General features: G+C 60.6%; 105 protein-coding genes, 7 tRNA genes and 1 riboswitch (2 of these 113 running past the window's edge). Of the genes, 71 read left to right on the top strand and 41 right to left on the bottom strand.

From position 1 onward, the window contains the following. Nucleotides 1–433 carry the 3' portion of a ferric iron uptake transcriptional regulator gene (fur, locus tag ACUTSC_RS09380; RefSeq protein ID WP_019454058.1) on the top strand. 14 nt of this gene lie to the left of the window's left edge, so 433 of the gene's 447 nt are visible here — the last part of the coding sequence; the start codon falls outside the window, past its left edge; its stop codon occupies nt 431–433. 244 nt (nt 434–677) lie between these two features. Here fur and ACUTSC_RS09385 read toward each other — a convergent pair whose 3' ends face one another. The 5 genes from ACUTSC_RS09385 to nagE form a co-directional block, all read right to left on the bottom strand. Further along, a complete protein-coding gene (locus tag ACUTSC_RS09385) occupies nt 678–3,335 on the bottom strand; it encodes a family 20 glycosylhydrolase (protein ID WP_197766750.1) in 2,658 nt (885 codons plus the stop codon). A gap of 13 nt (nt 3,336–3,348) precedes the next feature. Beyond that, nucleotides 3,349–3,675: a ChiQ/YbfN family lipoprotein gene (gene chiQ / locus ACUTSC_RS09390; RefSeq protein ID WP_004939944.1), complete on the bottom strand. Its 327-nt coding sequence runs from the start codon at nt 3,673–3,675 to the stop codon at nt 3,349–3,351. A 46-nt stretch (nt 3,676–3,721) separates the two neighbouring features. After that, the gene (gene chiP, locus ACUTSC_RS09395) at nt 3,722–5,125 is read right to left on the bottom strand and encodes a chitoporin ChiP (RefSeq protein ID WP_025301859.1); all 1,404 of its coding nucleotides are present in this window, start codon (nt 5,123–5,125) and stop codon (nt 3,722–3,724) included. Between the two features lie 578 nt (nt 5,126–5,703). Beyond that, complete coding sequence (glnS, locus tag ACUTSC_RS09400) at nt 5,704–7,368, bottom strand: glutamine--tRNA ligase (RefSeq protein WP_197766751.1); 1,665 nt, start codon at nt 7,366–7,368, stop codon at nt 5,704–5,706. A gap of 240 nt (nt 7,369–7,608) precedes the next feature. After that, a complete protein-coding gene (nagE, locus tag ACUTSC_RS09405; protein WP_197766752.1) occupies nt 7,609–9,645 on the bottom strand; it encodes an N-acetylglucosamine-specific PTS transporter subunit IIBC in 2,037 nt (678 codons plus the stop codon). A gap of 334 nt (nt 9,646–9,979) precedes the next feature. On the opposite strand from nagE, the gene nagB reads away from it, so the two are divergent. From nagB to ACUTSC_RS09465, 12 genes are all read left to right on the top strand, one after another. Further along, on the top strand, nt 9,980–10,780 hold the full coding sequence (gene nagB / locus ACUTSC_RS09410; protein ID WP_004939952.1) for a glucosamine-6-phosphate deaminase: 801 nt from the start codon (nt 9,980–9,982) through the stop codon (nt 10,778–10,780). An 18-nt stretch (nt 10,781–10,798) separates the two neighbouring features. After that, nucleotides 10,799–11,938 (top strand): N-acetylglucosamine-6-phosphate deacetylase, encoded by a 1,140-nt coding sequence (gene nagA, locus ACUTSC_RS09415; RefSeq protein WP_060440516.1) that lies wholly within the window; start codon nt 10,799–10,801, stop codon nt 11,936–11,938. A gap of 27 nt (nt 11,939–11,965) precedes the next feature. Beyond that, complete coding sequence (gene nagC / locus ACUTSC_RS09420) at nt 11,966–13,186, top strand: DNA-binding transcriptional regulator NagC (RefSeq protein ID WP_004939956.1); 1,221 nt, start codon at nt 11,966–11,968, stop codon at nt 13,184–13,186. Nucleotides 13,187–13,253: 67 nt separating this feature from the next. After that, nucleotides 13,254–14,006, top strand: a complete 753-nt coding sequence (locus ACUTSC_RS09425; protein WP_004939957.1) for an HAD-IIA family hydrolase — start codon at nt 13,254–13,256, stop codon at nt 14,004–14,006. A gap of 188 nt (nt 14,007–14,194) precedes the next feature. After that, on the top strand, nt 14,195–15,634 hold the full coding sequence (locus ACUTSC_RS09430; RefSeq protein ID WP_445653287.1) for a carbohydrate-binding protein: 1,440 nt from the start codon (nt 14,195–14,197) through the stop codon (nt 15,632–15,634). Nucleotides 15,635–15,918: 284 nt separating this feature from the next. Next, nucleotides 15,919–17,583 carry an asparagine synthase B gene (asnB, locus tag ACUTSC_RS09435; protein ID WP_197766755.1) on the top strand — a complete coding sequence of 555 codons (1,665 nt, stop codon included), beginning with the start codon at nt 15,919–15,921 and terminating at the stop codon, nt 17,581–17,583. 219 nt (nt 17,584–17,802) lie between these two features. Continuing rightward, nucleotides 17,803–17,879: transfer RNA gene (locus tag ACUTSC_RS09440), tRNA-Met, on the top strand. A 16-nt stretch (nt 17,880–17,895) separates the two neighbouring features. After that, nucleotides 17,896–17,980 (top strand) — tRNA-Leu (locus ACUTSC_RS09445). Between the two features lie 30 nt (nt 17,981–18,010). Beyond that, nucleotides 18,011–18,085 (top strand) — tRNA-Gln (locus ACUTSC_RS09450). 44 nt (nt 18,086–18,129) lie between these two features. Further along, nucleotides 18,130–18,204, top strand: a tRNA-Gln gene (locus ACUTSC_RS09455). A gap of 41 nt (nt 18,205–18,245) precedes the next feature. Next, nucleotides 18,246–18,322 (top strand) — tRNA-Met (locus ACUTSC_RS09460). Between the two features lie 4 nt (nt 18,323–18,326). Next, nucleotides 18,327–18,401: transfer RNA gene (locus tag ACUTSC_RS09465), tRNA-Gln, on the top strand. Nucleotides 18,402–18,488: 87 nt separating this feature from the next. Here the strand turns inward: ACUTSC_RS09465 and ubiF are convergent. Continuing rightward, nucleotides 18,489–19,670 (bottom strand): 3-demethoxyubiquinol 3-hydroxylase, encoded by a 1,182-nt coding sequence (gene ubiF / locus ACUTSC_RS09470; protein WP_445653288.1) that lies wholly within the window; start codon nt 19,668–19,670, stop codon nt 18,489–18,491. Between the two features lie 197 nt (nt 19,671–19,867). Between ubiF and miaB the strand changes: the two genes are divergently transcribed. The 12 genes from miaB to ACUTSC_RS09530 all read left to right on the top strand — a co-directional run bounded on the left by miaB (nt 19,868) and on the right by ACUTSC_RS09530 (nt 31,551). Then, complete coding sequence (gene miaB / locus ACUTSC_RS09475) at nt 19,868–21,292, top strand: tRNA (N6-isopentenyl adenosine(37)-C2)-methylthiotransferase MiaB (protein WP_049195581.1); 1,425 nt, start codon at nt 19,868–19,870, stop codon at nt 21,290–21,292. A gap of 118 nt (nt 21,293–21,410) precedes the next feature. Then, nucleotides 21,411–21,746, top strand: a complete 336-nt coding sequence (locus ACUTSC_RS09480; protein WP_004939967.1) for a zinc ribbon domain-containing protein YjdM — start codon at nt 21,411–21,413, stop codon at nt 21,744–21,746. 234 nt (nt 21,747–21,980) lie between these two features. Further along, the gene (locus ACUTSC_RS09485) at nt 21,981–23,036 is read left to right on the top strand and encodes a PhoH family protein (RefSeq protein WP_025301852.1); all 1,056 of its coding nucleotides are present in this window, start codon (nt 21,981–21,983) and stop codon (nt 23,034–23,036) included. Continuing rightward, on the top strand, nt 23,033–23,506 hold the full coding sequence (gene ybeY, locus ACUTSC_RS09490) for an rRNA maturation RNase YbeY (protein ID WP_033637441.1): 474 nt from the start codon (nt 23,033–23,035) through the stop codon (nt 23,504–23,506). The genes ACUTSC_RS09485 and ybeY overlap by 4 nt, the downstream gene beginning before the upstream one ends. Before the next feature lie 84 nt (nt 23,507–23,590). Beyond that, nucleotides 23,591–24,469, top strand: a complete 879-nt coding sequence (gene corC, locus ACUTSC_RS09495; protein WP_025301851.1) for a CNNM family magnesium/cobalt transport protein CorC — start codon at nt 23,591–23,593, stop codon at nt 24,467–24,469. 7 nt (nt 24,470–24,476) lie between these two features. Then, nucleotides 24,477–26,006 carry an apolipoprotein N-acyltransferase gene (gene lnt / locus ACUTSC_RS09500; protein WP_197766757.1) on the top strand — a complete coding sequence of 510 codons (1,530 nt, stop codon included), beginning with the start codon at nt 24,477–24,479 and terminating at the stop codon, nt 26,004–26,006. Between the two features lie 393 nt (nt 26,007–26,399). Continuing rightward, nucleotides 26,400–27,296, top strand: coding sequence for an amino acid ABC transporter substrate-binding protein (locus ACUTSC_RS09505; protein ID WP_063991094.1), 897 nt, complete (start codon nt 26,400–26,402; stop codon nt 27,294–27,296). Between the two features lie 213 nt (nt 27,297–27,509). Next, the gene (locus ACUTSC_RS09510) at nt 27,510–28,250 is read left to right on the top strand and encodes an amino acid ABC transporter permease (protein ID WP_038877462.1); all 741 of its coding nucleotides are present in this window, start codon (nt 27,510–27,512) and stop codon (nt 28,248–28,250) included. Further along, nucleotides 28,250–28,924, top strand: a complete 675-nt coding sequence (gene gltK, locus ACUTSC_RS09515; protein ID WP_004939982.1) for a glutamate/aspartate ABC transporter permease GltK — start codon at nt 28,250–28,252, stop codon at nt 28,922–28,924. Before ACUTSC_RS09510 ends, gltK begins: the two co-directional genes overlap by 1 nt. Then, complete coding sequence (locus tag ACUTSC_RS09520; protein ID WP_063991092.1) at nt 28,924–29,649, top strand: amino acid ABC transporter ATP-binding protein; 726 nt, start codon at nt 28,924–28,926, stop codon at nt 29,647–29,649. The genes gltK and ACUTSC_RS09520 overlap by 1 nt, the downstream gene beginning before the upstream one ends. 116 nt (nt 29,650–29,765) lie before the next feature. Further along, nucleotides 29,766–30,698: a pyrimidine-specific ribonucleoside hydrolase RihA gene (gene rihA / locus ACUTSC_RS09525; RefSeq protein WP_197766758.1), complete on the top strand. Its 933-nt coding sequence runs from the start codon at nt 29,766–29,768 to the stop codon at nt 30,696–30,698. A 148-nt stretch (nt 30,699–30,846) separates the two neighbouring features. Then, nucleotides 30,847–31,551 (top strand): NAD(P)H-dependent oxidoreductase, encoded by a 705-nt coding sequence (locus ACUTSC_RS09530; protein WP_197766759.1) that lies wholly within the window; start codon nt 30,847–30,849, stop codon nt 31,549–31,551. 38 nt (nt 31,552–31,589) lie between these two features. Here ACUTSC_RS09530 and ACUTSC_RS09535 read toward each other — a convergent pair whose 3' ends face one another. After that, nucleotides 31,590–32,072: a zinc ribbon-containing protein gene (locus ACUTSC_RS09535; RefSeq protein WP_025301844.1), complete on the bottom strand. Its 483-nt coding sequence runs from the start codon at nt 32,070–32,072 to the stop codon at nt 31,590–31,592. Between the two features lie 285 nt (nt 32,073–32,357). Here ACUTSC_RS09535 and leuS point away from each other — a divergent pair, with 285 nt between their 5' ends. The 13 genes from leuS to lipA all read left to right on the top strand — a co-directional run bounded on the left by leuS (nt 32,358) and on the right by lipA (nt 45,859). Continuing rightward, nucleotides 32,358–34,940, top strand: a complete 2,583-nt coding sequence (gene leuS, locus ACUTSC_RS09540; RefSeq protein ID WP_445653289.1) for a leucine--tRNA ligase — start codon at nt 32,358–32,360, stop codon at nt 34,938–34,940. Between the two features lie 14 nt (nt 34,941–34,954). Then, entirely contained in the window at nt 34,955–35,515 is a 561-nt protein-coding gene (gene lptE / locus ACUTSC_RS09545) for an LPS assembly lipoprotein LptE (RefSeq protein ID WP_197766762.1), read from the top strand. Next, complete coding sequence (holA, locus tag ACUTSC_RS09550) at nt 35,512–36,546, top strand: DNA polymerase III subunit delta (protein WP_063991088.1); 1,035 nt, start codon at nt 35,512–35,514, stop codon at nt 36,544–36,546. The genes lptE and holA overlap by 4 nt, the downstream gene beginning before the upstream one ends. After that, nucleotides 36,536–37,198, top strand: a complete 663-nt coding sequence (nadD, locus tag ACUTSC_RS09555; RefSeq protein ID WP_197766764.1) for a nicotinate-nucleotide adenylyltransferase — start codon at nt 36,536–36,538, stop codon at nt 37,196–37,198. The genes holA and nadD overlap by 11 nt, the downstream gene beginning before the upstream one ends. Before the next feature lie 194 nt (nt 37,199–37,392). Further along, a complete protein-coding gene (gene rsfS, locus ACUTSC_RS09560) occupies nt 37,393–37,710 on the top strand; it encodes a ribosome silencing factor (protein ID WP_025301839.1) in 318 nt (105 codons plus the stop codon). Between the two features lie 3 nt (nt 37,711–37,713). Next, on the top strand, nt 37,714–38,184 hold the full coding sequence (gene rlmH / locus ACUTSC_RS09565) for a 23S rRNA (pseudouridine(1915)-N(3))-methyltransferase RlmH (protein ID WP_004940002.1): 471 nt from the start codon (nt 37,714–37,716) through the stop codon (nt 38,182–38,184). Nucleotides 38,185–38,222: 38 nt separating this feature from the next. Further along, nucleotides 38,223–40,118: a peptidoglycan DD-transpeptidase MrdA gene (gene mrdA, locus ACUTSC_RS09570; protein WP_107227271.1), complete on the top strand. Its 1,896-nt coding sequence runs from the start codon at nt 38,223–38,225 to the stop codon at nt 40,116–40,118. An 8-nt stretch (nt 40,119–40,126) separates the two neighbouring features. After that, nucleotides 40,127–41,239, top strand: coding sequence for a peptidoglycan glycosyltransferase MrdB (gene mrdB, locus ACUTSC_RS09575; protein ID WP_004940006.1), 1,113 nt, complete (start codon nt 40,127–40,129; stop codon nt 41,237–41,239). Nucleotides 41,240–41,249: 10 nt separating this feature from the next. Then, nucleotides 41,250–42,335 (top strand): endolytic peptidoglycan transglycosylase RlpA, encoded by a 1,086-nt coding sequence (rlpA, locus tag ACUTSC_RS09580; protein WP_197766765.1) that lies wholly within the window; start codon nt 41,250–41,252, stop codon nt 42,333–42,335. Nucleotides 42,336–42,515: 180 nt separating this feature from the next. Beyond that, nucleotides 42,516–43,727 (top strand): D-alanyl-D-alanine carboxypeptidase DacA, encoded by a 1,212-nt coding sequence (dacA, locus tag ACUTSC_RS09585; RefSeq protein ID WP_004940010.1) that lies wholly within the window; start codon nt 42,516–42,518, stop codon nt 43,725–43,727. A gap of 104 nt (nt 43,728–43,831) precedes the next feature. Next, entirely contained in the window at nt 43,832–44,098 is a 267-nt protein-coding gene (gene ybeD, locus ACUTSC_RS09590) for a DUF493 family protein YbeD (RefSeq protein WP_004940012.1), read from the top strand. Between the two features lie 134 nt (nt 44,099–44,232). Continuing rightward, on the top strand, nt 44,233–44,901 hold the full coding sequence (lipB, locus tag ACUTSC_RS09595) for a lipoyl(octanoyl) transferase LipB (RefSeq protein WP_049273643.1): 669 nt from the start codon (nt 44,233–44,235) through the stop codon (nt 44,899–44,901). After that, on the top strand, nt 44,894–45,859 hold the full coding sequence (gene lipA / locus ACUTSC_RS09600; protein ID WP_063991083.1) for a lipoyl synthase: 966 nt from the start codon (nt 44,894–44,896) through the stop codon (nt 45,857–45,859). The genes lipB and lipA overlap by 8 nt, the downstream gene beginning before the upstream one ends. A gap of 92 nt (nt 45,860–45,951) precedes the next feature. Here the strand turns inward: lipA and tatA are convergent, their stop codons facing one another. Continuing rightward, nucleotides 45,952–46,170, bottom strand: a complete 219-nt coding sequence (tatA, locus tag ACUTSC_RS09605) for a Sec-independent protein translocase subunit TatA (RefSeq protein WP_142109401.1) — start codon at nt 46,168–46,170, stop codon at nt 45,952–45,954. Nucleotides 46,171–46,388: 218 nt separating this feature from the next. Between tatA and ACUTSC_RS09610 the strand changes: the two genes are divergently transcribed. Next, nucleotides 46,389–47,456, top strand: coding sequence for a diguanylate cyclase (locus ACUTSC_RS09610; protein ID WP_197766766.1), 1,068 nt, complete (start codon nt 46,389–46,391; stop codon nt 47,454–47,456). Nucleotide 47,457: 1 nt separating this feature from the next. Here the strand turns inward: ACUTSC_RS09610 and ACUTSC_RS09615 are convergent, their stop codons facing one another. Beyond that, nucleotides 47,458–47,700, bottom strand: coding sequence for a hypothetical protein (locus tag ACUTSC_RS09615; RefSeq protein WP_197766767.1), 243 nt, complete (start codon nt 47,698–47,700; stop codon nt 47,458–47,460). An 82-nt stretch (nt 47,701–47,782) separates the two neighbouring features. After that, a riboswitch (Fluoride riboswitch) is annotated at nt 47,783–47,845 on the top strand. Nucleotides 47,846–47,924: 79 nt separating this feature from the next. On the opposite strand from ACUTSC_RS09615, the gene crcB reads away from it, so the two are divergent. The 3 genes from crcB to ACUTSC_RS09630 all read left to right on the top strand — a co-directional run bounded on the left by crcB (nt 47,925) and on the right by ACUTSC_RS09630 (nt 50,391). Next, nucleotides 47,925–48,308 (top strand): fluoride efflux transporter CrcB, encoded by a 384-nt coding sequence (gene crcB / locus ACUTSC_RS09620; protein WP_004940022.1) that lies wholly within the window; start codon nt 47,925–47,927, stop codon nt 48,306–48,308. Nucleotides 48,309–48,597: 289 nt separating this feature from the next. Next, the gene (locus ACUTSC_RS09625) at nt 48,598–49,194 is read left to right on the top strand and encodes a TetR/AcrR family transcriptional regulator (RefSeq protein WP_038877424.1); all 597 of its coding nucleotides are present in this window, start codon (nt 48,598–48,600) and stop codon (nt 49,192–49,194) included. A 6-nt stretch (nt 49,195–49,200) separates the two neighbouring features. Further along, nucleotides 49,201–50,391, top strand: coding sequence for a Bcr/CflA family efflux MFS transporter (locus ACUTSC_RS09630; RefSeq protein ID WP_197766768.1), 1,191 nt, complete (start codon nt 49,201–49,203; stop codon nt 50,389–50,391). Nucleotides 50,392–50,448: 57 nt separating this feature from the next. Here ACUTSC_RS09630 and cspE read toward each other — a convergent pair whose 3' ends face one another. After that, nucleotides 50,449–50,658: a transcription antiterminator/RNA stability regulator CspE gene (gene cspE / locus ACUTSC_RS09635; RefSeq protein WP_004940030.1), complete on the bottom strand. Its 210-nt coding sequence runs from the start codon at nt 50,656–50,658 to the stop codon at nt 50,449–50,451. Nucleotides 50,659–51,004: 346 nt separating this feature from the next. Here cspE and ACUTSC_RS09640 point away from each other — a divergent pair, with 346 nt between their 5' ends. From ACUTSC_RS09640 to ACUTSC_RS09665, 6 genes are all read left to right on the top strand, one after another. Next, nucleotides 51,005–52,168, top strand: coding sequence for a M20 peptidase aminoacylase family protein (locus tag ACUTSC_RS09640; RefSeq protein ID WP_445653290.1), 1,164 nt, complete (start codon nt 51,005–51,007; stop codon nt 52,166–52,168). A 189-nt stretch (nt 52,169–52,357) separates the two neighbouring features. Next, nucleotides 52,358–53,683, top strand: a complete 1,326-nt coding sequence (locus tag ACUTSC_RS09645; protein WP_197766770.1) for an NtaA/DmoA family FMN-dependent monooxygenase — start codon at nt 52,358–52,360, stop codon at nt 53,681–53,683. Nucleotides 53,684–53,709: 26 nt separating this feature from the next. After that, on the top strand, nt 53,710–54,630 hold the full coding sequence (locus ACUTSC_RS09650; protein ID WP_197766771.1) for a transporter substrate-binding domain-containing protein: 921 nt from the start codon (nt 53,710–53,712) through the stop codon (nt 54,628–54,630). 9 nt (nt 54,631–54,639) lie between these two features. Continuing rightward, nucleotides 54,640–55,167: a GNAT family N-acetyltransferase gene (locus ACUTSC_RS09655; protein ID WP_063991075.1), complete on the top strand. Its 528-nt coding sequence runs from the start codon at nt 54,640–54,642 to the stop codon at nt 55,165–55,167. 30 nt (nt 55,168–55,197) lie between these two features. Continuing rightward, nucleotides 55,198–56,085, top strand: a complete 888-nt coding sequence (locus tag ACUTSC_RS09660) for an ABC transporter permease subunit (RefSeq protein ID WP_197766772.1) — start codon at nt 55,198–55,200, stop codon at nt 56,083–56,085. 9 nt (nt 56,086–56,094) lie between these two features. Next, the gene (locus tag ACUTSC_RS09665) at nt 56,095–56,922 is read left to right on the top strand and encodes an ATP-binding cassette domain-containing protein (RefSeq protein WP_197766773.1); all 828 of its coding nucleotides are present in this window, start codon (nt 56,095–56,097) and stop codon (nt 56,920–56,922) included. Nucleotides 56,923–56,958: 36 nt separating this feature from the next. On the opposite strand, the gene ACUTSC_RS09670 is transcribed toward ACUTSC_RS09665, so the two are convergent. Continuing rightward, nucleotides 56,959–57,468, bottom strand: a complete 510-nt coding sequence (locus ACUTSC_RS09670; protein ID WP_038877409.1) for a VOC family protein — start codon at nt 57,466–57,468, stop codon at nt 56,959–56,961. A gap of 166 nt (nt 57,469–57,634) precedes the next feature. On the opposite strand from ACUTSC_RS09670, the gene ACUTSC_RS09675 reads away from it, so the two are divergent. Continuing rightward, a complete protein-coding gene (locus ACUTSC_RS09675; RefSeq protein ID WP_445653291.1) occupies nt 57,635–58,114 on the top strand; it encodes a cold-shock protein in 480 nt (159 codons plus the stop codon). Nucleotides 58,115–58,138: 24 nt separating this feature from the next. Here ACUTSC_RS09675 and ACUTSC_RS09680 read toward each other — a convergent pair whose 3' ends face one another. The 3 genes from ACUTSC_RS09680 to ACUTSC_RS09690 form a co-directional block, all read right to left on the bottom strand. Beyond that, nucleotides 58,139–59,587, bottom strand: a complete 1,449-nt coding sequence (locus ACUTSC_RS09680; protein WP_445653292.1) for a diguanylate cyclase — start codon at nt 59,585–59,587, stop codon at nt 58,139–58,141. Between the two features lie 629 nt (nt 59,588–60,216). Beyond that, entirely contained in the window at nt 60,217–60,768 is a 552-nt protein-coding gene (locus tag ACUTSC_RS09685) for a flavodoxin family protein (RefSeq protein WP_445653293.1), read from the bottom strand. A 119-nt stretch (nt 60,769–60,887) separates the two neighbouring features. Continuing rightward, complete coding sequence (locus ACUTSC_RS09690; protein WP_197766777.1) at nt 60,888–61,793, bottom strand: LysR substrate-binding domain-containing protein; 906 nt, start codon at nt 61,791–61,793, stop codon at nt 60,888–60,890. 97 nt (nt 61,794–61,890) lie between these two features. Here ACUTSC_RS09690 and ACUTSC_RS09695 point away from each other — a divergent pair, with 97 nt between their 5' ends. Next, nucleotides 61,891–62,955 carry an aldo/keto reductase gene (locus tag ACUTSC_RS09695; protein ID WP_445653294.1) on the top strand — a complete coding sequence of 355 codons (1,065 nt, stop codon included), beginning with the start codon at nt 61,891–61,893 and terminating at the stop codon, nt 62,953–62,955. 180 nt (nt 62,956–63,135) lie between these two features. Here ACUTSC_RS09695 and ACUTSC_RS09700 read toward each other — a convergent pair whose 3' ends face one another. The 6 genes from ACUTSC_RS09700 to ACUTSC_RS09725 form a co-directional block, all read right to left on the bottom strand. Further along, nucleotides 63,136–64,668, bottom strand: coding sequence for a glycosyltransferase family 39 protein (locus ACUTSC_RS09700; RefSeq protein WP_197766779.1), 1,533 nt, complete (start codon nt 64,666–64,668; stop codon nt 63,136–63,138). Between the two features lie 125 nt (nt 64,669–64,793). Next, nucleotides 64,794–64,937 (bottom strand): hypothetical protein, encoded by a 144-nt coding sequence (locus tag ACUTSC_RS09705; protein WP_195892008.1) that lies wholly within the window; start codon nt 64,935–64,937, stop codon nt 64,794–64,796. A 108-nt stretch (nt 64,938–65,045) separates the two neighbouring features. Further along, nucleotides 65,046–65,372: a gamma-glutamylcyclotransferase family protein gene (locus ACUTSC_RS09710; RefSeq protein WP_048322373.1), complete on the bottom strand. Its 327-nt coding sequence runs from the start codon at nt 65,370–65,372 to the stop codon at nt 65,046–65,048. 132 nt (nt 65,373–65,504) lie between these two features. Continuing rightward, a tRNA-Arg gene (locus tag ACUTSC_RS09715) sits at nt 65,505–65,581 on the bottom strand. A gap of 96 nt (nt 65,582–65,677) precedes the next feature. Continuing rightward, nucleotides 65,678–65,998 (bottom strand): hypothetical protein, encoded by a 321-nt coding sequence (locus tag ACUTSC_RS09720; RefSeq protein WP_197766780.1) that lies wholly within the window; start codon nt 65,996–65,998, stop codon nt 65,678–65,680. Further along, a complete protein-coding gene (locus tag ACUTSC_RS09725; protein WP_039567125.1) occupies nt 65,995–66,204 on the bottom strand; it encodes a hypothetical protein in 210 nt (69 codons plus the stop codon). The genes ACUTSC_RS09720 and ACUTSC_RS09725 overlap by 4 nt, the downstream gene beginning before the upstream one ends. A 205-nt stretch (nt 66,205–66,409) precedes the next feature. Between ACUTSC_RS09725 and folD the strand changes: the two genes are divergently transcribed. Together folD and ybcJ are read left to right on the top strand one after the other, a co-directional pair. Then, nucleotides 66,410–67,276, top strand: coding sequence for a bifunctional methylenetetrahydrofolate dehydrogenase/methenyltetrahydrofolate cyclohydrolase FolD (folD, locus tag ACUTSC_RS09730; RefSeq protein ID WP_004940177.1), 867 nt, complete (start codon nt 66,410–66,412; stop codon nt 67,274–67,276). A gap of 10 nt (nt 67,277–67,286) precedes the next feature. Continuing rightward, nucleotides 67,287–67,499, top strand: coding sequence for a ribosome-associated protein YbcJ (ybcJ, locus tag ACUTSC_RS09735; protein ID WP_445653295.1), 213 nt, complete (start codon nt 67,287–67,289; stop codon nt 67,497–67,499). 61 nt (nt 67,500–67,560) lie between these two features. On the opposite strand, the gene cysS is transcribed toward ybcJ, so the two are convergent. Next, nucleotides 67,561–68,946: a cysteine--tRNA ligase gene (gene cysS / locus ACUTSC_RS09740; protein WP_025301817.1), complete on the bottom strand. Its 1,386-nt coding sequence runs from the start codon at nt 68,944–68,946 to the stop codon at nt 67,561–67,563. Between the two features lie 309 nt (nt 68,947–69,255). Here cysS and ppiB point away from each other — a divergent pair, with 309 nt between their 5' ends. The 4 genes from ppiB to purK all read left to right on the top strand — a co-directional run bounded on the left by ppiB (nt 69,256) and on the right by purK (nt 72,221). Further along, nucleotides 69,256–69,750 carry a peptidylprolyl isomerase B gene (gene ppiB, locus ACUTSC_RS09745; RefSeq protein WP_004940183.1) on the top strand — a complete coding sequence of 165 codons (495 nt, stop codon included), beginning with the start codon at nt 69,256–69,258 and terminating at the stop codon, nt 69,748–69,750. A 10-nt stretch (nt 69,751–69,760) separates the two neighbouring features. Then, nucleotides 69,761–70,483, top strand: a complete 723-nt coding sequence (locus ACUTSC_RS09750) for a UDP-2,3-diacylglucosamine diphosphatase (protein ID WP_197766781.1) — start codon at nt 69,761–69,763, stop codon at nt 70,481–70,483. Between the two features lie 149 nt (nt 70,484–70,632). Then, entirely contained in the window at nt 70,633–71,157 is a 525-nt protein-coding gene (gene purE / locus ACUTSC_RS09755; protein WP_197766782.1) for a 5-(carboxyamino)imidazole ribonucleotide mutase, read from the top strand. Beyond that, nucleotides 71,154–72,221: a 5-(carboxyamino)imidazole ribonucleotide synthase gene (gene purK, locus ACUTSC_RS09760; RefSeq protein WP_063991022.1), complete on the top strand. Its 1,068-nt coding sequence runs from the start codon at nt 71,154–71,156 to the stop codon at nt 72,219–72,221. The genes purE and purK overlap by 4 nt, the downstream gene beginning before the upstream one ends. 63 nt (nt 72,222–72,284) lie before the next feature. On the opposite strand, the gene ACUTSC_RS09765 is transcribed toward purK, so the two are convergent. The 3 genes from ACUTSC_RS09765 to ybbA all read right to left on the bottom strand — a co-directional run bounded on the left by ACUTSC_RS09765 (nt 72,285) and on the right by ybbA (nt 77,161). Further along, entirely contained in the window at nt 72,285–73,691 is a 1,407-nt protein-coding gene (locus tag ACUTSC_RS09765; protein ID WP_197766783.1) for a sugar porter family MFS transporter, read from the bottom strand. A gap of 354 nt (nt 73,692–74,045) precedes the next feature. Further along, complete coding sequence (ybbP, locus tag ACUTSC_RS09770; protein ID WP_445653296.1) at nt 74,046–76,478, bottom strand: putative ABC transporter permease subunit YbbP; 2,433 nt, start codon at nt 76,476–76,478, stop codon at nt 74,046–74,048. After that, a complete protein-coding gene (ybbA, locus tag ACUTSC_RS09775) occupies nt 76,475–77,161 on the bottom strand; it encodes a putative ABC transporter ATP-binding protein YbbA (RefSeq protein ID WP_004940192.1) in 687 nt (228 codons plus the stop codon). The genes ybbP and ybbA overlap by 4 nt, the downstream gene beginning before the upstream one ends. Here ybbA and tesA point away from each other — a divergent pair. The 3 genes from tesA to ACUTSC_RS09790 all read left to right on the top strand — a co-directional run bounded on the left by tesA (nt 77,132) and on the right by ACUTSC_RS09790 (nt 79,505). Continuing rightward, entirely contained in the window at nt 77,132–77,770 is a 639-nt protein-coding gene (tesA, locus tag ACUTSC_RS09780) for a multifunctional acyl-CoA thioesterase I/protease I/lysophospholipase L1 (protein ID WP_162598318.1), read from the top strand. The genes ybbA and tesA overlap by 30 nt on opposite strands. A gap of 26 nt (nt 77,771–77,796) precedes the next feature. After that, on the top strand, nt 77,797–78,573 hold the full coding sequence (locus ACUTSC_RS09785; protein WP_445653297.1) for an SDR family oxidoreductase: 777 nt from the start codon (nt 77,797–77,799) through the stop codon (nt 78,571–78,573). 77 nt (nt 78,574–78,650) lie between these two features. Further along, the gene (locus tag ACUTSC_RS09790) at nt 78,651–79,505 is read left to right on the top strand and encodes a co-chaperone YbbN (RefSeq protein WP_025160052.1); all 855 of its coding nucleotides are present in this window, start codon (nt 78,651–78,653) and stop codon (nt 79,503–79,505) included. A 131-nt stretch (nt 79,506–79,636) separates the two neighbouring features. Here ACUTSC_RS09790 and cfa read toward each other — a convergent pair whose 3' ends face one another. The 5 genes from cfa to ACUTSC_RS09815 form a co-directional block, all read right to left on the bottom strand. After that, nucleotides 79,637–80,788: a cyclopropane fatty acyl phospholipid synthase gene (gene cfa / locus ACUTSC_RS09795; protein WP_197766786.1), complete on the bottom strand. Its 1,152-nt coding sequence runs from the start codon at nt 80,786–80,788 to the stop codon at nt 79,637–79,639. A gap of 194 nt (nt 80,789–80,982) precedes the next feature. Next, on the bottom strand, nt 80,983–81,885 hold the full coding sequence (locus ACUTSC_RS09800) for a carbamate kinase (RefSeq protein ID WP_445653298.1): 903 nt from the start codon (nt 81,883–81,885) through the stop codon (nt 80,983–80,985). A 21-nt stretch (nt 81,886–81,906) separates the two neighbouring features. Further along, on the bottom strand, nt 81,907–82,776 hold the full coding sequence (locus ACUTSC_RS09805) for an oxamate carbamoyltransferase subunit AllH family protein (protein WP_197766788.1): 870 nt from the start codon (nt 82,774–82,776) through the stop codon (nt 81,907–81,909). Nucleotides 82,777–82,792: 16 nt separating this feature from the next. After that, nucleotides 82,793–84,058: a YlbE family protein gene (locus ACUTSC_RS09810; RefSeq protein ID WP_015376903.1), complete on the bottom strand. Its 1,266-nt coding sequence runs from the start codon at nt 84,056–84,058 to the stop codon at nt 82,793–82,795. A 9-nt stretch (nt 84,059–84,067) separates the two neighbouring features. Next, nucleotides 84,068–85,735 carry an acyl-CoA synthetase FdrA gene (locus ACUTSC_RS09815; protein ID WP_445653299.1) on the bottom strand — a complete coding sequence of 556 codons (1,668 nt, stop codon included), beginning with the start codon at nt 85,733–85,735 and terminating at the stop codon, nt 84,068–84,070. 358 nt (nt 85,736–86,093) lie between these two features. On the opposite strand from ACUTSC_RS09815, the gene allD reads away from it, so the two are divergent. The 4 genes from allD to allE all read left to right on the top strand — a co-directional run bounded on the left by allD (nt 86,094) and on the right by allE (nt 90,661). Next, on the top strand, nt 86,094–87,143 hold the full coding sequence (gene allD, locus ACUTSC_RS09820) for an ureidoglycolate dehydrogenase (RefSeq protein WP_015376901.1): 1,050 nt from the start codon (nt 86,094–86,096) through the stop codon (nt 87,141–87,143). 171 nt (nt 87,144–87,314) lie between these two features. Further along, entirely contained in the window at nt 87,315–88,562 is a 1,248-nt protein-coding gene (gene allC, locus ACUTSC_RS09825) for an allantoate deiminase (protein WP_445653300.1), read from the top strand. Then, nucleotides 88,559–89,818 (top strand): MFS transporter, encoded by a 1,260-nt coding sequence (locus ACUTSC_RS09830; protein ID WP_107227204.1) that lies wholly within the window; start codon nt 88,559–88,561, stop codon nt 89,816–89,818. The genes allC and ACUTSC_RS09830 overlap by 4 nt, the downstream gene beginning before the upstream one ends. 57 nt (nt 89,819–89,875) lie before the next feature. Continuing rightward, on the top strand, nt 89,876–90,661 hold the full coding sequence (allE, locus tag ACUTSC_RS09835; RefSeq protein WP_063991010.1) for a (S)-ureidoglycine aminohydrolase: 786 nt from the start codon (nt 89,876–89,878) through the stop codon (nt 90,659–90,661). A 53-nt stretch (nt 90,662–90,714) separates the two neighbouring features. On the opposite strand, the gene ACUTSC_RS09840 is transcribed toward allE, so the two are convergent. The 7 genes from ACUTSC_RS09840 to ACUTSC_RS09870 form a co-directional block, all read right to left on the bottom strand. Then, nucleotides 90,715–91,857 (bottom strand): glycerate kinase, encoded by a 1,143-nt coding sequence (locus ACUTSC_RS09840; RefSeq protein WP_197766792.1) that lies wholly within the window; start codon nt 91,855–91,857, stop codon nt 90,715–90,717. Between the two features lie 129 nt (nt 91,858–91,986). Further along, nucleotides 91,987–93,240 carry an MFS transporter gene (locus ACUTSC_RS09845; protein ID WP_443006781.1) on the bottom strand — a complete coding sequence of 418 codons (1,254 nt, stop codon included), beginning with the start codon at nt 93,238–93,240 and terminating at the stop codon, nt 91,987–91,989. Nucleotides 93,241–93,494: 254 nt separating this feature from the next. Further along, nucleotides 93,495–94,376: a 2-hydroxy-3-oxopropionate reductase gene (gene glxR / locus ACUTSC_RS09850; protein ID WP_443003464.1), complete on the bottom strand. Its 882-nt coding sequence runs from the start codon at nt 94,374–94,376 to the stop codon at nt 93,495–93,497. Between the two features lie 10 nt (nt 94,377–94,386). Next, nucleotides 94,387–95,166 carry a hydroxypyruvate isomerase gene (gene hyi / locus ACUTSC_RS09855; RefSeq protein WP_197766795.1) on the bottom strand — a complete coding sequence of 260 codons (780 nt, stop codon included), beginning with the start codon at nt 95,164–95,166 and terminating at the stop codon, nt 94,387–94,389. An 11-nt stretch (nt 95,167–95,177) separates the two neighbouring features. Beyond that, nucleotides 95,178–96,959, bottom strand: coding sequence for a glyoxylate carboligase (gene gcl / locus ACUTSC_RS09860; RefSeq protein WP_041033709.1), 1,782 nt, complete (start codon nt 96,957–96,959; stop codon nt 95,178–95,180). Nucleotides 96,960–97,078: 119 nt separating this feature from the next. Further along, entirely contained in the window at nt 97,079–97,894 is an 816-nt protein-coding gene (allR, locus tag ACUTSC_RS09865; RefSeq protein ID WP_038875050.1) for an HTH-type transcriptional repressor AllR, read from the bottom strand. 70 nt (nt 97,895–97,964) lie between these two features. Next, nucleotides 97,965–98,450: an ureidoglycolate lyase gene (locus ACUTSC_RS09870; protein WP_142109377.1), complete on the bottom strand. Its 486-nt coding sequence runs from the start codon at nt 98,448–98,450 to the stop codon at nt 97,965–97,967. Between the two features lie 353 nt (nt 98,451–98,803). On the opposite strand from ACUTSC_RS09870, the gene allS reads away from it, so the two are divergent. The 3 genes from allS (at nt 98,804) to ACUTSC_RS09885 (ending at nt 101,160) form a co-directional block, all read left to right on the top strand. Next, nucleotides 98,804–99,718, top strand: coding sequence for an HTH-type transcriptional activator AllS (allS, locus tag ACUTSC_RS09875; RefSeq protein WP_060423483.1), 915 nt, complete (start codon nt 98,804–98,806; stop codon nt 99,716–99,718). A 72-nt stretch (nt 99,719–99,790) separates the two neighbouring features. Next, nucleotides 99,791–100,696, top strand: coding sequence for an SPFH domain-containing protein (locus tag ACUTSC_RS09880; protein ID WP_004940203.1), 906 nt, complete (start codon nt 99,791–99,793; stop codon nt 100,694–100,696). 2 nt (nt 100,697–100,698) lie between these two features. Beyond that, nucleotides 100,699–101,160 carry an NfeD family protein gene (locus ACUTSC_RS09885; RefSeq protein ID WP_197766796.1) on the top strand — a complete coding sequence of 154 codons (462 nt, stop codon included), beginning with the start codon at nt 100,699–100,701 and terminating at the stop codon, nt 101,158–101,160. Here the strand turns inward: ACUTSC_RS09885 and cueR are convergent. Further along, complete coding sequence (gene cueR / locus ACUTSC_RS09890; protein ID WP_049235204.1) at nt 101,157–101,558, bottom strand: Cu(I)-responsive transcriptional regulator; 402 nt, start codon at nt 101,556–101,558, stop codon at nt 101,157–101,159. The genes ACUTSC_RS09885 and cueR overlap by 4 nt on opposite strands. A 108-nt stretch (nt 101,559–101,666) precedes the next feature. Between cueR and copA the strand changes: the two genes are divergently transcribed. The 3 genes from copA (at nt 101,667) to ybaK (ending at nt 106,025) form a co-directional block, all read left to right on the top strand. Further along, a complete protein-coding gene (gene copA, locus ACUTSC_RS09895; RefSeq protein ID WP_445653301.1) occupies nt 101,667–104,378 on the top strand; it encodes a copper-exporting P-type ATPase CopA in 2,712 nt (903 codons plus the stop codon). A 133-nt stretch (nt 104,379–104,511) separates the two neighbouring features. Next, nucleotides 104,512–105,318 carry a TraB/GumN family protein gene (locus ACUTSC_RS09900; protein WP_197773067.1) on the top strand — a complete coding sequence of 269 codons (807 nt, stop codon included), beginning with the start codon at nt 104,512–104,514 and terminating at the stop codon, nt 105,316–105,318. 227 nt (nt 105,319–105,545) lie between these two features. Beyond that, nucleotides 105,546–106,025, top strand: coding sequence for a Cys-tRNA(Pro)/Cys-tRNA(Cys) deacylase YbaK (ybaK, locus tag ACUTSC_RS09905; RefSeq protein WP_197766799.1), 480 nt, complete (start codon nt 105,546–105,548; stop codon nt 106,023–106,025). 10 nt (nt 106,026–106,035) lie between these two features. Here the strand turns inward: ybaK and dacB are convergent, their stop codons facing one another. Continuing rightward, complete coding sequence (dacB, locus tag ACUTSC_RS09910) at nt 106,036–107,502, bottom strand: D-alanyl-D-alanine carboxypeptidase/D-alanyl-D-alanine endopeptidase (protein WP_445653302.1); 1,467 nt, start codon at nt 107,500–107,502, stop codon at nt 106,036–106,038. Nucleotides 107,503–107,653: 151 nt separating this feature from the next. Then, nucleotides 107,654–109,306, bottom strand: coding sequence for a bifunctional UDP-sugar hydrolase/5'-nucleotidase UshA (gene ushA, locus ACUTSC_RS09915; RefSeq protein WP_197766801.1), 1,653 nt, complete (start codon nt 109,304–109,306; stop codon nt 107,654–107,656). Between the two features lie 178 nt (nt 109,307–109,484). On the opposite strand from ushA, the gene ACUTSC_RS09920 reads away from it, so the two are divergent. Next, on the top strand, nt 109,485–110,705 hold the full coding sequence (locus ACUTSC_RS09920; RefSeq protein ID WP_197766802.1) for an MFS transporter: 1,221 nt from the start codon (nt 109,485–109,487) through the stop codon (nt 110,703–110,705). A gap of 245 nt (nt 110,706–110,950) precedes the next feature. After that, on the top strand, nt 110,951–112,642 hold the full coding sequence (gene ybaL / locus ACUTSC_RS09925; RefSeq protein ID WP_130017547.1) for a YbaL family putative K(+) efflux transporter: 1,692 nt from the start codon (nt 110,951–110,953) through the stop codon (nt 112,640–112,642). Nucleotides 112,643–112,700: 58 nt separating this feature from the next. Here ybaL and ACUTSC_RS09930 read toward each other — a convergent pair whose 3' ends face one another. After that, nucleotides 112,701–114,005 (bottom strand): inosine/guanosine kinase, encoded by a 1,305-nt coding sequence (locus ACUTSC_RS09930; protein ID WP_049199930.1) that lies wholly within the window; start codon nt 114,003–114,005, stop codon nt 112,701–112,703. A 90-nt stretch (nt 114,006–114,095) separates the two neighbouring features. Beyond that, nucleotides 114,096–114,373, bottom strand: partial view of a ferrochelatase gene (hemH, locus tag ACUTSC_RS09935; protein WP_004940253.1) — the final stretch only. Its footprint extends 685 nt past the window's final position; only the last 278 of its 963 coding nucleotides appear in the window; the start codon falls outside the window, past its right edge; it ends in the stop codon at nt 114,096–114,098.

A 114,373-nucleotide genomic window follows, 5' to 3' on the forward strand; every position in this document is an offset into this window, starting at 1 on the left:
CATCGCATTGAAGAAGGCCGGCTTAAAAGTCACGCTTCCGCGACTCAAAATCCTGGAAGTACTGCAAAATCCGGAATGCCATCACGTCAGTGCGGAAGATTTGTACAAAAAACTGATTGATATGGGCGAAGAGATCGGGCTGGCAACGGTTTATCGCGTACTGAACCAGTTTGACGATGCGGGCATTGTGACACGTCACAATTTCGAAGGCGGCAAGTCCGTGTTCGAGCTGACCCAACAGCATCACCACGATCATCTTATTTGCCTGGACTGCGGCAAAGTGATCGAATTCAGCGACGAATCCATCGAAGTGCGCCAGCGTGATATCGCCAAGCAACACGGCATCAAGCTCACCAACCACAGCCTGTATCTGTACGGCCACTGCGAAACCGGTGACTGCCGCGAAGACGAAACGCTGCACGACAAGAAATAAGCCTGACCGGCTATGAAAAACCGCCTCACACCGAGGCGGTTTTTTTATGCCCGCTGTGCAGCAGACAAAAAAATCCCCGGACAGGCCGGGGAAAATCATGTCATGAAATATCACAATTGCAGCGGCACAGCGACTCCACGTACTACTCTCACTACAACGTCCGCCCTACGCCGACACGCGCGGGCGAACGCATTCCCCCTTCGTTATACGGCCGCCGCCAGGGCAGCAGGCCATTGCACCGGGCCTAGACCTTCTCGGCGCGGCTGTAGCGTTTGCCGTCCGGGCTGACCGAACGCACCTGCACTTCACCGGAGATCGCCGGCTTGGCCTTGGCGTCATAGCGCTGCCACTGCTTGCCGCCGTCGGTGGAGTACTCGATGCCCAACCCCGGCAGCGCGATATTCGCCTCCAGCTTGCCGCCCGCTACGCGTGCGCCCGGCACCGGCAGACGATAAGCGACGCCGCCCTTGTCCAGCTTGGCCAGTTCACGCTGCCCCAGGATATTGGCGAAGCGCAGCCAGTCTTTCTCCAGCGTCTTGGTATCGACAAAGTGGGTTTCCCCGCCTTTGTATTCGCGGCCGGCGCGATAGTCCTGCTCCCAACCGGCGCGGTGCCAGGCGCGTTCAGCCACTGACAGCGCGCGTGGGAAGATCATGTATTCCATCTGCGGATCGGTGCGCTGGGTTTCGCTCCACAGCTGAGCGGACAGCCCGTAGGCACCCGGCCACGGCTTGTCGCTCTTGGCGTTGAAGTGGTTGCCGTCGCGGTCGACCGAGGTTTCCGCGTTCTGTGGCATGTTGTCCGGCGCGAAGCTGAACACCTTGCGCTCGTCGCTGAAGCGGGTGCCCCAGTAGTAACCGCGCTCGTCCGGGTTCACCTCGTAAGGGAAGTCCATATAGACGTAGTCCGGGTTGGAAACCACCACTTCATACCCTTTGTTGGCCCAGTCGTTGACGCTATCGAAACCGCCCCAGTACAGGGTATCCCAGAAGTTGACGCCCACGCGCGAGGTGGCGAACGCCTTCGCGTTCTCGGCGTCTTTCAGGCCATCCTGCCAGGCCTGCATTCTGTCGATGCCATGCGCCTTCACCAGCTTGCTGACCTCTTGGCCAAAGTAGCTCGGCAGATGCTCCATGTCGGCCACCTTGCCTTCTTTGATCATCGTCTGGCACACCTGCGACTTGGCCCACGGCTTGTCTTCGTTGCTCTGATCGATGATGCCTTTGCCCGGCTCCGGTTTCGCCTTGTCGGTGTAGCCGGCACCCAGGCGAATGTTTTTCGCTTCGTCGCCGCCGAAGTGCCAGGTCTTGATCGGCTGGCCGGCCTCTTTATGCATCTGGGCGATCTCGCCGATCACCTTGTCGACAAAGCGCTGGGAAGAATCCAGGCACGGGTTCAGGTAGCTCTGGCGGTTAAAGAACTGTACGGAGGTGGTGTTGGAGGTATCGGTCGGATCCACCAGGCGGAATTCGTTGGCCTCCTGCTCTTTGCCGGCGGCATGCAGCTTTTTATAGCGCGCTTCCATCGAGACCACCGCGGCGCGGGCGTGTGCCGGCATGTCGATCTCCGGGATCACTTCAATCTGGCGCGCCTGGGCGTATTTGATGATGTCAATATAGTCCTGACGGCTGAAGAAGCCACCGTAGACGTCCGGCCCCTGGCCGTACTGCGGCAGCAGGCAGGTGGTTTCGCTCAGATCGTGGCAGCGCTGGCCACCGACCTCCGTCAGCTCAGGCAAACCGGGGATCTCGATGCGCCAGCCTTCGTCATCGCTCAGGTGGAAGTGGAATTTGTTGAGCTTGTAGGCCGCCATCTGATCCAGCAGGCGCAGCACCGCGTCCTTCTTATGGAAGTTGCGCGCTACGTCGAGGAAAATGCCGCGATACTGGAAGCGCGGCGCATCGCTGGCGTCCAGCGTGGCGATCTTGCCGCTGCCGTCGCTCGGCACTAACGACAGGATCGACTGCAGCCCGTAGAACACCCCAGCCTGATCGAAGCCGATCACCCGCGCTTCTTTCTTGCCGATTTTCAGCTCATAGGCGCCCGGCACCGCCATCGCGCCTTTAAACTTGCCCGGCTGGATGTCGGTCTTGATCGGATAGCCGTTGGCCTGAACCGGCACGCCCAGCAGCGCGAAGCGTTGGTTGACGACGTCCGCCGCCGGCTTGACCAGCGTGCTCAGATCCGGCGATACCCCTTTGCGCAGATCGACGTCCTGCGCGTGCACTTTCACCTGCATCGGCGTCGGCACGATCTGGCCGCGCAGCGCGCCGGCAGACAGCGTCTGCAAGTCGGCATTGCTGACAAAGCGCGAAGCCGGCGTCATCAGAATGTTTTTGTCGTCCTTGGTGCGCTTCCACTGGTCGCCGGTGAACGGCGCCACGAACTGGTCCAGGTTTTCGGTGTCGGTATTCGCCAGCATTTTCGGCTTGGCGTCGCCGGACGTGGCATACCAGCGCGGCAGGAAGTCGTTTCTGAACAGCTGCCAGTATTCGGCGACCACCGGGATTTCCACCGCCTTACCGGCCGGGAAACCGCTGAATTTAGAGGTCGGCTCCAGCTTGTACAGATCGCCGGTGAGGTGAGCAATCTTGAACTGGTCGTTGTCTACCCGCAGGGTCTGGCGCGGGCTGTGGAAATAGATGACCCAGTCTTTACCGTCGATCGCCTGGCCGTCGTTGCTGAGGGTGAACAACACCCGGTTGCATGAGGCCCAGTCGGCGCCCAGCGCCGCGCAATCCACGCCGTTTTCGCCGGCGCGGTTATCCAGCATTTTCACGTTCAGCTTCAGCTGGCTCAGCTGATCCACCAGCTGTTGATCGGCCATGGCGTTTCCCATGCCGCCCAGGAATCCCATCGTTGCCGTCAACGCGGCCAGTGCGCTCAGTTTGAATGCGTTCATGTTCTTGTCCTTCTTAATTATTGTTATCGCGAATTTCTTGCCACAGCTTGCCGCACTTGGCGTCGTAAGCCTGACCGTTACCGCTGTGCACCGCCATAATGCAGTTCTGATAATCCATCACCCGCACCGTTTCCTGCGCGGCGAACTGCTGGTGCTGCTTCTCTTGTTTCAGCACGTTCAGCACCGCCTTGCAGGGTTGCAGACGCTCCGGCGAACCTTCGGCGGTGTTGATGCAGGCGCTGTAAGCCTGCTTCAATTTGGCGTCTTCCGGCGGCGCGGCGGGTTGCGCGCAGGCGCTCAAGGCCGCGGCGGCCGCCAACATCAGCATGATTTTTTTCATCGTTGAATTCCCTTAACTGCCCCCGGCGGCGAGGCCGGGGAACGCATCAGAAGATGGTGAATGGCGCGATAACCATGAACTTGACGTCTTTCTCGTCCTGGAAGATGTTGCCGTAACCGCCGCCCCAGCTAGGGATGTTGGTGTGGTTGTCATACTGGGTGTAGTGCAGCTTGATCAGGGTGCCCTTGGCGCGACCTTCCTGGATGGTGTACATCGCGTCCAGGCTCCAGGCGCTCTCTTTCAGGCGCTGGCTCTGATCGTAGATCGGGTTGGTGCTCGGCTTGGCGTCCCAGGCGTAAACGTAGGAGCCGCCGACCGCCATGCCCGGCAGGTTCCAGTTGCTGAGGTCATACATCACGCCGGCGTACACCGCTTTCTCGCCGTTGGCGTTAAAGTCGGAGCGGTTATCCCACCACACGTCCAGACGGCCGTTGGATGAGGCGTAGGTCGGGGTCATGCGCTGCAGGAAGAAGCCCTGGTTGCCTTCCGCCTTGACCATGGTGCCTTCCAGACGCCAGTTGAACTGCCCGGTGGTGTAACCGAAGGTCAGCGCCTGCAGCCAGGCCAGGCCGTCGTAGATGCTGTTCGGATCGTTCTTGTCGCTGATGCGGTCTTCCGCACCGTAGAACTGGTAACTGGTGGTCAGCGGGTTGCCCAGCAGATCGAATTTGTAAGACGCTTTAGTGAAGTATTGATTTACATAACCCTGCGCCTGGCCGAAGGCGGCTTCCAGCACCAGATCGTTTTTGAAATCGTACTTGGCGCCGAGCGAATGCAGGTAGGAGACGCGGGTTTTCTTATCGTTCTGGCGGAAGTCGTCCACCTCGATATGCCACGGCGCCTTGTATTTGTCGGCCCACATGTAGGAGAAGCTCAACGCACCGGCATCGCCGTAGTCGAACTTGGCGCCGGCTTCGGCCCCCTGATAGGTGCCCGGCATAAAGCTCCAGTGCGGTGCCAGCAGGGTTTGGCCGCTCGGCTGAATATAGCCGGCGCGCGCCCAGACCGGGCCGTATTTGAATTTGGCGGCGGCTTTGTACAGGCTGACGCCGCCTTTGTCACCGGAATAGTCTTCGTCGTAGGTACGGTTTTTCGAGGAGAACGCGATCTCGTTCGGATGGCCGCTGGCGCTGGATTCCGCCAGCTCGATGGCGGTAAAGGCACCGACGTCCAGACCGAACATGTCCCAGGCATAGCCCGAAGCGAAATCCAGGCTCAGGTTGGCGGTGGAGTGCGACAGGTTGGTGGTGTATTGGTTGTAATCCTTGCTGTCCGGATTGAGATCTTTACGGTCGCGCTCACGTTGCCAGTAATAAATGCCGCCGGTCAGCGTGGAATCATCGATAAACCCTGCGGCTTTCGCCTCAGGCGCCATGGCAAACCCTGTTCCCAACAGCGCGCCCGCGACTGCGAGCGCCAGCGTTTTACGCTGAGCACCGTGCGTACCCATATTGAAATTCCTCTTTGACTTAACTTAAAAGTTGCAGCCGCCTGTGTTCACCACTGCCCTGCACGACTGCCAATAAAAAACCCGAACGGGTAAAAAATATTGCCGACGAGATGTTATTCCCACAGCACTAATTGCTACAGACAGACTATTTTTCGCGACGCGAATTATCAAATGAAAAATGCGGGAGATTTGTCAAAGTATGACAAGGAGCACATATCAGTGAGATTTTGTTACGCCGGTGATCATGGAAGGTATCGAATAAAAAATTCAATTAAATCAGAATAAATTGAGATACAGGGTCAACCAGAGACGATTAATGGTTTCAGCCTGACTAAATCCGTCAGTCAGACGATAAAAAATGAGAGCGCTCTCTAAATGAAATTAATTCGCATCACGAATATATAAGAAAAAATGAAGGCTAATAGGACCAATATAAGAGAACTAATGGGTTAATCCGTCGCTATTAATTAAACGCATCCCGGATAAAATGAGAGAGGAATAGATCGCGGGCTGAGCGCAGGCATAAAAAAGCGCGGCTTAAAGCCGCGCTGATTCATTAATTTTCGAGGTGAATAAGATTAGCCTTCGATTTTCGCCCAGGTGTCACGCAGGCCGACGGTGCGGTTAAACACCAGATGCTCGGCCGACGAGTGACGGCTGTCGGCGCAGAAGTAACCTTCACGCTCGAACTGATAGGCTTTCTCCGGCTGTGCAGCCGCCAGGCTCGGCTCGACGAAGCCGTGCTTGATGACCAGCGATTCCGGGTTGATGGTGGAGAGGAAATCCTCCGCCGCGCCCGGATTAGGCACGCTGAACAGGCGATCGTACAGGCGAATTTCCGCCGGCAGCGCGTGCGCCGCTGACACCCAGTGGATCACGCCCTTCACCTTGCGGCCGTCGGCAGGATCTTTGCTCAGCGTTTCCGCATCGTAGCTGCAGAAAATGGTGGTGATCTCGCCCGCTTCGTCCTTCTCGACGCGCTCGGCCTTGATCACGTACGCATTGCGCAGACGCACTTCCTTGCCCAGCACCAGACGCTTGTACTGCTTGTTGGCTTCTTCGCGGAAGTCGGCGCGATCGATATAGATCTCGCGGCTGAACGGCACTTCGCGGCTGCCCATTTCCGGCTTGTTCGGGTGGTTAGGCATGGTGACCATTTCCACCGCATCGCCCATGTTCTCGATGACGATTTTCACCGGATCCAGCACCGCCATGGCGCGCGGCGCGTTCTCGTTCAGATCGTCGCGGATGCAGGATTCCAGCGCCACCATCTCGACGTTGTTGTCTTGCTTGGTCACGCCGATGCGCAGGCAGAACTCACGAATCGAGGCGGCGGTATAACCGCGACGGCGCAGACCGGAGACGGTCGGCATACGCGGATCGTCCCAGCCTTCGACGATCTTCTCGGCCACCAGCTGGTGCAGCTTGCGCTTCGACATGATGGCGTATTCGAGGTTGAGACGCGAAAACTCGTACTGACGCGGGTGGCAAGGAATGGTGATGTTATCCAGCACCCAGTCATACAGACGGCGGTTATCCTGGAATTCCAGGGTGCACAGCGAATGGGTGATCCCTTCCAGCGCATCGGAAATGCAGTGGGTGAAATCGTACATCGGATAGATGCACCATTTATTGCCGGTCTGGTGGTGTTCGGCGAACTTGATGCGGTACAGCACCGGATCGCGCATCACGATAAACGGCGAAGCCATATCGATCTTGGCGCGCAGGCAGGCGGCGCCTTCGGCGAACTCGCCGTTGCGCATCTTCTCGAACAGCGCCAGGTTCTCTTCCACGCTGCGGCCGCGGTACGGGCTGTCTTTGCCCGGCGCGGTCAGGGTGCCGCGATATTCACGGATCTGCTCCGGCGACAGCTCATCGACGTAGGCCAGGCCCTTGGTGATCAGCTCAACCGCATACTGGTGCAGCTGATCGAAATAGTCTGAGGAGTAACGAACGTTGCCGCTCCACTCAAAGCCCAGCCACTCCACGTCGTGCTTGATTGACTCCACGAACTCGATGTCTTCTTTCACCGGGTTGGTGTCATCGAAACGCAGGTTGCACTGGCCCTGATAGTCCTTGGCGATGCCGAAGTTCAGGCAGATGGACTTGGCGTGGCCGATATGCAGATAGCCGTTAGGCTCCGGCGGGAAGCGGGTATGTACCGACGTGTGTTTCCCCGACGCCAGATCTTCATCGACGATCTGACGGATAAAATTGGTTGGGCGGGCTTCAGCCTCACTCATTTCACTGTTCCTCAATGCAAAGCGCTACACATAACCGCCTATGATCCAACAAGCCACGTCTGGAAACAACCGTTTGTTTCACGAAAAATGCGGCGCGTTGCACCCTCGGCGCGCAGCGCACCGCCGTGGGGCGAAACGGAATAAAAAAAGCGGGAAGAGATTGCTCTCTTCCCGCCAAGTCGGGGCAAACTCCGCCATGATGCGTGGCCGGCCCCCGGTACTACTCAGGTAAAAACGGCCTTACTTTTGGATCTCGTACAGCTTGGTCTGACCGGCGACGACAGAGCCGCTGGCCAGCGCCGCCAGGCCGGCGTAGTCGTCAGAGTTGCTGACCACCACCGGGCTTATCATCGAACGCGCGTTGGCGTTCAGATAATCCAGATCCAGTTCCAGAATCGGTTGACCGGCTTTCACTTCCGCGCCCTCTTCCACCAGGCGTTTGAAGCCCTGGCCTTCCAGCGCGACGGTGTCGATCCCCATGTGCACCACGATCTCGGCGCCCTTGTCGGTTTCCAGGCAGAACGCGTGGTTGGTATTGAAGATTTTCACCACGGTGCCGTCCGCCGGCGCCACGACGATGTTGTCGGTCGGGCGAATCGCCAGGCCGTCACCTACCGCCTTGCTGGCGAAAGCTTCGTCCGGCACCTGATCGAGCGGCACGACTTCACCGGTCACCGGCGCTACCAGCGTTTCAAACGCGACTTTCGGTGCGTTCGGTACCGCCTGCGGTTTGGCTTCCGCAGCAGGAGCCGCCGCCGGGGCCGCCGCTGCCGCTACCGGGCCGGCTGCAATCACGTTGCGCATTGCGCTGGCGATAAGTTCAGCACGGGTGCCGACGATCACTTGCACGCTCTGCTTGTTCAGACGGATAACGCCGGATGCGCCGAGGCGTTTCGCCAATGCGTCGTTCACCAGCGCGGAGTCTTTCACGTTCAAACGCAGGCGAGTGATGCAGGCATCGATGCCGGTCAGGTTGTCGGAACCGCCGATCGCGCCGACGTAGCGACGGGCCAGCGTGGTAGTTTCGTTCTCGTCTTTACCGGCGTTGCTGTTGACGTTGACGTCATAACCGTCGGTTTCGTCACCGGCAACCGCCAGCTCGCGGCCTGGGGTCATCAGGTTGAACTTATTGATGGTGAAGCGGAACACCACATAGTAGATAACGAAGAACACCAGACCTTGCGGGATCAGCATGTACCAGTGGGTCGCCAACGGGTTGCGCGACGACAGCACCATATCCACCAAACCGGCGCTGAAGCCGAAACCGGCAATCCAGTGCATGCTGGCGGCGATGAAGACGGAAATCCCGGTCAAGATCGCGTGAAGCACATACAGCACCGGCGCCACAAACATGAAGGAGAATTCCAGCGGTTCGGTGATGCCGGTAAAGAAGGCAGCGAATGCCCCCGCCATCATGATCCCCAGCACTTTCGCCTTATTCTCAGGGCGCGCGCAGTGATAGATAGCCAGCGCTGCGCCCGGCAGACCAAACATCATGATCGGGAAGAAGCCCGCCTGATAACGGCCCGTGATGCCGACGACCGCTTTACCGGCTTCGATCGACTGCTGGCCGCCAAGGAAGTTAGGGATATCGTTGATGCCGGCCACGTCGAACCAGAACACCGAGTTCAGCGCGTGGTGCAGGCCGACCGGGATCAGCAGACGGTTGAAGAAGGCATAGATGCCCGCGCCGACGGAGCCCAATTTCTGGATGTGTTCGCCGAAGCTCACCAGAGCGCCGAACACCACTGGCCAGACATACATCAGGATGTAAGCGACCAGGATCATCAGGAAGGAAATGAGGATCGGCACCAGACGGCGGCCGCTGAAGAACGACAGCGCCTTAGGCAGTTCGACGCCGCTGAAGCGGTTGTACACTTCGGCGGAGATGATACCCACCAGAATACCGACGAACTGGTTTTCAATTTTGCCGAACGCGGCGGGCACCTGGTCGAGGGGGATCTTCTGAATCATCGACACGGCGGCCGGTGAACAGAGGGTGGTCAGCACCAGGAAACCGACGAAGCCGGTCAGTGCGGCAGAGCCGTCCTTGTCTTTGGACATGCCGTAGGCCACACCGATGGCGAACAGCACGGCCATATGATCGATAATGGCTGAACCGGATTTGATAAATAATGCGGCAAGCGCGTTGTCGCCGCCCCAACCAACAGGGTCAATCCAGTACCCGACGCCCATCAAGATGGCGGCGGCAGGCAGCGTGGCGACCGGCACCATCAGCGCCCGTCCCACCTTTTGCAAATAACTAAGAATGTTCACCTTTTCCCCCTATGTTGTCCGCGGACGGACCCTATTAGTAGTTTATTTGGAGCTCTCACTACCTTTTTAGAAACAATGCTTGGCACGTATCACTCATGCCGAGTGTAAAAAATTTATTTTGTATCGCAAATTAAAACCTCCCTTTTTGTGATAAATATCACCAAAAAGTAGTCTTTACCTCCCAGATTGCTGGCCATCACACAAAACTTATTTTATCATTCAAAAAATCAACCGGACGGACGATTCACGCGAGAATCATAAAGCTGGGTTACGCTTAGGACTCCCGCAGGCCCGTACAGTATAGCTTTAGTTTACTTATCCCAAGAGGTGTTAGATGAGACTTATCCCACTGAAAGATACCGCACAAGTCGGCAAATGGGCCGCGCGTCATATCGTTCAACGCATCAACGCATTCAAGCCAACCGCAGAGCGCCCGTTTGTCCTCGGCCTGCCCACCGGCGGCACGCCGCTGGAAGCCTACAAACATCTGATTGCGATGCACAAAGCAGGTGAAGTAAGCTTTAAGCATGTTGTGACTTTCAACATGGACGAGTACGTTGGCCTGCCGCAGGAACACCCGGAAAGCTACCACACCTTCATGTACCGCAACTTCTTTGACCACGTTGATATCCCTCGTGAAAATATCAACCTGCTGAACGGCAACGCCGCGGATGTCGACGCCGAGTGCCGCCAGTACGAAGAGAAGATCAAGTCTTACGGCAAAATTAACCTGTTCATGGGCGGCGTGGGCATCGACGGCCATATCGCGTTCAACGAGCCGGCTTCGTCTCTGGCTTCGCGCACCCGCATCAAAACGCTGACCGAAGACACCCGCATCGCCAACTCGCGCTTCTTCGGCGGCGACGTCAGCCTGGTGCCGAAATATGCGCTGACCGTCGGCGTGGGCACGCTGCTGGACGCGGAAGAAGTGATGATCCTGGTGACCGGCCACGCCAAAGCGCAGGCGCTGGAAGCCGCGGTGGAAGGCAACATCAACCACATGTGGACCATCAGCTGCCTGCAGCTGCACGCCAAAGCGGTCGTGGTGTGCGACGAGCCGGCTACCATGGAGCTGAAAGTCAAAACCGTCAAATATTTCCGCGAGTTAGAAGCGGAAAGCGTGAAAAGTCTTTAATCTTTGCAGGGGGCTACGATGTTCGCTTTAACCCACGGCCGAATCTATACCGGCCACGACGTACTTGATGACCATGCAGTCATTATCGCTGATGGGCTGATCGAGAGAGTCTGCCCGGCGGCTGAATTGCCCGCCGGCATCGAAACGCGCGACCTGGGTGGCGCCATCCTGGCCCCCGGGCTTATCGACGTGCAGTTGAACGGCTGCGGCGGCGTCCAGTTCAACGATTCGCTGGAAGCGATTTCGGAAGAAACGCTGGAGATCATGCAGCGCGCCAACGAGAAATCCGGCTGCACCAGCTATCTGCCGACGCTGATCACCAGCAGCGACGAATTCATGAAGCACAGCGTCGACGTGATGCGCGCTTATCTGAAAAAGCACCAAAACCAGGCGCTGGGCCTGCACCTGGAAGGGCCGTACCTCAGCCCGGTGAAAAAAGGCACCCATAACCCGGCGTTCATTCGCAAGCCAACTCAGGACATGATCGATTACCTGTGCGCCAACGCCGACGTGATCACCAAGGTGACGCTGGCGCCGGAAATGGTTGAGCCGCACGTTATCGAGCAGTTGACCAAGGCCGGCATCGTGGTCTCCGCCGGCCACTCGAACGCCACCTACGATCAGGCGCGCACCGGCTTCGCCGCCGGCATCAGCTTCGCCACCCACCTGTACAACGCCATGCCGTATATCACCGGCCGCGAACCGGGGCTGATGGGGGCGATCTTCGATACGCCGGAGGTCTATACCGGCATCATCGCCGACGGCCATCACGTGGCCTGGGCGAGTATCCGTAACGCCAAACGCCTGAAAGGTGATAAATTGGTATTGGTCACCGACGCGACCGCACCGGCAGGTGCAGATATTGACCAATTTATTTTCGCCGGTAAAACAATATACTATCGGGATGGGCTGTGCGTGGATGAGAACGGTACCCTGAGCGGTTCCGCACTGACCATGATCGAAGCGGTGCAAAACAGCGTCGAGCATATCGGCATCGCGCTGGACGAAGCGCTGCGCATGGCGACGCTGTATCCGGCGCGCGCCATCGGCGTCGAGCAGCGTCTGGGCACCATCGAAGCCGGCAAGGTGGCTAACCTGACCGCCTTCACCCGTGATTTCAAGATCACCAAAACGCTCGTTAACGGTAACGAGGTTTAATTCAATGAACAGCGAGTAACATTATTGATGAGCACTGGCGGACAAGCACAAATAGGGAACGTTGACTTAGTCAAACAGCTTAACGGCGCGGCAGTTTACCGCCTGATCGACCAGCAGGGCCCGATCTCGCGCATTCAAATTGCCGAACTCAGCCAGCTTGCCCCCGCCAGCGTCACCAAAATTACTCGCCAGCTGCTGGAGCGCGGGCTGATCAAAGAAGTCGATCAGCAAGCCTCCACCGGCGGCCGCCGCGCGATCTCCATCGTGTCGGAAACCCGTCATTTCCATACCGTCGCGGTGCGTCTCGGCCGCCACGACGCCACCATCACCCTGTATGACATGAGCGGTAAATCGCTCAGCGAAGAACACTACCCGCTGCCGGAACGCACCCAGGAAACGCTGGAAAATGCGCTGTTCGCCGCCATCGCCCAATTCATCGAAGCAAACCAGCGCCGCCTGCGCGAACTGATCGCCATCGCGGTGATCCTGCCCGGCCTGGTGGATCCGGCGCTGGGCGTGGTGCGCTACATGCCGCACATCAGCGTCAGCAACTGGGCGCTGGTCGACAACCTGCAGCAGCGCTTCAACGTCACCAGCTTCGTCGGCCACGACATCCGCAGCCTGGCGCTGGCGGAACACTACTTCGGCGCCACCCGCGACTGCGAAGACTCGATTCTGGTGCGCCTGCACCGCGGCACCGGCGCTGGCATCATCGTCAACGGGCAGATTTTTCTCGGCAATAACGGCAACGTCGGCGAAATCGGCCATATCCAGATCGATCCGCTGGGTGAACGCTGCCACTGCGGCAACTTCGGCTGCCTGGAAACCGTAGCCGCCAACGCGGCGATCGAACAGCGCGTGCGCCAGCTGCTGAGCCAGGGCTACCCGAGCAAACTGACGCTGGAAGACTGCGGCATCAACGCCATCTGCAAGGCCGCCAACCGCGGCGATCTGCTGGCCAGCGAAGTGATCGAACACGTCGGCCGCTATCTGGGCAAGGCGGTGGCCATCGCCATCAACCTGTTCAATCCGCAGAAGGTGGTGATCGCCGGTGAGATCACCGAAGCGGACAAGGTGCTGCTGCCGGCGATCCAGAGCTGCATCAATACCCAGGTGCTGAAGGACTTCCGCAAAAATCTGCCGGTGGTGACCTCCGAACTCAATCATCGCTCGGCGATCGGCGCTTTCGCCCTGGCCAAACGCGCGATGCTCAACGGCGTGCTCTTGCAGCGATTGCTGGAAAGCTGATCCGCCGCTTCTGGCAGGTGTGTTATCGTCACCCCTTGCCTGCCGTAATCATGAGAAACAGCGACAAATGAAAATCAAAAACGTTATATGCGATATCGACGGCGTGCTGCTGCATGACAATACGCCGGTGCCCGGCGCCGATCTGTTCCTGGCGCGCATCCAGGAACAAGGCATGCCGCTGGTGGTGCTGACCAACTACCCGTCACAGACCGCGCAGGATCTGGCGAACCGCTTCGCCGCCGCCGGGCTGGAAGTGCCGGAGAGCGCGTTCTATACCTCGGCGATGGCCACCGCCGATTTTCTGCGCCGCCAGGAAGGCAAAAAAGCCTACGTGGTCGGCGAAGGCGCCCTGATCCATGAGCTGTACAAAGCCGGTTTCACCATCACCGACATCAACCCGGATTTCGTGATCGTCGGTGAAACCCGCTCTTACAACTGGGACATGATGCACAAGGCCGCCTACTTCGTCAGTAACGGCGCACGCTTTATCGCCACCAACCCGGATAGCCACGGCCACGGCTTCTCGCCGGCCTGCGGCGCACTGTGCGCCCCCATCGAGAAGATCACCGGCCGCAAGCCGTTTTACGTCGGCAAGCCCAGCCCGTGGATCATTCGCGCCGCCTTGAACAAAATGCAGGCGCACTCGGAAGAGACGGTGATCGTCGGCGACAACCTGCGTACCGACATTCTGGCGGGCTTCCAGGCCGGCCTGGAAACCGTGCTGGTGCTGTCCGGCGTCTCCACGCTGAGCGACATCGAAACCATGCCGTTCCGCCCGAGCTACGTCTACCCTTCCGTTGCCGATATCACCATCTTCTGATGCATATATGGCGGCTGCCCGGCCGCCATTATTTCTCTCTTCCTGACCGCAGTTTGAATTTAATTCGTTCATGGCCGCAAAAGGTTTCAGCCTGCCTGCGCTAAAAATCCTCATTATAACCTTACGCCCCGCCAATAGCGGATATTGCCGGCCGGCGAAAAACCTTTACCCTAATTAATGAGGCTACCATGAGCACAAATAACATGATTAATGCCGCCGCCGATGACGCGGCCATTATGCCGACTATCGCCAATAAAAAAATCCTGATGGGTTTTTGGCACAACTGGGCCGCCGGCGCCAGTGACGGTTATCAACAAGGCCAGTTCGCCAATATGAATCTGACCGACATTCCCGCCGAATACAACGTGGTGGCCGTCGCCTTTATGAAAGGCCAGGGCATCCCAACCTTCAAACCTTACAACCTGTCCGACACCGAGTTCCGCCGCCAGGTGGGCGTGCTGAACAGCCGGGGCCGCGCGGTGCTGATCTCCCTCGGCGGCGCAGACGCGCATATCGAGCTGAAAACCGGCGACGAAGATAAGCTGAAAGACGAGATTATTCGTCTGGTGGAAGTCTATGGCTTCGACGGCCTGGATATCGATTTGGAACAGGCGGCGATCGGCGCCGCCAATAATAAAACCGTCTTGCCTGCGGCATTGAAAAAAGTAAAAGACTATTACGCCGCGCAGGGGAAAAACTTTATTATCAGCATGGCGCCGGAATTCCCGTATTTACGCACCAACGGCACCTACCTGGATTATATCAACGCCCTCGAAGGCTACTACGACTTTATCGCGCCGCAATATTATAACCAGGGTGGCGACGGTATTTGGGTGGACGAACTCAACGCCTGGATCACGCAGAATAACGACGCCATGAAAGAGGACTTCCTCTACTACCTGACGGAAAGCCTGGTCACCGGCACCCGCGGCTATGCGAAGATCCCGGCGGCGAAATTCGTCATCGGCCTGCCGAGCAACAACGACGCCGCCGCCACCGGCTACGTAGTCAACAAACAGGCGGTGTATAACGCCTTCTCCCGTCTCGACGCCAAGAACCTGTCGATCAAGGGCCTGATGACCTGGTCAATCAACTGGGACAACGGCAAGAGCAAAGCCGGCGTCGCCTATAACTGGGAATTCAAAACCCGCTACGCGCCGCTGATTCAGGGCGGCGTCACCCCGCCGCCGGGAAAACCTAATGCGCCGACGGCGCTGACGGTCGCCGAGCTGGGCGCCACCTCGCTGAAACTGAGCTGGGCCGCCGCCACCGGTGCCTTACCGATCGCCAGCTACACCGTCTACCGCAACGGCAACCCGATCGGCCAGACCACCAGCCTGTCGCTGGCCGACAGCGGCCTGACGCCGGCCACCCAGTACAGCTACTTCGTTACCGCAACCGACAGTCAGGGCAATACCTCGCTGCCGAGCAGCGCGCTGGCGGTTAAAACCGCCAACGACGGCACGCCGCCCGTTCCGGGGACGCCCGAGTGGCAGAACAACCACAGCTACAAAGCCGGCGACGTGGTGAGTTATAAAGGCAAGAAATACACCTGTATCCAGGCGCACACTTCCAACGCCGGTTGGACGCCGGACGCCGCCTTCACCTTGTGGCAGCTCATCGCCTAATTGCCAATCGATTGCCGGCCAAACCGGCCGGCAATCCCGTCATCGCGTTAAAAATTGCATAATCACTAATTTTTCCCGCCGATAACTGGAAATCCGTTAAAAACCACACCCTCGCAAACAACTATTTCTCAGCGTATGGCTAAAACGCTTGCATCTCCTCCAGCTTTAGGCGCATTTTCATAACCACAGCGCAGCAAAAACGCGTTATCGCTGATGAATCGGCAATGCTGCCCATAACAGTAAAAAACAACATCACAGTCATAAAAGCCCGTTAGGAGAGTTGTATGTGTTCTATTTTCGGTGTGCTCGATCTGAAGTCCGATCCCGTTGAACTGCGTAAGAAAGCGCTGGAGCTGTCGCGCCGGATGCGCCACCGCGGCCCGGATTGGTCCGGCGTTTACGCCAGCGACAAAGCCATTTTGGCCCACGAACGCCTGTCGATCGTCGACGTCAACAACGGCGCTCAACCGCTGTACAACGCTGCGCACACCCACGTTCTGGCGGTCAACGGCGAAATTTACAACCACCAGGCGCTGCGCCAACAGCTGAGCGACCGCTACGCGTTCCAGACCGGCTCAGACTGCGAAGTGATCCTGGCGCTGTATCAGGAGAAAGGCCCGGATTTCCTCGACGACCTGCAAGGCATGTTCGCCTTCGCCCTGTATGACACCGAAAAAGACGCCTATCTGATCGGCCGCGATCACCTGGGCATCATCCCGCTATACATGGGCCACGACGAGCACGGCAACCTGTATGTCGCCTCGGAAATGAAAGCGCTGGTGCCGGTGTGCCGCACCATCAAGGAATTCCCGGCTGGCAGCTACCTGTGGAGCCAGGACGGTGAGATCCGCGAATACTATCGCCGCGACTGGTTCGATTACGACAGCGTCAAAGACAACGTGACCGACGCCACCGCCCTGCGTACCGCGCTGGAGGAGTCGGTGAAAAGCCACCTGATGTCCGACGTGCCTTACGGCGTGCTGCTGTCGGGCGGGCTGGACTCCTCGGTCATCTCGGCGATCACCAAGAAGTACGCCGCGCGCCGCGTGGAAGATCAGGAACGCAGCGAGGCCTGGTGGCCACAGCTGCACTCCTTCGCCGTCGGCCTGGAAGGCTCGCCGGATCTGCGCGCCGCGCAGGAGGTCGCCAACCATCTGGGCACCGTGCACCATGAGATCCACTTCACCGTGCAGGAAGGCCTGGACGCCATCCGCGACGTGATTTACCACATCGAAACCTATGACGTCACCACCATTCGCGCGTCGACGCCAATGTACCTGATGTCGCGCAAAATCAAGGCGATGGGCATCAAGATGGTGCTCTCCGGCGAAGGCGCGGACGAAGTGTTCGGCGGCTACCTTTACTTCCATAAGGCGCCGGACGCCCGCGAATTCCACGAAGAGACCGTGCGTAAGCTGCTGGCGCTGCACATGTTCGACTGCGCGCGCGCCAACAAGGCGATGTCCGCCTGGGGCGTTGAGGCCCGCGTGCCGTTCCTGGACAAGAAATTCCTCGACGTGGCGATGCGCATCAACCCGAAAGATAAAATGTGCGGTAACGGCAAAATGGAAAAGCACATCGTTCGCGAATGTTTCGAGTCCTATTTGCCGGCCAGCGTGGCCTGGCGCCAAAAAGAGCAGTTCTCCGACGGCGTCGGCTACAGCTGGATCGACACGCTAAAAGAGGTCGCTGCGCAGCAAATCAGCGATCAACAGCTCGAAACCGCGCGTTTCCGCTTCCCGTACAACACGCCGACTTCTAAAGAAGGCTACCTGTACCGCGAGATCTTCGAAGAGCTGTTCCCGCTGCCGAGCGCCGCCGAATGCGTGCCGGGCGGCCCGTCCGTCGCCTGCTCGTCCGCCAAGGCCATCGAATGGGACGAATCGTTCAAGAAGATGGACGATCCTTCCGGCCGCGCCGTCGGCGTGCACCAGGCCGCCTATAAATAATCGCGCGGCGTTTTCCCTCGGGGCGGGCCTTTTGGCCCGCCTTTTTGTTGCCTTTTCCCCCCGCCAACTGCCTGAATTGCCGATTTTATCGCCATAATGTTCACAAGCCAGACAAACGGCGCTTCCGGGCGCTTTTTCGGGAAAAAACTTGTTGACGCAAATCGGTCATATACGCATAATGCGCCCCGCAACGCCGATGAAGGCAAAGCAGAAAAAGAGGGCTACGTAGCTCAGCTGGTTAGAGCACATCACTCATAATGATGGGGTCACAGGTTCGAATCCCGTCGTAGCCACCATCTCTTTTTTGCATTTGCGGGAGTGGCGAAATTGGTAGACGCACCAGATTTAGGTTCTGGCGCCGCAAGGTGTGCGAGTTCAAGTCTCGCCTCCCGCACCATTTCTCTTCATCGTCGGCGCAGTATGTTGATGGGGTATCGCCAAGCGGTAAGGCACCGGTTTTTGATACCGGCATTCCCTGGTTCGAATCCAGGTACCCCAGCCATATTCTTTCGGGAACGGGGTTTCAACATAAGATTTGTTTGCAGGTGGGGTATCGCCAAGCGGTAAGGCACCGGTTTTTGATACCGGCATTCCCTGGTTCGAATCCAGGTACCCCAGCCATCACAAACGGCTTGCAAATCAAAGAAGTAAAAAGTAACATCGGCTACGTAGCTCAGCTGGTTAGAGCACATCACTCATAATGATGGGGTCACAGGTTCAAATCCCGTCGTAGCCACCATAATTGGGGTGTCGCCAAGCGGTAAGGCTCTGGTTTCTGATACCAGCATACCCAGGTTCGAATCCTGGCACCCCAGCCATATTTAGAAAAGCCCGCTTCGGCGGGCTTTTTGCTGTCTGGCGTTCAGCCTATCCTAACGGGCCCAGCCGCAGCTGAGCCCTGTCGGTTACAATCCCAACGCGTACTTCAACGCATGCTCTTTCAGCTTGCCCGCCCGCTGCGCGGCCATCAGCGCCAGATTGCGCACCACGTTCAGCGGCGCCAGATTATTGCTGAAGCCGGTATAAAACAGATCCATGCCGCTCTGCATCAGCAGATTGTCGGTACGGCGGCGGCGCTGATAACGCAGCAGTACCGCCTCGCTGCTCCAGTCCTCTCCCTGCTCTCGCGCATCGCTCAATACGTTCAACAAGGCATCCACGTCGCGATACCCCAGATTGACGCCCTGCCCCGCCAGTGGGTTGATGGTATGCGCCGCATCCCCCAACAGCGCCAGCCCCGGCAGCACGTAGCGCTGCGCATGACGCCGCGTCAGCGGGAACGAACCGGCGGCGTGCACCTTGACCGGGCCCAGTCGCGCCGGGAAAGCGGTGGCGATCTCACGCTCCAGCTGCGCCGGCGGCATCGCCTGCAGCTGGCGAATGCGCTGCGGGCTGTCATACCACACCAGCGACGCCCAGCTGTCGTACAGCGGCAGAAAGGCGCGCGGCCCGGACGGGAAGAAGCGCTGCCAGGTCACATCCTGCTGCGGCGCGCCGGTATCGACGGTGATCAGCATGCACGCCTGACGATACTGCCAACCGTTGGTGCCGATCGCCGCCAGCTTGCGCACCTGCGAGTTGGCGCCATCGGCGCCGACAACCAGGCGCGCCTGCAGCGTCTCGCCGCCGTCCAGCGTCAGTTGCCAGGCATTGTCCGCCCGCTGCAGCGATTGCAGCCTGGCGGGGCACAGCAGCGTCAGGTTGGCGCACTGCGCTAACGGCTGCCACAGCGCCAGCTGCAGAATGCGGTTTTCCACCATAAAGCCCAGCTCGGGCAATCCCAGGGACACCGCGTCGAACGCCACGCGCGACGACGCCCACTCCCAGGTCTCCAGCCGGCGATATGGCGCCGTGCGCATCGCCGTCACGGCGGGCCAGGCGCCGAGCTGTTTCAGCAGCCCCACCGAGGTGCAGCCGATAGCGGAAATGCGCAGATCCGGCGGGCTTTGCGCCTCGAACGCCTGCGGCGCCTGATGTTCCAGCAACGCCACCGACCAGCCCGCCTGCGCCAGCCCCAGGGCCGCCGCCGCGCCGACCATGCCGCCGCCCACCACCACCGCATCATACCGATTTTGAGATGTCTTCATATTGGCTATGTTTTCTGTGTGAATGCTCGCCATCCCACCCGGCATGGCGTTTTGCGCAGTGTACCGGATTTTCGCTCCGGCTTCAGGTCGCGTGCCATTTTCCCCCGCGCTGGTCACAACGGCGGCAAATGATTACAATACGCGCCCTGCATGTCGCGTAACGCAACTTTCGCTCCGCACTGAGTAATGGCAAGTCAATGACGAAAAAACTACATATCAAAACCTGGGGCTGCCAGATGAATGAGTATGATTCATCGAAAATGGCCGACCTGTTGAACAGCACGCACGGCTTCGAGTGGACCGAAAACGCCGAAGAGGCGGACGTGCTGCTGCTGAACACCTGCTCGATCCGTGAAAAAGCGCAGGAGAAAGTTTTCGCCATGCTGGGGCGCTGGCGCTTGCTGAAAGAAAAGAACCCGTCGGTGATCATCGGCGTCGGCGGCTGCGTGGCCTCGCAAGAAGGCGAACTGATCCGCAGCCGCGCGCCCTGCGTCGACGTGGTATTCGGCCCGCAGACCCTGCACCGCCTGCCGGAAATGATCAATCACGTTCAGGGCACCCGCAGCCCGGTGGTTGACATCAGCTTCCCGGAGATCGAAAAATTCGACCGCCTGCCGGAACCGCGCGCCGAAGGCCCGACCGCGTTCGTGTCGATCATGGAAGGCTGCAACAAGTACTGCACCTTCTGCGTAGTGCCTTACACCCGCGGCGAGGAAGTGAGCCGCCCGAGCGACGACGTGCTGTTCGAAATCGCCCAACTGGCGGCGCAGGGCGTGCGCGAGGTCAACCTGCTTGGCCAAAACGTCAACGCTTACCGCGGCGCCACGCATGACGGCGATATCTGCTCGTTCGCCGAACTGCTGCGCCTGGTGGCGGCCATCGACGGCATCGATCGCATTCGCTTCACCACCAGCCACCCGATCGAGTTCACCGACGACATCATCGCGGTGTACGAAGACACGCCGGAGCTGGTCAGCTTCCTGCATCTGCCGGTGCAGAGCGGTTCGGATCGCATCCTGACCATGATGAAACGCGCGCACACCGCGCTGGAGTACAAGGCGATTATCCGCAAGCTGCGCAAGGCGCGGCCGGCCATTCAGCTCAGCTCCGATTTCATCGTTGGTTTCCCGGGCGAAAGCCAGGCCGACTTCGAACAGACCATGAACCTGATCGCCGACGTCAATTTCGACGTCAGCTTCAGCTTCATCTATTCGTCGCGCCCGGGCACCCCGGCGGCGGACATGGTCGACGACGTCAGCGAAGAAGAGAAAAAACAGCGGCTGTATATTCTGCAGGATCGCATCAACCAGCAGGCGCTGCAGTTCAGCCGCCGCATGCTCGGCACCGTCCAGCGCATTCTGGTGGAGGGCACCTCGCGCAAAAGCGTGATGGAGCTGGCCGGGCGCACGGAGTGCAACCGTGTGGTAAACTTCGAGGGCACGCCCGACATGATCGGCCAGTTCGTCGACGTGGAAATTACCGAGGTGCTGACCAACACCCTGCGTGGCGCAGTGGTGCGCACCGAACAGCAGATGGATCTGCGCGTACATGAATCCCCGCAGTCGGTGATCGCCCGTACCCGCAAAGAAAACGCGCTGGGCGTCGGCATTTACCAGCCCTGACGCCGCGGCGACCGCCTTATAGCTGCCCATTCGCGCTACTCCTTACCGTTTCTCCGCCGGGCGCCCGCGCCCGGTGATTTTCTTTTTTATTTTTTTATTGTTGAAGAGGCGACATAACATGCAACTCCCACACTGCCCGAAGTGCAACTCCGAATACACCTACCAGGACAATGCCCTGTTCATCTGCCCTGAGTGCGCCCACGAGTGGAGCGACAGCGCCCCGGCGGAAGATCAGGACGCGCTGATCGTCAAAGACGCCAACGGCAACCTGCTGGCGGACGGCGATGCGGTCACCGTGATCAAAGACCTGAAGGTCAAAGGCAGCTCCTCGATGCTGAAGATCGGCACCAAGGTGAAAAACATTCGCCTGGTCGAAGGCGATCACAACATCGACTGCAAAATCGACGGCTTCGGCCCGATGAAGCTGAAATCCGAGTTCGTAAAAAAGAACTGATTCACGGCGGCCTTGTTCAGTGATGACGCGGCGGGCTTTGCGCCCCGCCGCGTTTTTTCCTTATCTTCCCTTGAATTCCGCCGACGGCGCACAGATAGATCAGCGGTAAACTTGCGCCGTTGCGGCGCACCATGAATAATTCAAGAAAGAGAGTATTCAGGCTCGCCCTGAACGCGCGCGTCCCAGACGCGCTATGTGACATCAACCAGGCCCGATGTGACCTAGAGGAATAGTTTGAACGTCGCAACACAAGAAATTTTGTTAGAGCCCGCAGACAACAAGCGTTTGCTCAGCCTGTGCGGCCCGTTTGATGACAACATCAAGCAACTCGAGCGCCGATTGGGCATCGAAATCAATCGCCGCGACAACCGTTTCAAGCTGGTCGGCAAAAACCTGTGCGTGGTTGCCGCCGCCGATATCCTGCGTCATCTGTACGTGGATACCGCGCCGATTCGCGGCGTGATCCCGGATATCGATCCTGAGCAAATCCACCTGGCTATCAAAGAGAGCCGGGTGCTGGAACAGGTAGCCGACAGCGTGCCGGATTACGGCAAGGCGGTCACCATCAAAACCAAGCGCGGCATGGTGAAACCGCGTACGCCTAACCAGGCGCAGTACATCGCCAACATTCTCGATCACGACATCACCTTCGGCATCGGCCCGGCGGGCACCGGCAAAACCTACCTGGCGGTCGCCGCCGCGGTGGATGCGCTGGAGCGCCAGGAAATTCGCCGCATTCTGCTGACCCGCCCTGCGGTCGAAGCCGGCGAAAAACTGGGCTTCCTGCCCGGCGATCTGAGCCAGAAGGTCGATCCTTACCTGCGCCCGCTGTACGACGCCCTGTTCGAAATGCTGGGCTTCGAGCGCGTGGAGAAGCTCATCGAGCGCAACGTGATCGAAGTCGCGCCGCTGGCCTATATGCGCGGCCGTACGCTGAACGACGCCTTTATCATTCTGGATGAGAGCCAGAACACCACCATCGAACAGATGAAGATGTTCCTGACGCGCATCGGCTTCAACTCGAAGGCGGTCATCACCGGCGACGTCACCCAGATCGACCTGCCGCGCAACCAGAAATCCGGCCTGCGCCACGCGGTGGAAGTGCTGTCGGACGTGGAAGAACTGAGCTTCAACTTCTTCCACAGCGAAGACGTGGTGCGCCACCCAGTGGTGGCCCGCGTAGTCATCGCCTATGAGGCATGGGAAGCGGCCGAACAGAAACGCAAAGACGCGATTGCCGAACAACGTAAGCGCGAGGCGCTCGCCGCCTCCGAGCAGGAGACACCATGAGCCAGGTGATTTTGGATCTGCAGATTGCCTGTGAAAGCGGCGACGGCCTGCCGGATGAGGCCACCTTCCAGCGCTGGCTGGAAGGCGTGCTGCCGCAATTTCAGGAAGAGGCCGAGGTGACCGTGCGTCTGGTGGACGAAGCGGAAAGCCACGAGCTGAACCTGACCTACCGCGGCAAAGACAAGCCGACCAACGTGCTCTCTTTCCCGTTCGAGGCCCCGCCGGGCATCGAGCTGCCGCTGCTCGGCGATCTGATCATCTGCCGCCAGGTGGTTGAACAGGAAGCGATTGAGCAAGGCAAAGCGCTGGAGGCCCACTGGGCGCATATGGTTGTCCACGGCAGCCTTCATCTGCTAGGGTATGACCACATCGAAGACGATGAAGCCGAAGAAATGGAGTCTTTGGAAACCGAAATCATGCACGGACTGGGCTATCCTGATCCGTACCTGGCGGAAAAAGACCCCGTCTGACGTCAGCCGTTTACCCTACAGCCCCCTGCGGGGCTGTCGCTGACGCCCCTTAACTCTGACATGAGTGACAGTAACGAAAACGCCATGAGCGACGACCATTCACAAAGCAATGACAGCCCCAGTCCCAAGAAGGGGTTCTTTACTCTTATCCTTAACCAGCTGTTCCACGGCGAGCCCAAAAACCGTGGCGATCTGGTCGAGCTGATCCGTGATTCCGAACAAAACGACCTGATCGATCCCGATACCCGCGACATGCTGGAAGGCGTGATGGATATCGCCGAGCAGCGCGTGCGCGACATCATGATCCCCCGCTCCCAGATGGTGACGCTCAAGCGCAACCAGACGCTGGAAGAGTGCCTGGACGTGATTATCGACTCCGCCCACTCGCGCTTCCCGGTGATCAGCGAAGACAAAGATCACATCGAAGGCATCCTGATGGCCAAGGATCTGCTGCCGTTCATGCGTGCAGACTCCGAGCCGTTCAGCATCGACAAGGTGCTGCGCACCGCGGTGGTGGTGCCGGAAAGCAAGCGCGTCGACCGGATGCTGAAAGAGTTCCGCTCCCAGCGCTATCACATGGCGATTGTCATTGACGAATTCGGCGGCGTATCCGGCCTGGTCACCATCGAAGATATTCTGGAGCTGATCGTCGGCGAGATCGAAGACGAATACGACGACGAAGACGATCTGGATATCCGCCAGCTCAGCCGCCACATGTACACCGTGCGCGCGCTGGCCCCGATCGAAGACTTCAACGACGCCTTCGGCACCCATTTCAGCGACGACGAGGTCGATACCATCGGCGGTCTGGTGATGCAGGCCTTCGGCCACCTGCCGGCGCGCGGGGAAACCATTGAAATCGAAGGTTACCTATTTAAAGTTGCCATGGCCGACAGTCGACGTATTATCCAGGTTCATGTAAAAATTCCGGACGATTCTCCCCCACCGAAACTGGAAGATTAAATCCAACATGGCTAAAGCCTCATTACTTGAACGCCAGCGGGTTCGCGCCCTGCTGGCGCTGTTGTCAGGTGCCGGCGGGACGCTGGCGTTCTCGCCCTACGACTTCTGGCCCGCGGCCATCGTCTCCCTGTTCGGCCTGCTGGCCGTTACCCTCAATCGCACCGCCAAACAGTCTGCCCTGCTCGGCTTTGTCTGGGGCTTCGGGCTGTTCGGCAGCGGCATCAACTGGGTGTATGTCAGCATCGCCGATTTCGGCGGCATGCCTTTCGCCGTCAACGTCTTCCTGGTGGTGCTGCTCGCCGCTTACCTGTCGCTGTATACCGGGCTGTTCGCCGGGCTGCTGACGCGCCTGTGGCCGACCACCCGCTGGTGGCGGCTGGCCATCGCCGCGCCGGCGCTGTGGCAGGTGACCGAATTCCTGCGCGGCTGGGTGCTGACCGGCTTCCCGTGGCTGCAGTTCGGCTACAGTCAGATCAACGGCCCGCTGAAGGGCATCGCGCCGCTGCTGGGCGTCGACGCCATCACCTTTGTGCTGATGGCCATCGCCGGCCTGCTGGTGTACGCCGTCAATCAGCGCCGCCTGTCGGCTGCGGTCATCGCCGCCGCGCTGCTGCTGTTGCCATGGCCGCTGCGCCAACTGCATTGGTTTACTCCGCAGCCGGAGAAAGCGGTGAACGTCGCCATGGTGCAAGGCAACATCGCCCAGTCGATGAAATGGGATCCGAAAGCGCTGGTCAGCACGCTGCAAACCTATCTGGACGAAACCCGTCCATACGTGGGCAAGGCGCCGATCGTCATCTGGCCGGAGTCCGCCATCCCGGATTATGAAGCCAACCAGAACGGCTTCCTGACCATGATGGACGACCTGATGCGGGCGAAGAACAGCAGCCTGATCACCGGCATCGTCGACGTGCGCGCCACGCCACAGGGCCAGCAGATCTACAACAGCGCCATCGTGCTCGGCGAACCGACGCCGTACAGCTACCCGGCCAAAGATCGCTACAACAAGCACCACCTGGTGCCGTTCGGCGAGTTCGTGCCGCTGGAAACCCTGCTGCGGCCGCTGGCGCCGTTCTTCGATCTGCCGATGTCCTCCTTCAGCCGCGGCGACTACGTGCAGCCGCAGCTCAGCGTACGCGGGTACAACCTGACGGCAGCCATCTGCTACGAAATCGTGCTGGGCCAGCAGGTTCGCGATAACTTCCGCCCGGACACCAATTTCCTGCTGACCATCTCCAACGATGCCTGGTTCGGCCACTCCATCGGCCCGTGGCAGCACTTCCAGATGGCGCGCATGCGGGCGCTGGAGCTCGGCCGGCCGCTGCTGCGCAGCACCAATAACGGCGTTACCGCCGCGGTGGACGCGAACGGCGAAGTGATCGCCGAGATCCCGCAGTTTACCCGCCAGGTGCTTGAAGTGAAGGTCACGCCGACCACCGGCATCACGCCTTACGCGCGCTTCGGCGCCACGCCGCTGTGGGTGATAACCCTGCTGCTGGGCGGCTGGGCGCTGATGTTGGGCCTGCGCCGTAAATAGTCCTCTTCGCCGGGGCGCGCCCGCCGCGCCCCGCGTTCCCGTCACTATCCCCACCTCAGTCAGAAAACGCCGTTAAATCAACGCGGCTGGCACACTCCTTGCTTTTATCTATGGCGACATCGCGCGCCGATTTACTTTTGCTGACGTTTTGTCGCACCTGCGCACATTTTGGGTGCATTGAGCGCACCGCGCAGGTGCGTCAGGGTTTTGTTGCATTAATTTGGTGCGCGCGGCGTCTCAAAAAATGAAACATTTTAGTTTCAAGGTATTCACAATCGGTTATTTTTTAACGGCTATCCGTTCTAAGACTATCTTTATAACTTGAGCAATAAATAGTCGATTTAACCTGACGCTCTTTAGTCAGAGCCACCACAACAGCAAAGGAGTTGGACCATGCAAATGCGTAAATTGGCGTTATCGTTACTGCTGCTCGGTGCGGCAGGTAGCGTGGCGCACGCGGAAGACCTGACCGGTACGCTGAAGAAAATCAAAGACAACGGCGTGATCGTTGTCGGCCACCGCGAATCGTCAGTGCCGTTCTCCTACTACGACAACCAACAAAAAGTTGTGGGCTACTCTCAGGACTACTCCAACCAAATCGTTGAAGCCGTTAAGAAAAAGCTGAATGCACCGAATCTGCAGGTGAAAATGCTGCCGATTACCTCGCAGAACCGCATCCCGCTGTTGCAAAACGGCACCTATGACTTCGAGTGCGGCTCCACCACCAATAACCTCGAGCGCCAGAAACAGGCCGCCTTCTCCGACACCATTTTCGTGGTCGGCACCCGCTTGCTGGTGAAAAAAGGCTCCGACATCAAAGACTTTAAAGACCTGGCCGGTAAACCGGTGGTGGTCACCTCCGGCACCACCTCCGAAGTGCTGCTGAACAAGCTGAACGACAGCGGCAAGATGAACATGCGCATCATCAGCGCCAAAGACCACGGCGATTCCTTCCGCACGCTGGAAAGCGGCCGCGCGGTGGCCTTCATGATGGACGACGCCCTGCTGGCGGGCGAGCGCGCCAAGGCCAAGAAACCGGATCAGTGGGAAATCATCGGCACGCCGCAGTCGAAAGAGGCCTACGGCTGTATGTTGCGTAAAGACGATCCTGAGTTCAAAAAGCTGGTCGATGACACCATCGCCCAGGCGCAAACTTCCGGTGAAGCGGCCAAGTGGTTTGATAAATGGTTCAAGCAGCCTATTCCACCGAAAAACCTCAACATGAACTTCGAACTGTCGGACGACATGAAACAGCTGTTCAAAGAGCCTAACGACAAAGCGTTGAACTAAATAGAACAAAAGCCGGGGCGGCCGCCAGGCCAAACCGGCCCAGTTGATGACTGGGACAGACAGGAATGAGGGGGGCCGTTCCCCTCCCTCATTTTCCCCAAGGCGCGCCACCGACATCCGTACACAACAAGCCAGCCAGACTGGCCGCGCGGCGATCGGCGCTCATCAAGTCATCAATCTTCGGCGCTCTGCGCCCGTTTATCGGAGTTTGTTATGTCAATAGATTGGAACTGGGGTATCTTCCTGCAGCAGGCCCCGTTTGGGAACACCACTTACCTCGGCTGGATATGGTCCGGCTTTCAGGTCACGGTGGCCCTCTCCGTCTGTGCATGGATTATCGCTTTCTTCGTCGGTTCGCTGTTCGGTATCTTGCGTACCGTGCCCAACCGCTTTCTTTCCACCCTCGGCACCTGTTACGTCGAACTGTTCCGCAACGTGCCGCTGATCGTGCAATTTTTTACCTGGTATCTGGTGATCCCCGAGCTGCTGCCGGCCAATATTGGCACCTGGTTTAAAAGCGAGCTGGATCCCAACGTGCAGTTCTTCGTCTCCTCCATGCTCTGCCTAGGGTTGTTTACCGCCGCCCGCGTATGCGAGCAGGTGCGCGCCGCCATTCAGTCCCTGCCGCGCGGCCAGAAAGCCGCCGGGCTGGCGATGGGCCTGACGTTGCCGCAAACCTACCGCTACGTGCTGCTGCCGAACGCCTACCGGGTGATCGTGCCGCCGATGACCTCTGAGATGCTCAACCTGGTCAAAAACTCCGCCATCGCCTCCACCATCGGGCTGGTGGACATGGCCGCGCAGGCCGGCAAGCTGTTGGATTACTCCGCTCACGCCTATGAATCCTTTACCGCCATCACGCTGGCTTATATCGGCATCAACGCCGTTATCATGCTGTTTATGCGTCTGGTCGAAAAGAAAGTGCAGTTGCCTGGCAACCTGGGGAGTAAATAATGTACGAATTTGACTGGGCGTCGATCGTCCCAAGCTTCCCTTATTTGCTGCAGGGCATGGTGATCACGCTGAAGATCACCGTGACCGCCATCGTGGTCGGCATTCTGTGGGGCACCGTGCTGGCGGTGATGCGTCTGTCGCCGTTCAAACCGATCAGCTGGTTCGCCACCCTGTACGTCAACCTGTTCCGCTCGGTGCCGCTGGTGATGGTGCTGCTGTGGTTCTATCTGGTGGTTCCAAGCTTATTACAACAGGTTCTAGGGTTATCGCCGAAAACCGATATTCGCCTGATCTCGGCTATGGTAGCCTTTTCCCTGTTTGAAGCGGCCTATTATTCGGAAATCATCCGCGCCGGTATTATCAGCATCTCGCGCGGCCAATCCTCCGCCGCGCTGGCGCTGGGCATGACCCATTGGCAATCCATGCGGCTGGTGATCCTGCCGCAGGCGTTCCGCGCCATGGTGCCGCTGCTGCTGACTCAGGGCATCGTATTGTTCCAGGATACCTCGCTGGTTTACGTACTGAGCCTGGCCGACTTCTTCCGCACCGCGTCGACCATCGGCGAACGCGACGGCACCCAGGTTGAAATGATCCTGTTCGCCGGCTTTGTCTATTTTGTTATCAGTCTCGCCGCCTCGGCGCTGGTAAGCTATTTGAAGAAAAGGACTGTTTGATGATATCCCTGAAAAATGTTTCTAAGTGGTACGGTCACTTTCAGGTGTTGACCGATTGCACCACCGAAGTGAAAAAAGGCGAAGTGGTCGTCGTCTGCGGTCCTTCAGGTTCCGGCAAGTCCACCCTGATCAAAACCGTCAACGGCCTCGAGCCGATCCAGCAGGGCGATATCCTGGTGAACGGCACGCCGGTCAACGACAAGAAAACCAACCTGGCGCAGCTGCGCGCCAAGGTCGGCATGGTGTTCCAACACTTTGAGCTGTTCCCGCACCTGTCTATCATCGACAACCTGACGCTGGCGCAGGTGAAAGTGCTCAAGCGCGACAAGACCGCCTCGCGCGAGAAGGGCCTGAAGCTGCTGGAGCGCGTCGGCCTCTCCGCGCATGCCAATAAGTTCCCCGGTCAGCTGTCCGGCGGCCAGCAGCAGCGCGTCGCCATCGCCCGCGCGCTGTGCATGGATCCTATCGCCATGCTGTTCGATGAGCCAACCTCGGCGCTCGATCCGGAAATGATCAACGAAGTGCTGGACGTGATGGTCGAACTGGCGAACGAAGGCATGACCATGATGGTGGTGACCCACGAAATGGGCTTCGCCCGTAAGGTGGCGAATCGGGTGATCTTTATGGACGAAGGCAAAATCGTCGAAGACCGCAACAAAGACGATTTCTTCAACAACCCCGAGTCCGATCGCGCCAAGGACTTCCTGGCCAAGATCCTGCACTAAATACGCCATCACATGCGCCCCGCCAGGGGCGCATCTTTTCTCCCGGCACTAAAAGCGCTTGTTTCTCCCCGGTTTTGATCCGATGCTCGCTGGATAACAAACAGAGGAGAAAGAACATGCCCCGCCCTATTATCATCGATTGCGATCCCGGCCTCGACGACGCCATCGCGCTGGCGATGGCGCTGCGTTCGCCGGAGCTGGACGTCAAAGCCATTACCACCTCCGCCGGCAACCAGACGCCGGAGAAAACCCTGCATAACGCGCTGGGCCTGTTGACCCTGATGCAGCGCGAGGACATACCGGTCGCCGCCGGCGCCGGCGGCCCGCTGATGCGCGAACTGGTGATCGCCGACTATGTCCACGGCAAAACCGGCATGGGCAACACCCACCTGCCGACGCCGACAATCAAACCCGATCCCCGCGGCGCCGTCGAGCTGATCGCCGACCTGCTGCGCGCCAGCCCGCAGCCGATAACCCTGGTGGTGACCGGCCCAATGACCAACATCGCCCTGCTGCTGGCCCAGCATGTCGAGCTGAAAAGCCGCATCGAGCGCATCGTATTTATGGGCGGCGGCATGAACGCCGGTAATACCACGCCGGTCGCGGAGTTCAACATCTTCGTCGATCCCGAAGCCGCCGAAATGGTGCTGAAATCCGGCGTGCCGCTGACCATGGCCGGGCTGAACGTCACCCATCAGGCGCTGGTGTTGCCGCAGGATATCGAGCGCATTCGCCAGATAGACAATCCGGTCGCGCAGGCGGTCGCGGAGATGCTCGATTTTTACCTGCCGCTGTACCTCAGCCATCCGCGCGGCCTGCCCGGCGCGGCGATGCACGATCCCTGCACCATCGCCTGGCTGCTGGCGCCGCAGCTGTTTACCGGCGTAGAACGCTGGGTCGGGGTGGAAACCAAAGGGGAATACACCGTCGGCATGACGGTGGTGGACTATTTCCAGCAAACCGGCAACGCGGCCAACGTGGAAGTGCTGACCGGCATCAACCGCGAAGGCTTTATCGACCTGCTGGCCGAGCGCGTAGCGCGTTATTGATCCCATCGGGGCGCGCTCGCGCCCCTCATTCAATTTTTTTGATTTAACTCAGCGAATTTTTGCGCTATCACTGTTCCTGGCTTGCCTCTACCATGCGTTTACACCGACTGACATCGTCACCGATTAGACTTCGCCTGGAGATAAGCCAATGAGCCGCGTACTGGTCCTGAAATCAAGCATTCTGGGTGAATATTCCCAGTCTGGAAAATTAGTCGATTTTTTTGTTGAACAATGGCGTGAAACTCACCCTGAAGACACGTTCACCGTGCGCGATTTGGCCAACCCGACGCTGCCTGAGCTGAATGGTGAAGTGATGGCCGGTTTTACCGCCGGCGACAAGCCGCTGACGCCGCACCAGCAAAGCACCCTGGCGCTGTCCGATGAGTTGATTGCAGAGTTGAAGTCACACGACACGCTGATCATCAGCGCCCCGATGTACAACTTCAACATCCCGACGCAGCTGAAGATCTACTTCGATATGATCGCCCGCGCCGGCCAGACGTTCCGCTATACCTCCGCAGGCGCCGAAGGGCTGGTGACGGGCAAGAAAGCGATCGTCATCTCCAGCCGCGGCGGCATCCACGCCGACACGCCGACGGATCTGATCACGCCGTACGTGAAGCTGTTCCTGGGCTTTATCGGCATCACCGACGTTGAGTTCGTGCTGGCGGAAGGCTTCGCCTACGGCCCGGAAGCGGCAGAGAAAGCCGCCCAGGACAGCCGCATCGCGGTCGCGCAGAAAATCCCGGCCGGCGTTGCCGTAGCGGCCAGCGCCCCGGCGCAGGCGCAAGCCGCCCCGGCAGCCGTCAGCGGCGGTTTCCTCAGCAACCTGCTGAAGAAACTGTTCCGTTAAATACCGGCCTTAGTTCCCCGCCGCAGCGGGGAACGTCATCACGGTTCAAACGGCCGGCGCTGGAACTGGTCGTGACCGCATTTCGGGCAGAGCGGCAGCACCTCCGGCGTATAGAACGCCAGGTGGTAGTGGCACTGCTCGCACACCAGATTGCCCAGCCCCACCACTTCACCGCTGTGATAAACGCCGTGGTGGCTGACATCCTTGAACACCTCGCGCCACTCCAGCTGGGTTTTGTCGGTGATATCCGCCAGTTCCTGCCACAGGCTCTCTTTGATCACCCGCATAAACACGCTGTCGGTAAATTCGTCCCGGCTTTCCTGATAACTGCGAGCGAACTCTTCCAGATCGCGCCGCACCGCCTGCGTCACCTGCCGCACCTCGTCGCGGGTCAGATCTTCGGCCTCGTTCAACCGCCGCTCCGCGCTGGCCACCAGTTCGTCGATATCGCGTTCACCGTTTTTCAGGCGTTCGGTCAGCGATGCCACCAATTCGCGGTAATACTGAGCAACCTTGTTCATAGACTCTCCTCGATAAACGCTGCGCCGGACTTGGCTGTAGGGATACCCCTAAGCTACTTGTTCTTATTTTAGCCGTAAATGCCTGATGTCACTTGGCAAGACGCGGGATCCGCAGGTTGTGAGCCGCGTCATGGCGGCGTTTTTTTTAAATGCGCCGAGTCAGGCGCTTGGAGTTGTTGCCGGGAGGTCTTATCAGCTATGCTATGCGGATCTACGAATACTAAATGTTCATTGCGTTGCCTCTGACCGGGGCAACGGTTTACACCTACAGGACCACCGGCCGCCATGCAAGAGCAATACCGTCCAGAAGACATAGAATCGAACGTACAGCTTCACTGGCAAGAGAAGCAGACTTTCAAAGTTACCGAAGACGACAGCAAGGAAAAGTACTACTGCCTATCCATGCTGCCTTACCCGTCCGGCCGACTGCACATGGGCCACGTTCGTAACTACACTATCGGCGACGTGATCTCGCGCTATCAGCGCATGCTGGGCAAAAACGTACTGCAGCCGATCGGCTGGGATGCGTTCGGCCTGCCGGCGGAAGGCGCAGCGGTGAAAAACAACACCGCACCGGCCCCGTGGACCTACGACAACATTGAATATATGAAGAACCAGCTGAAACTGCTGGGCTTCGGCTACGACTGGGATCGCGAAATCGCCACCTGCCAGCCGGAATACTACCGCTGGGAACAGTGGTTCTTCACCAAGCTGTATGAAAAAGGCCTGGTCTACAAGAAGACCTCAGCGGTGAACTGGTGCCCGCACGATCTGACCGTGCTGGCCAACGAACAGGTTATCGACGGCTGCTGCTGGCGCTGCGACACCAAGGTCGAGCGTAAAGAAATCCCGCAGTGGTTCATCAAAATCACCGCTTACGCCGATCAGTTGCTGAACGATCTGGACACGCTTGAAAGCTGGCCGGAGCAGGTGAAAACCATGCAGCGCAACTGGATTGGCCGCTCCGAAGGCGTGGAAATCACCTTCGACGTGGCGGACAGCGAAGAGACGCTGACGGTTTACACCACCCGTCCCGACACCTTCATGGGCGCCACCTACGTGGCGGTCGCCGCGGGTCACCCGCTGGCGCAACAGGGCGCGCGCAACAACCCGGCGCTGACCGACTTCATTGACGAATGCCGCAACACCAAAGTTGCCGAAGCCGAAATGGCGACGATGGAGAAGAAAGGCATGCCGACCGGCCTGTTCGTGGTCCATCCGCTGAGCGGCGAGAAGCTGCCGGTGTGGGTCGCCAACTTCGTGCTGATGGAATACGGCACCGGCGCCGTGATGGCGGTACCGGCGCACGACCAGCGCGACTGGGAATTCGCCACCAAATACGATTTGCCGATCAAGCCGGTGATCCTGAACCTCGACGGCAGCCGGCCTGACGTGAGCGCCGAAGCGATGACCGACAAAGGCGCGCTGTTCAACTCCGGCGAGTTCGATAGCCTGGACAATGAAGCGGGCTTCAACGCCATCGCCGACAAACTGGTCGCCAAGGGCGTAGGCCAGCGCAAGGTCAACTACCGTCTGCGCGACTGGGGTGTCTCCCGTCAGCGTTACTGGGGCGCGCCAATCCCGATGGTGACGCTGGAAGACGGCACCGTGATGCCGACGCCGGAAGACCAACTGCCGGTGATCCTGCCGGAAGACGTGGTCATGGACGGCATCACCAGCCCGATCAAGGCCGATCCCGAGTGGGCGAAGACCACCGTCGACGGCCAACCGGCGCTGCGTGAAACCGACACCTTTGACACCTTTATGGAGTCTTCCTGGTACTACGCCCGCTACACTTGCCCGCAGTATGACCAGGGCATGCTGGATCCGGCCGCCGCCAACTACTGGCTGCCGGTCGATCAATATATCGGCGGCATCGAACACGCCATCATGCACCTGATGTACTTCCGCTTCTTCCACAAGCTGATGCGCGATGCAGGCTTGGTGGATTCCGACGAGCCGGCCAAGCGCCTGCTGTGTCAGGGCATGGTGCTGGCCGACGCCTTCTACTACACCGGCAACAGCGGCGAGCGCGTCTGGGTGTCCCCTGTTGACGCCACCGTCGAGCGCGACGACAAGGGTCGCATCATCAAAGCCACCGATCCGCAAGGCCGCGAACTGGTCTATGCTGGCATGAGCAAAATGTCGAAGTCGAAAAACAACGGCATCGACCCACAGGAGATGGTGGAAAAATACGGCGCGGATACCGTGCGTCTGTTCATGATGTTCGCTTCACCGGCAGAAATGACGCTGGAGTGGCAGGAGTCCGGCGTGGAAGGAGCTAACCGCTTCCTGAAACGCGTGTGGAAACTGGCCTACGATCATGTGGAAAAAGGCGCGGTACAGCCGCTCGACGTAGCGGCGCTGAACGAAGATCAGAAAGCGCTGCGCCGCGATCTGCACAAAACCATCGCCAAGGTAACCGACGATATCGGCCGCCGTCAGACCTTCAACACCGCGATCGCCGCCGTGATGGAGCTGATGAACAAGCTGGCCCGCGCGCCGCAGGAGAGCGAGCAGGATCGCGCGCTGCTGCAGGAAGCGCTGCTGGCCGTGGTTCGTATGCTGTATCCGTTCACCCCGCACGTGTGCTTCACCCTGTGGCAGGCGCTGGGCGGCGAAGGCGACGTGGACACCGCGCCATGGCCGGTTGCCGACGAGCAGGCGATGGTCGAAGACTCCAAGCTGGTGGTGGTGCAGGTGAACGGCAAGGTTCGCGCTAAAATCACCGTATCTGCCGATGCGACCGAAGAGCAGGTGCGCGCGCGCGCTGCTGAAGAGCATCTGGTGGCTAAATATCTGGACGGCGTCACGATTCGCAAAGTGATCTACGTTCCGGGCAAACTGCTTAACCTGGTTGTGGGTTAACACAAGGAGGAGTTGTGCGACAACGTATTCTGACGCTGTTGCTGGGGTTGGCGGTGCTGGTCACCGCCGGCTGCGGTTTTCACCTGCGTGGCACCACGCAGGTGCCGAATGAAATGAAAACGCTGATCCTGGACAGTTCGGATCCTTACGGCCCGTTGACGCGCGCGGTGCGTGAGCAGCTGCGTCTGAACGACGTGACTATCGTCAGCGATCCGAAGCGTAAAGACGTGCCTTCCCTGCGCATCGTCGGCGCGACGGAAAGCCAGGATACCGCTTCGATCTTCCAGGACGGTAAAACCGCCGAGTACCAGATGGTGCTGACCGTGCAGGCACAGGTGCTGATCCCGGGCCATGACCTGTATCCGCTGTCGGTGAAAGTGTTCCGTTCCTTCTTCGACAACCCGCTGACCGCGCTGGCCAAGGACTCCGAACAGGAGATCATTCGCCAGGAAATGCGTGAGCAGGCGGCGCAACAACTGGTGCGCAAACTGCTGACCGTGCATGCGGCGGAAGAAGAGAACCGGCAGAAAGCCGCTGCCGCCGGCGAACGAGCGGCAAGCCAAACCGCACAATGATCCGCATTTACCCGGAACAACTTGCCGCGCAGCTCCGAGAGGGGCTGCGCGCTTGTTATTTATTGAGCGGCAATGAACCGCTGCTGCTGCAGGAAAGCCAGGATTTGCTCCGGCAGGCCGCGCAACAGCAGCAGTTCAGTGAGCACTACAGCATTTCCCTCGACGCCCATACCGACTGGGACGCCATCTTCGGCATCTGCCAGGCGATGAGCCTGTTCGCCAGCCGCCAGACGCTGCTGCTGATCTTCCCGGAAAACGGCCCGACGGCGCCGATCGGCGAACAGCTGACCAAACTCGCCACGCTGCTGCACGAGGATATTCTGCTGATCCTGCGCGGCCCGCGCCTCACCAAAGCGCAGGAAAACAGCGCCTGGTTCAAGGCGCTCAGCCCAAACGGTGCCCTCGTCAGTTGCCAGACGCCGGAACAGGCGCAGCTGCCGCGCTGGGTCGCCACGCGCGCCAAGGCGATGAAGCTGGAGCTGGACGATGCCGCCAATCAGCTGTTGTGCTACTGCTACGAAGGCAACCTGCTGGCGCTGTCGCAGGCGCTGGAGCGGCTGTCGCTGCTGCACCCGGACGGCAAGCTCACGCTGCCGCGCGTCGAACAGGCGGTGAACGACGCCGCCCACTTCACGCCGTTCCACTGGCTGGATGCCCTGCTGGCCGGCAAGAGCAAGCGCGCCTGGCATATCTTGCAACAGCTGCAGCAAGAGGACGTGGAGCCGGTGATCCTGCTGCGCACTTTGCAGCGCGAACTGCTGCTGTTGCTGACGCTGCAGCGCCGCATGGCTTCCGCGCCGCTGCGCACGCTGTTCGATCAGCACAAGGTCTGGCAGAACCGCCGCCCGCTGGTGACCCAGGCGCTGCAACGCCTGTCCGGCCCCCAGTTGCAGCAGGCGGTACAGCTGCTGACGCAAATCGAGCTGACCCTCAAGCAGGACTATGGCCAGTCGGTCTGGCCGGAACTGGAAACCCTGTCGATGCTGCTGTGCGGCAAACCCCTGGCCACGAGTTTTAGCGATGCCCACTAATCCGGAACACCCCACCGTTTTGCACGCGCTGTTCGGCGGCACCTTTGACCCGATCCACTACGGCCACCTGCGGCCGGTGGAAGCGTTGGCCACCGAAGTGGGCCTGAATCGCGTCACGCTGCTGCCTAACCACGTGCCGCCGCACCGCCCGCAGCCGGAGGCCAATGCGCAGCAGCGCCTGAAGATGGTGGAGCTGGCGATCGCCGGCAACCCGCTGTTTGCGGTCGACGATCGCGAACTGCACCGCACCACTCCCTCCTACACCATCGAGACGTTGGAAACGATTCGTAAAGAGCGTGGCGCCGCCCAGCCGCTGGCGTTTATTATTGGCCAGGACTCGCTGCTGACGCTGCATAAGTGGCACCGCTGGCAGGCGCTGTTGGACGTCTGCCACCTGCTGGTGCTGGCGCGCCCGGGCTACAACGATCGCATGGACACGCCGGAGCTGCAGCAGTGGCTGGAACGCCATCGCACCGCCGACCCGGCGCTGCTCAGCCGTCGCCCACACGGCCAAATCTATTTGGCCGATACGCCGGAGCTGGAAATTTCTGCCACCGAGATCCGCCAGCGCCGCCATCAGGGCCTCAACTGCGACGACCTGCTGCCACGCCCGGTGCAGCGCTACATCGAGTTGCAGGGTTTATATCGCTAGCGAAAGGTGCGTGATATACTGCGCCGCTATTTTTCAGGTATCCGCTGAAAACCCCGGAAACCTTAGCTGGCCGGGCAGTCACCAGTTAGCTGGCTTTCAGCGGCAGCCTGCCGAAACCATTATCCGGTTACGCCACGGTGCGCGCATTTTGCCCGCCGCAGCCGACTGAACAGAACACACCCGAGGGGGAACCTTTGCAAGGTAAAGCGCTCCAAGATTTCGTCATCGATAAAATCGATGACCTTAAAGGCCAAGACATTATCGCTCTGGACGTCCAGGGCAAATCCAGCATCACCGATTGCATGATCATCTGCACCGGCACCTCGACTCGCCACGTGATGTCGATCGCCAACCATGTGGTACAGGAATCCCGTGCCGTTGGCATGGAGCTGTTTGGCATGAAAGGCCAGGAAGCCTCCGACTGGATCGTGGTCGATCTGGGCGAAGTGATCGTGCACGTGATGCAGGAAGAGAGCCGTCGCCTGTACGAGCTGGAAAAACTCTGGAGCTAAGCGGTGAAACTGCAATTGGTGGCGGTCGGCACCAAAATGCCAGACTGGGTGCAAACCGGCTTTATGGATTACCTGCACCGCTTTCCCAAAGATATGCCGTTTGAGCTGACCGAGATCCCGGCGGGCAAACGCGGCAAAAACGCCGACATCAAGCGCATTCTGGACAAGGAAGGCGAACAGATGCTGGCGGCGGTGGGCAAAGGCAACCGCATCGTTACGCTGGATATTCCCGGCACGCCGTGGGAAACGCCGCAGCTGGCGCAACAGCTTGAGCGCTGGAAGCAGGATGGCCGCAACGTCAGCTTGCTGATCGGCGGCCCGGAAGGGCTGGCGCCCGCCTGCAAAGCCGCTGCCGAGCAGAGCTGGTCACTTTCTCCGTTGACATTGCCGCATCCTTTGGTGCGCGTCCTGGTGGCCGAAAGCCTCTACCGCGCCTGGAGTATTACTACAAATCATCCTTACCACCGGGAATAGCCGGTGGTGACCGTGACAGAGTGAAATAAAGCAGCGGGATGAAAATAGAACGTAACCCTTTTCGCGACTATACGGCTGAATCCGCCCTGTTTGTACGCCGCGCCCTGGTGGCGTTCTTGGTCATCCTGGTGCTGTCCGGCATTCTGATCGCCAACCTGTATAATCTGCAAGTGGTCCGCGTCGAGGATTACCGCACCCGCTCCAACGAAAACCGCATCAAGCTGGTGCCTATCGCGCCCAGCCGCGGCATTATCTACGATCGCAACGGCACCCCGCTGGCGCTCAACCGCACCATTTATCAGCTGGAGCTGATGCCGGAGAAGGTTGACGATCTCAAAGCCACGCTGCAGGCGCTGCGCACGGTGGTCGACCTGACCGACGACGACATCACCAATTTCGAAAAAGAGCGCAAGCGTTCGCGCCGTTTCGTCTCTATTCCGGTGAAAACCGCGCTGACCGAAGTGCAGGTCGCCCGCTTTGCGGTCAATCAGTTCCGCTTCCCCGGCGTGGAAGTGAAAGGCTACCAACGCCGCTACTACCCTTACGGCTCCGCCCTCACCCACGTCACCGGCTACGTGTCGAAAATCAACGACCGCGACGTCGAACGCCTGGACAAAGACGGCAAGCTGGCCAACTACGCCGCCACCCACGATATCGGCAAGCTGGGCATCGAACGCTATTACGAAGACACGCTGCACGGCAAAACCGGCTATGAAGAGGTCGAGGTCAACAACCGCGGCCGGGTGATCCGCCAATTGCACGAGCAGCCGCCCTCCGCCGGTCAGGACGTTTACCTGACGCTCGATCTCAACCTGCAGCGCTACATCGAGCAGCTGCTGGTGGGCAGCCGCGCCGCGGTGGTGGTGAGCGATCCGCGCACCGGCGCCATCCTGGCGATGGTGTCCAACCCGAGCTACGATCCGAACCTGTTCGTGGACGGCATTTCCAGCAAGGACTATCAGGGGCTGCTGAACGATCCGAATCGCCCGCTGATCAACCGCGCCACGCAAGGGGTTTACCCACCCGCGTCGACGGTGAAGCCTTATATCGCGGTGTCGGCGCTCAGCGCCGGGGTGATCACCAAGAATACCGTGGTGTTCGATCCCGGCTGGTGGCAGTTGCCCGGCTCGGAAAAACGCTTCCGCGACTGGAAAAAATGGGGCCACGGCCGGCTGAACGTCACCAAGGCGCTGGAAGAGTCCGCAGATACCTATTTCTATCAGGTCGCTTATGACATGGGGATCGATCGGCTGTCGACCTGGCTGACCAAATTCGGTTACGGCCAGTACACCGGCATCGATCTGTCCGAAGAGCGCTCCGGCCTGATGCCGACGCGCGAATGGAAGCTGAAGCGCTATAAAAAGCCGTGGTATCAGGGTGACACCATTCCGGTGGGCATCGGCCAGGGTTACTGGACCGCCACGCCGATCCAGATGGCCAAAGCGCTGAACACCCTGATCAACGACGGCACCGTCAAAACGCCGCACCTGCTGCAGAGCACCCGCGTCAACGGCGCGCTGGTGCCGTTCAAACAAGAAGAGAGCACGCAGATCGGCGATATTCATTCCGGCTTCTGGGAAATCGCCAAAGACGGTATGTACGGGGTGGCCAACCGTCCGAACGGGACGGCGCGCAAGTACTTTGCGGACGCCCCATACAAAGCCGCGGCGAAATCGGGTACCGCACAGGTATTCGGCTACGAAACCTACAACGCCCACAAACTGGCGGAGCACCTGCGCGATCACAAACTGATGACCGCCTTCGCGCCGTTCAACAACCCGACGGTGTCGGTCGCCATCATTCTGGAAAACGGCGGCTCCGGTCCGGCGGTGGGCACCATCACTCGCCAGATCCTCGACCATATCATGCTGGGCGACAACAATACGCAATTGCCAAGCGAGGCCCCGCTGCCGCCTGGCGTAGAAGGTGACTAAGGTAGAACATGACTGAAAGCCAACAAAAAGGCTCGATCTGGACCAAAATCCACATCGACCCGACGTTCCTGCTGCTGATCCTGGCCCTGCTGGTCTACAGCGCCTTCGTGATGTGGAGCGCCAGCGGCCAGGACATCGGCATGATGGAGCGCAAGATCGGGCAGATCGTCATGGGGCTGATCGTGATGGCCGTCATGGCGCAAATCCCGCCGCGCGTGTACGAAAGCTGGGCGCCCTATCTGTATATCTTCTGCGTGATATTACTGATCCTGGTGGACGCCTTCGGGCAGATCAGTAAAGGCGCGCAGCGCTGGCTGGATCTCGGCGTGGTGCGCTTCCAGCCGTCGGAGATCGCCAAGATCGCCGTGCCGCTGATGGTGGCGCGCTTTATGAACCGCGATGTCTGCCCGCCTTCGCTGAAAAACACCGCTATCGCGCTGGTGCTGATCTTCCTGCCGACGCTGCTGGTGGCCGCGCAGCCGGATCTGGGCACCTCGATCCTGATCGCCGCCTCCGGCCTGTTCGTGCTGTTCCTGTCAGGCATGAGCTGGAAACTGATCGCCGTCGCCGCCGTTGCGCTGGCGGCCTTTATCCCGGTGCTGTGGTTCTTCCTGATGCATGGCTATCAACGCGACCGCGTGATGATGCTGCTCGATCCGGAAAGCGACCCGCTCGGCGCCGGCTACCATATCATTCAATCCAAGATCGCCATCGGCTCCGGCGGCCTGTCCGGCAAGGGCTGGCTGCACGGCACCCAGTCGCAGCTGGAGTTCCTGCCGGAGCGCCATACCGACTTTATCTTCGCCGTGTTGGCCGAAGAGCTGGGGCTGATCGGGGTGTTGGTGCTGCTGGCGCTCTACCTGCTGGTGATCATTCGCGGGCTGATGATCGCCGCCAAGGCGCAAACCACCTTCGGCCGCGTCATGGTCGGCGGCTTGATGCTGATTTTGTTCGTTTATGTCTTTGTTAACATCGGTATGGTCAGTGGCATTTTGCCGGTAGTTGGCGTACCTTTGCCTCTGGTCAGTTACGGGGGTTCGGCGCTGATAGTGTTGATGGCCGGTTTCGGCATCATCATGTCGATCCACACGCATCGGAAAATGCTGTCTAAAAGTTTATAAGAGGTGAGTAATGCGTAAGGAATGGCTTTGGATCGGCGTCGCGGCGGTGTTGCTCTCCGCCTGTACCGCCCCGACCACGGAACAGCAGGCGCCACAGCAGCCGTACAACGGTCCGGTGGTGGAAATCGGTGGCGTCGAGCCTCAATATGAACCCTATAACCCTAACAACATGCAGGATTATAAGGTTAATGGCGATACTTACCGCATCGTAAAAGATCCGCAGAACTTCTCGCAGACCGGCCTGGCGGCCTGGTATGGCGAAGAGGCCAATGGCAACACCACGGCGCTGGGCGAGCAGTTCGATCCGAACGGCCTGACCGCGGCGCACCCAACCTTGCCAATCCCGAGCTATGTACGTGTCACCAACCTGGCCAACGGCCGTCAGCTGGTGGTGCGCGTCAACGATCGCGGGCCTTACACCAAGGGTCGCATCATCGATCTGTCGAAAGCCGCCGCCGACCGCCTCAACCTGTCCAACAACACCAAGGTCAAAGTCGATTTCATCAACGTGGCGCCGGACGGCACGCTGAGCGGCCCGGGCACCATCGGCACCATCGTGGCGAAACAGAGCTATGCCCTGCCGTCGCGCCCGGATCTCGGCGCCAGCGGCATGGGCACCCCGATTCAACAGGACGTGCCGGTCGCCAGCGGCGCGGCGGTGCGCCCGATCGATAACAGCACCCTGCGCACCGACGACAACAACGCGCCAGCCGCCGGCGGTAACGCAACCGGCGGCCGCAGCGGTTTCCTCGGCGCGCCAAGCGCAGTACCGGCCGGCGTGCTGGAAGGGTCAGAACCTGAAGCCGCCGCCGTGGCCGCGCCGGTCGCGGCCGGCGCCGCGGCTGCCGGCATGGCTGCCGCGTCTTCCTCCGGCGGTTACGTGGTGCAGGTCGGTGCGCTGAGCAGCGCCGAGCGCGCCCAGAGCTGGCAGCAAAGCCTGAGCCAACAGTTTGGCGTACCGGGTAAAGTGGCGGCCAACGGCAACGTTTATCGCGTCCAGCTCGGCCCGTTCAGCAGCCGTCAGCAGGCGGCTCAGCTGCAGCAACGCCTGGCCAGCGAAGCGCAACAACAGTCTTTCGTTACTGCTGCACCCTAAGCGTTAAGCCCGGCAGGCATTCGCGGCTGATAAGCGGTTATTTAGCTGAAACATTTTCTTGCAGCTAAAAGTTCTCTAACCGCAATTAGTCAGATGAATGGGTAATGCCTGCCGGGATCGCATCTGCTATAGTGTGGCTCGTTTTTTAACTTTACTTTCACGGATGTTGTAGTCCCGATCATGAAACAAGTAACTTCTTTTCGCTTAATCAAAAGCATCGCACTCGGCACCGTTATCGCAATGAGCGCAGCCTCCGTTGCACATGCCGATGACGTTAACATCAAAACCATGATCCCAGGTGTCCCGCAGATCGATGCGGAAGCGTACATCCTGATTGATTACAACTCCGGCAAAGTGCTGGCCGAGATGAACGCCGACGCGCGTCGCGATCCGGCCAGCCTGACCAAAATGATGACCAGCTACGTCATCGGCCAGGCGCTGAAAGCGGGTAAAATCGGCCAGGACGATCTGGTGACCGTCGGTCAGGACGCCTGGGCGACCGGCAACCCGGTGTTCAAAGGCTCCTCGCTGATGTTCCTGAAGCCGGGCGATCGCGTGCCGGTCTCCAAGCTGACCCGCGGCATCAACCTGCAGTCCGGTAATGACGCCTGCGTGGCGATGGCCGACTACGTCGCCGGCAGCCAGGACGCGTTCGTTAACCTGATGAACACCTACGTCAGCAAGCTGGGCCTGCAGAACACCCACTTCCAGACGGTACACGGCCTGGATGCCCAGGGCCAGTACAGCTCGGCGCGCGACATGGCGCTGATCGGCCAGGCGCTGATCCGCGACGTGCCGGAAGAGTACGCGATTTACAAAGAAAAAGAGTTCACCTTCAACAATATCCGCCAGATGAACCGCAACGGTCTGCTGTGGGATAACAGCCTGAACGTCGACGGCATCAAAACCGGCCACACCGACGCGGCGGGTTACAACCTGGTGGCTTCGGCGACCGAAGGCCAGATGCGCTTGATCTCCGCCGTGATGGGCGGCCGCACCTACAAAGGCCGCGAAGCCGAGAGCAAGAAACTGCTGACCTGGGGCTTCCGCTTCTTCGAAACCGTGGCACCGCTGAAAGTCGGTAAAGAGTTCGCCTCCGAGCCGGTCTGGTTCGGCGATGCCGACCGCGTTGAGCTGGGCGTAGACAAAGACGTCTACCTGACCATCCCGCGCGGCCGCATGAAAGATCTGAAGGCCAGCTATGTGCTGAACACCCCTGAAATTCACGCGCCGCTGGCGAAAAACCAGGTGGTCGGCAGCATCAACTTCCAACTGGACGGCAAAACCATCGACCAGCGTCCGCTGGTGGTGATGAACGAAGTGAAAGAAGGCGGTTTCTTCAGCCGCATCGTGGACTACATCAAACTGATGTTCCACCACTGGTTCGGTTAACGGTTGAATCGGGCGAAATTGCCCCCATATACTGAATAACATTAACTCCCGCCCCGGCGGGAGTTATAATTTATAGATTAGCTAGCACTCTGGAGCGCACGCACATGCAAAAAACTAAACTGAACGAACTGCTCGAATTCCCTTGCTCGTTTACCTACAAGGTGATGGGCCTGGCGCAGCCTGAGCTGGTTGACCAGGTAGTTGAAGTGGTGCAGCGCCATGCACCGGGCGATTACAACCCGCAGGTTAAGCCGAGCAGCAAAGGCAACTACCACTCCGTTTCCATCACCATCAACGCTACTCACATCGAGCAGGTCGAAACCCTGTACGAAGAGTTGGGCAACATTGAAATTGTTCGCATGGTGCTGTAATTCCAGCATAAACCCCAGCTTATCAACCCGGGATGGCGCAGCGTCTTCCCGGGTTGCGCATTTTTGGTCAGCGAAAGGCTGGTCGCAGGCCGGAGCGCCCGGTATAATGGCTTTACCACTTCTGTAACCTGACGATGACTCTTTTGCAACCAGACAAGATCATTTTGCGTCAGCTGGGGTTGCAGCCCTACGCGCCTGTATCCCAAGCCATGCATAACTTCACCGACAGTCGTACCGAAACTACGCCGGACGAGCTGTGGCTGGTGCAGCATCACCCGGTCTTCACCCAGGGCCAGGCCGGCAAAGCCGAGCACGTGCTGATGCCCGGCGATATCCCGGTGGTCCAGAGCGATCGCGGCGGCCAGGTGACCTACCACGGGCCGGGCCAGCAGGTGATGTACGTGATGGTCGATCTGAAACGCAGCAAAGTCGGCGTGCGCCAATTGGTTACGGCGATAGAAGATACGGTTATCAACACCCTCGCCCACTTCCGCCTCGAATCGCGCGCCCGTCCGGATGCGCCTGGCGTCTATGTGGGGGAGCAGAAAATCTGTTCGTTGGGTTTGCGGATCCGCAAAGGCAGCTCATTCCACGGCCTGGCCCTGAATGTGGCGATGGATCTCAGCCCCTTCCAACGCATCAACCCTTGCGGTTACGCCGGCATGCAAATGACGCAGGTCAGCGCGCTGGCGCCCGGCGTTGGCATTGAAGACATACACCCAATCCTGGTACAGGAATTTGTTCATTTACTCGGCTACCAGACGGTCGAGCTTCGTAACTGGAACCTGCACGATTATGAGTAAACCAATTCAGATGGAACGCGGCGTCAAATACCGCGATGCTGACAAAATGGCGCTGATCCCGGTCAAAACGGTGGTCACCGAACGGCAGGAGCTGTTGCGTAAACCCGAGTGGATGAAGATTAAACTGCCTGCCGACTCAACGCGCATTCAGGGCATCAAAGCCGCCATGCGTAAAAACGGCCTGCACTCCGTTTGTGAGGAAGCTTCGTGCCCTAACCTGTCCGAGTGCTTCAACCACGGCACCGCCACCTTCATGATCCTCGGTGCTATCTGCACCCGTCGCTGCCCGTTCTGCGACGTGGCCCACGGCCGCCCGATCGCGCCGGACGCCAACGAGCCGGAAAAGCTGGCGCAAACCATCGCCGACATGGCGCTGCGCTACGTGGTAATCACCTCGGTTGACCGCGACGATCTGCGCGACGGCGGTGCTCAGCACTTTGCCGACTGCATCTCGGCCATCCGCGCCAAGAGCCCGAACATCAAAATTGAAACGCTGGTGCCGGACTTCCGCGGCCGTATGGATCGCGCGCTGGAGATCATCACCGCCACGCCGCCGGACGTGTTCAACCACAACCTGGAAAACGTGCCGCGCGTTTACCGCCAGGTGCGCCCGGGCGCCAACTACGAGTGGTCGCTGAAGCTGCTGGAGCGCTTTAAAGAAGCGCACCCGGATATCCCGACCAAATCCGGCCTGATGGTCGGCCTGGGTGAAACCAACGCGGAAATCGTCGAAGTGATGCGCGACCTGCGCCGCCACGGCGTGACCATGCTGACGCTGGGCCAGTACCTGCAGCCGAGCCGCCACCACCTGCCGGTGCAGCGCTACGTCAGCCCGGCCGAGTTCGACGAGATGAAAGAAGAAGCGATGGCGATGGGCTTCACCCACGCCGCCTGCGGCCCGTTTGTGCGTTCGTCTTATCACGCCGATCTGCAGGCCAAAGGGATGGAAGTGAAATAACGCGTAATAGTTTGTTACGCTAAAGACGGCGGAAACGCCAAAAAACGGATGTCCGCCAGGCATCCGTTTTTTATTGCGCGCCTCAGACGGGACTAAACGTCTTTCTTCTCGACGCTCTGCTGAGCGGACTGGCTCTCGGCGGTGTTGTTGCCGGCGGCCGGCGGCGTGGTGCTGTCGTCGCCCACGGCTTTTTTAAAGCCTTTCAGCGCCGCGCCAAGATCGGCGCCGAGCGTGCGCAGTTTGCTGGTGCCGAACAGTAAAATCACCAATACCGCAATCACCAGAAGTTTGGTAATACTGATACCTTCCATACTCACCTTCTTATCATAGAGCGCTGCGTGAACAGCGAGAAAAACTGACCTTGCCTGCGAATATTTAGCGACTTTCCCCCCGCTCGCACAACCGCAACATGTAACAGAGTGAGATCCGTCGCAGGAATGCCACGCGGCCCCGCGGCATGAATCCCAGACTATTCTTAGTTTATCACCCGCATGATACGCTGCCGTGATACTTATCAGGGAGAGGCCGGATGTATATTGCTCCACCCATTTTCGATGCCCGAAAATCCGGCCTCAGCTTCGCCAAACGCACCTATCTGCCCCGCGTCGCCGGCCTGGGGCTCGGCTTTATTTGCGTTTGCGCCGCCCTCTATCCCTTGGCTCCGCCCACAGCGGTCTGGCTATTGCTGGCCTTTCACGGTTTTCTCTGGCCGCATCTCGCCTACCGCCTGGCCTGCCGCGCCAAAGATCCGTTCAAAGCCGAGATCCGCAATCTGCTGATTGACTCCGCCTTCGGCGGCTTCTGGGCCGCGATGATGGCGTTCAACGCGCTGCCGGCGATTGTCATCTTGTCGATGATGAGCATGAACAACATCGCTTCGGCCGGTAAGGCACTGTTTGTCAAAGGCTTGGCGATTCAATTGGCCGCGGCGGCGCTGACCGGCGCGCTGCTCGGCTTCCCGTTCCACCCGCACAGCACGCCGCTGCAGATCTATCTGTGCCTGCCGATGATCTACCTTTACCCGACGCTGCTCGGCCTGGTGACCTACCGCACCGCCAAACGGCTGGCGGAAAAAAAACAGGAGCTGCAACGCATCAGCACCCGCGATGGGCTGACCGGCTTGTACAACCGCCGCCATTGGGAGCATCTGCTGCATCGTCAGTTCGACAGCTGCCGCCGCTACCAGGACAACGCCACGTTGATCCTGATGGATATCGATCGTTTCAAAACCATCAACGATACTTTCGGCCATGCGCTGGGGGATGAGGCCCTGGCGGCGTTGGCGGAAGAGCTGCTGATTGGCTTGCGCAACGTGGATATCGTCGGGCGCTACGGCGGCGACGAATTTGGCGCGGTGCTGCCGAACACCAGCGCTGAACAGGCGGAAATCGTCCTGCGGCGCATCCAGCAGCGGCTGGACGCCGTTATCTTCAAAGAGGCGCCACAGCTGCGGCTGCAGATCAGCGCCGGCATCGCCAACTACCACCCCGCGCTGGGCGGTTATCTGGACTGGCTGAAAGCGGCCGACGGCGCGCTTTACCGGGCGAAGCAAAATGGCCGCAACCGGCTGGAAACGGCGGCGCCGACGGGCGACTAACTTACTGGTTTAATAACTTGGCAAAATACTTCGGCGCTTCGACAAAACCTTCACGCCGGTAAAACGCATGCGCCCGCTCGCGGCGGCTGTGGCAATGGACCTCCAGCCGATCGCAGCCGCGACGGTGCGCCAGCAGCTGGTGCATTCGCTGCGTCAGAAACGCCTCGGTGCCGGGATAATCCAACGTCGTCATTAATTCGGCGATAGCATGCCTGTCGCTCAGGCGCGCCGTTCTGATTTCCATGGGATGACCTCGCAGATTGTCGATACTACAAAATAGGCGGCGTTAGGTGTAACATCCACCGGGTACGGCAAAAAAGGCCGTGCGGCACGCTGGAGATGACATTCCTCCCTAACCGCCTTCACAGGCTGATGATGTCTACGTAACCTCTCGGAGAGAGGCGCGTAGCGTTACGCCAGTCCCTTTCCGAGCCCCGTGAATTTCTCTGATTGAAAGGTAGTTGCCCCATGTTGAGCTCTTTACTGGCCGTATTTATCGGCGGCGGCGTCGGCAGCGTTTTGCGCTGGGCGGTAAGCATGAAAATGAATCCGCTGAACGCCCACATTCCGCTCGGTACGCTGATGGTCAATCTGATCGGCGGTTTTATCATCGGCCTGGCTATGGCGATTTTCACCCGCATGACGCATCTGGATCCCACCTGGAAATTACTGATCACCACCGGATTCTGCGGCGGCCTGACCACTTTCTCCACCTTTTCGCTGGAGGTGGTGTACCTGATGCAGGATGGCCGCTTCGGCTGGGCGCTGGCCAACATGCTGCTCAACCTGGCCGGCTCGCTGGCGATGACGCTGCTGGCTTTCATGCTGGTGATGTGGGTCAACGGGCGCTAAGCCCTTAATGTTTCCTTAATCTTGCATGCGCATAATCTCATCCAGTACTTCTGACTGGATGAGAAACCGCTATGTTTAGCCTGCCGAAAACCGCCGCCGAAGCGATTGCCGTTGCGCTGTGCGTGCTGATCGTCGCCGCCTTTATCAAATCCTACCTGTTCGCTTAAGCGCCTTTTCCCCACCGCACGCGTTGATCTTGCGTCTTTTCGGCCGATCACACTACAATTGAGAATGAACGTTCACACCCAAAAATGTGAACCCGGCTCACGCGTAGCAAAGGATCGGGCAGATGCTCTCCCCCAACGACAGTAAACAGGCCAAGGTACAGGCTCGCCGCGATCAGATCGTCGAAGCGGCGAAAACCAGCTTCCGCCGCCACGGCTTCCACGCCGCCAGCATGGCGGAGATCGCCCAGGGCTCGCAGCTCAGCGTCGGGCAAATCTATCGCTATTTCGCCAATAAAGACGCGATTATCGAGGAAATCGTCAACCGCATCATCGCCAGCAAGATGCAGCGGCTGGAAAACCTTGGCGATCACATCAACCTGATCGCCGGCACGCTGGCGGCGCGCACGCTGTTTCAGCAGCCGGGCGAGAGCGAAACCGATCACATGCTGATGCTGGAAGTAACCGCCGAGGCCACGCGCAACCCGGTGGTGGCCAAAATGCTCAGCGATGCGGAAGCGCGGCTGTTTCGCCACGTGTGCCACAACCTACAGCGGCTGTATCCCCATTTCAGCGCGGAAGAGATCGCCGCGCGGGTGGAGTTTATCGCCGTCATGAGCGAAGGCACCGGTTACCGCATCCTTACCACGCAAAAAGCCGATGCGTCCCTGCTGCGCGATCTGTATCAGCAGGCCATTTCTCACCTGTTCAGGAAACGCTAATCTCCCATGACCAAACACTTAGCCAGACAACGTCTGGTGTACGCCGTCGTGCTTGGCCTGTTGGCCGCGCTGGGGCCGCTGTGCACCGATCTCTATCTTCCCGCCCTGCCGGAAATGGCGGGCGAACTGAATACCTCTACCGCCGCCGCGCAACTCAGCCTGACCGCCGGGCTGCTCGGCCTGGGCGTCGGCCAGCTGATTTTCGGCCCTTACAGCGACAAATTGGGCCGCATGCGTCCGCTGTTGCTGTCGCTGATCCTGCTGCTGGGCGCTTCGCTGTGGTGCGCCCTCGCGCCCACCATCGACCAATTGCTGATCGCCCGCCTGCTGCAGGGCATCGCCGGCGCCGGTGGCGCGGTGATTTCCCGCGCCATTGCCCGCGATCTGTATGCCGGCCATGAGCTGACCCGCTTCTTCGCCCTGCTGATGCTGGTCAACGGCCTGGCACCGATCGTCGCGCCGGTGCTGGGGGGCGTTATGCTGCAGGTGATGAACTGGCGCGGCATCTTCGGCGTGCTGGCGGCCATCGCCGTGCTGCTGTTCAGCCTGTCGGCGCTGAAACTGCGCGAGTCTCTGCCGGCCGAGCGCCGCAGCCAGGGCGGTATCCTGGCGATGCTGATGTCGCTGGGCAGTCTGTTGACCCAACGCTATTTCATGGGCCTGTGCCTGACGCAGGGCTTCGTGATGGCCGGCATGTTCGCCTATATCGGCGCTTCGCCTTTCGTCTTGCAGCAGATCTACGGCCTCAGCCCGCAGATGTTCAGCCTGTGCTTCGCCATTAACGGCGTCGGGCTGATCATTGCGGCGCAGCTGGCCAGCCGCCTCAGTTCACGTTGGGGGGAGCGTCGGGTGTTGAGGGGCGGGCTAACGCTGGCGGCCGTCGCATCGCTGTTGCTGCTGTTGGCCGCCGCGCTGCATGCGCCGCTGGTGTTGTTGCTGGTGCCGCTGTTCTTTTCGGTGGCGGTGATCGGCATCGTCGGCCCGACCGCCTCTTCGCTGGCCATGCAAAGCCAGGGTGACAAAGCGGGCAGCGCGTCGGCCTTGATCGGCGTGTGCATGTTCGCGCTCGGTGCCTGCGCCGTGCCACTCACCGGGCTGGGCGGCACGTCCAGCCTGTCGATGGCGCTGACCATCGTCGGCTGCTACGCCATCGCCATCCTGCTGTTCAGCCTGTTAGGCCGCCGCAGCGAGGCATAACGCGTCCAATAAAAAACCCGCTCAATGAGCGGGTTTTAAGAAATTCAGCTACGCAGCTTAGATAGCAGTAACGTTAGCGGCAGATGGGCCTTTGGCACCGTTCGTGATTTCAAATTCTACACGCTGGCCTTCAGCAAGCGTTTTGAAACCGTTGCTAACGATGGCAGAGAAGTGAACGAAAACGTCCTTGCTACCATCTTCCGGAGTAATGAAACCGAAGCCTTTGGATTCATTAAACCACTTAACGCTACCTTTAATCTTAGACATCAAACTTACCTTTAACGTGAATGAAAGACACAAAACCTGTGTCTATTACAGTACAGCAAGCAGGCAGGATTTTGTCCACCACCGCGATCACAGAAATCCGATAAAGAGTGAAAAAATCCGTGTTGTCCGGTGTAAATTGATTGCACCGGTTGCGATAAGTTACCGTGCCAGGTCAATCCTCTCCACCCGCCGGCGAACAACGAGCGAACGCCCAAACCCGCCCGCTTCCCCCAGCGTTGACGCTCCCGTGCAGACGCAATCGCTATGAAATATAACCAGATGGTCTTTTTGCTTCGGCGGCCGCTGCACTAGGGTTAGGGTTTATTTCCCACTGTGAGCCAAGCCTATGACCAGCCAGTTGGCAGACAAAATCATCGCCTATCGGCGTGAGCTGCACCAAAACCCGGAGCTTTCCAATCACGAATTCGCCACCACCGCCCGGCTGACGCGCTGGCTGCAAGAGGCGGGCATTCGCCTGCTGCCGCTGGCGCTGAAAACCGGCATCGTGGCGGAGATCGGCAGCGGCAAGGGGCCGATCATCGCGCTGCGCGGTGACATTGACGCCCTCCCGATCGACGAAATCGCCGACGTGCCCTTCAGCTCGCAAAACCGCGGCGTGATGCACGCCTGCGGCCACGACTTTCACACCTCGGTGATGCTCGGCGCCGCACACCTGCTGAAAGCGCGTGAGGCCGACCTGCCCGGCACGGTACGCATCTTCTTCCAGCCGGCGGAAGAGACCTTCAACGGCGCCCGGCACCTGATCGACGCCGGCGCGCTGGATAACGTTGCGGCGGTATTTGGCCTGCATAATGCGCCGGAGCTGCCCACCGGCACCTTCGCCACCCGCGCCGGGCCGTTCTACGCCAACGTCGATCGCTTCCAGATCCTCATCACCGGCAAGGGCGCCCACGCCGCCAAACCGGAACAGGGCGTCGACACCATCGTCACCGCCAGCCAGATCGTCGGCGCGCTGCAGACGCTGCCCAGCCGCAGCTTCAGCTCGCTGGAATCGCTGGTGGTGAGCGTAACGCGCATCGAAGGCGGCAATACCTGGAACGTACTGCCGCAAACCGTGGAGCTGGAAGGCACGGTGCGCACCCACAGCGACGCGGTGCGCCGCCAGGTGCCGGACAAGATTCGCCAGGTGATCGACGGCGTAGCCGCCGCGCTGGGTGCACAGGCCGAACTCCGCTGGCAGCCGGGGCCGCCGGCGGTGATCAATGACCCGCATTGGGCAACGTTCAGCAAAACCGTCGCCGCCGAGGCCGGCTACCGGGTCGAAGAGGCGGAGCTGCAGATGGGCGGTGAGGATTTCGCACTGTATCTGCATCATGTACCGGGGGTATTTGTCAGCATCGGCTCCGCCAGCGAGTTCGGCCTGCACCATCCGCGTTTCAATCCCGATGAACGGGCCCTGTTCCCGGCGGCGCAATATTTCACGCTGCTGGCGGAACGCACCCTGCAACAATTAACCACCGCGCCAGAAAAAGCCCTCAGCAACGCCTGAATAACGGAACATATTATTTCCCCGACGCCGCACATGCCGCGTCGGGCCCTATTATTTTTACCCGCCGTGATATTTGCAATTTTCAACATTTGAATATGCTGTTTTGTTGTTTTACATCCCGTCGCCGCTCATCAATAGTGAACCCATCAGACACCGCGCGCCTCTGCGGCGCATGACAGGATAATCACGATGAGCGACAACGCGAATAATCAACGGCAATTGCGCCTGGGTGCCATTCTGCATGGCGCATCGGGAAATATGTCCGCCTGGCGCCACCCGGACGCCACCGCCGACGCCAGCATTAACCTCGAATTTAATATCGCCTCGGCGAAAAAAGCCGAACAGGGGAAATTCGATTTCGTCTTCGTCGCCGATGGGTTATATATCAACGAAAAATCCATTCCGCATTTTCTTAATCGTTTCGAACCGCTCACCCTGCTGGCCGCGCTGTCCGCCGCCACCGATAAAATTGGCCTGGTGGGCACTCTCTCCACCTCCTACAGCGATCCGTTCACCGTCGCCCGCCAGTTCGCCAGCCTCGATCACCTGAGCCACGGCCGCGCCGGCTGGAACGTGGTGACGTCGCCGCTGGAAGGCTCGGCCAAAAACTTCTCGCGCACAGAACACCCGGAACACAGCCTGCGTTACCGCATCGCCGGCGAATTTCTCGACGTCGCCAAAGGGCTGTGGGATTCCTGGGAAGACGACGCCTTCGTGCGCAATAAGGCCAGCGGCGAATTCTTCCGCACCGGCAAACTGCACACTCTCAATCACCAAGGGGAGTTCTTCTCGGTACAAGGGCCGCTGAACATCGGCCGCACGCCGCAGGGGCGCCCGATCCTGTTCCAGGCCGGCGCCTCTGAAGACGGCAAACGGCTGGCGGCCCAACACGCCGATGCGATCTTCACCCATCACGACACGCTGGAGCAGGCGCAGGATTTCTATCAGGACGTGAAGCGGCAACTGGTGGAACAGGGGCGCGAACCGGACGATCTGCGCATCTTCCAGGGCGTCAGCGTGATCGTCGGCGACGACGACGCGGACGTCGAGCGCCAGTACCAGGAGACCGCCCGCCTGGTCAGCATCGAGAACGCCCTCAACTACCTCGGCCGCTACTTCGAGCATTACGACTTCGCCCGCCATCCGCTGGACGCGCCCTTCCCCGACATCGGCGATCTGGGGCAAAACAGCTTCCGCAGCACCACCGACGCCATCAAGCGCAGCGCCCGCGAGCGCAACCTCACGCTGCGCCAGGTAGCGCTGGAAGCCGCCTCGCCGCGCCCGGTGTTCAGCGGCACGCCGGAAGCAGTGGCGGACGGTCTGCAACGCTGGTTCGACGGCGAAGCCGCCGACGGTTTCATCATCAGCGGCGGTACGCCCAACGCCTTCGGCCACTTCGTCGATCGGGTGGTGCCCGTCCTGCAACAGCGTGGTCTGTTCCGCCAGACGTACCACGGTGACACGCTGCGCGAGCACCTGGGCCTGAAGCACCCGTTGAACAGATTCACCCAATAATAAGATCGCTTTCAGGGATACCCGCTATGCAGAAAACCGTTACTGCCACCCTCGTGGCAGCCTTGCTGAGCCTGACCGGCGCCGCGCAGGCGGGCACCGGCATCGATTTGCAGGCCAATGAAACCCCGATCCACGCGCCGAAAAACCCGCAGGCGATCGCCAAACTGCCGGCCGATTTCCACTTCGTGAAGCCGGGCCAATTCACCGTCGCGATCGCCGCGCTCAACACGCCGCCGCTGGCGCTGTTCGCCGCCGACAACCGGCGGCTGATCGGCAGCGAAGTGGATATCGCGCAGCTGGTGGCCGACAGCCTGGGCCTAACGCTTAACGTGGTGCAAACCTCGTGGGAAGACTGGCCGCTGGGGGTGGTTTCCGGCAAGTATGACGCGGCCATCACTAACGTCACCGTGACCAAAGAACGCAAAACCCGCTTCGACTTCGCCACCTACCGCATCGACTCGCTCGGCTTTTATGTCAAAACCGGCGGCAAGATCGCGACGATCAATCAGCCTGCCGATATCGCCGGATTAAAAATTATCGTCGGCTCCGGCACCAATCAGGAAGCCATCTTGCTGGCATGGGACAAGCAGAATCGGCAGCAGGGGCTCAAACCCTTCCAGCCGATCTACGTGACCGACGATGCGGCCGCCACGCTGGCGATCCAGTCCGGGCGGGCCGACGCCTACTTCGGGCCGAACGTGCTGGGCGCCTATAAAGCGGCGCTGAACGGCCGCACCCGGCTGGCGGGCACGGTAGAAGGCGGTTGGCCCAAGGCGGCGCACATCGCCGTCACCACCCGTAAAGGCAACGGACTGGTGCAGGCGGTGAACGAAGCGCTGAACGGCGCGATACGCGGCGGGCAGTACGATCGGGTGCTCAACCGCTGGGGCGAGAGCGTCGAACGCCTTGCGCAGTCGGAAATCAACCCGCCCGGTCTGGGCGATTAGGAGCACGCGATGACGCAAGACACCTTCATTCAGACGCTGCCGACCGATCCGCTGATCGCCCCGGTGATCGAAGGGCTGTTCGGCGAATATCGCCAGCGTTACGGCGACTATTTTGGTGACCAGGAACCGGAAGCGCTGGATCTGTACGCACCGCCGCAAGGGGCCTTCATCGTGCTGCTGCGCGCCGGCACGCCGATCGCCATGGGCGCCTTCAAACGCTATGACGCACAAACCGCGGAGCTGAAGCGCATCTGGACGCGGGGCGATCTGCGGCGCCAGGGCTTGGCGCAGCGGGTGTTGCAGCAGCTCGAAACGCTGGCGCTGGCGCAGGGATATCGCCGGCTCTATCTGACCACCGGCTTTCGCCAGCCCGAAGCGGTGGGCCTGTATCTGAGCAACGGGTATCAGCCGCAGTTCGATCCCACCGTCGACAGCGAGGTCTACAGCCGCCCACCCTACGATGGCCGCCTGCCGTTCCGCAAAAGCCTGATTGCAGAGGACGCGTGTTGTTGCGCGTCGGAAAGGAAAATCGCCTAAGGCCCCTTTATCTGTATCAGGAGACATAAAATGTCCAAACAAGACGTCTTGAAAGTGGTGCCCGCCCGCTATCCGCTGCGGCTGATCGGCGCGCTGTTTTCGCTGTTTATTCTGGCCGCCATCGTGCAATCGGTGGCGGGCAACGCGCGCTGGGAATGGGGCGTGTTCGCCGAGTGGTTCTTCGCGCCGGCGGTGCTGGCGGGGCTGGGGCAAACCCTGCTGCTGACGCTGCTCGGCACGCTGTTCAGCATCCTGTTCGGCACCCTGCTGGCGCTGGCGCGGCTGTCGCGCTCTTACCTGTTGGCGTCGCTGGCCTGGGGTTATATCTGGCTGTTCCGCTCGCTGCCGCTGATTCTGGTGCTGATCATCCTGTACAACTTTTCCTACCTGTACGAGGCCATCTCGCTGGGCATTCCCTTCACCTCCGTGGTGTTCGCCAGCTACCCGACCATCGACATTCTCGGCCAGTTCGCCGTGGCGGTGCTGGGCCTGACGCTGGTGCAGTCCGCCTACACCGCCGAGATCATCCGCGGCGGCATCCTGGGCGTGGATTACGGCCAGCACGAAGCGGCGGCAGCGCTGGGCCTGCCGGGTTATCGCCGCACCTTCCGCATCATTCTGCCGCAGGCGCTACGCTCCATTATTCCGACCGGCTTCAACGAGATCATCAGCCTGGCGAAAGGCACCTCAATCGTTTACGTGCTGGCGCTGCCGGAGCTGTTTTACACCATTCAGGTGATCTATAACCGCACCCAGCAGGTGATACCGCTGCTGATGGTCGCCACCGTCTGGTATCTGTTCATCACCACCGCACTGTCGGTGATCCAATACTACATCGAGCGCTATTTCGCCCGAGGCGCAGTGCGCGAACTGCCGCCGACGCCCTGGCAGAAACTGACCGGCTGGCTAAAACGTTAGGAGACCCGTATGTCTGAAGCCATTGATTATTACGCCTTGCCCGAGCAGCCGGCGCGCAACCTCACCCCGGTGCCGGCGCGCGGCCTGATCGAAATCAGCAACGTCAGCAAGTTCTTCGGCAAACACAAGGCGCTGGACGACGTCAGCCTGACGCTGCAGCCGGGCACCGTAACCGTGATCCTCGGCCCTTCCGGCTCCGGCAAATCGACGCTGCTGCGGACGATCAACCATCTGGAACGCGTGGACGAAGGCTTTATCCGCATCGACGGCGACTACGTCGGCTACCGCCGCAAAGGCAACCGGCTGTATGAGCTGAAGGAAAAGGCCATCCTCCGGCAGCGCATCAACGTCGGCTACGTATTCCAAAATTTCAACCTGTTCCCGCACCTGACGGTGCTGGAAAACATCATCGAAGCACCGGTGGTGCACAAAATTCACACCCGCGAACGGGCGAAAGCGGTGGCCTATGAGCTGCTGGATACCGTCGGGTTGCGCCACAAGGCGGACGCCTACCCGCGCCACCTCTCCGGCGGCCAACAGCAGCGCATCGCCATCGCGCGTGCGCTGGCGCTGAACCCGAAGGTGATCCTGTTCGATGAACCGACCTCCGCGCTCGATCCCGAGCTGGTCGGCGAAGTGCTGGACGTGATAAAGGGGTTGGCGGATCTGGGCGTCACGCTGGTGGTGGTCACCCATGAAATCGGCTTTGCGCGCGAAGCGGCGGATCGGTTGGTATTTATGGTCGACGGGCAGATCGTCGAGCAGGGCGACGCCAGGCAAGTGCTGGCTCAGCCGCAGCATCCGCGCACCGTCAACTTTCTCAACAAAGTCCTGTGATCGTCGGGGCGCCGCGGCGCCCCGTACCCGAGCCGCTTACCGGCCGGCGAAGCGCCGTTTCTCGGCGGCGAAATCCAGCGGGCGGATCCCCTGCTGGTTTTTGTCCTCGTCGGTCAGCAACGCCGGCGGAATAAACCAGGTCACCTCGAACAGCAGCCCGTCCGGATCGTGGCCATAAATGCTTTTGTGCACGCCGTGATCCTCTTCCAGCCCCAGAATGCCGCGTTCGGCCAACTGGTGACGAATACGCTCCAGCTCCTCCAGGCTGTCCACTTCCCAGGCCAGATGGTACAGCCCGGCCGGGGGCTCATGCTCCGCCGGCGGTTCGTTGTTGGCGCGAAACACCCCGGCGCGCTGCTGGCCCAGATTCTTGCTGAACAGCGCCAAATCGTGATCGTTGTCCGAATCTGCGGCCTGGGTAAACACCGCCCGATCGGGGCTGTCGGACGGCTTGAGCTTGAACCCCAACACCTGATGATAAAAGTCGGCGCTCTGCCGCACGTCGCTGACATACAGCACGGCGTGATTGAGACGTTTGATGCCCATCGATATTCCTTTTTCGCATTGAATGAAGTCAGCCTGAACATAGCATGTGGGGGGAAAGCCGCTAAATGCCGTTATCGCATGACTAAATGCCGCCCGCGCAATCTGTCGCTGCAAGGCATTCCGCGCTATCATAAGCGCTGTATAGAACCCTTTTGTGAGAATAGCGATGAACGGCAAGATAACGACTTTTTTTGAAGACAAAGGCTTCGGCTTTATTACCGACGAGAACGGAGAAAATCGTTATTTTCACGTGATTAAAGTGCAAAACCCGGAGCTGATTAAGAAAAACGCGGCGGTGACCTTCGAACCGACCAACAACACCAAAGGCCCGTCGGCTTATGCGGTCAAAGTGTTGGCGCCCAGCAAATACATCATCATCGCCAATGAAAGAATCAAGATCACCAGCATCAAGTCTTTCAATACTTTCACCGAGGAAGTGCCGGTCAAAGCCGACGTGGATAAAGAGAACACCGTGCTGTCGGTCGGCCTGCTGATGAACCGCATTCGCCCGCAGTCAGAAGACCAGGCGCAGACCATGCAAACGCTGCGCATGCTGACCATCACCACCTTCCAGAACACCACCCATACCTTCTCCGAGCACGAGATCGATATGGATGAGACCATCAAGGCGCTGAAGAGCCTGTAAGCGCCGGTTGCCCAGCGTCGAGCCCTAGCGAAACAGGATATGCTCGACGCTGTTGCCGCTCACCACATTGAACGACTCCACCCGATTACGCCCCTGCGATTTGGCGCGATACAGCGCGATATCCGCCATATTCATCAACTGCTCCAGCGATTTCACCTCGTTCATCGCCAGGCTGGCGACGCCGACGCTGATGGTGATTTTCAGCATCTGCTTGCCTTCCGCCTGCAGTTCCGCCTGCTCCACCAGCCGGCGCAGATGCTCCCCCAGCGCCACGCCCTGCGCCGCCAGCGCGCGCGGCAGCATGATGGCGAACTCTTCCCCGCCCAGGCGGCCGAACAGCTGATCGTGCCGCAGCTCGCGCCGCACGATGTGCGCGAACGACGCCAAAACCTGATCGCCGGCGCTGTGGCCATGCGTATCGTTGATCTGCTTGAAATGATCGATGTCGATCAGCAGTAGCGACACCGCCTCTTTCGAGCGGTGCTTGTGCTCCAGCAGTTCGCCCGCTTTGCGCGTCATCGCGCTGCGCGCCAGCACACCGGTCAGAAAATCGTGGTTGGCGCTGTGCTCCAGGCGCCGCATCAGCTTGCGATTGGCGGCGATAGAGCTGGCGAGGATCAGCGGCCCCATCACCAGCATGGCGATGCCCAATCGGGCGGACATCAGCGTGTCGAGGAAGGCGTTGTGGTTGTTCGGCGTTTCGTACAGCACCAGGTTGGCGGAAATGCTGCTGATTTCGGTCATGCCGGTCAACAGCGTCAGCAACGTCACGGGGAACAGCGGGTAGCGCACCGCGCACCACAGCAGCGCCGGGATCGGGAAGGCGATGGCGCCCGGCCCACCGATATAGACGCTGAACACCAGCGACAGCAGCAGCGCCAGCAGCGGCAGGCAGCCTTTCAAACGCCAACGCACCTGCATGCGCAACAGCTGCTTCAGCCGCGGCGCCGCCATCAGCACCGGCAACAGCAGCAAGGTCGTCGAGAACTGCTCGCTGAACCAGGCCAGCCAGGCAACCACCACCGTGTTGTTGTACAGACTGTCGTTGCGCAGCACCGACAGCGTCGACGCCACCGCCGCACCGGCCAGACTGGCGCTGAACATATAGAGTATTGCCTGGGGTTTGCCCATGCGCCGTTGAGATTGGGGCAGCATCAGCATGATGCCGTAACCGACGGCGATCAGCGACATGTTGCAGGCGTTCAGCCACAGCGCCAGGGACCCGCCTTCGCCGGTGCTGAGATCGGCGGCGACCATGCCCAGATAGGTGGTAAGCCAGCCGAGCGGCGTGGCATAAACGGGTTTGCGCAGCAGCAGGCCGAGCAGAATCGCATTCACCGGCCAAAATAAGGAAAGCGAGCCAATCGGCCGGCTAAGAATACCCACCAGAGAAAGTAAAAAGGCCAGCATGAAAAGATTGATCAGCTGAACCGTTAGCGGCAGGCCATGCCTGGCGTTTACTCTGGCGTTCATCGCCTCGCCCATATTTTGCTAATAACCAGAATAATAATATGCATACTCTCTCGCCCGGCCAGTGAGGGATAGTCAATCCGAATTTCAACCAAAAAAGCCAGACAAATCAATAATAAAAATCGTTAACATTTAATTAACAGACTTTTCTTAGCCTGATGCGGCCGCGGCGGGCTCACCCGCATAGCGTCAGCAAATAATGACTACTCTGCTGTCAGCATAGCGCATAGCGTAATAGGCCGCCGACGGCGTTAATTACATTAATAAGTTTGTGGTTATTGGCCGTTGAATGATGTTTGAATAACTACGCGATTATTTTCCTGCAACTGGGCCGCCCGTGCAATAACAACCCAAAAAAAGCCCGCATAGCGCGGGCTTGCCTGAACAACAGCAAATCGACAGTTACAACACGGCCATGCATTGCATGCCCGTGCTGCCGCGCAGTATAGCGGTGAAAGCTTAAGCAGACCTTAGCAACAAAAAACCCGGCCTAGGAACCGGGAATATTTGTACGAAATGCAGTGTTAGCCCAAGCAGGCTAATAACATTTCACAGCTTACACGCCAATTGTGCAGAGAAAATGAACGCGGCGTCCGTTCAACCGCACCGCCGCCCTCTCTGCACGGAAGGCCTTACGCCAGTTTGGCGGCAAAGCCCGCTACGCGCTGGCCATAGAGCTTGGCGGTCGCCAGATCGCCCGACAGCATTTCATCCACGCCGGCATCCGCCGGGGTCTGCACCAGCAACCCCACCGAACCGCCCAGGTTATTGACGTCGGTGCGCTGCGCCGATTTGGTGTTGGCCGGCAGCAGCCCCAGGCTGACCCACAGGCCGCCATGTTGCGAAGCCAGCGTCTGCAGCGCGATCAACGTCACCTGCTTGTCGCCGTTCAGGCTGGCGCTGTTGGTAAAGCCGCCGAACACTTTGTCTTGCCACTTGCGGCCGAACCAGGCCTTGGAGCTCGCGTCGGCGAATTTCTTGAACTGCCACGACGGGCCGCCCATATAGGTCGGCGAACCAAAGATGATGGCGTCCGCCTCATCCAGCGTCAGCCAGGCTTCGTCGCTGATATCGCCGTTCTGATCGATGGCGATCAGTGCCGCCCCGGCGCCTTCCGCCACCACTTTCGCCAAACGCTCGGTATGGCCGTAGTCGGAATGAAACACCACTACTGTCTTCGCCATAGAAATTCTCCACTCATTGCACAAAGGCGCCGGCGGCGCCCCTCTCGCGTTAAATCTAATCAAGCGCGCAGCGGCTGAATACCGAATAAAACTGACGGTGTTATTCAAAAAAAATCGCGTTATGCGCCCTGCTCTGCCTGTTGGCGGGCAAAGTCGATAAAAGCACGCAGCGGGCGCGGCATTTGGCGGTTTGCCGGATAGTACAGATAGAAACCGGGGAACGGCGGCGTCCAGGCATCGAGCAGCGGCAACAACCGGCCATCGGCCAAACCGGCGGCAACCTGTTGCTCAAACAGGTAGGCAATGCCAGCCCCATCCATCGCAGCCCGCACCAAGACTTCCGGCTCATCGACTATCACCGGCCCTTCCACGGCGATCTCCTGCTTTTCACCGTCGCACTCAAACTCCCAGCGATACAAACTGCCGTTGGTCGGCCAGCGGTAATTCAAACAGCGATGTCGATGCAGATCGCCCGGTGTTAACGGCCGGCCGTGACGCGCCAGGTACGCCGGCGAAGCGACGACGCGCATCCGCACCTCTGCGCCCAGTTTGACCGCCACCATATCTTTCGCCAGTTTCTCGTGCAGCCGCACGCCGGCGTCAAAACCGCCGGCAACGATATCCACCAGCCGCTCCTCAACATTAAGATCGAGCGTAATATCGGGATATTGATGATGAAACGGCGCGATCAAGGGCGCCAGAAAATGCAACGCCGCCACGCGGGTTACGTTAAGCCGCAAAAGACCTGAGGGGTTCTGGCGTTGCTCTACCGCCTGCGCCACCGCCGCGTCGATCTCGGCCATCGCGGGCGTCAGGCGCGCCAACATCTGTCTTCCGGCTTCAGTCGGCGCCACGCTGCGAGTGGTGCGATTCAGTAAACGCACACCCAGACGCGCCTCCAGGTTGCGCAGCGTTTGGCTGAGCGCCGAAGCGGACATGCCTAAATGTGCGGCGGCGCGGGCGAAACCGCCGTGCTCAACAATCGCGGCAAAGGCGCGCAACTCGGCGAAATCACTGCCCCTCATTATACTCTCCCTCCTTAATAATTCATGAAGATTATAGCGCATTCCTTAAACAACCTGCGGGCGCTACTGTAGACGCTACCTACACGGGAGAATGCCTATGAACACGTCACTATCGCTGGATCACTATCGTTTATTGGGCCGTTCCGGCCTGCGCGTTTCACCGCTGGCGCTGGGCACCATGACCTTCGGTGCCGACTGGGGCTGGGGAGCCGAACAAGCCGAGGCTCGGCGCCTGTTTGACGTTTATGTCGAACGCGGCGGCAACTTTATCGATACCGCCAACCGCTATACCGAGGGCAGCGCCGAACGTTTCGTGGGGGAATTCGCCATCAGGCGCCGCGATCGGCTGGTGATAGCCACCAAATACACCCTGCCGATGCAGCCGGACGATCCCAATTCCGGCGGCAACCATCGCAAAAGCATGCTGCGTTCGGTTGAAGAAAGCCTGCGGCGGCTCAATACCGACTACATCGACCTGCTCTATCTGCACGCCTGGGATTTCACCACATCGGTGGAAGAGATCATGCGCGCCCTGGACGACCTGGTGCGCGCCGGGAAAGTACTGTATGTGGCGGTGTCCGATCTCCCCGCCTGGCAGGCGTCCAGAATGCAAATGCTGGCGGACCTGCGCGGCTGGTCACCGCTGATCGCCCTGCAAATCGAGTACAGCCTGCTGGAACGCACCGTCGAACGCGAACTGCTGCCGATGGCGCAAGAATTGGGGTTAGGCGTGATCCCCTGGTCGCCGCTGGCCGGCGGCGTATTAAGCGGCAAATACCGGCGACAGGATCTGCAACCGTCACCGGATGAAGCGCGCACTCGGCGCGAAGCCGTGCGTGCCAAGGGGACATTGAACGCACGCAATCTCGGTATCGCCGACGCCGTCAAGCAGATAGCTCACGAGACCGGGTATACCCCATCACAAATCGCGCTGGCCTGGACACTGCGTCACCCGACGGTTACCGCGCCGATCGTCGGCGCCCGAACCCTGTCGCAATTGGAAGATAACCTCGGTGCATTGAAGGTCGCGCTGGCGGAAGATCATTGGCGACGGTTGGACGATCTCAGCGCCATCGAGCTGGGATTCCCGCACGATTTTCTCTCCCTGCCGGTCACCCGCAACATCATGACGGGCAGCGTGCATCTCGCCAGGCGCAGATAAAAAAAATCCCGCGCAAGGCGGGATAAACTTAACAGGGATGGGGTAATACACTACAGGGAATGGATAACACACAACATCATCGGGTAGAGCTACAGTACCAATCCCAATGTATAGAACTGTCATCCCCGCGTAAGTTTGCTCGGCCAGATGTAACGCCGAATGGGAAATATGACATTTTTCTCAACGCACCACGAACAGACGCGATTCGAAACCGCCGCTCTTGAAGGTGCCGGTATTGACCCACCCCGGCGGCGAATGGCCGAAGTCCTGATTGAAATCGCCGCCGCTGACCAGCCAGACCCGGCGATGGCCTTTCGATAAAACGCTGAGCTTATCGACATAGGTCTGCGCCGCCCGATCGTGGAAAAAGGTGCCGAAGCCATAGGCATTAGGCTTGCCCGAAATGCCGTTGGGCCTGGCCGGGGTATACAGCAGGGCGCGATAGCCCTGCTTGTTGTAATACACATAGCTCAGGTAGTTGAACATGTTGCTGACCACCACCGCATCGTTAGGCTGATAGTGGCTGTTGATATAGTGCACCATCACCTTGAACTCATCTTTCTCGACCGGGTAGTCGTTACGCACGCCGCAGCCAAACAGCAGGCTGAAGAACAACAGCAAAGAGATCCCGCGCACCCGGCTTTTCGTTCCGGCGATCAGCACGCCCAACACCAGCGGAATGCCGAGCGCGGCGGAATAGAGGTAGCGATCGACAAACAGCGGCGTGCGCCAGGAAATGGCGAATACCAGCGTCACCGGGATCAGAATGCCGCCAAGCAGCAGCAGCGAGAATATCCTTGGCATCGCGCGCCGTTTCAGCAGCAGCGCGCACAACGCGATAAACATCGCCGGCAGCAGCCAGAGAATCGCCGTGGGATAGTTGCTGCCGTCATGGCCAGTGAGAAAACGCCAATACATTGCCGGCAGATCGCCCCAGGAAACCTGAGGGATCCAACCGACGTCGCCGCCGACCCGCAGTTCGGCGATATGCGCCAGCAGATTGAACAGCACCAGCAGCCAGGGAATGTAGGCCACCCCAATCGCCACATTGGCCAGCCACCACGCCGGCTGCTTGATGTACCGTACGCCTTCTCGGCGGCACGACAGCGCCAACACCACCAGCCAGTGGGCGATCAGCGTGAAAATGGTGAAGTAATGGGTATAAAAGCTCAGCGTCATCAACAGCGCATACAGCGCCAGATAGCGGCGGTTATCCGGCGTTTTCAGCCACTTCGCCAGCACCATGGCGGCGGCGATCGCCAGCATCCCCATCAGCGCGTACATGCGCGCCTCCTGGCTGTAACGCACCGCCATCGGCATGATTGCCATCAGCCATCCCGCTATCAGCGCCGCCCGCTCGTTGGCCAACCAACGGGTAAAGCGCATCGCCAGCGCCACCGTCGCCACGCCGAACACCAGGCTCAGCGAACGGGCGGCCATGATGCCGTCGCCAAACAGTACCATCCAGGCATGCAGCAACAGATAATAAAGCGGCGGGTGAACATCGAAGGAGGCGTGGTACAGCAAAGCGCCCACATCATAGCGGCTGGTCAGCACGCTGGAGGCTTCATCGCACCAAAAGTACCGATCCGTTAAGGAAATAAATCGCACGATCGCCGAAAACGCCACGATCGCCAACGCGTAATGTTTGTAACCGATGCCCTTTAAGCCGTTGTTGCTCAAAGAGACATTCGAAACCTGTTGCAGTGACATAACCGCATTCCGCCCAAGAGAACCACACAGTGTGGAGACGCAGCGTCATCATTGCCGACGGCGGGTAAATGGCGGGTAAATCAGTGCGAAAAATTCGGCGCAGTCACCGCGGCGCCGCACGGCTCTCAGCGGATTTCAACGCTGAAATCCGGGTAGGCCTTCTCGCCGTCGCTGAGGTAATGCCCCAGCGCCCGGTAAGCCATCACGTACAGCACGGCGGCGGCGCACAGGCACAGCAAGGTCACGAGCAGGAATCTGGATTTGCGCACGATAGGCTCCATGGGGAAATTTTCGCCTATTGTAGCGCGGCAAAATAAACGAAAGTTCAATTGCCGGCGGGTCAAGCGCCTCGCACTCACTCGGCGAGGCGGCTCGTATCATTTCTTCAACATGTAGATAAACGAATCGACGGTTTCGCCGCCGGCGGTGGTGACGCTGACCGCTACCCGTTCATACCCCTCGCCTTCGAACGCATCGAGAGTCGGCCAGTGGTTGACGAGATTAGCTGAACGGAACAGAAAACCCTTCACCCGATTGCCGCTGTTATCCAACACGATGCCTGGGTAGCCCATTTCGGCGCCCCAGCCTTCGTTAAGCAGCGATCCGCCAACGCTGCCTTCTTCCCAGCTGCCGCCGATGGCTTCCATGATGTGCGCGTTGGGTCTGCCCGGCCCCAGGGTGCCGTATACGAATAAGCTTTGCATTTTTCACTCTGCCACTGACGGAAAGTTAGCGCATGAACATAGTATGACGCTCAGCGGCGAGCCAACGGGAGTATGGGCTACACAGTCGAGTTTTCAAGGGAACAATTGTGGGGGAGAAAATCAAGGAAGAAATGGCACGCCCTATAGGATTCGAACCTATGACCTACGGCTTAGAAGGCCGTTGCTCTATCCAACTGAGCTAAGGGCGCATTGAGATGCGGCAACCTGCGGCTGCGGGTTGGGATTATACGGTCAGAGGTTAGCGAGTCAATGCCTTTTCATGACGTTACGGCGGCGGCCGTGCTTTATGGCGTTTTTTCCGCCAGCGCCCGCGCGGCGAGGGTTCCCGTCAACCGGGCGCCGCCATGCTGAACCTGGCCGACGCCTACGTAAATCGGCGCGCGTTCAGACCACCGCCGCCCGTCACCCCACCACCGGCAAAGGCGAGCGGACTGCACGACTGCGGCGATGTCGCCCCAATCGGCGTGCTCAACCACCCGCGCGTTGCAGGTCGCCGCCACCCTTTCCTCCAGTGTGGCGTCGGGGCGGGCGCTGTTTAAAGAAGCCTGGCTCCCCGATGCCCAAACCAGCAACAGCGTGCAGCCTGCCCAGGCGCAGCCCTTCATACGTATAATTTCCGCCACAGCGCATTCAGGCGCGCCCGCCACGACGGCGCTCCTTCATGCTTACCGAGCTGATGCAGCGCGGTGAGTTGCGCGCTGTCCGCCGGATGCAGTGAAGAGTCGAACACCGTTTCCCCCACATGTTTAGGCTCCGCCGGTTGCTCGTCAGGCTGATGATGCAACGGGTAAAGCCGGGTTATCGCTCTCATGATCCTGCCCTCTTTCGCCCTGTGAACGGCCCCAGCGTATCCAAATACAGGTAAAAATGACGTAGAGGATCCTGAGGCCGGCATAAAAAAAGCGTAAATCGCCGTCGGCAACGGCCGCGAGGGTGATTCTGCGCCTGACAGCGCGCTCAGCTTCTGCCAGAATAGCGGCATCCCCGCTTTTCTTAATTGATGGATTTCCACACTGATGTCAGCAAAGATTATTGATGGTAAAACGATTGCGCAGCAGGTTAGAAACGAAGTGGCTGAGCAAGTGAAACAACGTCTGGCGGCCGGCAAACGCGCCCCAGGGCTGGCGGTTGTGCTGGTCGGCGAGAATCCGGCTTCGCAAATTTACGTCGCCAGCAAGCGCCGCGCCTGCGATGAAGTCGGCTTCCTTTCCCGCTCCTACGACCTGCCCGCTGCCACCAGTGAAGCCGAGCTGCTGGCGTTGATCGACCAGCTGAACGCCGATGAGGAAATCGACGGCATTCTGGTGCAGCTGCCGCTGCCGGCCGGCATCGATAACGTCAAGGTGCTGGAACGCATCCACCCGGACAAAGACGTCGACGGCTTCCACCCGTACAACGTCGGCCGCCTGTGCCAGCGCGCGCCTAAGCTGCGCCCGTGCACGCCGCGCGGCATCGTCACCCTGCTGGAGCGTTATAACATCGATACCTACGGCCTGAACGCCGTGGTGGTCGGCGCGTCCAACATCGTCGGCCGCCCGATGAGCATGGAGCTGCTGCTGGCCGGCTGCACCACCACCGTCACCCACCGCTTCACCAAGAATCTGCGTCATCACGTAGAGAACGCCGATCTGCTGGTGGTGGCGGTCGGTAAGCCGGGCTTCATTCCGGGCGACTGGATCAAACCGGGCGCCATCGTGGTAGACGTCGGCATCAACCGTCTGGAAAGCGGTAAAGTGGTGGGCGATGTCGATTTCGACGCCGCCAGCGAGCGCGCCGCCTACATCACCCCGGTGCCGGGTGGCGTTGGCCCGATGACCGTTGCTACACTGATCCAAAATACCTTGCAGGCCTGCGAGGAATATCACGACGTTCAACCTAAATAAGTAAGGCAGTATGGAAATTTTCAATCTGGACAATCATCCCCACGTCGAACTGTGCGATCTGCTGAAGTTCCAGGGCTGGTGTGAAAGTGGCGGCGCCGCCAAAGAAGTCATCGCCGAAGGGCGGGTGAAAGTCGACAGCAAGGTCGAAACCCGCAAACGCTGCAAGATCATCGCCGATCAAGTGGTGGAATTCAACGGCGGCAAGGTCATGGTTAAACCCTAATCCGCAGCCATAGAAAAAGGCGCTGAATTCAGCGCCTTTTTTGTTTTTCCCTGCGGCCGGATTACTTGCGGCGCCAGGTGGTGCCCTGCGGGCCGTCTTCCAGCACGATGTTCATCTCGTTCAACCGATCGCGAGCGGCATCCGCCAGCGCCCAGTCCTTGGCGGCGCGCGCTTCGTTACGCTGTTTGATCAGCGCTTCGATCTCCGCCACTTCGCCGTCGTCAACCTGAGCGCCCCCTTGCAGGAACTGCTCCGGCTCCTGCTGCAGCAGGCCGAGCACGTTCGCCAGCTTGCGCAGCTCCGCCGCCATGCCGTTAGCCGCCGCCATGTCTTCACCCTTGAGGCGGTTAACCTCCCGCGCCAGATCGAACAGCGCCGAGTAGGCTTCCGGGGTGTTGAAGTCGTCGTCCATCGCTTCGCGGAAGCGGGCTTCGAACGCTTCGCCGCCGGCCGGTGCGGCGTCGGCATCGGTGCCGCGCAGCGCGGTATAGAGGCGCTCCAGCGCGGTACGCGCCTGCTTGAGGTTCTCTTCGCTGTAGTTAAGCTGGCTGCGATAGTGGCCGGACATCAGGAAGTAACGCACCGTCTCCGCATCGTAATGGCCGAGCACATCGCGGATGGTGAAGAAGTTATCCAGCGATTTGGACATCTTCTCTCTGTCGATCATCACCATGCCGGAGTGCATCCAGTAATTGACGTACGGGCCGTCGTGGGCGCAGCTCGACTGTGCGATCTCGTTCTCGTGGTGCGGGAACATCAGATCGGAACCGCCGCCGTGGATGTCGAAGTGGGTGCCCAGCTGCTTGCAGTTCATGGCGGAGCATTCGATATGCCAGCCCGGACGGCCCGGCCCCCACGGCGACTGCCAGCTTGGCTCGCCCGGTTTGGACATCTTCCACAGCACGAAGTCCATCGGGTTGCGCTTCACGTCGTCGATCTCTACGCGCGCGCCGGCCTGCAGCTGATCCAGATCCTGGCGCGACAGCAGCCCGTATTGCGGATCGCTGTCGATGGAGAACATCACGTCGCCGTTGCTGGCCACATAGGCATGATCGCGATCGATCAGACGCTGGGTGATCTCGATGATCTCGGCGATGTGCTGGGTCGCACGCGGCTCTTGATCCGGGCGGTCGATCAGCAGCGCGTCGAAGTCGGCGTGCATTTCCGCCAGCATGCGTTCGGTCAGCTGGTCGCAAGTCTCATGATTTTCCGCCGCGCGGCGGATGATTTTGTCGTCCACGTCGGTGACGTTGCGCACGTAGTTCAGCGAATAGCCGAGGTAGCGCAGGTAACGCGCCACCACGTCGAAAGCGACAAAGGTACGACCGTGCCCGATGTGACACAGGTCATAGATGGTTACCCCGCACACGTACATGCCCACTTTCCCGGCATGAATGGGTTTGAATTCCTCTTTTTGACGACTCAGGGTATTAAAAATCTTTAGCATCGGGAGATTCCGTGGTGTGCGTGATAACAAAAAAGATAACCGGGCTTCAGGTTTTCCGCCCGGTAGCGTATTGAAACCTGAAGCCTGATCTATTGCAAGGTTAAGGCCATGCTTTGCTGATTTCACGCGAATAAAATGCGCGAAATTCGGCGGCTGGTGCAATTGTTATAATATAACATAAATGCAATTACCACAGACAGTGCGCGGTTGAGCCGCTGCTGACTCGCTGGGGCGGATATGTTATAAGGGCGGTCTGAATGTTCACTCGCTTTACGTGACGTCTCACTTCACCTTGTTAGGATTAAAACTATGGTTACTTTCCACACCAATCACGGCGATATCGTTATCAAGACCTTTGCTGACAAAGCGCCGGTTACCGTTGAAAACTTCCTGAACTACTGCCGCGCCGGTTTCTACGACAACACCATCTTCCACCGTGTGATCAACGGCTTCATGATCCAGGGCGGCGGTTTCGAGCCAGGCATGAACCAGAAAGCGACCAACGCGACCATCAAGAACGAAGCCAACAACGGTCTGAAAAACACCATCGGCACCCTGGCAATGGCACGCACCAACGATCCGCACTCCGCCACCGCACAGTTCTTCATCAACGTGGCTGACAACGACTTCCTGAACTTCCGCGGCGAAAACGTGCAGGGCTGGGGCTACTGCGTGTTTGCTGAAGTGGTTGAAGGCATGGACGTGGTCAACAAGATCAAAGGCGTGAAAACCGGCCGCAGCGGCATGCACCAGGACGTACCGGTAGAAGACGTAGTGATCAACAGCGTGACCGTCAGCGAGTAATCGCGGCTGCATGAGTACGCTGTTCATCGCAGATCTGCACTTGTGCGCACAGGAACCGGCAATCACTGCCGGTTTTCTGCGTTTTTTACGGCGGGAAGCGGTGCACGCCGACGCGCTGTACATCCTCGGCGACCTGTTTGAAGCCTGGATCGGCGACGACGATCCCGAGCCGCTGCACGCGGAGATCGCCGAGGCGCTGAAAGCGCTGCAACAGGCCGGCGTGCCCTGCTACTTCATCCACGGCAACCGCGATTTTCTGCTCGGCAAGCGCTTCGCCCGCGCCAGCGGCATGCAGCTGCTGCCGGAAGAGAAAGTGCTGGAGCTGTACGGCCGTAGGATCCTGATCCTGCACGGCGACACCCTGTGCACCGACGATCAAGCCTATCAGCAATTCCGCCGTAAAGTGCACAACCCGCTGATTCAAAAATTGTTCCTGGCGCTGCCGCTGCGCTGGCGACTGAAGATCGCCGCCAACATGCGCGCCCGCAGCCAGCAATCCAACCAGTACAAGTCGGAAGCCATCATGGACGTCAACCCGCAGGCAGTCGAACAGACGATGCTGCGCCACGACGTGCACTGGATGATCCACGGCCATACCCATCGCCCGGCGGTGCACCGGCTGGCGTTGAGCAACGGCGAAGCCCATCGTGCGGTGCTGGGCGCCTGGCACGTCGAAGGATCGATGATCAAAGTCAGCGCCGACGCCGTCGAGCTGATCCAATTCCCATTCTGAGCCCCGGACTGGCGCGCGAGTGAAAATTCGCGCTTTCGGCGCTGAAAACCGGCGACGCAACCGTTTTCCTCGCCGTGCGCTCATGGTATGCTCTACGCCCTCATTCGGCCCTCAGCCGACGCCAGAAAAATCACAGGAGCCTTACACCCATGGGAGCCAACGCCGCTTCAGCCGCCACTACCGGGGCGAAAATCGCAATTGTAATGGGATCGAAAAGTGACTGGGCCACCATGCAGTTCGCCGCCGAAGTCCTGACCCAGCTCGATGTCCCCTTCCATGTCGAAGTCGTTTCCGCTCACCGCACGCCGGACAAGCTGTTCAGCTTCGCCGAGCAGGCTACCGCCAACGGTTTTGACGTGATCATCGCCGGCGCCGGCGGTGCGGCGCACCTGCCGGGCATGCTGGCGGCGAAAACCCTGGTGCCGGTGCTGGGTGTGCCGGTGCAAAGCGCCGCGCTGAGCGGCGTAGACAGCCTGTACTCCATCGTACAGATGCCGCGCGGCATTCCGGTGGGCACGCTGGCGATCGGCAAAGCCGGCGCCGCCAACGCCGGGCTGCTGGCGATGCAGATCCTGGCGCTGCACGACGCCGCGCTGACGCAGCGTTTGGCGGACTGGCGTCGGGCGCAGACCGAAGAGGTATTGAACCACCCCGATCCGCGGGAGGACGCATGAAGCCGGTTTGCGTACTGGGCAACGGCCAGCTGGGGCGCATGCTGCGCCAGGCCGGCGAACCGCTGGGCATTGCCGTCTACCCTGTCGGCATCGATGCCGAGCCCGAGGCGGTGCCGTATCAGAACAGCGTCATTACCGCCGAGATCGAACGCTGGCCGGAAACCGCGCTGACGCGCGAGCTGGCGACCCACAGCGCCTTCGTCAACCGCGACATCTTCCCGCGCCTGGCAGATCGCCTGACGCAAAAACAGCTGCTCGACCAGCTCGGCCTGGCGACCGCGCCGTGGCAGCTGCTGGCGAGCGCCGCCGAATGGCCGCAGGTATTCGCTTCGCTGGGTGAGCTGGCGATCGTCAAACGCCGGGTCGGCGGTTATGACGGCCGCGGCCAATGGCGTTTGCGTCCGGGCCAGGAAGCCGAACTGCCGGCCGACGCCTATGGCGAGTGCATCGTCGAGCAAGGCATCAATTTCTCCGGCGAAGTGTCGCTGGTGGGCGCGCGCGGCCACGACGGCCGTTCGGTATTCTACCCGCTGACCCACAACCTGCATGAAGACGGCATCCTGCGCACCAGCGTGGCGCTGCCGCAGCCCAACGCGGCGCTGCAGCAACAGGCCGAGCAGATGCTGGCGGCGATCCTGAACGAGCTGAACTACGTCGGCGTGATGGCGATGGAGTGCTTTATCGTCGGCGATCGGCTGCTGATCAACGAACTGGCGCCGCGCGTGCACAACAGCGGCCACTGGACGCAAAACGGCGCGTCCATCAGTCAGTTCGAGCTGCACCTGCGCGCCATCCTCGGCCTGCCGCTGCCGCAGCCGGTGGTGAGCACACCGTCGGTGATGGTCAACCTGATCGGTACCGCCGTCAACGAACAGTGGCTGTCGCTGCCGCTGGTGCATCTGCACTGGTATGAGAAAGAAGTGCGCCCGGGCCGCAAGGTCGGCCATCTCAATCTGAACGACCCGAGTGCCGCCGATCTGCGCCAGGCGCTTCAGGCGCTGGCGCCGCTGCTGCCGGGCGAGTACCAAAGCGGCCTGGCCTGGGCACAGCAGAAGCTGGCTTAACGGTTTACACCGCCGAAAAGAAGAAGGTTCAGCCCAGGCTGAACCTTTTTTTTGCCGCAAAGATCAACGCGAGCCGATGTTACGCAACGGCTTGCCGGCCATCAGATTGCGTTCAATATGTTCCAGAGAAATATTTTTGGTTTCCGGGATCAGCGCCAACGTGATGAAAACAAACAGTACGTTAAGCCCCGCATAGACCCAAAAGGTGTGAGCGCTACCCAACGAATTCAGCATGGTCAGGAATGTCGCCCCCACAATCATATTGGCGATCCAGTTAGTGGCGGTGGAACAGGTGATGCCGAAATCGCGGCCTTTCAATGGCTGGATCTCTGAACACAGCACCCAAATCAGCGGGCCGGCGCTCATGGCAAAGCCGACGATAAACATCAGCAGCATGACGATGGCGAAATATTGCTCCGCCGCAGAGTTCATGCCGATGTTCATCATGGTGCCCAGTGCCCCCATGCCGACAGCCATCACGATAAACCCAAGGATCAGGGTGGGTTTGCGGCCCCAGCGATCGACCAGTCCAATAGCGATAAAGGTGGCCAGCACGTTGACCAGACCGACGATCACCGTGCCCCACATCTGCTGTTCCGTACTGGCGAAGCCCGCCAGACCGAAAATCTTCGGCGCGTAATACATGGTAACGTTCATCCCGGTGAACTGCTGCATCACCTGGAGAAGAATGCCAAGGAAAACCGCGCGGCGGAAATTTTTATTGCCTTTGAACAGCGCCCAACCACTTTGCTTCAGTTTGAGGCTTTCACGAATTTCATTCAGCTCATGCTGCGCCTGGGCACTGCTGTCGCGCAGCTTCTCCAACACCTGACGCGCCTGCTCATGGCGATTGCGCGAGGCCAGCCACCGCGGGCTGTCAGGCAAAAAGAACACGCCGACCAACAACAGCCCGGCCGGGATGGTGATGACGCCCAACATCCAGCGCCAGGCGCCGGTATAGCTGAATGCCGTATCAGACAGGTAAGCGGCCAGAATGCCGATGGTGATCATCAATTGATACATCGAAATCATGCTGCCGCGGATTTTCTCCGGCGCGATTTCAGAGAGATAAATCGGCGCAGTATAAGAAGCGATACCCACCGCCAATCCCAGCAGAATGCGTGAAACGATCAGGACCTCCACGTTGGGGGCGAACGCAGAACACAGCGATCCCGCCACGAACAGGATGGCGCCGATCATCAAACTGTATTTGCGCCCCAGCCGGAAGTTCATCCAGCCGCTGCCGATGGCGCCGACGGCGGCGCCAAACATCATAGAGCTGACCACCCACTCCTGCTGAGAGCTGGTGATCTGAAATGTGTCGGTAATAAACGGCAGAGCGCCGGCGATTACGCCGATATCCAGACCGAACAACAGGCCGGCCAATGCGGCTAAAAAACAGACGAAAAAAGTCATGCCGACATGAGTCGGGCTTTTCTCCGCCGGTGTAACTTTGACGGTATCGCTCATACAGCCTCCAGGAGAAAACGGTCATCAGTGTGCGACATGATAGGAGGCAATGCGTCGGAGATAAGTGAGTGCGATCACATTAGTGAAAACGATTACACTCCATTAAATATTGATATGCCGTTTTTTAAGGTGGGTAAATTCGCTTGATTGCAGCATAACGCTATAAATTAAGGCATAAAACAGGCGAAATTGACCAGGTGTCCATTGCATCGATGACCAACGGCAGCCGTATCGACATGACATAAATGTAATCGATTTCATTCAGGGTGGGCATAAAGAGGAATAGCACCGGTAACGCGCGAAAAAACGGCAGGCCCGGCCACGCTTGGCGGCAACGGACCTGCGATAGCAAGATCAGCCCTCATAACTGCGGAACAGCGCCCGGCCGCGCAGCAGGCGCACGCCCAGCCAGCCACCGCACAGCGACAGCAGCAGCGCGCTGGCCAGCGGCAGCGCCCACCACAGCACCGGCGTCGGCGTCCACGGGAAGTCGAATACCCGGCTCTGCAGCAGCCACAGCGCCGCCTCGGCGCCCACCGCCGCCGCGATGCCCGCCACCAGCCCCAGCAGGGCGAACTCGCACCACAGCGTGCGGCGCAGCAGCCGTTTGCCGGCCCCCAGCGTGCGATACACCACCAGCTCCTGGCGGCGCTGACGCATGCCGACCTGTACCTGTGCCAGCAGCAGCAGGCCGCCGCACAGCACCACCAGCACCACCATCACCTCCAACGCGCGGCTGACCTGCTGCAGCACGCCGCCGACCTGTTTCAGGATCGCGCCGATGTCCAGCAGGCTGAGCGTCGGGAACTGGCGGTTGAGCTGGGTCAGCATCTGGCCGTCACCGTCGTAGCGGAAGCTGGTGAGCCAGGTTTGCGGCTGACCGTCCAGCGCGCCGGGCGGGAAGATAAAGTAAAAGTTCGGCTTCAGGCTTTCCCAATCCACCTGGCGCAGGCTGGTGACCTTGGCGCTGAACGCCTGGGTATCGCCGCTGAAGGTCAGCGTGTCGCCCAGCGTGATCTTCAGCCGCCCGGCAATGCCTTCATCCATCGAGACCTCGCCGCTTTTCGGCGGCCAACTGCCCGCCACCAGCGGATTATGATCCGGCAAATCGGCCAGCCAGGTCAGGTTCAGCTCGCGGTTCACCGCCTCGCCGCCCGGATCGTCTTCATGCACCCGCTCGGTCGCCACCTGCTGGTTTATCTCGGTGAGGCGCACCCGGACGATCGGATAATAGGTTTCCGGCTTGATCTGGTGCTGCTGCAGGAAGGTTTTCACCTGCGGCACCTGCGCCTCGGTCATGTTGAGCAGGAAATAGTTCGGGCTGTCCGGCGGCAGCTGTTGCTGCCAGCGTTCGAGCAGATCGCCGCGCAGCACCAACAGCAGCGCCAGCAGCATGAACGACAGCGAAAATGCCGCCAGCTGGCTGATGGTCACCCACGGCTGATGCAGCAAGCGGTTAACCGCCAGCCGCAGCGCCAGGCTCTTGAGCGTGATGCGGCGCAGCAACAGCAGGCTGCCCCAGCCGATACCGCCCAGCAGCAGTGCCAGCACCGCCATACCGGCCAGGATCGCCCACAGCAGCGTGCTGGCCCCCATCAGCGTCACCAGCAGCGCCACCACGATCGCCGCCGTCACCGGCAGGAAGTAGCGCAGCGGCCAGACGTTGGCCACCACATCGCGGCGCAGCACCCGCAGCGGTTGGGTAGCCAGCAGCTGACGATACGGCCGCAGCCCGACCAGCAGTGAAATCAGCACCAGCGCGCCGAGCGCCCACAGCCACGGCCAGGCGCCGGCGGCGGGCAATGCGGCCGGCAACACCGGCTTCAGCAGGCGAATCAACAGCGCTTCGAACGCCAACCCGATCGCCCCGCCGCACACCGCCGCCAGCGCCATCACCGCCAGCCACTGGCCGACGATCAGCTTACGCAGCGCGCCGCGCCCGGCGCCAAGGGTTTTCAGCACCGCGATCAGATCGTAGCGGCTGCGGCAATAGTGGCTCATCGCCACCGCCACAGCGGCGATCGACAACAGCAGCGTCAGCAGGGCCGACAGCAGCAGGAACTGTTGGGATCGCTGCAGCGACTTGCCGAGCGCGCTGCCGGACTCCTGCAGCCCGAACCAGCGCTGATCCGGCGTCAACTGTGGCGTTAGCCGCGCTTCGTAACGCTGAATATCCGGCTCGGCGCCGGCGAACATGTAGCGGTAGGTCAGGCGACTGCCCGGCTGCACCGCGCCGGTCTTATCGACGTCCGCCAGGTTGATCATGATGCGCGGCGCGGTCTGGAACGGGTTGAAGCCGGCGTCCGGCTCCTGAATGATTTCACCGGCGATGCGCAGCGTGGTGTCGCCCACCTCAAGCGAATCGCCCACTTTCACGTTCAGCAGCGCCAGCAGACGCGGCGCCACCAGCACGCTGCCCGGTTCGGGCTTGATGTTGGCCGGGCGCGTTTCCAGTTTGCCGTACAGCGGATAGGCCAGATCGGTGGCTTTCACGTCCGCCAGCTGCGGCCGATCGCCGGCATAGGTCATGGTGGTGAACGACAGCTGACGGCTCAGCTTCAGCCCCTGCTGCTGCGCGTCCAGCAGCCAGCCTTCCGGCACCGGATGCGCGCTGCGCAACACCCGATCGCCGGCGATAAAGTCGCGGCTCTGCTGGCTGAGCCCTTTGTCCATGCGATCGCTGATGCTGCCCAGTGCCAGCACGCAGGCCACGGAGAGCGTCAGCGCCAGCCAAACGATCAGCAGCGACGGCGAACGCCATTCGCGCCAGAACCAGCGCCAGATCATGCTTCCTCCCACAGCTTGCCTTCGCGCAGCCGCAGCCGCCGCTGGCAGCGCGCCGCCAGGGTTTCGTCATGGGTTACCAGGATCAGGGTGGTGTCAAAATCGCGGTTGAGAGAGAACAGCAGATCGGCAATGCGATCGCCGGTCTGGCGATCGAGGTTGCCGGTCGGTTCATCGGCGAACAGCACCCGCGGCCGGCCGCTGAAGGCGCGCGCCAGCGCCACTCGCTGCTGCTCGCCGCCGGACAGCTGCGCCGGCAGGTGATCGAGTCGTTTCCCCAATCCCAGCTGTTCCAGCAGCTGTACCGCCTGCTCGCGGCTCTGCCTGTCGCTCTCGCCGCGCAGCAGCGCCGGCAGCTGCACGTTTTCCAGCGCGTTCAGCGTCGGCACCAGCATGAACGACTGAAACACGAAGCCGACATTCCTGGCGCGCAGCGCGGCGCGGCCTTCTTCGTCCAACGCGGTCAGCGACTCGCCGAGCAGGCGCACCTCGCCCTCGCTGCCGTCATCCAGCCCGGCCAAAATGCCCAGCAGGGTCGATTTCCCCGATCCGGATTCGCCGATCAGGGCGATCGTCTGCGCGGGTTTGACAAGCAGCTCGACTCCGGTAAGGATGGTGAGCTGATGCTCACCCTGACCAACGTGTTTACTAAGATGATGAACTTCAAGAACGTTTTCCGCTGGCATCTTCCCTTCCTTTTGCTGTTGGGATTATTCAGTTTACGCGCTGTCGCCGCCGATACCTTGTTGATTTTGGGCGACAGTTTAAGCGCCGGCTACCGCCTGCCGATCGAGCGGGCCTGGCCGACGCTGTTGGCCGAACAGTGGCAGAAAAAACCGGGCGCGCCGCAGCTGGTCAACGCCAGCATCAGTGGCGACACCGCCGCACAGGGGCTGGCGCGTCTGCCCGCGCTGCTGAAACAGCATCAGCCGCGCTGGGTGCTGATCGAGCTGGGCGCCAACGACGGCCTGCGCGGCTTCCCGGCGCAGGACGTACAGCGCGATCTCGGCCAGATCATCACACAGGTGCAGCAGGCCGGCGCACAGCCGCTGCTGATGCAAATTCGCATCCCGCCGAACTACGGCCGCCGCTATACCGAGGCGTTCAGCGCCGTCTATCCGGCGCTGGCCAAACAGTTCAACATTCCGCTGCTGCCGTTCTATATGGAACAGGTGGTGGTGAAGCCGGAATGGATGCAGGATGACGGATTGCACCCCAATGGGGACGCCCAGCCGTTTATCGCCACCTGGATGGCGGAGCGCCTGGAACCGCTAGTAAAGCATGAGTCTCACTAAATTAGGGTCGTACACTAGGTAAAGTTATGCAAAAAGCGGTATTGATAACCGGCTGTTCCAGCGGAATTGGACTGATTGCGGCGCAGGATCTGCGCAACCGCGGCTACCGGGTGCTCGCCGCCTGCCGCAAACCGCAGGACGTGGAAAACATGCGCCAGCTCGGGCTGGAAAGCCTCGAGCTGGATCTGGACGACAGCGCCAGCGTCGAGCGCGCCGCCGCCGAGGTGATCGCACTGACAGACGGCCGCCTGTACGGCCTGTTCAACAACGGCGGTTTCGGCGTTTACGGCCCGCTCAGCCGCATTTCGCGCAGCCAGCTGGAGCGGCAGTTCGCCACCAACCTGTTCGGCGCCCACCAACTGACCCAGCTGTTGTTGCCGGCAATGCTGCCGCACGGCGAAGGGCGCATTATCCAGACCAGCTCGGTGATGGGGCTGGTCTCCAGCGCCGGGCGCGGCGCCTACGCCGCCAGCAAGTTCGCGCTGGAGGCCTGGTCGGATGCGCTGCGCATGGAGCTGCACGGCAGCGGCATTCAGGTCAGCCTGATCGAACCGGGGCCGATCGCCACCCACTTTAGCCAGAACGTCAACCAGGCGCAGAGCGACAAACCAGTGCACAACCCCGGCATCGCCAAGCGCCTGACGCTGCCGCCGGAGGCCATTTTGCCCAAACTCCGCCACGCGCTGGAAAGCCCACGCGCCAAACTGCGCTACCCGGTGACCCTGCTGGCGCACGCCATGAGCGTGCTGCGCCGCATTTTGCCGGGCCGCTGTCTGGATTGGCTGCTGCGCAGCAACGCTTAATTCGCCTGCCGGGGTTGAAGAATGGCGGCGCGCCCCCATCTACACCCCATGGCTCCGCACGATCAGAGAGAAAAAAGATGCTAGCTCAAGCTGTTGTTGATATTAACGAAACTAACCTGCACCAGACGCTGGAACAATCGATGTCCATTCCGGTGCTGTTCTACTTCTGGTCCGAACGCAGCCAACACTGCCTGCAGCTCACGCCGGTGCTGGACAAGCTGGCGGCGGAATACGCCGGTCAGTTCATTCTGGCCAAGGTGGACTGCGACGCCGAACAGATGATCGCCTCCCAGTTCGGGCTACGCTCCATTCCGACGGTCTATCTGTTCAAAGATGGCCAGCCGGTCGACGGCTTCCAGGGCCCGCAGCCGGAAGAAGCGATCCGCGACTTGCTGCAGCGTTTCCTGCCGAAGGAAGAAGACCTGAAACTGGCGCAGGCGCAGGAACTGCTGGCCGCCGGCAACGCCGCCGAAGCGCTGCCGCTGCTGAAAGACGCCTGGCAGAGCAGCCAACAGCGCAGCGACATCGGCCTGACCCTGGCCGAAACCCAGATCGCGCTCAGCCGCAGCGAAGACGCCGAAGCGGTGCTGGCGACCATCCCGCTGCAGGATCGCGATACCCGCTATCAGGGCCTGGTGGCGCAGATTGAACTGTTGAAGCAGGCGGCGGACACGCCGGAAATCCAGCAGCTGCAACAGCAGGTGCAGCAGCAGCCGGACAACGTCGAGCTGGCAGTGCAGCTGGCGCTGCAGCTGCATCAGGTCGGGCGTAACGAAGAAGCGCTGGAGCTGCTGATGGGGCATCTGAAGAAAGATCTGGCCGCCGCCAACGGCAACGCGCGCAAGACCCTGATGGACATTCTGGCCGCGCTCGGCACCGGCGACGCGCTGGCCGCTAAATATCGCCGCCAGCTGTACTCGCTGCTGTACTGATATACTCTTCGTCTTTCCAGCCGCATCGTTGTTGGCGGCAAGTTTGTAAGTCCCCGGGAACTTACTCAAGTAAGCGACCGGGGCGCGTAAACGCAGCCAACACAGATGCAGCTTGAAATATAACGGGGATATCAGCGATAGACCCGCACCCCACCCTCCACGCCCGCCGGGCTGAACAACACCTGCCACAGCTGAATGTTGCGCGAACGGAACGCGCCGGCGCAGGCGTTCAGGTAGTAAGTGAACATGCGTTCGAAGCGCTCGGAATAGCCGCCGGCCAACTCTGGCCACGCCCGTTTGAAGTTCTCCAGCCAGGCCATCAGCGTGCGATCGTAATCGGCGCCAAAGTTGTGCCAATCCTCCATCACGAAACGCCCTTCGCTGGCCTCGGCGATATGCCGCACCGAAGGCAGGCAGCCGTTGGGGAAGATGTATTTGTCTATCCAGGCGTCGACGTTGAGATCGGTCTGATTGGAACCGATGGTGTGCAGCAGGAACAGGCCATCCGACTTCAGGTTGCGCGCCGCGACGCTGAAATAGGTCTCGTAGTTTTTCGGCCCGACGTGCTCGAACATGCCGACCGACACGATGCGATCGAACTGGCGATCCAGATCGCGGTAATCCTGTAGCAAGATCTCGACGTTCAGCCCGGCGCAGCGTTCCTGCGCCAGCTTCTGCTGCTCGGCCGAAATGGTCACGCCGTGCACCGTGACGCCGTAGTGTTGCGCCGCAAATTGCGCCAACCCGCCCCAGCCGCAGCCGATATCCAGCAGCGTCATGCCCGGTTTCAGCTGCAGTTTTTCGCAGATCATCCGCAGCTTGGCCTGCTGTGCCTGCTCCAGCGTCTGCGCCTCTTTCCAGTAGCCGCAGGAGTATTGCATGTAAGGGTCGAGCATCGCCCGGAACAGGTCGTTGCCGATGTCGTAGTGCTCTTTGCCCACCTGCCAGGCGCGCTTGCGCGATTGGCGGTTGAACAGCCGGGCATAGGCGACGCGCGCGATGTCGCTCAGGCTTTTCGGCAGCCGCTCATCGACGCCGGCCTGCAGAATGCGGGTGAACAGCATGTCCAGCCGTTCGCACTCCCACCAGCCGTCCATATAGCCTTCGCCGAAACCGAGCGAGCCTTCCTGCAAAATGCGTTTGAACAGCGCCGGGTTGTGCACCCGGATATCCCAGGCGCGCGGGCCGTTGATGGCGACGCCGGCTTCCGCCAACATCTCCTCCACAATGCGATACCAGCGATCCTTCTTCTGGGCGAGTTCATCAACACTGAGCGAATCCATAACAATCCTTGGCCGAAATGTCATTTCAAAAAGCATAGTCGCAAATAAAAATGACAAATTTTTGACGGTAAATACCGGGGTGTTTTTACTCTAGCCAAGGCGAGCAACATCATGAAATGAATAAAAATTATTGAAATCATGCCATTTAGGCATACTTATCCGCGCCAGCGCGGGCGCGGATAAACCGACGGCGGCTAAGGTAAAATAGAGGTGCCGGCCTGGCCCGCCAGCACCGCGTCGATATCCTGCAGGCCACCGATATGCGCCGTCCGCCCGGTGCGATCGACGAAGCGGCTGACCGCCATGATCTTCGGCCCCATGGCGCCGTCCGCCACCACCATCGGCGCCAGCTCCTGCGTGGTGGCGCGGCGAATGGCGCGCTGGCGCGGCGTGCCCCACGCCTGATACACCGCGTCGGCGTCGGTGAGGATCACCAGGTGATCGGCCCCCACCTGCTCCGCCAACAGCGCCGCCGCCAGATCTTTGTCGATCACCGCTTCGCTGCCCGTCAGCCCATGCTCGCCGGCGATCATCGGAATGCCGCCGCCGCCGTTGCAGATCACGATGTGCCGCTGCGACAGCAGCAGCGTGATCGCCTCGATGTCGAGGATCTTCTGCGGCGCCGGCGAAGGCACCACCCGGCGGATGTAGTTGCCGTCCGCCTTCAGCGTCCAGCCGTATTTGGACTCCAGCGCCTGCCGCTGTTCCGGCGCATACACCGGCCCGATGAACTTGCTCGGCGCCTGATAATCCGCATCCTGCGCATCCACCAGCACCCGCGTCAGCAGCGTGGACACCGGCTGCTGCGGATGGCTGGCGCTCAATTGCTGCGCCAGCATATAGCCGATCATGCCCTGGCTTTCGGCCACCAGAATATCCAGCGGATAAGGCGGCACATCGCGGTACGCCAGGTTCTGCAACGCCAGCAGCCCCACCTGCGGCCCGTTGCCGTGTACGATGGCAATGCGGTATTTCTGCGCCAGCTTGCCGATGGCGTCGGCGATAAGGGCGATGCTCTTATACTGATTTTCCGCAGAGAGCACGGCTCCGCGCTGCAACAGGGCGTTGCCGCCCAACGCAATGACCAAGGTTTTCATGGTTTGCACCCGTAGTTGAAATCATACCGTCCCGGCCGGATCCGCGATCCGGCCCTCGTGTTCACACCGCGCGCCGCACAGTGCGTTAATCGTCGTCACCCCCAGCCACACGCCCAGCAGCGTGTCCGCTCCCGAGAAGTGCCCCAGGCTCAGCACCGCCGCCACCGCCGCCGATCCCTCTTCAGGCGCCCGCAGCCCCCGCGCCAACGCATGCAGCGGCGTGGCGAACACGCCCTGTTCGGCGTAACGCAGGTAGTGCGCACTCACCAGCGTGGTCAGCGCGTCCAGCGGTGGCGTCTGGGCGAAAAACGGCGCCAGCCCGGTAACCGGGATGCGGCTGTCGAGGTAGGCGCTCAGCAGCAGGCCGAGCAAGGTGTCGTCGTTGCTCGGCGTCAGCCCCGGCCCCTTGCCCAGCGCCTGGTGCCAGTCGACCGTGTCGCCCCGCAGCCAACGGGAGAAATCCCGCACCAGCGCGGCCGGCTCCGGCGTTAACGGCTGCCTCACCAATCGGCCCAGCTCGCCGTGCAACCCACACTGCGCCGTGCAGTGCTGCAATACCGCCGTCAGCGGCCGATCGGCAATGGCCGCACGCGGCGCCAGCGCCAGATCCCGCGCCGCCGCGGCGGGCCGCACCAGGAGCGCATCCAACGTGATGCCTGCGGCGGAGAAAGCGCAGCGTCGCGCGGACGGCGCCGCACGCCGCACGCGGTCGAAATCCCGCGTACCAAGCTGCCACCCCATCGGGCTCAGGCCGCTGCCGGCGCGGTGCAGCGTCAGCAGCCGCGCGTTTTCCGTCAGGAAATTGATCGCGTTGTTGAAGCTGCCGACGCAGCGCAGCGCGCCGTAATCCTGCGTCGCATGGCGGCTGCCGGCCAACGCGATAATGTCCATATGCGCCTCCGTTCGCTTACGCCGTAATGCCGAGCTTATCGGCCAGCGCTTCGATCGCTTTCTCGAAGCAGCCGAGCGGCGCGCGCACCGTGCCGGCGCCAATTTGCCCGACCCCGGCTTCGCGGTGGGCGATGCCGGTGTTGATCAGCGGCGTGATGCCGGTTTCCACCACCCGCCGGGCATCCAGCCCCAGGCAGGCGCCCTGGAAGTCCCAGGTCGGGATCTGCAGCATCATGTTGCGCTCGAGGTAGATTTCCGCCATTTCCTCGGAGATGTCGGTGGCGGCGCTCATGCCGCCGGAAGCCCCGACGAAGCGCGTCACGCCCGGGGCCGCTACCATCGCCGCGCCGCCAATGCCGAAGGTTTCGGTGATCGCGCTGTCGCCGATGTCCGGGTTGGCGTCCGCCTGGCTGAAGCCGGAGAAGAACAGCCCCTCCGGCGTGTTCACCGGCGCGGTGAACCAACGATCGCCCATCCCGCTGATCTTGATGCCGAAGTTCTTGCCGTTGCGGGTCATTACCGTAACGATGGTGCCCTGCTCAATCTCCGCCCCGGCGTCCATCGCCGCCTTGCAGTAGGCCATCGCCAGATTGAGGAAGAACTGATCGGTGATGCTGAGGAACTGCATCACCTGCGCCAGCTCCGCCTTATCGCGCGGCAGCAGGCTAATCTCCGGCGCCAGCCTGCGCATCAGCAGCGCCGAGGCCGCGATATTGCGCTGGTGGAATTCGTCCCCCATGCTGATCGCCTGCGCCATCAGCGCGGTCAGATCGATCCCTTCCTCGAGCGTCGCCAGCACCGCTTTCAACACCGGGGCCAGCGAATCGCGCATCCAGCGCAGGCGCTGCTGCACGTCCTCGCCGTAGGCGCCGAAGCGCATCACTTTGCCGATGCCTTCGTTCATGTTGCAGTAGGCGTAATTGCCGTGAACGGTGTTCCTGACCACTACCATCGGCATGTGGGCCGAGGTGATGCCACCCATCGGCCCTACCGCGCTCACGCTGTGGCATGGGATAAACTCGATTTCCCCCTGCTCCAGCAGCGCCAGCGCCTGCTGCTCATCCTGCGCCCAGCCTTCGAACAGGCAGGCGCCGATGCAGGCGCCGCGCACCGGGCCGCTCATCTCTTGCCAGGTGACCGGCGGGCCGGCGTGCAGCAGCTTGCGCCCTTCGGCCAACTGCGGGATCAAGCGGTGCGCCAGATCCACATCCTGCCAGTGCGGGCGCGCCTCGCGGATACGGGCGATAACGGCGGCGTTTGCTTGCTCAATCGTTGCGTACATAGCGGTTCCTTACTTTAATTTTTTCAAGATGTTGGCTAATCGTTGATCGCCACCGGCCACCGGCGCCCACTGGTAATGCACCACCGGGATATCGCTGGTTTGCAGGTCATCGGCGAAACTGCGCAGCCCGGCGTTGATCACCGCGACGCCGTCCAGCAAGGCCGGCCGTTCGCGTTCAGGTGCGGGTAAGACGGGGGTAATCAGCTGATGCGCCAGCGCGACCGCCGCCGGCAGCGACGGCATTACCGCGATGCCGGCCTCCTGCAGGGTGGCGATTTGCCGCGAGCGCTGCTGCGGATCCTGTTCGGTGCCGGTGACGGTGGCGATCGCCGCCAGCGGGTGAGCCGCGCCGCGCGCCGCGCGCACGTTGGCCACCTCGGCCGCCAGCGACGCCGCCGGCTCGTCCTGAGCGCCGAAGCCGATCACCACGTCCAGCAGCAACACGCCGGTCTGCGGCTGCTGCGCCAGGCGGGCGATCTCTTGATTGCGGGCGGTCGGGTCAATCATCGGGTGCGGGCGCCCCTGGGTATAAAAGTCATCGCCCATGTCGATGATGCGATGGCCGTCGGCCACCAGCATGGCGCCGCGCGGATGCTCGCTATCCACCGGCAGGGACAGTTTTTCCGCCAGCAGCATCGCGCATTCGGCCGCCAGCGTGCCCCCGGCGTACAGCCCGGCGATTTTGCCGCCGGGCACCGCAGGCTGTTGCGCCGCCTGTTGCTGCACGCAACCCAGCATCGCCGCCAGCCGCGCCGCTTCATCCAGCGTGGCGGCGAACGTGATGTTGCCCTCCTGGCGCACGGCAGACTGCGCGCCGAGGAACAGCGCCACCACCGGCTTGCCGAGCGCTTTCATCTCGTCGATCACCCGCTGGCGCACTTCGGGCGCCGGCGGCTTGGACACGAACGCCAGCACAAGACTCTGCGGATCCGCCGCCAGCATGCGCAGCGCGCTGATGGCGCTGATGCCGCCGATCTCCGCCGTCAAATCCCGCCCGCCGAGGCCGATAGCGTGCGAGATGCCCTGGCCCGCCAGGGTAATTTGCGAAATAAGCTCCTGAATGCCGGTGCCGGAGGCGCCCACCACGCCGATAGATCCGGCGGGTGCCACGTTGGCGAACGCCAGCGGCGCGCCGGCAATGCAGGCGGTGCCGCAGTCCGGCCCCATCACGATCAGCCCGCGTTCACGCGCCTTGGTTTTCAGCGCCACTTCCTGCGCCGGGCTGACGTTGTCGGAGAACATCATCACGTTGCAGCCGTCTTCCAGCGCGCTATCCGCCAACTCCGCCGCGTATTCGCCGGCGATCGAGATCAGCGCCAGATTGGCGGCGGGCAGCTTCTGCCTGGCGGTGCGCCAGCTGCGCGCCCGCAGCAGTTTTTTGCCGCCCTGGCTCCCCTGCGCAATCGCCTTGAGCGCCGTCTCCAGCGCCGCGCCGATCTCCTCGGCAATCGTCTCGTCGGCGGACTCCGCTTTGATCGCCACGCAAATATCGTTAGGCGTCGCTTCGCTAAACTGCGGGTGCCAGAAACCGGTCACCTCCAATAAGGATTTATTGGCCGGTGTCCCCATCATGACGGATATTTCCTCGACCTTGGGAGATTCACTGAGTTTGCGGGAGATCAACATCAGGCTGACGGAATCCTGAAAGCTCCCCTTTTTAATAAAAGCATGGATCATGGTGATATCCTTAAGACAGCATTTAATAATATCGGCAATATTTCCCGCACCGGCGGCGCGGCGATGCATTGAATCCAGCGAAAAGGTTAATGATCAAGCTACAAATTAAAACCATGCCCAGAGGTGAGTACGGTCACACTTTGTCTATTGTTAGAAAAAATAACTTAATCGCCTGAATATTAGTTAATACAGACGGGAAAAAGCATTTATAAAAAAACTTCTAACAATGGCGATTTAATTCAACGAATTTTTAATCCAATCGGATAAAACGCATCTGGATCACATTATTCCCCCCCGGTATTTATACATTACAACGCAGAGGCGAATTAAATAAACCGTAGTGATAAAAGGACTGTATATGAAGGTCTCTAAACAACAATTACATCAGCTTATCCAGCAAAAAATTCACGCCGCCGGCCTGAGCCAGGAACACGCCGGCATCGTCGCCGACGTGCTGGTTCATGCCGATGCGCGCGGCATTCATTCTCACGGCGCGGTCAGGGTCGAATACTATTCCGAACGCATCAGCAAAGGCGGCACCAACAATCACCCGCATTTCACCTTTGAAAAAACCGGCCCCTGCAGCGCCATTTTCGACGGCGACAACGGCGCCGGGCACGTGGCGGCCAAGCTGAGCATGGATCGCGCCATCGAGATGGCGAAAGAGAACGGCGTGGCGGTGGTGGGCGTGCGCCGCATCGGCCACAGCGGGGCGCTGTCGTACTTCGTGCAGCAGGCGGCGCGCGCCGGCATGGTCGGCATTTCACTGTGCCAGTCCGATCCGATGGTGGTGCCGTACGGCGGCGCCGAGGTCTACTACGGCACCAACCCCATCGCCTTCTCCGCACCGGGCGAAGGCGATGAGCTGATCACCTTCGATATGGCCACCACCGTACAGGCCTGGGGCAAAGTGCTGGACGCGCGCTCGCGCAACGCCGCCATCCCCGACACCTGGGCGGTGGACGCCGAGGGCAAGCACACTACCGATCCGTTCGCCGTCAGCGGGCTGCTGCCGATCGCCGGGCCGAAAGGCTACGGCCTGATGATGATGGTCGACGTGCTGTCGGGCATTTTGCTCGGCCTGCCGTTCGGCAAACACGTCAGCTCGATGTATCACGATCTCAGCGCCGGCCGGGAATTGGGCCAATTGCATATCGTGCTGAACCCGGGTTATTTCACCAACGAATCCGCATTCCGTAAAAATATCAGCCAGGTCATGAAAGAATTGAATGCCGTTAAGCCGGCGCCGGGCGTCAGCAAAGTGCTTTATCCAGGGCAGAATAGCCATGCGCGTGAAATGGAAAGCGAGAAAAACGGTATCGAAATCGTCGACGATATTTATCAATACTTAATTTCAAATGCTATTTACCAGCGTTCTTACGACCATAAAGATCCCTTCGCCAGTTAACGCACTCTTATTATCGTGGGCTTTTTGCGCCGCGGCTCGCGGTTGATATGTCAGAGCCGGGGAGAAAAAAGAAAACCTTCATCAGCGCGCTCAGCGCAATAGGCTGGCCGGTGGCGTATATCCCCGCCCTGGCCGCATCGCCGCTGAGACACAACATGCGGGCAGGTAAACATGAAAGACTTCCAACAAGAAATCCGTGATATTTCCGGCTGGTTATCGAAAATCGGCGCCGACCCCAGCGGCGGCATGACGCGTCTGCTTTATACCCCGGAATGGATCGAAGCGCAGCACGCGTTGAGAAACGCCTTCGAGGCCGCCGGGCTGAACACCCATTTTGATGCGGTCGGCAACCTGTTCGGCCGACTGGAGGGCAGCAAATACCCCGACCAGGTGATTCTCTCCGGTTCGCACATCGACACGGTGGTCAACGGCGGCAACCTCGACGGCCAGTTCGGTATCGAAGCCGCCTTCATGGCGATCAAACACCTCAAGGACACCTACGGCCCGCCGCTGCGCAGCCTGGAAGTCATCGCGCTGGCGGAAGAAGAAGGCAGCCGCTTCCCTTATGTGTTCTGGGGCAGCAAAAACATCGTCGGCCTGGCCCGGCGGGAAGACGTGCAGCACATTACGGACGCCAAGGGCGTCGGCTTCATCAACGCCATGCGCGATGCCGGTTTCGATTTCCCCCCGCCGCATCAGCCGCTGCGCAGCGATATCGCAGCCTTCGTCGAGATCCACATCGAGCAGGGCAAGGTGCTGGAAACCGAAGGCAAAACCATCGGCGTGGTGACCAGCATCGTCGGCCAACGACGTTATGACGTGCGGCTGCAGGGCGAAGCCAACCACGCCGGCACCACCCCGATGAGTTACCGCCGGGATACCGTGCATGCCTTCAGCCGCATCTGCTGCGAATCGATCGCCAAGGCGCGCGCCGAGGGCGATCCGCTGGTGCTGACCTTCGGCAAGGTGGAGCCGAAGCCGAACACCGTCAACGTGGTGCCGGGCTTCACCCACTTCACCCTCGACTGCCGCCACACCGATCAGGCCGCGCTGCTGCGCTTCACGCAGGAGATCGAGCAGGATATCCAGCGCATCTGCGCCGAGATGGGCATCGAGGCCGAGATCGATCTGTGGATGGACGAAGCGCCGATCCCGATGAACGAACAGCTGGTGGCCTGCGTCAGCCGCCTGTGCGAAACGCAGCGGCTGAATTACCGCATGATGCACAGCGGCGCCGGGCACGACTCGCAAATCTTCGCCCCGCGCGTGCCGACGGTGATGATGTTCGTGCCGAGCATCGCCGGCATCAGCCATAACCCGGCGGAAAAAACCACCGTCGCCGATCTGAACGAAGGGGTGAAAATCCTGGCGCAGACGCTGTATCAGCTGGCCTACACCGAACAGGGGGCCGAGGCATGAGCAACGACATCGACCCGCGCTACTGGAAAAAGATCGTCGTCGTGCTCTGTCTGGGCTGGGCGGTGATCTGGATCTATCGCACCGTCCTGACGCCGATCTTCCCCGAGATCCAACAAACCATCGGCGCGCACTCCAATGCGGAAATGGGGCTGATCGCCAGCTTCTACTTCTTCGCCTATACCGGGATGCAGATCCCGGCGGGCATCCTGGTGGACAAATTCGGCAAGAAGGTGGTGCTGATCCCGGGCTTCTGCCTGTTCATCATCGCCACGCTGCTGATCGGCAACGCCACCAGCCTGACCATGGTCTATGCCGGCAGCCTGCTGGCGGGCATGGGTTGCGGCTCTTATTACGGCTCGGCCTACTCCCTGTCGTCGGAGAATATCCCGCTGGAACGCCGTGGCCTGGCGACCGCGGTAATCAACAGCGGCTCGGCGCTCGGCATGGCCATCGGCCTGATCGCCTCCAGCCTGCTGGTGAAAAGCTTCAACATGAACTGGCAGATCATGCTGTTCATCATCACCGGTCTGTTGGTGGTGATGACGCTGGTGTTCGCCGTGGTTATCAAAGGCTCGCAGCCTCAAGCCCCGGCGGCCGTCAGCCAGGCCGTTGCGCCGACGGCTGCCGAGCCCGAAGAGGACGGCCAAGCCAGCGGCCTGTTCAGCCTGCGTATGATCTCCGCCTACGCGATGTACTTCGCCACCTGCTACGGCTACTACATGATAGTCACCTGGCTACCCTCGTTCCTGCAGCAGGAGCGCGGCTTTGAAGGGGTGGCCATCGGCTTCTCCTCCGCCCTGGTGGCGTTCGCCTCGGTGCCGGGCGCGCTGTTCTTCAGCCGCATGTCCGACCGTTTCCGCAACAAGAAAGTGCAACTGATCATTTTCCTCGAGCTGTGCGCGGCGGTGATGCTGGTTTGCACCGTCATTTCGCCGGACTCCACCATGCTGCTGATCAGCCTGATCCTGTACGGGTTGCTGGGTAAACTGGCGGTCGATCCGATCATGATCTCCTTCGTCGCCGACAACGCGCCGAAGAAAGGCTATGGCACCAGCTTCGGCGTGTTCAACTTCTTCGGCATGTCCTCGTCGGTGATCGCCCCCTTCCTCACCGGCGTGATCTCCGACAGCACCGGCTCCAAGGTGATGGGCTTTTACATCTCCGCCGCCATCCTGCTGGTGGGCACCGCCATTTTCTTCACCGTCAACGTCTTGATGAAACGCACTACGGCAGCCCGAACGGCCACCGAGGCCTGACGGCGCTTTTTTACCGGGCGCCGCCGCGGCGCCCTTTCAACGATCAGGAGAATCAACGTGGGTTACTTCAACAATCAAACCGGTTATCCAACCGACATTCTGTCAACGCGCGCCATCATCAAACGCGGCAACTATGCGCTGATCCCGCCGAACGGTCTGGTGCGCAACGTCATTCCCGGTTTTGAAAACTGCGACGTCACCATCTTGTCGACGCCGAAACTGGGCGCCACCTTCGTCGATTATCTGGTGACGCTGCACGACTGCGGCCGCAACACCAAAGGCTTTGGCGGCGAAGAGCTCGAAACCTTCGTGTACGTCATCGACGGCGCCATCACCGCTTCCGCCGACGCCACCGACTACCCGCTGACCGCCGGCGGCTACCTTTACTGCCCGGCGGGCGTCACGATGCGGCTGGAAAACGCCAACGGCGGCCAATCCAGCCGCCTATTCCTCTACAAGCGCCGCTACCAGCGCATCAAGGGCTATGAAGCGCATGTGGTCAGCAACAACGTCGCCAACCTGGAGAAGATCCACTACGAGGGTATGAGCGAGGTGATCCTGCAGGATCTGCTGCCGAAAGATCTGGGCTTCGACATGAATATGCACATCCTCTCCTTCGCCCCCGGCGCTAGCCACGGCTACATCGAGACCCACGTGCAGGAACATGGCGCCTACATTCTCAGCGGTGCCGGCGTGTACAACCTGGACAATGAATGGATGCCGGTGAAGCAAGGCGACTACATCTTCATGGGCGCCTATGTGCAGCAGGCGGGCTATGCGGTGGGCCAGGAAACCTTCAGCTACATCTACTCCAAGGACTGCAACCGCGACGTCGAGCCGTAAGCGCTTCGCCGCCAAAACCAAGGCCACCTGCTCGCGCAGCGTGGCCTTCTTTTTTATCCCAATCGGCGGCCGATGCGCATCGCGCGGGCGACGTTGGCGGCGCTGTGCTGCAGGTTGAGTTCCCCTTGCGACAGCGCGACCTCCAGCGTACTCAGGCGCGGCAGAATGCTGAACATCGCGTCTATTCCCTGCGCGTGCAGCGCCTCCGCCCCGTCCTCCACCACGCCGGCCAGCGCAATCACCGGCAGGCCGCGCGCGCGCGCCAGACGGGCGACGCCGGACAGCGCCTTGCCGCCCAGCGTTTGGCTGTCGATGCGCCCTTCGCCGGTGATCAGCAAATCGGCCTCCGCCAGCGCCTGCTCCAGGCCCAGCGCCGCCATCACGATCTCGATGCCCGGCTTCAGCGTTGCGCCGAGAAACGCCTGGCAGGCGATCCCCATGCCGCCCGCCGCCCCGCCGCCGGCGACGTGCCGCACGTCGTGACCGGTGCTCTGGCGGATCACCTCGGCATACTGCGTCAGGCCCAGTTCCAACTGCGCCACCATCGCCGCCGTCGCGCCCTTCTGCGGCCCGAACACCGCCGCCGCGCCGCGCGGCCCCACCAGCGGATTGTCTACGTCGCAGGCGACCTCGATTCGGCACTGCCGCAGGCGCGCATCCAGCGTGCCGAGATCGATTCCGCTCAGCGTCGCCAGCTCGCCGCCGCCCCACGGCAACGCCTTGCCGTCCGGGCGGTAGAAGCGCCCGCCCAGCGCCTGCACCATGCCGACGCCGCCATCCACCGTGGCGCTGCCGCCAATGCCGAGGATCAGGTGGCGAATGCCCTGATCCAGCACATGCAGGATCAATTCGCCGGTGCCGTAGCTGGTCGCCAGCAGCGGGTTACGGCGCGCCGCCGGCGTCAGCATCAGCCCGCTGGCCGCCGCCATTTCGATCACCGCCGTCTTGCCGTCGCCGCTGACGCCGTAAAACGCCGCCACCCGTTCCCCCAGCGGCCCCGTCGCCGATACCGTCACCTTGCGCCCGCCGGTGGCGGCCACCAGCGCGTCCACCGTGCCTTCGCCGCCGTCGGCGATCGGCAGGCAGACGCACTCGGCATCGGGATAAACCTCGTGAAAGCCGCGCGCGATCGCCCGCGCCGCCCGCTCCGCGCTGACGCTTTCTTTAAATGAATCCGGTGCAATAACAATTTTCATGCTGCCTCCTTTATTCGAGACGAAATAAAAAATGGCCATGCCTTCCCCCGCTGAAATAATCAGATGAGAAATGCATGGCAAAATAAAATAGAACTGTTGTCGACTATTTAATTAAGATGAAGGAAAGTGTTATTTATTGACCCATTTCGCCGGCACGCTGTAGGTTAATATCGCCCCCAGTATCATCATTGTCGACAAGACGCACATCGCCGCCAAATTGCTGTGGGTCAGCTGTTTGAAATAGCCGATGATATAAGGTGAAATAAAACCGCCGATATTGGCGATGGAATTGATGAGCGCAATGCCCGCCGCAGCGCAGGTGCCGGTAAAAATGGCGTTCGGCAGGCTCCAGAACAGCGGCGACGGCACCAGGCTCGACGCCACCGCCACGCACAGCGCCGCCATCACCACGTGCTTGTTGTCCGGGAACAGGCCGATAAAGATCAGCGACACCGCGGCGATGCAGAACGGCACGATGATGTGCCAGCGCCGCTCGCGATGCTTGTCCGAACTGCGTGCGGCCACCAGCATCGCCACCACCGCCAGCATGTACGGCAGCATGGTCAGCAACCCGATATCCATCACCGAGGTCACGCCGGTGTCGCGAATGATGGTCGGAACCCAAAACGCCAGCCCCCCCTGGCCCATCACGGTGCAGAAGCAAATCAGCCACATTTTGGTGAACGCGGACGATCTCAGCATGCTTTTCATCGTCCATTCCTGCCCGCCGGCGCCGCCCTGGCGCGGCGCGCTCTGCGCCATATCCTCTTTGATCAGCGCCTTCTCCTGCGGGCTGAGCCACTTGGCGCTCTGATAGGTATTATCCAGGAAACAGAAGATGACGACGGCGATCAGCAGCGCGCGCGGGCCGCTGATAAAGAACAGCCACTGCCAGCCGGAGAGGTTCATCAGGCCGTTCATGTGCTCGATGATCCACCCACACAGCGGGCCGCCGATGATGTTGCTGACCGGGATGCCGCACACGAACAGCGCGGTCATCTTGGCGCGCTGGCTGGACGGGAACCACAGCGTCAGATAGAGGATCACGCCGGGGTAGAAACCGGCCTCCGCCAGCCCCAGCAGGAAACGCACCAGGTAGAATTGCCAGGGGTTGGTGATAAAGATGCTCAGCATCGAAATCGCCCCCCACACCACCATCAGCAGCGCGATGATCTTTCTGGCGCCGTAGCGGCTCAGCAGAATGTTACTGGGTACCCCGGCGATGATATAGCCGATGAAAAACACCCCGGCGCCCAGCCCGTAAACGGCTTCGGCCATCGAGACATTGCCGTTCAGAATATCGGGCATCATTTGAAATTTCGAAAACGAGATCCCAACCCGATCGAGATAACCGACGATATAGCTCACTAATAAAATGGGCATAATGCGCCAGGCGATTTTTCGATATAAACGGTTTTTGTCAGGGGCGGTAAGAATATCTTTATCAATAACAGCATTATCGGTTGCCATATTCAGTGTCTCCTCGGTTGGCATCCTGCTTTTTACTTTTTATTGTGCTGAATCATTTTTTATTGGATTGGCGGGGACCCTCTTTATTTATCATAAAGAGGGCGTTATTAATGTCGAACATCTCTGATTCTAACGATAAGCCGGCAAATCAAATGCCGGGGGTGCTCTTAGCCGGCCACCCGGTGGTTACCCATGATTTCCAGCGCCCGCACCAGCGCGGAGTGATCCAGCTCGCCGTCGCCATTGGCGGCGCAGACGTTGAACAGCTCCTGGCAGGTGGCGGTATTCGGCAGGCTGAGCGCCAGCGCCTTCGCGCCCTGCAGCGCCAGGTTGAGATCCTTCTGGTGCAGCGAGATACGGAACCCCGGCGCGAACGCCCGCTTGATCATCCGCTCGCCGTGCACCTCCAGAATGCGCGACGAGGCGAAACCGCCCATCAGGGCTTCGCGCACCCGGGCCGGATCGGCGCCGGCGCGCGAGGCGAAGACCAGCGCCTCGGAGACCGCTTCGATGGTCAGCGCCACGATGATCTGGTTGGCGACCTTGCAGGTTTGCCCGTCGCCGTTGCCGCCGATCAGCGTGATGTTCTTGCCCATCAGCGCCAGCAGCGGCTGCACCCGTTCGAAGGTCGCTTCCTCGCCGCCCACCATGATGGTCAGCGTGCCCTGTTTGGCGCCCACTTCGCCGCCGGAAACCGGCGCGTCCAGGTACTGGGCGCCCAGTTGGTTGATGCGCTGCGCGAACCGCTTGGTCTCCAGCGGTGAAATGGAGCTCATGTCCACCACCACTTTGCCGTTCAGCTTGCCGGCGGCGCAGCCGCGTTCACCGAACAGCACCTCCTCCACCTGCGGCGTATCCGGCACCATGATAAAGATCACGTCCGCCTCATCCGCCACCTGCTGCGGATCGCGGCAGGCGATGGCCCCTTGCTGCAACAGCGCCGCCGGCATCTCATGCCGGGTGTGGGCGTAAAGCGTATGCCCGCCCGCCAGCAGCTTTTCCGCCATCGGCGCGCCCATGATGCCCAGACCGATAAATCCCACTTTCATTTTCATCTCCTCAAGACAGGTATTTTTTAATCCATGACAGGCCGCTTTCCGTGGTGGTGAGCGGTTTGTATTCACAGCCGATCCAGCCGCGATAACCCATGCGATCCAGCTGCGCGAAGATAAACTCGCAGTTGATTTCACCGGTGCCCGGCTCGTGCCGCCCCGGGTTGTCGGCGACCTGAATGTGGTCGATCTTCGCCAGCAGGCGCTCAAGGGTCTGCGTCAGCTCTCCCTCCATGCGCTGCATGTGATAAAGGTCGTACTGCAGATACAGGTTAGGGCTGCCGATCGCCTCGATCAGTTCGATCGCCTGCCGGGAGGTTTGCAGGTAGAACTGCGGCATGTCGTAGCGGTTGATCGGTTCGATCAGCAGACGGATATTCTGTCGCGCCAGAGTGTTGGCGGCGTAGCTCAGGTTCTCCTTTACCCGTTCGTCGGTGGCGTGGCGACCGACGGCGGGATCTGGATTGCCGATCAGACAGTTGATGCGATCGCAGCCCAGCGCCTGCGCATACTCGATCGCGCGCCCGACGCCGTCGCGGAACTCCGCTTCGCGCCCCGGCAAGCAGGCGATGCCCCGCTCGCCCGCCGCCCAGTCGCCGGCCGGCAGGTTGAACAGCACCTGGCTCAGGCGATGCGCCTCCAGTTCGCTGCGCAGCGCGGCGATCGGGTAGTCATAGGGGAACATGTATTCCACCGCGCTGAAGCCCTGCTCTTTCGCCCTGCGGAAGCGCTGCATGAAATCGACTTCGGTGAACAGCATGGACAGATTGGCTGAAAATTTCGGCATGGTAAGGCTCCTCAACGGTAATCAAAGAAGTTGACCGAGGTCGGCGCGTCTTCCGGCGTTGCCGCCACCGGTTCGAACTCGTTGACGTTATCCAGCTCGGTGCCCATGGAAATATTGGTGACGCGCTCCAGGATGATTTCCACCACCACCGGCACCCGGTGCTGCTGCATCAGCTCCTGGGCCTGACGGAACGCCGGCGCGATCTCTTCCGGTTTGAACACCCGCAGCGCCTTGCAGCCCAGTCCTTCCGCCACCTTGACGTGATCGACGCCGTACTCGCCAATCTCCGCATTGTTGATGTTTTCAAACGACAGCTGCACGCAGTAATCCATGTCGAACCCGCGCTGCGCCTGGCGGATCAGCCCCAGATAGGCGTTGTTCACCAGCACGTGGATGTAGGGCAGCTTGAACTGTGCGCCGACCGCCAGCTCTTCAATCATAAATTGGAAATCATAGTCGCCCGACAGCGCGACCACCTTGCGCTGCGGATCGGCGGCGCATACGCCCAGCGCCGCAGGCAGCGTCCAGCCCAGCGGGCCGGCCTGGCCGGCGTTGATCCAGTGACGCGGTTCGAAAACGTGCAGCATTTGCGCGGCGGCGATCTGCGACAGCCCGATGGTGGTGACGTAGCAGGCGTCACGGCCGAAGGCGCGGTTCATCTCTTCATACACCCGCTGCGGCTTGACCGGCACGTTGTCGAAGTGGGTTTTGCGCAGCAGCGTTTGCTTGCGCTGCAGACAGGCGGCGCACCAGGCGTCGCGATTCGGCAACTCACCGCGCTCGAAGCGGCGCTTTGCCGTATCCACCAGCATTTGCAGCGCGATGCGCGCGTCGGAGACGATGCCCAGATCCGGGCAGATCACCCGGCCAATCTGCGTCGGCTCAATATCGATGTGCACCACCTTGCGCCCGGCGGTGTACTTGTCCACCGAGCCGGTGTGGCGGTTGGCCCAGCGGTTGCCGATGCCGAACACCAGATCCGAATCCAGCAGGTTGGCGTTGCCGTAGCGGTGCGAGGTTTGCAGGCCCGCCATGCCCGCCATCAGCGGGTGATCGTCCGGAATGGCGCCCCAGCCCATCAGCGTCGGGATCACCGGCACATTGCAGATCTCCGCCAGCTGCTGCAGCAGATCCGCCGCATCGGCGTTGTGAATGCCACCGCCGGCGATGATCAGCGGTTTTTTCGCCGCGCACAGCAGATCCAGCGCTTTGTCGATCTGCATCTGGGTGGCCGCCGGCTTATAGGCGGGCAGCGACGAGTAGGTGTCCGGATCGAACTCGATCTCCGCCATCTGCACGTCGAAAGGCAGGTCGATCAGCACCGGGCCCGGCCGGCCGGAGCGCATCAGGTGGAACGCCTGCTGCAGCACGCGTGGCACCAGCGCCGGTTCCTGCACGGTGACCGCCATCTTGGTCACCGGCTTGGCGATCGATTCGATGTCTACCGCCTGAAAATCTTCTTTGTGCAAACGCGCACGCGGCGCCTGGCCGGTGATGCACAGGATCGGGATCGAATCGGCGGAGGCGGAGTAAAGGCCGGTGATCATGTCGGTGCCCGCCGGGCCGGAGGTGCCGATGCACACGCCGATGTTGCCGGCGGCGGCGCGGGTGTACCCTTCCGCCATGTGCGAGGCCCCTTCCACGTGCCGCGCCAGGTAGTGTTTGATGCCGCCGTGCCGCCGCATAGCATCGTAGAACGGGTTGATCGCCGCGCCGGGCACGCCGAACGCGGTGGTGATCCCTTCTTTTTCCAGCACGTGCATTGCCGCGTCTACCGCTCGCATAATTGCCATGTGATGCTCTCCTTAATTTATTGGAAAATTTTTCCAACTTAAAATTACGGTCAAAAAAACCCGTTTGCTCATCAAACGGGGAGTCTTGTTCCGCGCCGGTTCAGCCCGGCGCGCGACGTTTACGCCTTGCTGCGCGATTCGCCCAGCGCGGCGCTGATGTCTCTGGCCACTTCACCCACCAGTTCGCCCAGCTCCTTGAACCGCTCCTTGCCGACCCGCGAACTCGGCCCGGAGATGGAGATGGCGGCGATCACGTTGTTGTTGCGATCGAAAATCGCCGAAGCCAGGCAGTTCAGGCCAAGCGCGTGCTCTTCATCGTCGATGGTGTAGCCCTGCGCCAGCGACTGATGCAGATCCTTGCGCAGCAGGTTCACGCTGGTCAGCGTCTTGGGCGTGTAAGATTGCAGCCCCGAACGCACGATCAGATCCAGCATCTCCTCTTCCGCCAGCGGGTACAGCAGCGCTTTGCCGGCGCCCGAGGCGTGCAGCGGCAAGCGGCTGCCCAGCGGCGCGCACATGCGCACCATCGCCTGGCACTCGCATTGGCGAATCAGCACCGCGTCGAAATTGTTGCGGATCGCCAGGTTGGCGGTCTCGCCGGACAGCAACATCAGCCGACGCATGAACGGCCCGGCCACCGATACCACGTCGCGATCGTTCATGTAAGCGGAACCGACGGTGAACGACTGAATGCCGATATGCCACCAGCCCAGCTGTGGATCCTGAAAGACGAATTCCGATTTCTCCAGCACTTTCAACAATCTGAAGGTGGTAGACAGCGGCAGCTCCAGCTTTTCGGACAGCACGGAAACCGACGAACTCCCCCCGGCGTTGGCCAGGTACTGGAGGATCTCCAGCCCGCGATCCAACGCCTGCGCCCCTTTGGTGGCGCCGGCTTCGGTGGCGGGTCGTCCTTTCCTGCGTAATTCGGTCATTCAAGCTTCCTTTGTCAGTAACGGCATGGGTGACGCTATGATAAACGCCCTGCGCGGCGTGCGGCCAGCGCTATGCCAAAACTATGCGATACGGCTCCGGCAAGCGGCTGACCACGCAGTTGTCGGCACCTGCGCGATCGATGGTGAAAAAGTCGGTGACCTTCGCATAGGCAAACAGCGGATGGTGCCAGACATTGCGGTGATAGTTAATTCCCTGCTTGCCGTTGGTGATAAAGGCGCGCAGCGTGCCGATGGGGATGGTGTCGCCCGGTTCGGCGACGATCACCACGAAGCGTTCGCCGTTCATCGGCACAAAGGCCTGCGACGAGAGCGGATGCTTTTCCAACAGGGAAAAGGTCATCGGCAGATCGCAGGGTTCCGCCCGGTTGATGCTGGCCAGCACCCGGTTGCCGTCGGACACCTCTATCTTGGCGAGATCGTGATAACGCTCGGTTTTTCCGTCATTGATATGAAAGAAACGCGAGCCCTCTATCTGCAATACATCGCCGTAAGGCGCAAAGGCCGCCGGCGTTAATTCTTCGATGACTAAATCCATGTAATTCTCCCAAGCGCATGACCCAGACGGCGATTGAACGGCGATATTTCACCCAACGCCTTCACTCTAGACAGCGCGTGGTGAATTTGACAGCATTTTTTTGGAAAATTTTTCCACAATAAGATCACCCGCACACTTTACGATCGAAGAGCCATATTAGTTGCTTTAAATCAATGAATTAAAAAACCGCCCAATTCATCATCGGGCAAAATGGGGCGGCGCGCATTCATCACTATCGGGTGATTCTGTGACCGGGATCGTGGGGTTGGGCTTTGCCGCTGCCTATCGCGCCGCAACATCAGTAGATTCTTCTCACCGATAACCGAAAAGGCGGTGTCAGCCAAGGACCCCTCATGCTGGATCACGAAACCATTCGTTCGTTTATCAAAGTTGCCGAGTGCCAAAGTTTCTCCCGCGCGGCGGAGCTGCTGCACAAAACCACCGCCACCATCAGCTACCGCATCAAAACGCTGGAGGAGAGCATAGGCACGCAGCTATTTATCCGCACCACCCGCACCGTCAACCTGACGCCGGCCGGAGAGTATTTGCTGGAGCGCTGCCGCCAGTGGCACACCTGGCTGGACGCCATGCCGGGCGAACTGCGGCAAATCAACGACGGCGTAGAGCACCAGGTGAATATCGTTGTCAACAACCTGCTGTATGACGCCGCCGCCGTGGCCGGGCTGTTGGCCCACCTGCACGCCAAATACCCGTTCACCCAATTTCACATTTCCCGCCAGGTGTACATGGGCGTGTGGGACGCGCTGCTGAATGAGGATTGCCATCTGGCGATCGGGGCGGCGGGCAATGAATCGCTGGAAAACAGCATCAAGGTGCTGCCCCTGGGCAAGATCGATTGGGTGTTCGCCATCGCGCCGACGCACCCGCTGGCCGCCGCCGCCGATCCGCTGAACGAAACGCAGCTGCGCCCTTACGCGGCGATCAACGTCGAAGATACCGCGCGCCATTTGGCCAAACGCACCGCCTGGCTGCTGTCGGGCCAGCAGGAGATCAAAGTGCCGGACCTGCGCACCAAGCTGGAGTGCCATCTGCGCGGTCTCGGGATCGGTTTCCTTCCGCGCCAGCTGTGCCAAACTTACCTTGATAGTGGTGAGCTGGTGGCTAAGCAGCTCAAATATCCACGCCAGCCCTCTCCCCTGTCGCTGGCCTGGTCCGATGCTCGCGGCGGTGAAGCGGTGCGTACCCTGATCGGCCTGTTCCAGACGCGGGATCCGCTGATCGCGGGTTTGGTCAGCGCCCTGGATTAAGTCGCGGTAACGGTAGGCATTTTTCCGGCGCTGACGTAATATCTGTTTACATATGTCTGACAGGAGGTTTGCATGCTTACTTTTATTCCCATCGTGATCGTCGTCGCACTGATTGTGGTGTTCGCCGGCGTCAAAATTGTGCCGCAGGGGTTCCAATGGACGGTAGAACGCTTCGGCCGCTACACCAAAACGCTGATGCCGGGCCTGAACCTGGTGGTGCCGTTCATGGACCGCATCGGCCGCAAAATCAACATGATGGAGCAGGTGCTGGACATTCCCTCGCAGGAGGTGATTTCCCGCGATAACGCCAACGTCGCCATCGACGCGGTGTGCTTTATCCAGGTGGTCGATCCGGCGCGCGCCGCCTACGAGGTCAGCAACCTCGAACAGGCGATCGTCAACCTGACCATGACCAACTTCCGTACCGTGCTCGGCTCGATGGAGCTGGACGAAATGCTGTCGCAACGAGACAGCATCAATAGCCGCCTGCTGCACATCGTCGATGAAGCGACCAATCCGTGGGGGGTGAAAATCACCCGTATCGAGATCCGCGACGTGCGGCCACCGGCGGAACTGATCGCCTCGATGAACGCCCAGATGAAGGCCGAACGTACCAAACGCGCCGACATCCTCGAGGCGGAAGGGGTGCGCCAGGCGGCCATTCTGCGCGCCGAAGGGGAGAAACAATCGCAGATCCTGAAGGCCGAGGGCGAACGCCAGTCGGCGTTCCTGCAGGCGGAAGCGCGTGAACGCGCCGCCGAGGCCGAGGCGCGCGCCACCCAGCTGGTGTCCGACGCCATCGCCAGCGGTAACATTCAGGCGGTGAACTACTTCGTGGCGCAGAAATACACCGACGCGCTGCAGAAGATCGGTTCCTCCAACAACAGCAAAGTGGTGATGATGCCGCTGGACGCCAGCAGCCTGCTCGGCTCGATCGGCGGCATTACCGAACTGCTGAAAGAAAGCAAAGGCAAATAATCATGCTCGAACTGATCGCGGCGAATCCGCTGTGGTTTTGGCTCTCCCTCGGGGGCGTGTTGCTGGCGGCGGAAATGCTCGGCGCCGGCGGCTACCTGCTGTGGAGCGGCGTGGCGGCGCTGTTGGTCGGTGCTCTGATCTGGCTGCTGCCGCCGCTTTCCTGGGCGTGGCAGGGCATGATCTTCGCCGTCCTGACCGTCGTCGTCGCCTACCTGTGGTGGTACTGGCTGCGCCGGCGCCCGGCGGCCGCATCCAGCGGTTCGCCGGTGCTCAACCAGCGCAACCGCCAGCTGATCGGCACCCGCGCTACGCTGACGGAGCCGATGCACAACGGCATGGGGCGCATCAATATCGGCGACAGCAGCTGGCGCGCGCAGGCGGCAGAAGATCTGCCCGCCGGCACCGAAGTGGAAGTGGTGGCGGTGGAAGGGGTCACGCTGGTGATCCGCGCCATCAGCCGTTAATTCGAACGACAGCACCCCGCCAGGTTATTGATGATGGGGCACTCCGCCCCCTCGTCGCCCGGGCATTGGTCGGCCAGCGCCAGCAGGCGCTGGCGCATTTCGCCCAGTTCGCTGATGTGCCTTTCAATCTCCGCCACCTTCTGCAACGTGCGCGCCTTCACGTCCGCGCTGTGGCGGGCCGGATCGTTGAACAACGCCACCAGCTCGCGGCACTCGTCCAGGTTGAAGCCCACCTGCCGCGCCTGACGCAGCAGCGTCAGCTCTTCAACGTGCCTGACGGAATAGTGGCGGTAACCGTTATCGCTGCGGATCGGGGCGGTAATCAGCGCTTTCTCTTCGTAAAAACGAATCGTCTTGCTGGTTAGCCCGGTTTTTTTCGCGACGTCGCTAATATTCATTTTCCCTCCTTGACCTTACCCTTGCTGGAAGGTTTAAGCTCCATTCTTAGTGAAAACAGGTCAGGCGGTCAACCTTTAAACACCGCCCTTTAAGCAAGGAGTTCAATCATGTCACACACCACTATGCTGGCATTGCAGGGGCTGTCCTGCATGAACTGCGCGCAGCGGGTGAAAAAAGCCCTGGAAAGCCGCAGCGATGTCGAACAGGCGGACGTTAACGTGCATTACGCCAAAGTGACCGGCGACGCGCCGGACAGCGCGCTGATCGATAGCGTGATCGCCGCCGGTTATCAGGCCGAAGTCGCGCCGCACGCCGATACCGAACTGCAGCTGAGCGGCCTGAGCTGCATGCACTGCGTCGGCACCACCCGCAAGGCGCTGGAAGCGGTGCCGGGCGTGTTCGCCGCCGACGTCGCTATCGACGGCGCGAAAGTGTACGGCGATGCCGATCCACAGGCGCTGATCGCCGCGGTGGAAGATGCCGGCTATCACGCCAGCGTAGCGGGCGCCGTCGCCCCAAAAACTGAGCCGTTGACTGACGCAACACCTTCGTTGCCGGACGTTCAGCCAGCGGCGCAATCTCCCCTTCCGGCAACCGACGGCGCGGACGACAGCGTACAGCTGCTGCTCAGCGGCATGACCTGCGCCAGCTGCGTCAATAAAGTGCAGCAGGCGCTGCAAAGCGTTCCCGGCGTAGAGCATGCGCGCGTCAACCTGGCGGAACGCAGCGCGCTGGTGACCGGCGCCGCCGATGCGCAGGCGCTGGTGGCGGCGGTGGAAAAAGCCGGCTACGGCGCCGAAATGATTCAGGATGAAACCGAACGCCGCGAGCGCCAGCAGCAGACCGCACGCGCCAACATGAAGCGCTTTAGCTGGCAGGCGGCGCTCGGTCTGGCGTTGGGTATCCCGCTGATGGCCTGGGGGCTGTTCGGCGGCAGCATGACGCTGACGCCGGAGACCCAGCGCCCCTGGCTGCTGGTCGGCGTCATCACCCTGGCGGTGATGGTGTTCGCCGGTGGGCACTTCTACCGCAACGCCTGGCGCGCGCTGATGAACGGCAGCGCCACCATGGACACTCTGGTGGCGCTCGGCACCGGCGCTGCCTGGCTTTACTCGATCGCCGTCAACATTTGGCCCGATTTCTTCCCGATGGAGGCGCGCCACCTCTACTACGAGGCCAGCGCGATGATCATCGGTTTGATCAACCTCGGCCATGCGCTGGAGCAGCGCGCTCGTCAGCGTTCTTCGCAGGCGCTGGAGCGGTTGCTGGATCTGACGCCGCCTACCGCGCGCCTGGTGACCGACGACGGCGAGCGCGATATTCCACTGGCAGAGGTGCAGCTCGGCATGACGCTGCGGCTGACCACCGGCGATCGCGTGCCGGTCGACGGTGAAATCGTGCAGGGCGAAGTCTGGCTCGATGAAGCAATGCTGACCGGCGAAGCGGTGCCGCAGCAGAAAGGCCCCGGCGATACGGTGCATGCCGGGACGGTGGTCGACGACGGCAGCGTGCTGTTCCGCGCCGCCGCCATCGGCAGCCAAACCACGCTGGCGCGCATCATCAAACTGGTGCGCCAGGCGCAGAGCAGTAAACCGGCGATCGGCCAACTGGCCGACCGCGTCTCGGCGGTGTTCGTGCCAGCGGTAGTGGCGATCGCCCTGTTCAGCGCGGCGATGTGGTACTTCTTCGGCCCGCAGCCACAGCTGGTCTACACGCTGGTGATCGCCACCACGGTGCTGATCATCGCCTGCCCATGCGCATTGGGATTAGCGACACCGATGTCGATCATCTCCGGCGTGGGCCGCGCGGCGGAGTTCGGCGTGCTGGTACGCGACGCCGATGCTCTGCAGCAGGCCAGCCAGTTGGACACCCTGGTGTTCGACAAAACCGGCACCCTGACCGAAGGGAAACCGCAGGTGGTGGAGATCCTGACCTTCAATCAGGTCAGCGAGCAGCAGGCGATTGGCTGGGCCGCCGCGCTGGAGCAAGGTTCCAACCACCCGCTGGCGCGCGCCATCATGGAACGCGCCGCCGGGCAAACGCTGCCGCAGGTCGCGCAGTTCCGCACCCTGCGCGGCGCCGGCGTCAGCGGGGAGATCGACGACGTGCAGCTGCTGCTGGGCAACGCCGCGCTGCTGGAGCAGCATCAGGTTGCGACCGCCGAACTGGAAGCGCCGATGCGCGCCCAGGCCGAACGCGGCGTGACGCCGGTGCTGCTGGCCGTTGACGGTAAACCGGCCGCGCTGTTCGCCATTCGCGATCCGCTGCGCGAAGACAGCGTCGCGGCGCTGCAGCGCCTGCACCAGCAGGGGTATCAGTTGGTAATGCTGACCGGCGAAAACCCGGTGACCGCCAACGCCATCGCCAAAGAGGCCGGTATCGATCGGGTGATTGCCGGGGTGCTGCCGGACGGCAAAGCGGCGGCGATCAAGCAGCTGCAGGCGCAGGGCCAGCGCGTGGCGATGGTCGGCGACGGCATCAACGACGCCCCGGCGCTGGCGCAGGCCGACGTGGGCATCGCGATGGGCGGCGGCAGCGACATCGCCATCGAGACCGCCGCCATCACCCTGATGCGCCACAGCCTGCACGGCGTGGCGGATGCGGTGGAACTGTCGAAGGCCACGCTGCGCAACATGAAGCAGAACCTGTTCGGCGCCTTTATCTACAATACGCTGGGTATCCCGATCGCCGCCGGCGTGCTCTATCCGCTGACCGGCACGCTGCTCAGCCCGGTGGTGGCGGGCGCGGCGATGGCGCTGTCGTCGATTACCGTAGTCAGCAACGCCAACCGGCTGCTGCGTTTTAAACCCAGGAAGTGATCGCCGGGGCGCCGTCATGGCGCCCCGCTGTTTTCCGGGCTTTCCTGCGCGGCGGATAGCGTTTAGCATGAATGATGATTTTCCCTCGCCTTTCATGCTGAAACGCGCACCCGTTATTCAGGAGCCACGCCGTATGGGTCAACTGTTACGCCGCCTCGCCGCCTTTCTCGGCCTGATCTCGCCCAAGCGTTACGCTTATCCGGCGTTGGACATCACTCTGCCGGGCGATCGTCGGCTGCATCTGGTGGGCAGCATCCATATGGGCACCGTCGATATGTCGCCGTTGCCGCCCCGGCTGGCCGCCCGGCTGCAACAGGCCGACGCGCTGATCGTCGAGGCCGATATCACCGATTCCGCCTCGCCTTTCGACCACGTAGAGCTGCAGCCGGCGCTGGAACAGCGTCTGTCCGCCGAAGAATATCAACGGCTGCTGGCGCTGTGCCATGAGCTGGGCGCCGATCCGCACGCCTTCGCCACCCTGCCCGGCTGGCAGGTGGCGCTGATGATGCAGGCGCGCCAGGCTCAGCGTTTGGGGCTGCGGGCAGAGTACGGCGTGGACTATCAGCTGCTGCAGGCCGCCAGGGCACAGGACAAACCGGTGATCGAACTGGAAGGGGCGCAGCAGCAGCTGGCGATGCTGGAACAGCTGCCGGAAGGCGGCATTGCGCTGCTGCGCGATACGCTGGAGCACTGGCACACCAACGCGCGGCTGCTGCAAACCATGGTGAGCTGGTGGCTGGACGCCAAACCGCGCGGCACGCTGGACACCCTGCCCGCCACCTTCAGCGCCGGGCTGTACGACGTGCTGATGCATCAGCGCAATCGCGACTGGCGGCGTCAGCTGGAGGCGCTGCCGGCCGGGAACTATGTGGTGGCGGTTGGTGCATTACACCTGTACGGCGAGGATAACCTGCCGGCGATGCTGCAGCCGCAGGGCTAAAAAAGAGGCCAATATCGCTATTGGCCAGTCAAAGAGGAATTTCTTGTATTCTAGTTATACGCATAGCAACCGTGTTAACGGTTACAGTAAACAGGGTAGCAACCCGGTGAATATCTTGGCAACCCGCTTTATGTAACAGCCGCTCAGGTTGCCGTACAGGTTGGATTTTTGTATTTTTAAGACTGGTTATCACCCTTCCCCTACAGGGACATTCTGGACAACACATCATGACGCCCGCAGTCGTTCTGCTTGAGAAACAAAAGGTCGCCTTTACCCTTCATCCGTATCACCACGACAGCGATGAAACCAACTTCGGCGACGAGGCGGTGAGAAAGCTGGGGCTGGATGCCGATCGGGTTTACAAAACGCTGCTGGTGGCGCTGAACGGCGACGCCAAACACCTGGCGGTGGCGGTCACGCCGGTCGCCACCCAGTTGGATCTGAAAAAGGTCGCCCGCGCCCTCGGCGCCAAAAAGGCCGAGATGGCCGATCCGCAGCTGGCGCAGCGCGTCACCGGGTATCTGGTGGGCGGCATCAGCCCGCTGGGGCAGAAAAAGCGGCTGCCGACGGTGATCGACAGCCCGGCGCAAGCGTTCGCCACCATCTACGTTTCCGGCGGCAAACGCGGGCTGGACATCGAGCTGGCCGCCGCCGATTTGTGCCGCCTGCTGGCCGGCAACTTCGCCGACATCGCCAAACGCGACTGACGCCGCGCGCTCAGCGGCACACCACCGTAGCGTCACAGGCCGCCAGCGTCTCCACCAGGCGGTCCTCCAGCGCCTTCACCTCCGCGCCGGGCACCAGATAGTTGTTGCTGATGATGGCGAACGCCAACGGCCGACCGGCCGCCGAATCGACATAGCCGCTGAGCGACGATACCCCGGTCATGGAACCGCTCTTGGCGTGGGCGCGGCCCGCCGCCGCCGTCTTCACCATGCGGCTCTGCAGCGTACCGCCCACCAACAACCCCGGCTGGCCCGCGATGGGCAAGGCGTTATACCAGGCGGCAAACCACGGCTGTTTTCTGGCCGCCAGCAGCAGCGTCGTCAGCTGCTGCGCCGTGATCTGGTTCATGCGCGACAGCCCGGAACCGTCTACCTGACGGTACTCGCCGGCCGCGATGCCCTGGCTTTGCACAAACTGGCCGATCGCCTGCAGGCCGGCGGCCCAATCCCCCTTGCCCTGCGTCTTGCGGCCCATCGCCTTGGTCAGTACCTCGCCGTAACCGTTGTTGGACACCTTCAGGAAAGTGACGGCCAGGCGGGAGAGCGGCGGCGAGGTTTTTTCGGCCAGCAACCAGGCATCGGCAGGGGTCACGCCCTCTTCCGCGTTACCGCGCAGCGTGATGCCATGCGTGCGCAGGGCATTTTGCAATAAGGCGCCAACCACGCGGGCCGGTTGATCGACGGTGATCAATCGCGAGCGGGTCTCCGCCTGCGCGGCGATGGTGCCGCTGACCACGATCCGGTTGCTGCCCGGCTGGCGATCGAACGTCAGTGCGGTGTCGCCGCCGGTGGAGGTGTGGTTGACCAGCGTCACTGCGTCATTGGCGGGATAGAAACTCACCCGCCCTGGCGCACCGGCGCGGGCGCCCGGCTGCACGTCCACCCGCACCACGTTGATATCGCCGCCGGGGGTAAAGGCGTAGTTCAGCGCCGAGATCGGCGCGCCGAAAGCGAAGGGTTCGTCGTCCCAGCTCCAGCCGGCGCCGAAGGGCGTTTGATCGAACGCGCTGGCGTCCAGGATCAACCGCCCATGAATCTGGCGAATGCCGCGCTGCGCCAGCGTGGCGGCGAAGGTGTCGAGATCGTCAGGGTGCAACGTCGGATCGCCGCTGCCCTGCAGATAGAGATCCCCCCGCAAGGTGTCGCCGCGCTGCTCGCCGGTGGTCAGCAGCCGGGTTTCAAACCGGTAATCCGCCCCCAGCACGCCGAACGCCGCCAGAGAAGTGAACATCTTCATGTTGGAAGCCGGCGCCAGGCGCTGCTCCGCGTGCGCCTGATACAGCACGGTGCCGCTGTCGGCATCGCGCACCATCACGCCGCTCGACGCGCCAACCAGCGCCTTGTCCTGGCCGATGGCCGCCAGCGCCTGGCTGAGCGTTTGCTCATGGCGTTGGCCGGATGACGAACACCCCGCCAGTGCCAGGATGGCGGGCAGCAGCCAGCCTGCGGTTTTCAACATGTCATCTCCCTGCTTGCGTTATCAAAACCAAATTGCTGCTCAGGCTATCATTGGAAGGCGGCGGCGGCGACTTTTGCGTGCGTTTGAGGCAGGGTTTTCAGCGGGAAAACAGGCGGCCCGCCCAAAAGGGGGCAGGCCGCTGCGGTGGCGATTAGCGATAAACGATCTCGCCCTTCGGTTCGTAAGCCGCCGCATCCAGCGGCGAGTGTTTCTCGATGTACTGCTTGAGCACCTCGGCATCGATAAAGCCGGTGTTGACGTAGCTCGGCAGCCCGTCCAGCTTCGGATAGCCGTCGCCGCCCAGCGCGTTGAAGTTCAGCGTCGCCATGCGGTAGGTTTTATCCGCCTGCAGCGGCTGGCCGTTGATCTTCACCTCGCTGACGCCCTTGCCGTCCGCCACCAGGCTGACGTTGGCGAACTGGGCGTAGGCGCCGGAATCCGGCTTCATGTTGGCCACTACCGCCAGGTATTGCTCAACCTCGCTGCCTTTCATATCGACATGCACCAGGGTGTTGCCGAACGGCTGTACCTTGAGCACGTTCTTGTAGGTGATATCGCCGCTTTCAATCGAATCGCGCACCCCGCCGCCGCTCATCACCGCGAAGTCGGCGTCGGCGCGCTCCCTCTGCGCGGCCAGCATCACCCGCGCCAGGTTGGTCTGCACGAAGCGCACCTTGCTGCGATCGCCCTCCAGCTTGCCGTTAACGCTGCCGATCTTCACGCCCAACTGCGCTTTGCCCTTCTCCTGGAACGGCGTCAGCAGCTTCATCATGGTCGAATCTTCCGCAATTTGCTGGGTGTAGTACACCCGCTCGCTGGTGCCATCCGCCTTCTCAACCTTCTTCTTCAGGTTTACCGGGATCAGCTGATAATGCACCAGCTTCAGCTCGCCGTTGCGGAATTCGAAGTCGGCGCGGCCCACGTATTTGCCCCACTCGTGCGCCTGCACGATCCAGGTGCCGTTCTGGCGATCCGGCGAGCACGGCGTGCCCGGCACATAATCCACCTGTTTGCGGTTGTCGCCGGCCATACACACCGGATCCTGCGAATGGCCGCCGACGATCATGTCGAGATATCCGGCCGGCAGGCTGCGCGCCATCTCCACGTCGCCCGGCGCGTTCGAGCCGTGTTCACCGTTGTCGTAGTGCCCCATATGGGTAGCGGCAATAATCACGTCCGGCTTCTCGTCCTTACGCAGTTGCTCCACCACCTGCTTCGCTTCCTGCGCCGGCACGCGGAACTCCATGTCGGTGAAGTATTCCGGATTGCCAATCTTGGCGGTGTCGTCGGTCGTCAGGCCGATAACGGCAATCTTGATGCCTTGCTTGTCGAACAAGGCGTAAGGCTTGAACAGGCGCTGGCCGGTGCTTTTCTGATAGATGTTGGCGGACAGCAGCGGGAAGGTTGCCCATTTTTCCTGCTGGCGCAGCACGCTCAGCGGGTTGTCGAATTCGTGGTTGCCGATCGCCATCGCGTCATAGCCCACCAGGTTCATGCCGCGGAAGTCCGGCTCGGCGTCCTGCAAATCCGATTCCGGCACGCCGGTGTTGATATCGCCGCCGGACAGCAACAGCAGGCTGCCGCCCTGCGCCGCCACTTCCTGCCGAATGCCGTCCACCAGCGTTTTCTGTGCGCCCAGGCCGTATTCGCCATGATCGTTCTGCCAGAAGTGACCGTGATGGTCGTTGGTATGCAGAATGGTGATGGCGTAGGTCTTATCCTTTTCCCAGGCACTGGCGGCCCCCGACAGCAACGTCAGGGAAACGGCCAACGCACATGCGGTGGTTTTCAGCGAAAAACGCATGGCGGATCTCCGTGTATTCAATAGCTTTTATGATGAGGACGGAATTGTAGCGCGAATTAATGACAGCTGATTTCAAATTTTTGCGATGTGAGTCTGATTATTTCAGATATGGTAAAAATTGCGCACCCTGCCTAAGATGTCATCTCTGTGCTCAACAACTTACCAGGCTAATAATAATATGACCGACAGTAGCCAAAGCGCGATGCCGCCCGCCAAGGGCAGTGCGGTGAAAGGCACCGCCTTCTCTATCCTCGGCGCCATCAGCGTGTCTCACCTGCTCAACGATATGATCCAGTCGCTGATCCTGGCGATTTACCCGATCCTGCAAGCCGATTTCCACCTCAGCTTCGTGCAGATCGGCATGATTACCCTGACCTATCAGCTGACGGCCTCGCTGCTGCAACCGCTGATCGGCTATTACACCGATAAACACCCGCAGCCTTACTCGCTGCCGATCGGCATGGGCTTTACCCTGTCCGGCCTGCTGCTGCTGTCGGTGGCGAGCACCTTCCCGCTGGTGCTGCTGGCGGCGGCGCTGGTGGGCACCGGCTCATCGGTGTTCCACCCGGAATCCTCGCGCGTGGCGCGCATGGCCTCCGGCGGGCGGCACGGCCTGGCGCAGTCGCTGTTCCAGGTCGGCGGCAACTTCGGCAGCTCGCTCGGCCCACTGCTGGCCGCGCTGATCATCGCGCCTTACGGCAAGGGCAACGTCGCCTGGTTCACGCTGGCGGCGCTGCTGGCGATCGTGGTGTTGCTGCAGGTCAGCAAGTGGTATCAACATCAGCACCGGGCAACTAAAGGGCAGCCGAAAAGCCCGTCGCTGCTGAAACCGCTGCCAAAACGTACCGTGGCCTACTCGCTGGGCATCCTGCTGGTGCTGATTTTCTCCAAATACTTCTATCTGGCCAGCATCAGCAGCTATTACACCTTTTATCTGATACATAAGTTCGGCGTTTCGGTGCAGAATGCACAGATTCACCTGTTTGCCTTCCTGTTTGCGGTGGCGGCCGGTACCATTATCGGCGGCCCTCTCGGCGACAAGATAGGGCGTAAATATGTTATTTGGGGCTCCATTCTCGGCGCCGCGCCGTTTACCCTTGTTTTACCCTACGCATCCCTGTATTGGACCGGCATTTTGACGGTGATCATCGGGGTTATTCTCGCTTCGGCGTTCTCCGCCATCCTGGTCTATGCGCAGGAGCTGATCCCCGGTAAAGTCGGCATGGTTTCCGGCTTATTCTTCGGTTTTGCTTTCGGTATGGGTGGGTTAGGTGCGGCAGTTCTTGGTTATGTCGCCGATTTGACCAGTATCGAGCTGGTCTACCAAATCTGTGCTTTCCTGCCGCTGATCGGCATTATCACGGCGCTACTGCCCAATATGGAGCATAAAGCGCAATAACCCCGCCGAATGCCCGGATGAAATTATTTATTCATCCGGGTTATCCCACGGATAAACCAATGTTATTTGGCTTATCTGACACAAAATTGCCTCATTGCCTCGCCTTAAGTGAAATCCTCTGCTTTTTTACAAAAAAGGCCAAATTAGCCAAGCAAGCCGCGAACAAATGCAATAAACTAAATGTATCTTTTCGTAACTTTGTTGCGTTTCTCCCGTGCCGCGATGCATAGCCAGAAGGAGTATGGATGCATAATTCAACACCGCTCATCACCACCATCGTCGGAGGGTTAGTACTCGCCTTCCTCCTCGGCATGCTGGCGAACCGCCTGCGCATCTCCCCTCTGGTGGGGTATCTGGCCGCAGGGGTGCTCGCCGGCCCGTTCACCCCCGGTTTCGTCGCCGATACCTCACTGGCGCCGGAACTGGCGGAAATCGGCGTTATCCTGTTGATGTTCGGTGTTGGCCTGCACTTCTCTTTGAAAGACCTCCTCGCAGTAAAATCTATCGCCATTCCCGGCGCCGTGGCGCAGATAGCCGTCGCGACCCTGCTCGGCATGGGGCTGTCCAAGCTGCTCGGCTGGGATCTGATCTCCGGCCTGGTGTTCGGCCTCTGCCTCTCCACCGCCAGCACCGTGGTGCTGCTGCGCGCCCTGGAGGAACGGCAGCTGATCGACAGCCAGCGCGGGCAAATCGCCATCGGCTGGCTGATCGTCGAAGATTTGGCGATGGTGCTGACGCTGGTGTTACTGCCGGCCTTCGGCAACATGCTGGGCAACAACAACGCCAGCAGCGGCCAGCTGCTGATGGAGCTGGCGCTGACCATCGGTAAGGTCATCGCCTTCATCGCGTTGATGATCGTGGTCGGCCGCCGCCTGGTGCCGTGGATCCTGTCGAAAACCGCCAGCACCGGCTCGCGCGAGCTGTTCACCCTGGCGGTGTTGGCGCTGGCGCTCGGCATCGCCTACGGCGCGGTGAAGCTGTTCGATGTCTCCTTCGCGCTGGGCGCCTTCTTCGCCGGCATGGTGCTGAACGAGTCCGAACTGAGCCACCGCGCGGCGCACGACACCCTGCCGCTGCGCGACGCGTTTGCGGTGCTGTTCTTCGTCTCGGTCGGCATGCTGTTCGATCCGATGATCGTGATTAACGAACCGCTGGCGGTGCTGGCGACGCTGGCGATCATCGTGTTCGGCAAATCCGCCGCCGCGTTCCTGCTGGTGAAAATGTTCGGTCACTCCAAGCGCACCGCGCTGACGATTTCCGCCAGCCTGGCGCAGATCGGCGAGTTCGCCTTTATTCTGGCGGGCCTCGGCATCGCGCTGGGCATGATGTCGGAACACGGGCGCAATCTGGTGCTGGCCGGTGCCATTCTGTCCATCATGCTCAACCCGCTGCTGTTCACCCTGCTGGAGCGCTATCTGGCCAAAACCGAAACCATCGAAGAGCAAATTCTCGAAGAGGCGGTGGAAGAAGAGAAGCAGATCCCGGTGGACATGTGCAACCACGCGCTGGTGGTCGGCTATGGCCGCGTCGGCAGCCTGCTGGGCGGCAAACTGGCCGAGGCGGGCATTCCGCTGGTGGTGATCGAGAACTCCCGCCCACGGGTGGAAGCGCTGCGCGAACAGGGCATCAAGACGGTGCTGGGCAACGCCGCCAATCCGGAAGTGATGGATCTGGCGCGGCTCGACTGCGCGCGCTGGCTGCTGCTGACCATCCCCAACGGCTATGAGGCCGGCGAGATCGTCGCCTCGGCGCGCGCCAAGCGGCCGAACATCGAGATCATCGCCCGCGCCCACTACGACGACGAAGTGGCCTACATCACCGATCGCGGCGCTAATCAGGTGGTGATGGGCGAACGGGAGATCGCCAACAGCATGCTGAACATCCTGCAGCTGGACACCCTGAGCGAAGAAGAAAAAATGGGCGGCTGCCCGATCTGAAGCGCCGCCGGCGCATAAAAAAAGGTCCGGCATGCCGGACCTTTTCTTTTTCAGCGGGTTAACGCTCCCAGTAGGACTCTTCCAGGCTGTCTTCCCGCTCCGGCAGGCCACGGGTGAGGCGCGGCGAATGCTGGTTCAACACCTGGTAGCTGACGCGGTTGGCGTATTTGCACACCTGCGCCAGGGAGGAATAAGTCAGGTAGCTGCGCACGTGCTTGCTGGAATTCGGCACGTTATGGCGGTGATAGCCGTTGGCGGCAATATCGTGCAGCAACGCCGACAGCGCGCCGTCGCCGGCGCCGTTGGTGTTCATGATCCTCTCCGGCCCGCCCATATACGGCGCGATGTGCGAATAAACGCGCAGCGGATTTTCACAGTGTTCACGGCGCATGGCCCGGCTGAATTCGTAGCGGTTGAACTCGGCGATATGCCCCGGCAGCAGCGGGTGCTGGGTCTGGCGCTTGTTGGCCTCTTCGGTGTAGCCCGCCATATACAGGCCGTTCGGCCCGGCGGTGCACAGCACCAGATCCACCCACTCCAGCGCCATGTCCGAGGCGGTCAACGGATCGCTCAGCCCGGTCAGCTCCAGCGCTTCGTCTTCGTTCATCGCCAGAATCGTCACGTTTTCCTTCAGGAAGTCGCGCCACCACTGCGGGTTGTCGGCAATGACGTACTTAGTGCCCAGCGTCAATACCACCGGCACGTCGTGTTTTTTGGCGTATTCGATCGCCTGCAGGGTGGCGGCCTTCATCGGCTCCCCTTCCTTGCAGCGCACCAGATAAGAGCTCAGCACCAGCGCCGACGCGCCGGCGATCACCTCTTCAGGAATGCTTTCCGGGCGCAGCTGGTTCATCTGGCCCGGGTTGATGGCGAAGGTGCGCTCGCCGCTTTCGCCAATCAGCGTGAAACAGCGGCCGATGGCGCCATCAACGCCCTGCAGATAGTTAAGATCGGTACGGCTGGAGGTATTGCACAGGTAACGGTAGGCATAGCTGCCGATTTTCACGTTGCTGCACATCACGCCGAGCAGCACCGAGCGATCGTCCGCCAGCACCGAATAGTTGTGCATGGTATTGCCGATGGTGCCGCCGGCGAACTGATGGGTAACCAGGTTGTTGTCATTCAGTTCCTGATACAGCGCCTCGGCGACGTCGTCTTCGATCACCAGAGAGTGGCCCAGGCTCAGGCCGTAGCGCTGGACAAAAGCGTCGTCCACTTTCGCCTCGATATCCACCAGCGTCTGATCGATGCCGACGATATACGAGGTGCTGATTTCACTTTCGGGCTGGGCCTGCTGCAGAAGCGGATCGCGGGCGCTCACCGGGAAATAGTGTTTGGACTTGCGTTTACCAGGAAATTTCATGTGATTGGCGGTGGTGACGGTTTAACAAGCGGAGAATGTTAACACATCCCCGCCCGATCACGATGCATCTAATATACAGATTATGGATGATTACAGGCGCTGCGCCACCAACTGCTGCATCATATCGATATGCGCCGGCTCGTCGTTCAACGCCGAGATATATTCAAACTTCTCGCCGCCGGCCTTGAGGAAGATCTCGCGGTTCTGTTCTTTGATCTCTTCCAGCGTTTCCAGGCAGTCCGCCGAGAAACCCGGGCAAATCAGCTGAATGTGCTTCACGCCCTGCGCCGGCAGCCCCTTCAGGGTCTCATCGGTGTATGGCGTCAGCCACGGCTCGCGGCCGAAGCGCGATTGGTACGTCATCATCA

This window comes from Serratia sp. TSA_105.2 (assembly GCF_052692115.1).

Coding starts and splice junctions, on each gene's coding strand:
- ACUTSC_RS09650 (WP_197766771.1), top strand. CDS start 53,710: ATGCAGAAAACCGTTACTGCCACCCTCGTGGCAGCCTTGCTGAGCCTG.
- ACUTSC_RS09655 (WP_063991075.1), top strand. CDS start 54,640: ATGACGCAAGACACCTTCATTCAGACGCTGCCGACCGATCCGCTGATC.
- ACUTSC_RS09765 (WP_197766783.1), bottom strand. CDS start 73,691: ATGAGCGATACCGTCAAAGTTACACCGGCGGAGAAAAGCCCGACTCAT.
- ACUTSC_RS09885 (WP_197766796.1), top strand. CDS start 100,699: ATGCTCGAACTGATCGCGGCGAATCCGCTGTGGTTTTGGCTCTCCCTC.
- ACUTSC_RS09930 (WP_049199930.1), bottom strand. CDS start 114,005: ATGAAATTTCCTGGTAAACGCAAGTCCAAACACTATTTCCCGGTGAGC.
- ybbA (WP_004940192.1), bottom strand. CDS start 77,161: ATGCCAGCGGAAAACGTTCTTGAAGTTCATCATCTTAGTAAACACGTT.
- ACUTSC_RS09710 (WP_048322373.1), bottom strand. CDS start 65,372: ATGCAAAGCTTATTCGTATACGGCACCCTGGGGCCGGGCAGACCCAAC.
- ACUTSC_RS09785 (WP_445653297.1), top strand. CDS start 77,797: ATGCAAAAAGCGGTATTGATAACCGGCTGTTCCAGCGGAATTGGACTG.
- ACUTSC_RS09830 (WP_107227204.1), top strand. CDS start 88,559: ATGAGCAACGACATCGACCCGCGCTACTGGAAAAAGATCGTCGTCGTG.
- cueR (WP_049235204.1), bottom strand. CDS start 101,558: ATGAATATTAGCGACGTCGCGAAAAAAACCGGGCTAACCAGCAAGACG.
- ACUTSC_RS09520 (WP_063991092.1), top strand. CDS start 28,924: ATGATATCCCTGAAAAATGTTTCTAAGTGGTACGGTCACTTTCAGGTG.
- ACUTSC_RS09900 (WP_197773067.1), top strand. CDS start 104,512: ATGGGTCAACTGTTACGCCGCCTCGCCGCCTTTCTCGGCCTGATCTCG.
- ACUTSC_RS09815 (WP_445653299.1), bottom strand. CDS start 85,735: ATGATCCATGCTTTTATTAAAAAGGGGAGCTTTCAGGATTCCGTCAGC.
- ACUTSC_RS09505 (WP_063991094.1), top strand. CDS start 26,400: ATGCAAATGCGTAAATTGGCGTTATCGTTACTGCTGCTCGGTGCGGCA.
- purE (WP_197766782.1), top strand. CDS start 70,633: ATGGGAGCCAACGCCGCTTCAGCCGCCACTACCGGGGCGAAAATCGCA.
- purK (WP_063991022.1), top strand. CDS start 71,154: ATGAAGCCGGTTTGCGTACTGGGCAACGGCCAGCTGGGGCGCATGCTG.
- miaB (WP_049195581.1), top strand. CDS start 19,868: ATGACGAAAAAACTACATATCAAAACCTGGGGCTGCCAGATGAATGAG.
- copA (WP_445653301.1), top strand. CDS start 101,667: ATGTCACACACCACTATGCTGGCATTGCAGGGGCTGTCCTGCATGAAC.
- ACUTSC_RS09690 (WP_197766777.1), bottom strand. CDS start 61,793: ATGAGGGGCAGTGATTTCGCCGAGTTGCGCGCCTTTGCCGCGATTGTT.
- ACUTSC_RS09535 (WP_025301844.1), bottom strand. CDS start 32,072: ATGAACAAGGTTGCTCAGTATTACCGCGAATTGGTGGCATCGCTGACC.
- holA (WP_063991088.1), top strand. CDS start 35,512: ATGATCCGCATTTACCCGGAACAACTTGCCGCGCAGCTCCGAGAGGGG.
- crcB (WP_004940022.1), top strand. CDS start 47,925: ATGTTGAGCTCTTTACTGGCCGTATTTATCGGCGGCGGCGTCGGCAGC.
- ACUTSC_RS09670 (WP_038877409.1), bottom strand. CDS start 57,468: ATGGGCATCAAACGTCTCAATCACGCCGTGCTGTATGTCAGCGACGTG.
- glnS (WP_197766751.1), bottom strand. CDS start 7,368: ATGAGTGAGGCTGAAGCCCGCCCAACCAATTTTATCCGTCAGATCGTC.
- allD (WP_015376901.1), top strand. CDS start 86,094: ATGAAGGTCTCTAAACAACAATTACATCAGCTTATCCAGCAAAAAATT.
- nagC (WP_004939956.1), top strand. CDS start 11,966: ATGAGCACTGGCGGACAAGCACAAATAGGGAACGTTGACTTAGTCAAA.
- ACUTSC_RS09800 (WP_445653298.1), bottom strand. CDS start 81,885: ATGAAAACCTTGGTCATTGCGTTGGGCGGCAACGCCCTGTTGCAGCGC.
- ubiF (WP_445653288.1), bottom strand. CDS start 19,670: ATGAAGACATCTCAAAATCGGTATGATGCGGTGGTGGTGGGCGGCGGC.
- ybeD (WP_004940012.1), top strand. CDS start 43,832: ATGCAAAAAACTAAACTGAACGAACTGCTCGAATTCCCTTGCTCGTTT.
- ACUTSC_RS09665 (WP_197766773.1), top strand. CDS start 56,095: ATGTCTGAAGCCATTGATTATTACGCCTTGCCCGAGCAGCCGGCGCGC.
- ACUTSC_RS09810 (WP_015376903.1), bottom strand. CDS start 84,058: ATGTACGCAACGATTGAGCAAGCAAACGCCGCCGTTATCGCCCGTATC.
- ACUTSC_RS09870 (WP_142109377.1), bottom strand. CDS start 98,450: ATGGATTTAGTCATCGAAGAATTAACGCCGGCGGCCTTTGCGCCTTAC.
- ACUTSC_RS09845 (WP_443006781.1), bottom strand. CDS start 93,240: ATGCCCATTTTATTAGTGAGCTATATCGTCGGTTATCTCGATCGGGTT.
- nagB (WP_004939952.1), top strand. CDS start 9,980: ATGAGACTTATCCCACTGAAAGATACCGCACAAGTCGGCAAATGGGCC.
- lipA (WP_063991083.1), top strand. CDS start 44,894: ATGAGTAAACCAATTCAGATGGAACGCGGCGTCAAATACCGCGATGCT.
- ACUTSC_RS09425 (WP_004939957.1), top strand. CDS start 13,254: ATGAAAATCAAAAACGTTATATGCGATATCGACGGCGTGCTGCTGCAT.
- ybaK (WP_197766799.1), top strand. CDS start 105,546: ATGACGCCCGCAGTCGTTCTGCTTGAGAAACAAAAGGTCGCCTTTACC.
- ybcJ (WP_445653295.1), top strand. CDS start 67,287: ATGGAAATTTTCAATCTGGACAATCATCCCCACGTCGAACTGTGCGAT.
- cfa (WP_197766786.1), bottom strand. CDS start 80,788: ATGGATTCGCTCAGTGTTGATGAACTCGCCCAGAAGAAGGATCGCTGG.
- ACUTSC_RS09640 (WP_445653290.1), top strand. CDS start 51,005: ATGACCAGCCAGTTGGCAGACAAAATCATCGCCTATCGGCGTGAGCTG.
- ACUTSC_RS09805 (WP_197766788.1), bottom strand. CDS start 82,776: ATGGACATTATCGCGTTGGCCGGCAGCCGCCATGCGACGCAGGATTAC.
- ppiB (WP_004940183.1), top strand. CDS start 69,256: ATGGTTACTTTCCACACCAATCACGGCGATATCGTTATCAAGACCTTT.
- dacA (WP_004940010.1), top strand. CDS start 42,516: ATGAAACAAGTAACTTCTTTTCGCTTAATCAAAAGCATCGCACTCGGC.
- asnB (WP_197766755.1), top strand. CDS start 15,919: ATGTGTTCTATTTTCGGTGTGCTCGATCTGAAGTCCGATCCCGTTGAA.
- ACUTSC_RS09720 (WP_197766780.1), bottom strand. CDS start 65,998: ATGAAGGGCTGCGCCTGGGCAGGCTGCACGCTGTTGCTGGTTTGGGCA.
- lnt (WP_197766757.1), top strand. CDS start 24,477: ATGGCTAAAGCCTCATTACTTGAACGCCAGCGGGTTCGCGCCCTGCTG.
- allC (WP_445653300.1), top strand. CDS start 87,315: ATGAAAGACTTCCAACAAGAAATCCGTGATATTTCCGGCTGGTTATCG.
- chiQ (WP_004939944.1), bottom strand. CDS start 3,675: ATGAAAAAAATCATGCTGATGTTGGCGGCCGCCGCGGCCTTGAGCGCC.
- ACUTSC_RS09790 (WP_025160052.1), top strand. CDS start 78,651: ATGCTAGCTCAAGCTGTTGTTGATATTAACGAAACTAACCTGCACCAG.
- cysS (WP_025301817.1), bottom strand. CDS start 68,946: ATGCTAAAGATTTTTAATACCCTGAGTCGTCAAAAAGAGGAATTCAAA.
- tesA (WP_162598318.1), top strand. CDS start 77,132: ATGAACTTCAAGAACGTTTTCCGCTGGCATCTTCCCTTCCTTTTGCTG.
- lipB (WP_049273643.1), top strand. CDS start 44,233: ATGACTCTTTTGCAACCAGACAAGATCATTTTGCGTCAGCTGGGGTTG.
- ACUTSC_RS09630 (WP_197766768.1), top strand. CDS start 49,201: ATGACCAAACACTTAGCCAGACAACGTCTGGTGTACGCCGTCGTGCTT.
- ACUTSC_RS09480 (WP_004939967.1), top strand. CDS start 21,411: ATGCAACTCCCACACTGCCCGAAGTGCAACTCCGAATACACCTACCAG.
- ACUTSC_RS09530 (WP_197766759.1), top strand. CDS start 30,847: ATGAGCCGCGTACTGGTCCTGAAATCAAGCATTCTGGGTGAATATTCC.
- rihA (WP_197766758.1), top strand. CDS start 29,766: ATGCCCCGCCCTATTATCATCGATTGCGATCCCGGCCTCGACGACGCC.
- rlpA (WP_197766765.1), top strand. CDS start 41,250: ATGCGTAAGGAATGGCTTTGGATCGGCGTCGCGGCGGTGTTGCTCTCC.
- ACUTSC_RS09610 (WP_197766766.1), top strand. CDS start 46,389: ATGTATATTGCTCCACCCATTTTCGATGCCCGAAAATCCGGCCTCAGC.
- ACUTSC_RS09695 (WP_445653294.1), top strand. CDS start 61,891: ATGAACACGTCACTATCGCTGGATCACTATCGTTTATTGGGCCGTTCC.
- ACUTSC_RS09660 (WP_197766772.1), top strand. CDS start 55,198: ATGTCCAAACAAGACGTCTTGAAAGTGGTGCCCGCCCGCTATCCGCTG.
- ACUTSC_RS09725 (WP_039567125.1), bottom strand. CDS start 66,204: ATGAGAGCGATAACCCGGCTTTACCCGTTGCATCATCAGCCTGACGAG.
- ACUTSC_RS09615 (WP_197766767.1), bottom strand. CDS start 47,700: ATGGAAATCAGAACGGCGCGCCTGAGCGACAGGCATGCTATCGCCGAA.
- ybaL (WP_130017547.1), top strand. CDS start 110,951: ATGCATAATTCAACACCGCTCATCACCACCATCGTCGGAGGGTTAGTA.
- allR (WP_038875050.1), bottom strand. CDS start 97,894: ATGACCGAATTACGCAGGAAAGGACGACCCGCCACCGAAGCCGGCGCC.
- ushA (WP_197766801.1), bottom strand. CDS start 109,306: ATGCGTTTTTCGCTGAAAACCACCGCATGTGCGTTGGCCGTTTCCCTG.
- chiP (WP_025301859.1), bottom strand. CDS start 5,125: ATGGGTACGCACGGTGCTCAGCGTAAAACGCTGGCGCTCGCAGTCGCG.
- cspE (WP_004940030.1), bottom strand. CDS start 50,658: ATGTCTAAGATTAAAGGTAGCGTTAAGTGGTTTAATGAATCCAAAGGC.
- ACUTSC_RS09675 (WP_445653291.1), top strand. CDS start 57,635: ATGAACGGCAAGATAACGACTTTTTTTGAAGACAAAGGCTTCGGCTTT.
- ACUTSC_RS09430 (WP_445653287.1), top strand. CDS start 14,195: ATGAGCACAAATAACATGATTAATGCCGCCGCCGATGACGCGGCCATT.
- ACUTSC_RS09625 (WP_038877424.1), top strand. CDS start 48,598: ATGCTCTCCCCCAACGACAGTAAACAGGCCAAGGTACAGGCTCGCCGC.
- ACUTSC_RS09645 (WP_197766770.1), top strand. CDS start 52,358: ATGAGCGACAACGCGAATAATCAACGGCAATTGCGCCTGGGTGCCATT.
- ACUTSC_RS09680 (WP_445653292.1), bottom strand. CDS start 59,587: ATGAACGCCAGAGTAAACGCCAGGCATGGCCTGCCGCTAACGGTTCAG.
- ybeY (WP_033637441.1), top strand. CDS start 23,033: ATGAGCCAGGTGATTTTGGATCTGCAGATTGCCTGTGAAAGCGGCGAC.
- mrdA (WP_107227271.1), top strand. CDS start 38,223: ATGAAAATAGAACGTAACCCTTTTCGCGACTATACGGCTGAATCCGCC.
- ACUTSC_RS09510 (WP_038877462.1), top strand. CDS start 27,510: ATGTCAATAGATTGGAACTGGGGTATCTTCCTGCAGCAGGCCCCGTTT.
- hyi (WP_197766795.1), bottom strand. CDS start 95,166: ATGCCGAAATTTTCAGCCAATCTGTCCATGCTGTTCACCGAAGTCGAT.
- folD (WP_004940177.1), top strand. CDS start 66,410: ATGTCAGCAAAGATTATTGATGGTAAAACGATTGCGCAGCAGGTTAGA.
- ACUTSC_RS09840 (WP_197766792.1), bottom strand. CDS start 91,857: ATGAAAATTGTTATTGCACCGGATTCATTTAAAGAAAGCGTCAGCGCG.
- ACUTSC_RS09880 (WP_004940203.1), top strand. CDS start 99,791: ATGCTTACTTTTATTCCCATCGTGATCGTCGTCGCACTGATTGTGGTG.
- nagA (WP_060440516.1), top strand. CDS start 10,799: ATGTTCGCTTTAACCCACGGCCGAATCTATACCGGCCACGACGTACTT.
- glxR (WP_443003464.1), bottom strand. CDS start 94,376: ATGAAAGTGGGATTTATCGGTCTGGGCATCATGGGCGCGCCGATGGCG.
- corC (WP_025301851.1), top strand. CDS start 23,591: ATGAGCGACGACCATTCACAAAGCAATGACAGCCCCAGTCCCAAGAAG.
- gltK (WP_004939982.1), top strand. CDS start 28,250: ATGTACGAATTTGACTGGGCGTCGATCGTCCCAAGCTTCCCTTATTTG.
- leuS (WP_445653289.1), top strand. CDS start 32,358: ATGCAAGAGCAATACCGTCCAGAAGACATAGAATCGAACGTACAGCTT.
- tatA (WP_142109401.1), bottom strand. CDS start 46,170: ATGGAAGGTATCAGTATTACCAAACTTCTGGTGATTGCGGTATTGGTG.
- nadD (WP_197766764.1), top strand. CDS start 36,536: ATGCCCACTAATCCGGAACACCCCACCGTTTTGCACGCGCTGTTCGGC.
- ACUTSC_RS09700 (WP_197766779.1), bottom strand. CDS start 64,668: ATGTCACTGCAACAGGTTTCGAATGTCTCTTTGAGCAACAACGGCTTA.
- allS (WP_060423483.1), top strand. CDS start 98,804: ATGCTGGATCACGAAACCATTCGTTCGTTTATCAAAGTTGCCGAGTGC.
- ACUTSC_RS09685 (WP_445653293.1), bottom strand. CDS start 60,768: ATGGCGAAGACAGTAGTGGTGTTTCATTCCGACTACGGCCATACCGAG.
- dacB (WP_445653302.1), bottom strand. CDS start 107,502: ATGTTGAAAACCGCAGGCTGGCTGCTGCCCGCCATCCTGGCACTGGCG.
- gcl (WP_041033709.1), bottom strand. CDS start 96,959: ATGGCAATTATGCGAGCGGTAGACGCGGCAATGCACGTGCTGGAAAAA.
- mrdB (WP_004940006.1), top strand. CDS start 40,127: ATGACTGAAAGCCAACAAAAAGGCTCGATCTGGACCAAAATCCACATC.
- ybbP (WP_445653296.1), bottom strand. CDS start 76,478: ATGATCTGGCGCTGGTTCTGGCGCGAATGGCGTTCGCCGTCGCTGCTG.
- ACUTSC_RS09385 (WP_197766750.1), bottom strand. CDS start 3,335: ATGAACGCATTCAAACTGAGCGCACTGGCCGCGTTGACGGCAACGATG.
- ACUTSC_RS09920 (WP_197766802.1), top strand. CDS start 109,485: ATGACCGACAGTAGCCAAAGCGCGATGCCGCCCGCCAAGGGCAGTGCG.
- ACUTSC_RS09750 (WP_197766781.1), top strand. CDS start 69,761: ATGAGTACGCTGTTCATCGCAGATCTGCACTTGTGCGCACAGGAACCG.